This window comes from Paenibacillus sp. 37, assembly GCF_008386395.1.
In the GTDB taxonomy this organism is placed as follows: domain Bacteria; phylum Bacillota; class Bacilli; order Paenibacillales; family Paenibacillaceae; genus Paenibacillus; species Paenibacillus amylolyticus_B.
Map to the genome: position 1 here is coordinate 1841846 of NZ_CP043761.1, position 115343 is coordinate 1957188.

The 115343-nt window shown below is 46.0% G+C and carries 111 protein-coding genes and 1 tRNA gene; 92 read left to right on the top strand and 20 right to left on the bottom strand.

The window, feature by feature from the left end:
• Positions 1–56: 56 nt before the first annotated feature.
• Positions 57–1217 carry a glycosyltransferase family 4 protein gene (locus F0220_RS08380; protein WP_223199897.1) on the bottom strand — a complete coding sequence of 387 codons (1161 nt, stop codon included), beginning with the start codon at positions 1215–1217 and terminating at the stop codon, positions 57–59.
• A 389-nt stretch (positions 1218–1606) separates the two neighbouring features.
• Here F0220_RS08380 and F0220_RS08385 point away from each other — a divergent pair, with 389 nt between their 5' ends.
• Positions 1607–2176 carry a DMP19 family protein gene (locus tag F0220_RS08385; protein WP_105597881.1) on the top strand — a complete coding sequence of 190 codons (570 nt, stop codon included), beginning with the start codon at positions 1607–1609 and terminating at the stop codon, positions 2174–2176.
• A 64-nt stretch (positions 2177–2240) separates the two neighbouring features.
• Entirely contained in the window at positions 2241–2525 is a 285-nt protein-coding gene (locus tag F0220_RS08390; RefSeq protein WP_146117062.1) for a hypothetical protein, read from the top strand.
• A gap of 155 nt (positions 2526–2680) precedes the next feature.
• Here the strand turns inward: F0220_RS08390 and F0220_RS08395 are convergent, their stop codons facing one another.
• Positions 2681–3454, bottom strand: coding sequence for a sporulation protein (locus F0220_RS08395; protein ID WP_091014960.1), 774 nt, complete (start codon positions 3452–3454; stop codon positions 2681–2683).
• A 184-nt stretch (positions 3455–3638) separates the two neighbouring features.
• On the opposite strand from F0220_RS08395, the gene F0220_RS08400 reads away from it, so the two are divergent.
• The 18 genes from F0220_RS08400 to F0220_RS08485 all read left to right on the top strand — a co-directional run bounded on the left by F0220_RS08400 (position 3639) and on the right by F0220_RS08485 (position 20543).
• Complete coding sequence (locus F0220_RS08400; protein ID WP_105597883.1) at positions 3639–4073, top strand: hypothetical protein; 435 nt, start codon at positions 3639–3641, stop codon at positions 4071–4073.
• 27 nt (positions 4074–4100) lie between these two features.
• Positions 4101–4640, top strand: coding sequence for a hypothetical protein (locus tag F0220_RS08405; RefSeq protein WP_105597884.1), 540 nt, complete (start codon positions 4101–4103; stop codon positions 4638–4640).
• Between the two features lie 8 nt (positions 4641–4648).
• Positions 4649–5188, top strand: coding sequence for a GNAT family N-acetyltransferase (locus F0220_RS08410; protein ID WP_105598442.1), 540 nt, complete (start codon positions 4649–4651; stop codon positions 5186–5188).
• A 48-nt stretch (positions 5189–5236) separates the two neighbouring features.
• A complete protein-coding gene (locus F0220_RS08415) occupies positions 5237–5761 on the top strand; it encodes a YfiT family bacillithiol transferase (protein ID WP_105597885.1) in 525 nt (174 codons plus the stop codon).
• Positions 5762–5795: 34 nt separating this feature from the next.
• The gene (locus tag F0220_RS08420; RefSeq protein ID WP_105597886.1) at positions 5796–6311 is read left to right on the top strand and encodes a GNAT family N-acetyltransferase; all 516 of its coding nucleotides are present in this window, start codon (positions 5796–5798) and stop codon (positions 6309–6311) included.
• A 131-nt stretch (positions 6312–6442) separates the two neighbouring features.
• Positions 6443–6826 carry a VOC family protein gene (locus tag F0220_RS08425; protein WP_091014950.1) on the top strand — a complete coding sequence of 128 codons (384 nt, stop codon included), beginning with the start codon at positions 6443–6445 and terminating at the stop codon, positions 6824–6826.
• Positions 6827–7048: 222 nt separating this feature from the next.
• Positions 7049–7768, top strand: coding sequence for a class I SAM-dependent methyltransferase (locus F0220_RS08430; RefSeq protein WP_105597887.1), 720 nt, complete (start codon positions 7049–7051; stop codon positions 7766–7768).
• Between the two features lie 48 nt (positions 7769–7816).
• Positions 7817–8581: an SDR family NAD(P)-dependent oxidoreductase gene (locus tag F0220_RS08435; RefSeq protein ID WP_091014947.1), complete on the top strand. Its 765-nt coding sequence runs from the start codon at positions 7817–7819 to the stop codon at positions 8579–8581.
• A 184-nt stretch (positions 8582–8765) separates the two neighbouring features.
• Positions 8766–9455, top strand: coding sequence for a response regulator transcription factor (locus F0220_RS08440; protein WP_105597888.1), 690 nt, complete (start codon positions 8766–8768; stop codon positions 9453–9455).
• Positions 9452–10456: a sensor histidine kinase gene (locus F0220_RS08445; protein ID WP_105597889.1), complete on the top strand. Its 1005-nt coding sequence runs from the start codon at positions 9452–9454 to the stop codon at positions 10454–10456. Before F0220_RS08440 ends, F0220_RS08445 begins: the two co-directional genes overlap by 4 nt.
• Positions 10457–10572: 116 nt before the next feature.
• Positions 10573–11328: an ABC transporter ATP-binding protein gene (locus tag F0220_RS08450; protein WP_105597890.1), complete on the top strand. Its 756-nt coding sequence runs from the start codon at positions 10573–10575 to the stop codon at positions 11326–11328.
• A complete protein-coding gene (locus F0220_RS08455; protein ID WP_105597891.1) occupies positions 11325–13250 on the top strand; it encodes an FtsX-like permease family protein in 1926 nt (641 codons plus the stop codon). The genes F0220_RS08450 and F0220_RS08455 overlap by 4 nt, the downstream gene beginning before the upstream one ends.
• A gap of 74 nt (positions 13251–13324) precedes the next feature.
• Positions 13325–13870, top strand: a complete 546-nt coding sequence (locus F0220_RS08460) for a ClbS/DfsB family four-helix bundle protein (RefSeq protein ID WP_105597892.1) — start codon at positions 13325–13327, stop codon at positions 13868–13870.
• On the top strand, positions 13870–14409 hold the full coding sequence (gene pgsA / locus F0220_RS08465) for a CDP-diacylglycerol--glycerol-3-phosphate 3-phosphatidyltransferase (RefSeq protein ID WP_105597893.1): 540 nt from the start codon (positions 13870–13872) through the stop codon (positions 14407–14409). The genes F0220_RS08460 and pgsA overlap by 1 nt, the downstream gene beginning before the upstream one ends.
• 197 nt (positions 14410–14606) lie before the next feature.
• Positions 14607–17276: a winged helix-turn-helix domain-containing protein gene (locus tag F0220_RS08470; protein WP_181155326.1), complete on the top strand. Its 2670-nt coding sequence runs from the start codon at positions 14607–14609 to the stop codon at positions 17274–17276.
• Positions 17277–17412: 136 nt separating this feature from the next.
• Positions 17413–19485 carry an S-layer homology domain-containing protein gene (locus F0220_RS08475; RefSeq protein ID WP_105597895.1) on the top strand — a complete coding sequence of 691 codons (2073 nt, stop codon included), beginning with the start codon at positions 17413–17415 and terminating at the stop codon, positions 19483–19485.
• A gap of 157 nt (positions 19486–19642) precedes the next feature.
• A complete protein-coding gene (locus tag F0220_RS08480) occupies positions 19643–20068 on the top strand; it encodes a GNAT family N-acetyltransferase (RefSeq protein ID WP_105597896.1) in 426 nt (141 codons plus the stop codon).
• Between the two features lie 40 nt (positions 20069–20108).
• Positions 20109–20543: a GNAT family N-acetyltransferase gene (locus F0220_RS08485; RefSeq protein WP_076318268.1), complete on the top strand. Its 435-nt coding sequence runs from the start codon at positions 20109–20111 to the stop codon at positions 20541–20543.
• Positions 20544–20602: 59 nt separating this feature from the next.
• Here the strand turns inward: F0220_RS08485 and F0220_RS08490 are convergent, their stop codons facing one another.
• A complete protein-coding gene (locus F0220_RS08490; RefSeq protein WP_105597897.1) occupies positions 20603–22045 on the bottom strand; it encodes an erythromycin esterase family protein in 1443 nt (480 codons plus the stop codon).
• A 288-nt stretch (positions 22046–22333) separates the two neighbouring features.
• Between F0220_RS08490 and F0220_RS08495 the strand changes: the two genes are divergently transcribed.
• Both F0220_RS08495 and F0220_RS08500 read left to right on the top strand, forming a co-directional pair.
• Positions 22334–23554 carry an RtcB family protein gene (locus F0220_RS08495; protein WP_105597898.1) on the top strand — a complete coding sequence of 407 codons (1221 nt, stop codon included), beginning with the start codon at positions 22334–22336 and terminating at the stop codon, positions 23552–23554.
• Positions 23555–23604: 50 nt separating this feature from the next.
• Positions 23605–24783 carry a DUF4272 domain-containing protein gene (locus F0220_RS08500; RefSeq protein WP_105597899.1) on the top strand — a complete coding sequence of 393 codons (1179 nt, stop codon included), beginning with the start codon at positions 23605–23607 and terminating at the stop codon, positions 24781–24783.
• Between the two features lie 193 nt (positions 24784–24976).
• Here the strand turns inward: F0220_RS08500 and F0220_RS08505 are convergent, their stop codons facing one another.
• Entirely contained in the window at positions 24977–26014 is a 1038-nt protein-coding gene (locus F0220_RS08505; RefSeq protein WP_105597900.1) for a LacI family DNA-binding transcriptional regulator, read from the bottom strand.
• Positions 26015–26542: 528 nt separating this feature from the next.
• Between F0220_RS08505 and F0220_RS08510 the strand changes: the two genes are divergently transcribed.
• From F0220_RS08510 to F0220_RS08555, 10 genes are all read left to right on the top strand, one after another.
• Positions 26543–27925 (top strand): ABC transporter substrate-binding protein, encoded by a 1383-nt coding sequence (locus F0220_RS08510; RefSeq protein WP_411157704.1) that lies wholly within the window; start codon positions 26543–26545, stop codon positions 27923–27925.
• 122 nt (positions 27926–28047) lie between these two features.
• A complete protein-coding gene (locus F0220_RS08515) occupies positions 28048–30975 on the top strand; it encodes an extracellular solute-binding protein (protein WP_105597901.1) in 2928 nt (975 codons plus the stop codon).
• 75 nt (positions 30976–31050) lie between these two features.
• On the top strand, positions 31051–31962 hold the full coding sequence (locus F0220_RS08520) for a carbohydrate ABC transporter permease (RefSeq protein ID WP_047842211.1): 912 nt from the start codon (positions 31051–31053) through the stop codon (positions 31960–31962).
• 2 nt (positions 31963–31964) lie between these two features.
• Complete coding sequence (locus F0220_RS08525; RefSeq protein WP_105597902.1) at positions 31965–32828, top strand: carbohydrate ABC transporter permease; 864 nt, start codon at positions 31965–31967, stop codon at positions 32826–32828.
• A gap of 11 nt (positions 32829–32839) precedes the next feature.
• Complete coding sequence (locus F0220_RS08530; protein ID WP_091014931.1) at positions 32840–34306, top strand: NHL repeat-containing protein; 1467 nt, start codon at positions 32840–32842, stop codon at positions 34304–34306.
• Positions 34287–34907: a YIP1 family protein gene (locus tag F0220_RS08535; protein ID WP_091014929.1), complete on the top strand. Its 621-nt coding sequence runs from the start codon at positions 34287–34289 to the stop codon at positions 34905–34907. The genes F0220_RS08530 and F0220_RS08535 overlap by 20 nt, the downstream gene beginning before the upstream one ends.
• Positions 34908–34921: 14 nt before the next feature.
• Positions 34922–37507 (top strand): DUF5696 domain-containing protein, encoded by a 2586-nt coding sequence (locus F0220_RS08540; protein ID WP_105597903.1) that lies wholly within the window; start codon positions 34922–34924, stop codon positions 37505–37507.
• The gene (locus tag F0220_RS08545) at positions 37504–38403 is read left to right on the top strand and encodes a carbohydrate ABC transporter permease (RefSeq protein WP_105597904.1); all 900 of its coding nucleotides are present in this window, start codon (positions 37504–37506) and stop codon (positions 38401–38403) included. The genes F0220_RS08540 and F0220_RS08545 overlap by 4 nt, the downstream gene beginning before the upstream one ends.
• 82 nt (positions 38404–38485) lie before the next feature.
• Positions 38486–39442: a carbohydrate ABC transporter permease gene (locus F0220_RS08550; protein WP_105598443.1), complete on the top strand. Its 957-nt coding sequence runs from the start codon at positions 38486–38488 to the stop codon at positions 39440–39442.
• Positions 39443–39471: 29 nt separating this feature from the next.
• Positions 39472–40434, top strand: coding sequence for a glycosyl hydrolase (locus F0220_RS08555; RefSeq protein WP_105597905.1), 963 nt, complete (start codon positions 39472–39474; stop codon positions 40432–40434).
• Positions 40435–40587: 153 nt separating this feature from the next.
• Here F0220_RS08555 and F0220_RS08560 read toward each other — a convergent pair whose 3' ends face one another.
• Positions 40588–40854: a SunI/YnzG family protein gene (locus F0220_RS08560; protein WP_105597906.1), complete on the bottom strand. Its 267-nt coding sequence runs from the start codon at positions 40852–40854 to the stop codon at positions 40588–40590.
• Between the two features lie 160 nt (positions 40855–41014).
• On the opposite strand from F0220_RS08560, the gene F0220_RS08565 reads away from it, so the two are divergent.
• From F0220_RS08565 to F0220_RS08570, 3 genes are all read left to right on the top strand, one after another.
• A complete protein-coding gene (locus F0220_RS08565) occupies positions 41015–41377 on the top strand; it encodes a hypothetical protein (RefSeq protein ID WP_223199898.1) in 363 nt (120 codons plus the stop codon).
• Positions 41367–41549, top strand: a complete 183-nt coding sequence (locus F0220_RS32830; RefSeq protein ID WP_223199899.1) for a hypothetical protein — start codon at positions 41367–41369, stop codon at positions 41547–41549. The genes F0220_RS08565 and F0220_RS32830 overlap by 11 nt, the downstream gene beginning before the upstream one ends.
• A 178-nt stretch (positions 41550–41727) precedes the next feature.
• Positions 41728–42336, top strand: coding sequence for a DUF1349 domain-containing protein (locus F0220_RS08570; RefSeq protein WP_105597907.1), 609 nt, complete (start codon positions 41728–41730; stop codon positions 42334–42336).
• A 27-nt stretch (positions 42337–42363) separates the two neighbouring features.
• On the opposite strand, the gene F0220_RS08575 is transcribed toward F0220_RS08570, so the two are convergent.
• Complete coding sequence (locus F0220_RS08575; protein ID WP_105597908.1) at positions 42364–43470, bottom strand: MFS transporter; 1107 nt, start codon at positions 43468–43470, stop codon at positions 42364–42366.
• Between the two features lie 88 nt (positions 43471–43558).
• Positions 43559–44089 carry a TetR/AcrR family transcriptional regulator gene (locus tag F0220_RS08580; protein WP_105597909.1) on the bottom strand — a complete coding sequence of 177 codons (531 nt, stop codon included), beginning with the start codon at positions 44087–44089 and terminating at the stop codon, positions 43559–43561.
• Between the two features lie 201 nt (positions 44090–44290).
• Here F0220_RS08580 and F0220_RS08585 point away from each other — a divergent pair, with 201 nt between their 5' ends.
• From F0220_RS08585 to F0220_RS08595, 3 genes are all read left to right on the top strand, one after another.
• The gene (locus F0220_RS08585) at positions 44291–45136 is read left to right on the top strand and encodes an AraC family transcriptional regulator (protein WP_105597910.1); all 846 of its coding nucleotides are present in this window, start codon (positions 44291–44293) and stop codon (positions 45134–45136) included.
• Positions 45137–45350: 214 nt separating this feature from the next.
• Positions 45351–45902 (top strand): nucleotidyltransferase family protein, encoded by a 552-nt coding sequence (locus F0220_RS08590; RefSeq protein ID WP_105597911.1) that lies wholly within the window; start codon positions 45351–45353, stop codon positions 45900–45902.
• Positions 45903–45952: 50 nt separating this feature from the next.
• Positions 45953–46687 (top strand): YdcF family protein, encoded by a 735-nt coding sequence (locus F0220_RS08595; RefSeq protein ID WP_105597912.1) that lies wholly within the window; start codon positions 45953–45955, stop codon positions 46685–46687.
• A 100-nt stretch (positions 46688–46787) separates the two neighbouring features.
• Here the strand turns inward: F0220_RS08595 and F0220_RS08600 are convergent, their stop codons facing one another.
• Positions 46788–48161, bottom strand: a complete 1374-nt coding sequence (locus tag F0220_RS08600; RefSeq protein ID WP_223199900.1) for a M56 family metallopeptidase — start codon at positions 48159–48161, stop codon at positions 46788–46790.
• Between the two features lie 6 nt (positions 48162–48167).
• Complete coding sequence (locus F0220_RS08605) at positions 48168–48542, bottom strand: BlaI/MecI/CopY family transcriptional regulator (protein ID WP_017689706.1); 375 nt, start codon at positions 48540–48542, stop codon at positions 48168–48170.
• A 167-nt stretch (positions 48543–48709) separates the two neighbouring features.
• Here F0220_RS08605 and F0220_RS08610 point away from each other — a divergent pair, with 167 nt between their 5' ends.
• From F0220_RS08610 to F0220_RS08685, 17 genes are all read left to right on the top strand, one after another.
• Entirely contained in the window at positions 48710–49231 is a 522-nt protein-coding gene (locus tag F0220_RS08610; protein ID WP_105597914.1) for a hypothetical protein, read from the top strand.
• Positions 49232–49347: 116 nt separating this feature from the next.
• Positions 49348–50238 carry a TIGR01777 family oxidoreductase gene (locus F0220_RS08615; RefSeq protein WP_105597915.1) on the top strand — a complete coding sequence of 297 codons (891 nt, stop codon included), beginning with the start codon at positions 49348–49350 and terminating at the stop codon, positions 50236–50238.
• Between the two features lie 381 nt (positions 50239–50619).
• Positions 50620–51621, top strand: a complete 1002-nt coding sequence (locus F0220_RS08620; protein WP_105597916.1) for a beta-ketoacyl-ACP synthase III — start codon at positions 50620–50622, stop codon at positions 51619–51621.
• Complete coding sequence (locus F0220_RS08625; RefSeq protein WP_105597917.1) at positions 51611–52903, top strand: ATP-grasp domain-containing protein; 1293 nt, start codon at positions 51611–51613, stop codon at positions 52901–52903. Before F0220_RS08620 ends, F0220_RS08625 begins: the two co-directional genes overlap by 11 nt.
• Positions 52900–53895 carry an NAD-dependent epimerase/dehydratase family protein gene (locus F0220_RS08630; RefSeq protein WP_105597918.1) on the top strand — a complete coding sequence of 332 codons (996 nt, stop codon included), beginning with the start codon at positions 52900–52902 and terminating at the stop codon, positions 53893–53895. Before F0220_RS08625 ends, F0220_RS08630 begins: the two co-directional genes overlap by 4 nt.
• Positions 53889–54749, top strand: coding sequence for an MBL fold metallo-hydrolase (locus F0220_RS08635; protein WP_105597919.1), 861 nt, complete (start codon positions 53889–53891; stop codon positions 54747–54749). Before F0220_RS08630 ends, F0220_RS08635 begins: the two co-directional genes overlap by 7 nt.
• Positions 54746–56062 carry a F390 synthetase-related protein gene (locus F0220_RS08640; protein ID WP_105597920.1) on the top strand — a complete coding sequence of 439 codons (1317 nt, stop codon included), beginning with the start codon at positions 54746–54748 and terminating at the stop codon, positions 56060–56062. Before F0220_RS08635 ends, F0220_RS08640 begins: the two co-directional genes overlap by 4 nt.
• A gap of 79 nt (positions 56063–56141) precedes the next feature.
• Positions 56142–57038 carry an SDR family oxidoreductase gene (locus F0220_RS08645; RefSeq protein WP_105598444.1) on the top strand — a complete coding sequence of 299 codons (897 nt, stop codon included), beginning with the start codon at positions 56142–56144 and terminating at the stop codon, positions 57036–57038.
• Positions 57039–57083: 45 nt separating this feature from the next.
• Entirely contained in the window at positions 57084–57236 is a 153-nt protein-coding gene (locus F0220_RS32445) for a hypothetical protein (RefSeq protein WP_181155378.1), read from the top strand.
• A gap of 18 nt (positions 57237–57254) precedes the next feature.
• Complete coding sequence (locus tag F0220_RS08650; protein ID WP_105597921.1) at positions 57255–57836, top strand: DJ-1/PfpI family protein; 582 nt, start codon at positions 57255–57257, stop codon at positions 57834–57836.
• Positions 57833–58411, top strand: a complete 579-nt coding sequence (locus F0220_RS08655) for a GNAT family N-acetyltransferase (protein WP_105597922.1) — start codon at positions 57833–57835, stop codon at positions 58409–58411. The genes F0220_RS08650 and F0220_RS08655 overlap by 4 nt, the downstream gene beginning before the upstream one ends.
• Positions 58408–59292: a serine/threonine-protein kinase gene (locus tag F0220_RS08660; RefSeq protein ID WP_105597923.1), complete on the top strand. Its 885-nt coding sequence runs from the start codon at positions 58408–58410 to the stop codon at positions 59290–59292. Before F0220_RS08655 ends, F0220_RS08660 begins: the two co-directional genes overlap by 4 nt.
• 65 nt (positions 59293–59357) lie before the next feature.
• Positions 59358–59753, top strand: coding sequence for a hypothetical protein (locus F0220_RS08665; protein WP_308737332.1), 396 nt, complete (start codon positions 59358–59360; stop codon positions 59751–59753).
• 35 nt (positions 59754–59788) lie between these two features.
• Positions 59789–60451: a GNAT family N-acetyltransferase gene (locus tag F0220_RS08670; RefSeq protein ID WP_181155328.1), complete on the top strand. Its 663-nt coding sequence runs from the start codon at positions 59789–59791 to the stop codon at positions 60449–60451.
• 74 nt (positions 60452–60525) lie between these two features.
• Complete coding sequence (locus F0220_RS08675; RefSeq protein ID WP_105597926.1) at positions 60526–60912, top strand: hypothetical protein; 387 nt, start codon at positions 60526–60528, stop codon at positions 60910–60912.
• A gap of 115 nt (positions 60913–61027) precedes the next feature.
• Complete coding sequence (murI, locus tag F0220_RS08680; RefSeq protein ID WP_105597927.1) at positions 61028–61810, top strand: glutamate racemase; 783 nt, start codon at positions 61028–61030, stop codon at positions 61808–61810.
• A gap of 24 nt (positions 61811–61834) precedes the next feature.
• Positions 61835–62386 (top strand): histidine phosphatase family protein, encoded by a 552-nt coding sequence (locus tag F0220_RS08685; RefSeq protein WP_105597928.1) that lies wholly within the window; start codon positions 61835–61837, stop codon positions 62384–62386.
• Between the two features lie 69 nt (positions 62387–62455).
• On the opposite strand, the gene F0220_RS08690 is transcribed toward F0220_RS08685, so the two are convergent.
• Together F0220_RS08690 and coaA are read right to left on the bottom strand one after the other, a co-directional pair.
• Positions 62456–62818, bottom strand: coding sequence for a DUF423 domain-containing protein (locus F0220_RS08690; protein WP_091014882.1), 363 nt, complete (start codon positions 62816–62818; stop codon positions 62456–62458).
• A gap of 64 nt (positions 62819–62882) precedes the next feature.
• Positions 62883–63812, bottom strand: coding sequence for a type I pantothenate kinase (gene coaA / locus F0220_RS08695; protein ID WP_091014881.1), 930 nt, complete (start codon positions 63810–63812; stop codon positions 62883–62885).
• Positions 63813–63995: 183 nt separating this feature from the next.
• Here coaA and F0220_RS08700 point away from each other — a divergent pair, with 183 nt between their 5' ends.
• The 8 genes from F0220_RS08700 (at position 63996) to odhB (ending at position 71922) form a co-directional block, all read left to right on the top strand.
• Complete coding sequence (locus F0220_RS08700; RefSeq protein ID WP_091014879.1) at positions 63996–64784, top strand: DUF3891 family protein; 789 nt, start codon at positions 63996–63998, stop codon at positions 64782–64784.
• Between the two features lie 238 nt (positions 64785–65022).
• A complete protein-coding gene (locus tag F0220_RS08705) occupies positions 65023–65532 on the top strand; it encodes an 8-oxo-dGTP diphosphatase (RefSeq protein WP_091014877.1) in 510 nt (169 codons plus the stop codon).
• A 136-nt stretch (positions 65533–65668) separates the two neighbouring features.
• Positions 65669–66091 (top strand): GNAT family N-acetyltransferase, encoded by a 423-nt coding sequence (locus F0220_RS08710; RefSeq protein WP_306299270.1) that lies wholly within the window; start codon positions 65669–65671, stop codon positions 66089–66091.
• A 117-nt stretch (positions 66092–66208) separates the two neighbouring features.
• Positions 66209–66706, top strand: coding sequence for a GNAT family N-acetyltransferase (locus F0220_RS08715; RefSeq protein WP_091014876.1), 498 nt, complete (start codon positions 66209–66211; stop codon positions 66704–66706).
• Positions 66707–66898, top strand: a complete 192-nt coding sequence (locus F0220_RS32835) for an NUDIX domain-containing protein (protein ID WP_223199902.1) — start codon at positions 66707–66709, stop codon at positions 66896–66898.
• A 3-nt stretch (positions 66899–66901) separates the two neighbouring features.
• Positions 66902–67141 (top strand): NUDIX hydrolase, encoded by a 240-nt coding sequence (locus F0220_RS32840; protein ID WP_223199903.1) that lies wholly within the window; start codon positions 66902–66904, stop codon positions 67139–67141.
• Between the two features lie 633 nt (positions 67142–67774).
• Positions 67775–70648: a 2-oxoglutarate dehydrogenase E1 component gene (locus F0220_RS08725; protein WP_105597929.1), complete on the top strand. Its 2874-nt coding sequence runs from the start codon at positions 67775–67777 to the stop codon at positions 70646–70648.
• Between the two features lie 5 nt (positions 70649–70653).
• Positions 70654–71922, top strand: coding sequence for a 2-oxoglutarate dehydrogenase complex dihydrolipoyllysine-residue succinyltransferase (gene odhB / locus F0220_RS08730; RefSeq protein ID WP_105597930.1), 1269 nt, complete (start codon positions 70654–70656; stop codon positions 71920–71922).
• A 134-nt stretch (positions 71923–72056) separates the two neighbouring features.
• On the opposite strand, the gene F0220_RS08735 is transcribed toward odhB, so the two are convergent.
• From F0220_RS08735 to F0220_RS08750, 4 genes are all read right to left on the bottom strand, one after another.
• Positions 72057–73037, bottom strand: coding sequence for an alpha/beta fold hydrolase (locus F0220_RS08735; protein WP_105597931.1), 981 nt, complete (start codon positions 73035–73037; stop codon positions 72057–72059).
• Between the two features lie 41 nt (positions 73038–73078).
• On the bottom strand, positions 73079–74056 hold the full coding sequence (locus F0220_RS08740) for a type I phosphomannose isomerase catalytic subunit (RefSeq protein WP_105597932.1): 978 nt from the start codon (positions 74054–74056) through the stop codon (positions 73079–73081).
• Between the two features lie 189 nt (positions 74057–74245).
• Entirely contained in the window at positions 74246–74830 is a 585-nt protein-coding gene (locus F0220_RS08745) for a tRNA 5-(aminomethyl)-2-thiouridylate-methyltransferase MnmM (protein WP_105597933.1), read from the bottom strand.
• Positions 74831–75784, bottom strand: coding sequence for a tRNA modification radical SAM protein MnmL/YtqA (locus F0220_RS08750; RefSeq protein WP_105597934.1), 954 nt, complete (start codon positions 75782–75784; stop codon positions 74831–74833).
• A 439-nt stretch (positions 75785–76223) separates the two neighbouring features.
• On the opposite strand from F0220_RS08750, the gene F0220_RS08755 reads away from it, so the two are divergent.
• Entirely contained in the window at positions 76224–76424 is a 201-nt protein-coding gene (locus F0220_RS08755) for a hypothetical protein (RefSeq protein WP_105597935.1), read from the top strand.
• A gap of 152 nt (positions 76425–76576) precedes the next feature.
• The gene (gene trmB / locus F0220_RS08760) at positions 76577–77332 is read left to right on the top strand and encodes a tRNA (guanosine(46)-N7)-methyltransferase TrmB (protein WP_105597936.1); all 756 of its coding nucleotides are present in this window, start codon (positions 76577–76579) and stop codon (positions 77330–77332) included.
• Between the two features lie 128 nt (positions 77333–77460).
• Here the strand turns inward: trmB and F0220_RS08765 are convergent, their stop codons facing one another.
• Positions 77461–79713 carry an AraC family transcriptional regulator gene (locus F0220_RS08765; RefSeq protein WP_105597937.1) on the bottom strand — a complete coding sequence of 751 codons (2253 nt, stop codon included), beginning with the start codon at positions 79711–79713 and terminating at the stop codon, positions 77461–77463.
• 408 nt (positions 79714–80121) lie between these two features.
• Between F0220_RS08765 and F0220_RS08770 the strand changes: the two genes are divergently transcribed.
• The 3 genes from F0220_RS08770 (at position 80122) to F0220_RS08780 (ending at position 83641) form a co-directional block, all read left to right on the top strand.
• Entirely contained in the window at positions 80122–81027 is a 906-nt protein-coding gene (locus tag F0220_RS08770; RefSeq protein WP_017689672.1) for an ABC transporter permease, read from the top strand.
• A gap of 96 nt (positions 81028–81123) precedes the next feature.
• Positions 81124–81987 carry a carbohydrate ABC transporter permease gene (locus F0220_RS08775; protein WP_370511436.1) on the top strand — a complete coding sequence of 288 codons (864 nt, stop codon included), beginning with the start codon at positions 81124–81126 and terminating at the stop codon, positions 81985–81987.
• Between the two features lie 100 nt (positions 81988–82087).
• Positions 82088–83641, top strand: coding sequence for an ABC transporter substrate-binding protein (locus F0220_RS08780; protein WP_374954367.1), 1554 nt, complete (start codon positions 82088–82090; stop codon positions 83639–83641).
• 140 nt (positions 83642–83781) lie between these two features.
• Here F0220_RS08780 and F0220_RS08785 read toward each other — a convergent pair whose 3' ends face one another.
• Together F0220_RS08785 and F0220_RS08790 are read right to left on the bottom strand one after the other, a co-directional pair.
• Positions 83782–84933 carry an MGDG synthase family glycosyltransferase gene (locus tag F0220_RS08785; RefSeq protein ID WP_091014854.1) on the bottom strand — a complete coding sequence of 384 codons (1152 nt, stop codon included), beginning with the start codon at positions 84931–84933 and terminating at the stop codon, positions 83782–83784.
• 50 nt (positions 84934–84983) lie between these two features.
• Positions 84984–85511 carry a phosphatase PAP2 family protein gene (locus tag F0220_RS08790; RefSeq protein WP_091014852.1) on the bottom strand — a complete coding sequence of 176 codons (528 nt, stop codon included), beginning with the start codon at positions 85509–85511 and terminating at the stop codon, positions 84984–84986.
• Between the two features lie 711 nt (positions 85512–86222).
• Between F0220_RS08790 and F0220_RS08795 the strand changes: the two genes are divergently transcribed.
• The 10 genes from F0220_RS08795 (at position 86223) to F0220_RS32450 (ending at position 95941) form a co-directional block, all read left to right on the top strand.
• The gene (locus tag F0220_RS08795) at positions 86223–87461 is read left to right on the top strand and encodes a glycosyltransferase family 2 protein (protein WP_036610177.1); all 1239 of its coding nucleotides are present in this window, start codon (positions 86223–86225) and stop codon (positions 87459–87461) included.
• A gap of 334 nt (positions 87462–87795) precedes the next feature.
• On the top strand, positions 87796–88290 hold the full coding sequence (gene infC, locus F0220_RS08800) for a translation initiation factor IF-3 (RefSeq protein ID WP_017689666.1): 495 nt from the start codon (positions 87796–87798) through the stop codon (positions 88288–88290).
• Positions 88291–88314: 24 nt separating this feature from the next.
• Positions 88315–88518, top strand: a complete 204-nt coding sequence (gene rpmI / locus F0220_RS08805) for a 50S ribosomal protein L35 (RefSeq protein WP_017689665.1) — start codon at positions 88315–88317, stop codon at positions 88516–88518.
• An 88-nt stretch (positions 88519–88606) separates the two neighbouring features.
• The gene (gene rplT, locus F0220_RS08810; RefSeq protein WP_017689664.1) at positions 88607–88966 is read left to right on the top strand and encodes a 50S ribosomal protein L20; all 360 of its coding nucleotides are present in this window, start codon (positions 88607–88609) and stop codon (positions 88964–88966) included.
• A gap of 580 nt (positions 88967–89546) precedes the next feature.
• Complete coding sequence (locus F0220_RS08815) at positions 89547–90587, top strand: BMP family lipoprotein (protein ID WP_105597939.1); 1041 nt, start codon at positions 89547–89549, stop codon at positions 90585–90587.
• Between the two features lie 223 nt (positions 90588–90810).
• Positions 90811–92349, top strand: coding sequence for an ABC transporter ATP-binding protein (locus F0220_RS08820; RefSeq protein WP_036610171.1), 1539 nt, complete (start codon positions 90811–90813; stop codon positions 92347–92349).
• The gene (locus F0220_RS08825; protein WP_105597940.1) at positions 92342–93421 is read left to right on the top strand and encodes an ABC transporter permease; all 1080 of its coding nucleotides are present in this window, start codon (positions 92342–92344) and stop codon (positions 93419–93421) included. The genes F0220_RS08820 and F0220_RS08825 overlap by 8 nt, the downstream gene beginning before the upstream one ends.
• On the top strand, positions 93422–94384 hold the full coding sequence (locus F0220_RS08830; protein ID WP_105597941.1) for an ABC transporter permease: 963 nt from the start codon (positions 93422–93424) through the stop codon (positions 94382–94384). It abuts the gene before it with no gap.
• A 229-nt stretch (positions 94385–94613) separates the two neighbouring features.
• A complete protein-coding gene (locus tag F0220_RS08835) occupies positions 94614–95285 on the top strand; it encodes a hypothetical protein (RefSeq protein WP_105597942.1) in 672 nt (223 codons plus the stop codon).
• A 266-nt stretch (positions 95286–95551) separates the two neighbouring features.
• On the top strand, positions 95552–95941 hold the full coding sequence (locus F0220_RS32450) for a hypothetical protein (protein WP_181155329.1): 390 nt from the start codon (positions 95552–95554) through the stop codon (positions 95939–95941).
• Positions 95942–95947: 6 nt separating this feature from the next.
• Here F0220_RS32450 and F0220_RS08845 read toward each other — a convergent pair whose 3' ends face one another.
• The gene (locus tag F0220_RS08845; RefSeq protein WP_237176231.1) at positions 95948–96391 is read right to left on the bottom strand and encodes a GNAT family N-acetyltransferase; all 444 of its coding nucleotides are present in this window, start codon (positions 96389–96391) and stop codon (positions 95948–95950) included.
• Between the two features lie 604 nt (positions 96392–96995).
• On the opposite strand from F0220_RS08845, the gene ilvB reads away from it, so the two are divergent.
• The 4 genes from ilvB to F0220_RS08865 all read left to right on the top strand — a co-directional run bounded on the left by ilvB (position 96996) and on the right by F0220_RS08865 (position 102161).
• Entirely contained in the window at positions 96996–98747 is a 1752-nt protein-coding gene (gene ilvB / locus F0220_RS08850; protein WP_036610160.1) for a biosynthetic-type acetolactate synthase large subunit, read from the top strand.
• Complete coding sequence (gene ilvN / locus F0220_RS08855) at positions 98744–99226, top strand: acetolactate synthase small subunit (RefSeq protein ID WP_024628317.1); 483 nt, start codon at positions 98744–98746, stop codon at positions 99224–99226. Before ilvB ends, ilvN begins: the two co-directional genes overlap by 4 nt.
• Before the next feature lie 261 nt (positions 99227–99487).
• Entirely contained in the window at positions 99488–100480 is a 993-nt protein-coding gene (gene ilvC, locus F0220_RS08860; protein WP_036669754.1) for a ketol-acid reductoisomerase, read from the top strand.
• 139 nt (positions 100481–100619) lie between these two features.
• Entirely contained in the window at positions 100620–102161 is a 1542-nt protein-coding gene (locus tag F0220_RS08865; RefSeq protein WP_105597943.1) for a 2-isopropylmalate synthase, read from the top strand.
• A 260-nt stretch (positions 102162–102421) separates the two neighbouring features.
• Here F0220_RS08865 and F0220_RS08870 read toward each other — a convergent pair whose 3' ends face one another.
• Positions 102422–103402 (bottom strand): aldo/keto reductase, encoded by a 981-nt coding sequence (locus F0220_RS08870; protein WP_105597944.1) that lies wholly within the window; start codon positions 103400–103402, stop codon positions 102422–102424.
• Positions 103403–103635: 233 nt separating this feature from the next.
• Here F0220_RS08870 and leuB point away from each other — a divergent pair, with 233 nt between their 5' ends.
• From leuB to F0220_RS08920, 10 genes are all read left to right on the top strand, one after another.
• Positions 103636–104721 carry a 3-isopropylmalate dehydrogenase gene (gene leuB / locus F0220_RS08875; protein WP_017689651.1) on the top strand — a complete coding sequence of 362 codons (1086 nt, stop codon included), beginning with the start codon at positions 103636–103638 and terminating at the stop codon, positions 104719–104721.
• A gap of 277 nt (positions 104722–104998) precedes the next feature.
• The gene (locus tag F0220_RS08880; protein ID WP_036610146.1) at positions 104999–105538 is read left to right on the top strand and encodes a peroxiredoxin; all 540 of its coding nucleotides are present in this window, start codon (positions 104999–105001) and stop codon (positions 105536–105538) included.
• A 356-nt stretch (positions 105539–105894) separates the two neighbouring features.
• A complete protein-coding gene (locus F0220_RS08885) occupies positions 105895–106311 on the top strand; it encodes a hypothetical protein (RefSeq protein ID WP_017689649.1) in 417 nt (138 codons plus the stop codon).
• A gap of 447 nt (positions 106312–106758) precedes the next feature.
• Complete coding sequence (locus tag F0220_RS08890; protein ID WP_105597945.1) at positions 106759–107865, top strand: PAS domain-containing sensor histidine kinase; 1107 nt, start codon at positions 106759–106761, stop codon at positions 107863–107865.
• A 121-nt stretch (positions 107866–107986) separates the two neighbouring features.
• Positions 107987–108952 carry an AAA family ATPase gene (locus tag F0220_RS08895; protein WP_017689647.1) on the top strand — a complete coding sequence of 322 codons (966 nt, stop codon included), beginning with the start codon at positions 107987–107989 and terminating at the stop codon, positions 108950–108952.
• Between the two features lie 4 nt (positions 108953–108956).
• A complete protein-coding gene (locus tag F0220_RS08900; RefSeq protein ID WP_105597946.1) occupies positions 108957–110072 on the top strand; it encodes a DUF58 domain-containing protein in 1116 nt (371 codons plus the stop codon).
• The gene (locus F0220_RS08905) at positions 110069–111382 is read left to right on the top strand and encodes a DUF4129 domain-containing protein (protein ID WP_105597947.1); all 1314 of its coding nucleotides are present in this window, start codon (positions 110069–110071) and stop codon (positions 111380–111382) included. The genes F0220_RS08900 and F0220_RS08905 overlap by 4 nt, the downstream gene beginning before the upstream one ends.
• An 83-nt stretch (positions 111383–111465) precedes the next feature.
• Positions 111466–112422 (top strand): aldolase catalytic domain-containing protein, encoded by a 957-nt coding sequence (locus F0220_RS08910; protein ID WP_047842252.1) that lies wholly within the window; start codon positions 111466–111468, stop codon positions 112420–112422.
• Positions 112423–112709: 287 nt separating this feature from the next.
• Positions 112710–114836, top strand: a complete 2127-nt coding sequence (locus F0220_RS08915; RefSeq protein ID WP_091014835.1) for a bifunctional diguanylate cyclase/phosphodiesterase — start codon at positions 112710–112712, stop codon at positions 114834–114836.
• A 161-nt stretch (positions 114837–114997) separates the two neighbouring features.
• A tRNA-Gly gene (locus F0220_RS08920) sits at positions 114998–115068 on the top strand.
• Positions 115069–115343 lie beyond the last annotated feature (275 nt).

The following is a 115343-nucleotide window of genomic DNA, read 5'->3' on the forward strand; positions in this document are numbered from 1 at the left end:
TTGCATAGGGCAGTGGTGGTAGTTATGGGTTGTTGGAAGAAACTGATTTCATCAGACTACGCAGTAATAATTCGATTTTTCGTTTTTCTGTTCCGATGTTCTATAGCCTCCTCATAATCCCCGATCAGTGTATCAAAAATATGCTCCCACGACCGCTGCTCAGCCAGCTTTCTGCCTTCCAGTCCCATTATCCTCAATTGGTTCCCGTGATTTCCCCAGAGACATATCTCCCGAATCAGTGCATCAGCCTGACCAGGCTCGAATAACACACCGTTGCGGTTGTGGGATATCAGATCCTTTACACCTCCGGCATTGGCCGCCACCACAGGAAGTCCTGAAGCCATCGCTTCCAGTACCACATTGCCAAATGTCTCCGTAGAGGAAGGAAACACAAACAGATCTGCCGAAGCATACATAACAGCAAGTTCTTCGCCATGCATATAGCCTGTAAAGGTGACATTGGGTGGGGATTGCAGACGCATTCTCGGGAGAGATGGGCCGTCGCCAACGATAATCCAGTGAACACGGGACTGCATTTCCTGGGGCAGCTGCTGCATGGTAGTCGTGAGTGTAGCGATATCTTTTTCCGGGGCAATGCGTCCAACGTAGAGTAAAATAAGGGGAGCGGTGATGTGGTATCGTTCACGGATATCCGAGCTGCGTTTATCAGGTGAATACAGGTTGCAATCAATCCCGCGAGACCAAAGTTTCAAACGCTGAATGCCTTGGGCTTGAAGGGTGCTTAACGTTTCCTGCGATGGAGTTAGGGTTGCTTCACAGGCACGGTGGAACCACTGGATATACTTCCAGTAGAGAGGAATCATACTTTTCAACCGGTAGTATTCGAGATAACGATCGAAGTGGGTATGGTAGGAGACAACATGCGGAAGATGGTGTTTGAGCGCATACCTCAGACCAAGCAATCCCATATTAAAAGGTGTGGCGATATGCAACAGATCGGGTTGAAAGGTTTGTAGCTGCTTGTGCGTGTCTGTTCTGTTGGGTAGAGCAATGCGGCATTCGGGATACAGAAAAAAAGGGATGTTGGCAACCGATCTGACTTGAGTCTCATGGCTTCCTTCAATGATGGAGTTCGGAGTAAACAGCAAATGTTCAATTCTTCTGCGGTTCAGATGGTTACTCAAGCGGTGGAGCGTGCCAGCAACACCATTGGTTTCCGGAAGATAGGTGTCTGTGAACAAGGCCAGGCGCATCATTACCCCTCCCAAGACTCGTGATGACAAGATCATAACAGCGGAACATTTTCCACAGGTCAAGTGCACGTTAACTTGACGATATTCCCTGTAAATTTGTTAAAAGGATAAACTATACAAACTTCCATAAGTTCAACTTGTATAGCTTATTCTGCTATGATGTAATAACGTGTCGGCGCAGTTGAACTTGAAATTTACACGAAACGGAGAGGGCAGAAACAAACTGAAGAAGCGGAGCGTTCGCCTTTATCACCGGATTTTCCCCTTTAATAAAGGGATTGAAAAAATCTGGGGATAACAGCGATCGGAAGTTTATTCTGACCGCGTAGTGGTCCAGTGTAAAAACATTCGTTCAAACTATTCAGACAGAGAGATACAGGAGGCAGAGAAAGATGAACAAGTTACAAGAAGAATTGCAGGAGTTGTTACCACTCGATCAGCTTGAAGAAATGTCAGGTGAAGAAGTGGTGGGGAGTGTTGCCATGGACCTTTATCGGGCTGAATTTGCGACGATTCGAGAAAGTGGGCAGGAACTTCCGCAAGTATTGCGAGATATCATTCTGATCATCGATCTGGATACCGAGCTGTCCATGAACGGGGTGACTGGTTTCCTTGAGAATGCCAGCGGACAGTATCTCGGTGAGACAATAGCAGCGATGGAGCGGATCGGCAATGATGCAGATGCCGTGATCCTGAAGAAAATAGAACAGATGTTGTCCGAGAGCGGCGTAACGCACGGGCAATTACGAGATAATGTGAATGGCCTGTCCGAAGATGACATCACGACAAGCCTGCAAATACACGGGGAACAGATTCATGAGGTATTACAGCAGATTGAACTGGAAGCCGCGAATTTAAGCATGCAATCGGATAACGAAGAAAGCTTTGACCTGCTGTATCAATATGTGGATGAAAATAAAGATCGTCTAAAACAGGAGATGCAGCACGTTTTGTCTAATTGAGTGGGAAGAGATCTTGTATAAAGAAATCCTTCACAACATTATTTGAGGAGGCAAAATGACAAGCATGAATAAACGATTAGCGATGGAATCCTTTTTGGTTACCTTGTTATTCATCATCGGTTTTGTAGCTTGGAATATCGTTCAAGGCATGGTCATGACCATGAATTATGTACCTGATCTGATGAACACCACTTCTTCGGGTACCCCATTGCAATCCAAGATTGCTTTTGGATCCATTGTTCAGTGGGATACAACATCCATAATCATGGCTGTTGCCGGATTCGTTTTGCTCACCGCAGTATATTACGGTCTTCGATTAAGAATGCAGCGCTGGACACAGCGTTCCTGAAGGTTTGTCCGCATGAGCTCCATGACTGTCCCAAGTACTTAAGCTGTCTTTGCATGGGGAGAACTTCGAAGCCTTATTACTCCGAAAATCAAAAACCGTCCTTCATCAGAACTGTCTGATAGAGGACGGTTTTTATTTGTTACACAAACTATAGATTAGATATGTTTGGATATAACTTCTTCCAATCCTTGAGCGACAGAATGTGCACCCCGCTCCAGATGTCTTTCATACAGATGCAGGCGGACGAAACTTTCATCCGTGCCCATCGCTTCCGAGAACATTCCACTGAGTCCACGAGCGCGGCGATCGATCTGTAATAACAGCTCCAGCGAATCGCCCATGGGATAGAACATGACTTCCAACTCATCCAGATGCCCACGGAATTTGTTTGTTGGTACAAATTCAAATTCCTGTACAAATGGCAGATTTCCGCCCAACTTTGGTGCATAGTCATTGGTGACTTCACGTAGTTTGAAACCAAGGATATCAATTGCATCGAGCACGGTGTTCATGTCTTTGCTAGGAACAACATGCAGTCTGTCCCGGTCTGAGGGGTCTACAGCACTTGAAATATCGAGGCCCGTTTCTACCCATACCTCTGCACGATGCAGTGTAATAGGCAGATTTTCTGGCAGGTCAAATGAGAAGTCTTTCTCCAATTTGGCTCCAGGCTGTAATGTGAAACCTTCGGTGAGCAGATATTTGGCTATAACGGCTGTCTCTTTTACTTTGCGATCATCGCGCTCCCGTATGTAATGGGTTTTAATTGAAAGATAGATTCGATCTACATTCTGTTCCACATCTCCACCTTCAATGTACACAACCCCCGAGATGATTCCTCCAGGTGTGACCTCAGGTGTATGCAATTCTGTATTCACTTTGGCTGCTCCAACACCTACACTGGCTAACATTTTCTTAAAAAATGACATGCGCTCAACCTCCAGATCAGATGGTTTATTATATGGGATACATACGGCTTCGACCTTAATACGGAAGCTGGAAGAGAAGCGTTTCATATTTTAATAAAGATATATCACATATCCAAACAGGAGAATCGACTTACCTATGTCGAATGTTAGAATAAAGGGATTTTTTGTCAGGAGATGAAGCCGATTGAACACAGAATTTTCAGAACAGAAATATGGTGAAACGGGTGTCAAAACCAGCTTCGAGCAGATGGAGAATGGGGAACAAAAATATAAAATGATAGCAGAAGATGGCAGTTATTATTGTAGAACCGTTGCTTCTTCCCAGGGAGCATGGCAAAACAGTCATGTACATATCAATCTAACGGAGTTTTATGTGGTGCAAACCGGCTGGATTGCGTATGCCAGTTATGGAGACGATCAGATGTTTTCGATTCGAGTGATGCGTGCAGGAGAGCACATTATTGTCCAACCTGGAATCCACCATAATATATACATGTCTGCACATAGCGCGATACATACAATCAAGCATGGATTGAATGCCTCCAGTGATTGGACGGCATCCCCTGAGTTGGATAGGTTAACTCAATCTTTAACTGAGAAGGAACTACTCCAGAAGTAAGATTAACCAGACGGGAGGATCAGATAGATGCGTAAACATACAATATTTTGGATTACGGGAATAACGATAATCCTCTTGGTGACTCTGCTCATATACAGCTATGTTATTCCAAGTGTGAGTGCTCAGGATGTTGTGATGGCAGGCACAATCAGGCAGATTGATACGGATGTAGTCGAGGTAGAGTTAGAGATAACGCGAAAAAGAGAAGACAAGGATCAACATATGGTGTATCCCGTTGTTCCTGGATGGGAAGGGGTCACATTCACTGAAGAACAAGATGATGCGTGGTACATGCCTTCGTCTGTTGGCAGCTCCTATCTTGATCAAGTCATTCTGGAAAAGTATCTGAAGGCGCAGGGGAAAACCATGAAATCAGCTGATAATCTGATAGGATTTGCGATACCTGATGAGATAGGGAGTTACAAGTTGCGGTTAACGCTCAGATCTTCGGATGGAACGACTCAACCGCTTGAGAATCCCATGGTGTATTATGTTCACAACGAGCATTTGTTAGGAAAGGATCTGAGTTGGGTTACGGGTGAGAATCTGGAGATCAATAAGGAGTAATCAGAATGATGAATGTATATGAATCGAATGAAATCACCGTACGTTTCTTGGAAACAGAAGATGAACACCATCTGGTGGAGTGGCTGTCAGACCCGGAAGTTCTTCAATACTATGAAGGGCGTGATCGGCCGCATGACCTGGAGCATGTGAGAGAACATTTTTACAATCAGGATGATGCTGCTACTCGTTGTATCGTTGAGCACGAAGGGAATCCGATTGGATACATTCAGTTCTATGAGCTTGAGGAAGAAGAGCGAACGGAGTATGGTTATGGAGATACGGATGAGATCATCTATGGAACGGATCAGTTTATTGGTGAGGTAGACTACTGGAATAAAGGCATTGGTACACAGTTGATGCAATCCATGCTGGCTTATCTGATTAATGAACAACAAGCCCGTAAAGTGGTTATGGACCCTCAATCCTGGAACTTGCGAGCGATATCCTGTTATGAGAAATGTGGTTTCCAAAAGATTAAGCTATTGGAGAAACATGAGCAGCATGAAGGACAGATGCGAAACTGTTGGCTTATGGAATATGCTCCTTAGATAATACTGAAAGTTATTTTGAATCATATAAACAAGGAGGAATGGTGGATGGATGAAAGATTTCCGATAGGACCATTTGTACACACGGGTGAAGTTACTTTGGCACAACGGGAGAAGTGGATTCAGGACATTGCTGAGTTGCCTGAACACGCACGAGAAGCGGTAAAGGGACTAAGTGAAGAGCAATTAAGTCTGCCGTATCGAGAAGGTGGATGGATGCTCAAACAGGTCATTCACCACATGGCAGACAGCCATATGAATAGTATGATTCGTTTCAAGTTGGCACTGACAGAGGATACACCAACGATTCGGCCTTATTATGAAGAGCGCTGGGCTGAATTGAGTGATTCAAGAGACCTGGATGTTGAATTCTCGCTTCAGATTCTGGATGCGCTCCATCGTCGTTGGGTGTTTCTGTTAAACGCGCTGACAGATGCAGATTATGCCAAACAATTGTATCATCCCTCATCAGAAGAAACGACAAGACTGGATTATAATCTGGGCATGTATGCTTGGCATGGCAAACACCATGTTGCTCACATCACATCGCTTCGGGATAGACTGGGAATATAGCAAGGAGAAATATCTTTTTAAGGAGGATTTATCATTGACTGTACATATCAGACTATTAAATGAGAGTGATCCTGTAATCATATCAAAGGCATTCCAGGAGCAGGGGTGGGGGAGATCCCCTGAGCAGTATCTTCATTACTTGGCTGAACAACAGAATGGGGAACGCGTAACCTTGGTAGCCGAGTTGAATGGAGAATTTGCCGGATACGTGAATGTATTGTGGAATTCCAGCTACCCGTCTTTCAGGGAACAAGGCATTCCCGAAATTAACGATTTTAATGTACTAATGAAGTTCCAGCGCCAAGGTATTGGTTCACGGTTGATGGACCGAGCAGAGGAAGTTATTCTGGAACGAACGGATGTAGCAGGCATTGGTGTAGGTGTGTTTTCCGATTATGGCAAAGCGCAAGTTCTATATGCCCATCGCGGATATATACCGGACGGTCATGGTGTCCACAGACACGATCATTACATTCAGCCAGGTGAAGAAACAGTTATGGACGACGATGTTGTGCTTTATCTTACGAAGAAGTTAAAAGCCGCTCAATAAGTCTAATGTTTACTTAGTACTTGCAAAGAAATATGATAAAAAAAGCTGTCCTGCATGTTATACTCTATTGGAATTTGAGGAATGATAAGCAGGTTGTTGAGAGATTAGATGATCAGAGGAGTGATTGATCCATGTTTAGCAAAGTCGGCCAGGTTATGTTGTATGTCAATAATCAAGATGAATCACTGGCTTTTTGGACTGAAGTCGCTGGATTCCACATTGTGGATGAAGTAAACCTTGACGAGGGCATGAGATGGATTGAGATCGCGCCTACCCCAGACTCCCAGACGAGCATTATCCTCCATGACAAAGAGACTGTGGAGCGGATGTCGGCGGGTGTAAATCTGGGCACACCTTCGTTAATGTTCTTCACCGAAAATCTGGATCAATTATATGCCGACTTGGCTAGTAAACATGTAACGGTTGGAGAGATTGTCGAGATGCCAACGGGGCGTGTTTTCAACTTTGCGGATAATGAAGGGAATTACTTTGCAGTCTTGGAACGGGCGAATTAAATTACAACTCAATACCGCTACGATTATAAGCGATCGACATTCATGTCGATCGTTTTTTTTGTTGGGAATAAGCTTATGTTTTGGAGGAGAAAAGCACAAGAAAAATAGAGAACTGCTGGGTAAAAATGTTATAATAGAGTGTGACTGATTTAACGAAAGTGTTGAGAATGAACAGAGTCGGAAATGAAGGTTTGAATGGAGTATTGAAGGAGGACTGTGTTTGTGGAAAAGACGATTAAAAGTGTACAGGATCTATATGATATGCTCGATGCGGACTTCAGATCTGCCAAGCAATTTTGGGAGCCTTTCTATGAGGATCGGAATAGACCAATCCCCTTTTTTCTAAACAAACCGGATGAGAATCTCGTAGCGCATATGAACGAAGGTGTGCTGGCAGGCGGCAAGGCACTGGAACTGGGTTGTGGCCCGGGCAGAAATGCGTTGTATCTGACCCGCCAAGGATATCAGGTAGATGCTTATGATCTTTCCGAGACAGCGATAGCCTGGGCTAAGGAAAGGGCTGCAGAAGAGCAACTGGACGTGCATTTTGAATGTCGCTCCGTGTTCGAACTGGCCCCGGAGCAAGAATATGATCTTGTCTACGACTCGGGTTGTCTGCACCATCTGTTACCACATCAGCGTATTCCCTACATAGAGAGGGTCCACAATGCACTCCGGCCTGGAGGATACTTTGGAATGACTTGTTTTGCTCCTGGTTATGGCGATATTGGTGGGCCAGAGATCGTCATGAATGATTGGCAGGTGTATCAAGAGAAGTCGATGCGAGGCGGTCTTGCGTTCACGGAGGAGAAGCTTCGCTACATGTTGGAAGATGGCTTTGAATGTGTGGAGTTCCGTGCAATGAAGGCGATGGAGCAGCATGAACCGTGTTTTGGTGTACCTTTTCTGTGGGCCACGTTGTGGAGAAAGAAAAACTCGTAAGAGCAGGGGAATAACATGCATTGAAAATAGAGGAGGAGTGGTATCGGAATGGGAACAGAAACAGGAAGAAGACACTTTATCATTACAGGCACATCCAAAGGGATCGGTTTACAACTTGCAGAGTTATTATTGGCTAAGGGGGATTACGTTTACGGTATTTCACGCGGGGGTTCGGATCTGTTGGAATCAGGGGAGGAATGGAGCGAGCGTTACCGTCATGTTCAGTATGATCTTGCCGACCTGAATGGGATCAATGATTTGATTACACGTGTATTGAGCCAAATTCCGTCTCAGGAAGCCGATTTCATTGGACTTATTAATAACGCAGCGATGCTGGAGCCTCTAAGACCTATCGATCAGTGCAGTGCGGCAGAGATAAGTCAAAGTCTCAACATCAGTCTAGCAGCACCAATGATATTAAGTTCATCTTTTATTCAACAAACAAATCACCTGTCCGCCAGACGTAAAATTGTTAATCTCTCATCGGGTTCGGGAAGTTATCCCGCGCCTTCAATGGCAGTGTACTGTACATCCAAGGCAGGTATGAACATGTTCACCCAATGCGTATCTCTGGAGCAAACGGGCCAACAGAACCCTGTTGAGATTATTGCTTTTGATCCGGGGATGGTCGATACGGAATTACAGGCTGTTGCACGAGGCAAAAGTGCAGAGGAGTTCGCCCTTGCGGGTATGTTCAATCAAGTATATGAAGCAGGACAATTAAGATCGCCACGAGACGTAGCGATGCAGTTAATCGAGCGAATGGACGCACAGAGTGATGCAAGCCATGTTATACACACTGTTGAGAGCTAATTGATATACGTGTTTCGGCTTGTTTTCTTTACGAAGTATGGTTACCTTTTGATATAAGCCCAACTTCCCTGTACACTGGAATCAGCGATCGAAAGAACGATTTGTAATGGTAAAGGTGATCCTGCAACAACGGAGTCTAATTACCTTATTCAACCTTAGAAGATCAGAAACGTGGTGAAGTCTCTTGTTTAAAATTATGCTCATTGAAGACGACGAGTCGTTATTCAGTGAAATCAAGGAACGTTTGTCCCAATGGTCGTATGACGTGTATGGTGTGCAGGACTTTGGCAAGGTATTGCAGGAGTACAGCGTAATTCAGCCGCAACTGGTTATTATTGATATTCAGTTACCCCAATATGACGGGTTCCATTGGTGCCGGATCATTCGTTCGCACTCCAATGTGCCGATTATCTTTTTGTCCTCACGGGATCATCCTGCGGATATGGTCATGTCCATGCATTTGGGTGCAGACGATTTTATCCAGAAGCCTTTTCACTTCGATGTATTGATTGCCAAGATCCAAGCGACTTTGCGGAGGGTGTACAACTATAATACAGAGCATATTGAACTTCGAACCTGGCGCGGTGCTGCTATTGAATATGTGAAAAATACACTGACCTGCGGGGATGAATCTGTTCTGTTAACCAAAAATGAGATGTTCATCCTTAAAGTGCTGGTCGAGCACAAAAATCAGATTGTTACTCGTGAGGAACTCATCCGGAGCTTGTGGGATCATGAGCATTTTGTGAGTGACAATACGCTGACGGTTAACGTTAATCGCTTACGGAAGAAACTTGAACCCATCGGCTTGGAGCGTTACATTGAAACCAAAGTAGGTCAGGGGTACATGGCAACGGAAGAGGCAGAAGCATGATCGGAAAGTACATACGAGAAAGGGCTAGTTGGTTATGGCTACTGGTAAGCATGCAACTTATTATTTTATTGGTGGCCTACCTGGACTCGTCCATTCCATTCCAATCTGTGGGGTATATCGTAGGACTGAATGTGGTGGTATGTCTTGTTTTTATCTGGGCGAGATACCTGAAAGAGACCCGTTTCTATAAAAAATTGAGCATCTGGGATCATAGCTATGATCTAAGAGAACTCGATATCGCCGAAAGTCCATATGAGCAGATTGTACATGAGGCGGTCAGTTCCCAGACACAGCGCTATCGTAAGGAGTCGTCACATCATTTTATCGCTCTGGAACAGGAGAAGGACGAGATGTTGTCCTGGATTCATGAGGTGAAGACCCCACTGACTGCGTTGCAACTGATGATCGAGCGCTTGCCAGATGACAAGTTACAGAGCCAAATGACATATGAATGGTTACGAATTCATCAGTTGCTGGATCAGCAGCTTCATCATAAGCGGATTCCGTTTATGCATAATGATCTGTTCATCGAAGAGACGGAACTTGAACCGGTATTGAATAGCGAGATACGAGCGCTGAAATCGTGGTGCATTTCCAAAGGCATTGGCTTTGATGTGTCTTTAATGGTATCGTGTGTGCTCACAGACAGCAAATGGTTAGGTTTCATTCTCCGGCAATTGTTGAGCAATGCGGTGAAATATAGCGATTCATCGGACATCCTCATTGAAAGTCGGGAACAGGATGGACACATCATACTCATGATTCAGGATCACGGGCGAGGGGTTGAGACTCAAGATCTGCCGCGTATATTTGATAAAGGATTTACGTCCACCCGAGGCAGAATGGATGGGGCGGCTACCGGGATGGGACTATATTTGGTTCGTCAAGTGGTCCAGACGCTTCATATGAACATTCATGTAGAATCTTCTCTTGGCGAGGGCACAATCGTCACACTTACTTTTCCACGAAAAAACGACATGGTGCATCTTGCAGGCGTGTGACAACAATGTCACATGCTTTTTGGTTTTGTTCGGTGAATCACACGATAACACTGCACATTCCGCCTATGATATAGACATGAGCATTTTGCACAAGATCTAAGAGGAGTGAGTGGGATATGTGGATACTGGAAGCCAAAAAAATTCATAAAGTCTATGGCAATAAACTGAATAAACAGGAAGTGCTGAAGGGGATTGATCTTGGGGTAAGCAAGGGAGAGTTTGTAGGTATTATGGGGCCTTCGGGTTCAGGCAAAACGACACTCCTTAACGTACTTTCCTCCATCGATCGGGTGAGCCAGGGCACGATTGATATTGAGGGCAAGGAATTCACCGGAATGAAGGAGAAACAGCTGGCTGAGTTCCGCAAACATCATCTGGGCTTTATTTTTCAGGAATATAATCTGCTGGATACGCTGACGGTAAAGGAAAATGTATTATTGCCGCTCTCGATCACCAGCATTCCAAAGCAGGAGGCGCACTGGAAGTTTGAACAGATCGCCCGTGAACTGGGAATCTACGAATTGAAAGACAAGTATCCATCTGAGATTTCAGGGGGTCAGAAGCAGCGGACTTCGGCAGCAAGGGCATTTGTCCACGAGCCAAGTATCATTTTTGCGGATGAGCCGACAGGAGCGTTGGATTCCAAGTCCGCTTCGGATCTGCTCGGCAAGTTAAGTGATATGAACAGCGCACGAAAGGCGACTATTATTATGGTTACCCATGATCCGGTTGCCGCAAGTTATTGCAGCAGAGTGATCTTTATTCGAGACGGTCAGATCTACACCCAGTTGAATAAAGGAGACGAGTCACGGCAATCGTTCTTCAACGATATTATCAAAACCCAGGGCGTATTGGGTGGTGTGCAGCAATGAGCTTGAATTATATTATCTTCCGTAATCTCAGGAAAAATCTGAAGAATTATTATCTCTATGTTTTTGCGCTTGTGTTCAGTGTGGCCTTATATTTTTCCTTTGTGACGTTACAGTATGATCCTTCCATGGATGAGGTAGCTGCTTCAACGAAAGGTGCGGCGGCTATAGGCGCATCTTCGGTACTGTTAATCGTCATTGTCGGTATCTTTTTGCTCTATGCCAATACGATCTTTATCAAGCGGCGTAGCAAAGAAATTGGATTATTTCAATTGATCGGACTGACGAAAGGCAGAATTTTTGGTATTTTGAGTGCGGAGAACAGTATTCTCTATTTTGGCTCCATGGCCATCGGTGTGTTGATTGGGTTCCTTGCGTCCAAGCTGGTATTGATGATATTGTTCAAAATTCTCAGTGTGGACGCGATTACGAAACTGTACTTCTCTCCGATGGCACTGATGCAAACGGTGATTGTCTTTACGATAATGTATTTGCTTATCATGCTGATGAACTACATTTTTATCAAGAGACAGAGCATTCTCTCACTCTTTCGGGTGTCTGCCACTTCGGAGCAGCAGGTGCAGAAGATGTCTGTCGGACAGATGATTGTTGGCGTCTTGGGCATTGCTCTGATTGTGTATGGATACTTCATGTCTGCACGGCTGTTTAGCGGTGAGGCAATGGATATGCAGCAGTTGATGTATACAATGATCCTGATTCTCTTCTCGGTCATACTGGGCACATACTTGTTCTATAAGGGTTCGGTAAGTTTTATTTTTAATCTGATTCGCAAAAGCAAAAACGGCTACCTTACCATTCATGAGGTGTTGTCTTTATCTTCAATCATGTTCCGCATGAAATCTAATGCCTTGCTGCTCACGATTATTACAACCGTGTCGGCGCTTGCTATTGGCATGCTGTCACTCAGTTACATTTCGTATTATTCGGCAGAGGTGCAGGCGAAGGAAAGCTTGCCGGAGGATTTCTCTTTTGCTCAGGCGGATGTGAAAAATCGCTTTGTGACGGAGTTGGAACACAAACAGATTCCATATGAAGAGAAGCACAGACAGCCCATTTACATTGAAATTGATGCTCATAAAGTGATGGATGCGTCCATGACGGAACAGTACCTGTTCAGTAGTGTGCTGAGTGACAACATGGTAGATAACATTGATTTACAAGCGGGTGAAGTGGTCTTCATGGGATATGGGAATGCCATTCAGCAGTTAATTTTCATTAAGGAGAAAGGTCCAATCGTCTTGCAGGGGTTGAAACATAGGCTGGCACAACAACTGATCGGAACAACCAAACGTGGAGTCCTTCCCGCGTATTATTCTCGGGGCACGCCTGTGGCTGTAGTAGATGAAACGGTATACCAGCAACTGCGGCAGGATATCGATCCCGAGCTGCAAAAATCCGAGTGGGCTGACTACTATGGTGTACGTATTCTAAACGAGGGGCAGGCTGAAGAGGCATATACCGTATATAAGGAGCTGCAGTTGGAAGCACCGAGCTTCTCCCAGATTGAGTTCAGAAATAACCAACGTAACAATATGGGCTTGATTATGTTCATTGTTGGTTTCCTTGGTTTAACGTTCTTGATTACATCGGGATGTATCCTGTACTTTAAACAAATGAATGAGAGTGAAGAGGAGAAGGGTAATTATACCACTCTTCGTAAACTTGGATTTACACAAAGCAATCTGTTGCGCGGAATTCAGATCAAGCAGTTGTTTAACTTTGGTATTCCGCTTGTGGTGGGATTGAGTCATAGTTACTTTGCCGTGAAATCAGGTTGGTTTTTCTTTGGTACGGAGCTGGCGACACCTACGGTCATTGTCATGATAGTCTATACATTGTTATATTCGATTTTTGGTCTGTTGTCTGTGTGGTACTATAAACGGGTGATTAAGGAAGCTTTATAGAATTGGGTCGAAATGATGATAGAGTCCATGCTTCTGATTGATGTAAAACGGTGAAACGAGGGGAGTGGAGTAGCGTGCCTGGAATCTTATATGCCTCGAAGAAAGAATTAAGTGAGACGATTCGACGCACCTATGTATTGTTTGAGGGTGAATTCACTGACATCCATGACAGTGATAAAGATAAGTGGGTTGAAGGTGTAGATAAGACTCCTGCCCAGATGATCGCCTACCAGTTAGGATGGATGAACATGGTGAGGGACTGGGAGCGCAATGAACAGTTGGGACTTGAAAGTCATATGCCGGCACCAGGATATAAATGGAACCAATTAGGGTCGTTAAATGAATCATTTTACGAAAAATATTCAAGTTATACGCTGGAGGAGCTGCGCTCTTTGTTCCGGGAGACAGAACAACAATGGCAGAATTGGATTGACTCACTGAGTGAGGAGGAATTATTTGTGCAAGGGATGAGACAGTGGACGGGTACCAAACCCGGATGGGCTATGGTGAAGTGGATCCAGATTAATTCGGTAGCCCCTTTTAAATCTTTTCGTACCCGAATTCGTAAATGGAAAAAAGGTCAGTTAGCCAAAATGGATGAGAGGAGTGGAGATATCTAATGAACCTGGCAAATAAAATCACGTTGGCTAGAATCGCGTTGATTCCATTGTTTATGATCTGTTTTATCAATCAGCAAAGCGTGATGATTGCACTAATTATATTTGCGGTAGCGGCAGGTACGGATAAATTAGATGGATATGTGGCAAGAAAATATAATCAGATCACGAATCTGGGAAAGTTGCTTGATCCACTGGCGGATAAACTGTTGATTGCGGTAGCGCTGGTCATGATGGTTCAGGAGAATATGATCAGTTCATGGATTGCTGTAATCATTATAGGACGTGAAATTGTAATTACTGCATTGCGAATGGTAGCAACAGAGCAGGGCATTGCTCTTGCAGCGGATCGATATGGAAAAATCAAAATGGTGCTTCAGGTGGCAGCGATCATGGCCATTTTGTTGAACAATGTTCCGTTTAGTTTGCTGACTGAGGTGCGAGTTGATGTGATTTTATTGTGGCTGGCAGCAGGAGTTACGCTGTTATCGGGATTGAATTATATTCTAGTAAACTATAAGTTGCTACAGACAGGAAGATAGAAAGCGTCGATTGGATCATGGCTTCACAGTGCGAATGGTACCCTGCAATCAATTCAACGTGCAGGGTTTGTTTGTCGTTTGTTTCTGTTCAAAAATATGTGGGGCATAGTCATGGTTCCTTGTATACTTAGAGTATCTGAATGTACATATAATGAATCGGAAAAAAGTGCACCATGGTGCTGATTCGGGAGGATCTCATGCAACAGGAACATACCGCTGGTCTCCACGGGGACTGGCTTCAATTTATGATTTTATCAACCAAACTGGAACTTCCGCCCTTACCAGCAGATACAATGGACCGTCCACGGCTAAGTTTGCAACGCAAAGAATTGTTCCAATCCAAAGTCACTTTGTTGACTGCCCCGGCGGGTTCAGGAAAATCAACACTGTTGGGCAGCTGGGTGAGAAGTGAAGCTGTTCAAGCAGCCTGTGTCTGCCTGGATGATAAAGATCAGGACCCGCTTCCGTTTTGGCTCTACATTATTCATGCACTGAATCGAGTGATTAAGGAACTCTGCGGTGATGTACTGCCACATTTTTTGCAACGGTACCCGATAGACCCCAGGTCAGCATTGATATTATTGTTGAACCGTGTTGCCCAGACCAATCAACATACGCTGCTTATTCTGGATGACTATCACGCAGTAACCCAGCCGGAGATTCATGAACAGATGCAATACTTTATTGAAAATCTCCCCCTATCCATTCATCTAGTCCTGTCTAGTCGAACATATCCTCCATTCAAGCTTGAAAAGCTGCGTCTGAGAGGTGAATTGAAGCAATTTACGCTTCTGGAACTGGCATTTACGCCAGAAGAGGGCATTGAATTTTGCCAACAGATTATGCAATTGGATATTGCCGGGGGAGATGCGCGTGGTTGGGTACAGCAGACGGAGGGGTGGGCTGCCGGATTGAAGCTGCTTGCTTTATCTCACGCATGGGGTGGAAACGCGTTGGTCAGCCCTATGAATTCGGTATCGTCACCTCTCTCGCGTGAAGATCATGGACCTACTGGCGAGAGGACGATTTCAGATTACCTGCTTGAAGAGGTATTCCAGCGTCAGTCACCGGAAATGCAGCAATTTCTGCTCCGGACAGCGATCACGAGAAGAATGAACAGCAGTTTATGTCAGGTATTAAGTGATATGCAGGAAGCTCCACAATTGTTAATGCAACTGGAGAAGGAACATCTTTTTCTTGTTCCACTTGATCGGGAAGCGCACTGGTATCGTTATCATCATTTGTTCTCTGCATTTCTAAAGCGTGAACTGGATCGTCGTGGTACTGAACAAGTAAATGAATTACATGCTCTTGCTGCACTTTGGTATGAACAACGGGGATACCCGGCAGAAGCGTTGGATCATTATATTCTCGGTCAGCACATGCAGGATGCAGCGAGACTGCTGGAAGAGTTGTTTGCCCATTTTATTATGGGAGAGTGGTGGACGCTCCGGCGATACTTTGATGTTGTGCCACTGGAGATCGTGAAATCACGTCCCAAATTATATATGTCCTACCTGTTCCTTGTTGCACGTGAAATGCCTTATGGACAGATGGTGAAGCAGCTTGATGAACTGGAACAAGTGATCCGGGTGCATCTTCAAGGGCGGCTGGAACCTGAGATCATCGGTTATTTGTTGCAAGTTATATGTGTGATGCGAGCATACATGGCCTATTTGAATAGAGATTTAGATGGGCTGGCTCATTATTTGGTGTCCTACATTGATCAGGGCTATCCTGATGATATTGCCTTTCAGTATATGGACTATGATCGGAGAGAGAGTATGCGCCTGCGCAGCTTCCATGGCGTTAATGGCTACTTGAGGCGTGGGGAAGCTTGCTTCGGAGCGATTACGGAACGTTGGTATGCTGAACATGCCTATGTAACGTCCTACTATGGTGTTGGATATGGTGAGATTTTAATGGAGCAAAATCAAATTGCAGAAGCGGTCAGATATGCGGACCGAGCGCTTGAAGTGGCTTTGCAGATCAAGGTGGCTGCGTTGCTTGTTCCAGCTTATGTACTCAAAGCCAGACTTGAACTTACACTGGGTCGACCTGAAGAAGGCTTGAAACTGCTTCAGCAGGTCTCAGGATTATTATCTGTGAAGGATATGGAGTACTGGCAGCCAGCACTGGAAGCACATCAATACCGAATTTTAATTGAAATGAGTCCGGTGGCATCGGCCCAAACCATTCTGGCTAAGTCTGCAAACGAAGGAGATGTGGCTGCTGAGATCAGCTGTGATCAGATTTTCCATTCCATGATTCGCATACGTGCGATGATCGTACTTGAACAGTACGATCATGCACGAGAGGAACTGAGACGAATCCGTAAAAAGGCTGAAGAACGGGACTGGCTCACTGAACAGGTAGAGTGTGCTCTGCTAGAGTCAATCATGCTGCACAAGCAGGGATTCACAGATGCCGGTGTTGTAGCGTTATCCCGTGCTCTGGTGCTGGGAGGACCCGAAGGATATATTCGTTCATTTGTTGCTGAAGGTGAACAGATGAAACAGTTGCTGCAGGACTATCTCTATCTGCGTCGTACAAAGGCGATACATGATGATGGTGTGAAAATGGCTTATGTGAAGCAGCTATTATCTGCTTTTGCAAGAAACAAACGATTGAGAGGCCTCTCATCTGCAGGAGAGGCCGAGCTGGATACAAAGGAAGTGGGACTCAGCCCGATGGAGCAAAAAATATTTGGTCACATCGCTGAGGGCCTGACCAGCAAACAGATTGCTGCCGAGTTTGGCATCTCACCCGGAACTGTTAATACACACATTCGCCGAGTGTTTGCAAAGCTGGGTGCGAGCAGTCGTACTCATGCTGTACAAATCGCGGAGCAGCGGGGATTGTTATGATTTTGTGAAACAGTGTCTACTCTTTTGTAGACTGTTTTCAAGCAAAGGTCTCTCCTACAATGAAGATAATTAAATAACTCTGACGAGTCTTTGCTGACACCAGGGTTTATGTTCATGTGGGAGGTAGCGTTAAAAAATGTCAACACAAGAATCCAAACGAAAAGTTCATAAGGAAAACAAGATCCGTAAGGTCTGGCCTTATTTGGCAGCCCTTCTGTCTTTATCCGTCATTTCTGTTCCCGGGACAATGCATGCAGCGACCGATGCAGTAGACATTCGTGACTTGCAGCAGGCAGCACCTTGGGCCAAGCAAGCCATTGAAAGGGCTGCCGAACAACAGATGATTCTGGCGGATGAAGCAGGGAATTTCAACCCGAGCGCAACGTTAACAAGAGGGGACCTTGCGTATACACTGGCTCAACTATTGGAATTGAACGTGCTGTCGTCAGTCCAGCTTCCAAATCAGTTATTCAGGGATCTGGATCGTAACGCTGAGAATGGTTCCTATATTCGTGCACTTCAATTGGCTGGAATTATGAATGGTTATCCGGATGGTACGTTTCGTCCTGCTGGTCTGGTAACAAGGGAAGAGCTGGCAACAACGATTATTCGGGCTCTGAAGGCTAAAGGATATGATGAAACATTAAATTTGGCCAAAGAGTTGTCATTTAAGGATACTTCCGAAATTAGTGCCTGGGCTTTGCCAAGTGTACAACAGGCTGTTGAGTTGGGAATCTTGAAAGGGGACAATGGAAACTTTGCGCCGAAGCGTTCTACTTCCAGACAGGAAATGGCCGTGATTGCATTACGCGCAACTGAAGTCATTCAAGCTCTTGATGAAGCTGCGAGTCAAGAGGGCGCCAATTCGGAATCCAAACCTGATGAGCCAGGAAAGGTAACCGAGGTACAGGGTACAACTTCAGGCGGCAATAACGCAGGGAACGGTACAGAAAACGCAAACGGTAATTCCGGGGCGGCACCAGGGAATGGAAATGGAAGCACCGGTGGTGGAGGTGGATCTGCGCCAACTACTCCGACGAATCCTTCCACTCCGTCCAATCCAGGTACGGGGAACAGGGTGCCACTGGTTATTAGTGGCGGTTTGCCTGATCAGGAACTTACACTAGATCATGCCGCATTGGACTTGAACGTCTCGACGTATTTTAGTGATCCAGATGGTGATGAATTGCAATTCAGTGTCATAACCGGAGATGCAGCCCTTGTTTCCTCTACTGTCGTAGAAAAAGTGATTCGACTTGTTCCACAGGCTGCTGGAGAAACAATGCTAACGATCAAAGCAGTTGACGTCCAGGGCGCAAGTGTTACGGCACAACTCAAGGTTAAGGTACAGGCCAATACGATAAGTCGCCAATTCCCTGATCCACATTTGGCTGGAGCTATTGCTTATTGGTTGCAAAAGGATATGGATGATCCACTGACCAAAGATGAATTGGTGGAAGCACTCATTCAGACCAATGGAGGGTTGTATGCGAGAAATGCGGGTATTTCCGATCTGACAGGAGTCGAGATATTCAAAGGATTGAATGTAACCGAAATCGACCTTTCCGGAAACGCCATAAGCAAAGCGGATGCCTCTGGATTCGATCACTTGAATTGGCTTGATTTATCCGGTAACGAACTGACGCAGATTAATGTTACAGGATTGAATCAGCTGGAGTATCTGAAACTCGCGAATAATCGACTTGCTTTATTGGATGTGAGCGGACTAGATTCCTTACAAGAACTGGATCTGAACAGTAATGAGCTTGTTCATTTACCCGTTGGAATTGCTGAATTGTCTGATCTGCAATACTTGGATGTGAGTAACAATTCCATATCCCTGAGAGAAGAGCCTGACTTCGCACTGCATCACACGTTGCTGCAACGTTTAGACAGGTATGACTTCGATGATGCTTCTCCTGTATTGATAGAGGCACCTGCGGGTAATACCGCTTATGTTTATGGAGATGAGGTTGAGATTGACCTGTCCTTTATGTTTGAAGATGAAGATGACGTTAGATCAACTCTCACACTACAGGCTGACTCTCCTGATCCTCAATTGGCAGATGTCAGAATGGATGGACAGAAACTATACGTTACTGCACTGGGGACGAGTAGTGAGCCTATTCGGATTGAGGTGAAGGTTACGGACCCTCTGGGCAAAGTTGGTGTAGGTCACGTGTACGTTGATTTGAGAGAAATAGAGTAGCGCATTTTAAAACAGCATATGTGGACTAATGCAAGTTACATCAACGTGCCTTCCGCTATGGAAGGTGCGTTGTTTTTATTTTGTATGGGAAAATATTATGTTAAAATATGCAAGAAATGAATGAGGCTGTGAGTAATGACGATAGGGGGAGAAGAGGATGTCCGAAATAAATATCAATCCAAGTACTTCAGAGGATTCAGAGTATGTTCGCGAGCAACTTATCGCATTTAATGCTGCACATGTGAGCGAGGAATTAAGGCATCGTTACGAAGAATTGAATTTCAATATCAAAAATGAGACCGGCGAGATTGTTGCAGGTGTGCTTAGTACACTTTGCTGGAACTGGCTGGAGGTTGAGATTCTGTGGGTGGATTCTGAACAACGGCATCGAGGATATGGTTCACAGTTGTTGCTTGAAGTTGAGCGAATTGCGCGAGAGAAATCTTGTGATTTTGTCATGTTGAACACCTTCTCCTATCAAGCACCGGAATTTTACAAGAAACATGGCTACCAATTGATCACAACGATCGAGAATGCACCGACCGGACACAGTCATTATTATTTTAAGAAGGACCTCACGTAAGAGAACATACGCGAAATTGGATAAAATCAGGAGGGTTATGATGGTTACCATTAAAGGAATCGAACTTGAAGATTTACCAGCACTAAGCCAGCTATACAATGAGTTGATGGGAATGCCTACCAATGAACAGCAGATGAAAAAGATGTTTCATTACATACAGCAGAATGGTCATTATCATGTGCTTGGGGCATTTTACAATGGCAAACTGGTTGGATCTGTTATGGGGGTTGAGTGTATGGATCTGGTGGGTCCATGCAAACCGTTCATGGTTGTGGAGAATGTGATTGTGTCGGATCAGGTACGCAGGCAGGGCATTGGGCAGAGGTTAATGCTCCAGATTGAGCGGATTGCCAAAGATATGGGTTGTGGTTACATGATTCTGGTGTCTGGCGATCAGCGTAAGGAAGCACATATATTTTATGAGAAGTTAGGTTTCAAGGATGAGAAGGTTCAGGGTTACCGGAAGCATCTTTAACTAAAGACGCATAAAAGAGAGAGGCAGTGGCTCTCTCTCTTTGTGATCTTACTTTACAATTACTCTTTCGAGTTAGACGAGTTGAATCTCATATATTGAGGTGGATGAACATTGTCGATCACGAGAATACCATCAAACTGCTCTTTTGGAACAAAGCTCTCTGGATATATGCCCCAGCTATAAGCAAATCGAGGTTCGAACATCCAGGCGTTCCCTGCCTCTCTTTTTTGATAACGAAGATCAAGGAAACTGTAGGGTGTATTTGTCGCAGACATGATAGCTTCAATTGAACCAGGCAACGCTGGTTCGACATTGTGAACTTCGCCTGCATTATCCGCTGTTTGTCCACTTGAAGCATATAACCCCAGAACATAGCTGATTTCTCTCAATTCCTCAGGGAAGATCTCTCCCATTAGTGGAACTGGATATGAAGAATCCATCACTTTACTGTTTGCTTTACGTATATGATCGTTATGACCCCACACAATGAACTTTTCGTTCGGATATACTTCCGTAGCTAACCAGATCAGATTGTCATTCATGGCTTTATCCCGCCAAACAAGGGAGTCCAGAAATGCATCCATCTTCCCTTCCTCCAATTCAATCAAGGAACGGATAGAAATTTCAATATACTCCTGAGCCAAACGAATTCGATCTTCGAGGCTTCGTTCCAGCAACTTGGATAGTTCCGGATGATTGGGATATTCTTGTTGCAGATAGGTTTGGTTCTCTTTCGATTGCAGTGATTTTAGAATATTTTTGTACGTTTGAATCATTTCCTGTTTCTTTGCACGGTAGGATTGAAGGTCAGCCCCGATATAAAACTCGGACAATTGTTTTTCTGTTTGTGCTAGTTGTTTGGCGAGTTTCTGATCTTTCAGCCAGTGACCATCAAGTAGGGGGGATTGCAGTTGCATGTCAAAACCCGTCAGAATTAATGGCTGTTCCGTTTGAGCACTAGTTTTGAGATAATCAAACAAGGGTAAAATTTCTTTGGACCACCAGACGCCGAAAATGGAGCTTTGCATTGTTTGCTCTGCGCTTTTTTGATTTATTATGGCGTTAGATAGTGATGTATTAGAGAGACCGCTCTCAAAGGCGAGCACATTGTAGCCCATCTCTTTATGTAGAAACTGAATTAATCGGGTTTTAGCTAAGTTGAATTCTGCTACTCCGTGGGAACTTTCACCCAGAAATACGATTCGTTTATCCTTGAGCAGTGGTTTTAACATATCCAAGTCTGTAAAGCTATTACTCTCAATATCTTCATGAACAGGTGTAATACTCTTGATCCGGTAAGCATGTTCTCTGGCCCATTGTTTCCACAGTTCAATCTTTTCATCTGATGTTCTTGCTGTCTGTACTTCAGTCACATGACCCTGTATGGTCTCGATGGAAGATTGGGCATGGGCTTGCCCTGTGGGAAACAACGTTGCAGTAGCCAAAATAACTGTGGTTAATGTAAGAGCGGCAACTCTTTTCCTTTTTCTGAAATGATACAAATAAATACCTCCTTTAATAGTGAATAAAATGAAAATGATTGAGATAAAGGCTATATATGGATTTAATTACACTATATTTAATGTTAGTACTAATGTTGTATTTTTGCAAATGTTGGGACTTATCTAGTGAATTTAGGATGATGGGAGCAGGCCATATATATATGGAATTTGCTCTCTGTAGCTGGCCTATACTCCCCCTATACGGATTTCGTGTCTCAGAGTCAGAGTTCTGATAGAATGGATTAAATTAAACGAGTTAAGAAGAGTACATAGGAGGTTAACACAATCATGCGGATCATAGATAACATTAAAGTCTGGGGGGAACCGCTGGAGAATGCCGTAAGTCAGGCGGTGACTTGCTCGCAATATGGAGATGTATTGGGTGTGGCTCTGATGGCTGACCATCACAAAGGTTACTCGCAACCCATCGGTGGTGTTGTCGCTTATCGGAATATGATCAGTCCGTCAGGTGTCGGATATGATATTGCCTGTGGTAACAAGGCTGTGCGCACCAATCTGATGTGGGATGATATTCGGGATCAGATTGGTACGATTATGGATGACATCAATTCGACCATATCTTTCGGCGTGGGTCGTAACAATCCAACACCCGTGGATCATGAACTGTTCGACGACACGAGCTGGAAGCTGTTTGATACCATCGAACCAGGATTACAGCATAAGCTGAAGACGCTCGCACGCAACCAACTTGGAACCGTAGGCAGTGGCAATCATTTCGTGGATATTTTTGTAGAAGAGGCCACGGGAAAGGTGTGGATCGCGAATCATTTTGGCAGCCGCGGGTTCGGTCACAAAGTGGCGAGTGGGTTCCTTAACCTTGCCGCAGGGCGTCAGTTCAGTGGCAAAGCGCCGGGTGAATCCATGGATCAGCCACCTACATTGTTTAACCTGAACAGCGAAATGGGTGATATGTATTGGGATGGAATGACTCTGGCGGGCAGATACGCCTATGCAGGACGTGATTATGTCATTGAACAGGTGCTTGGAATTCTCGGGGCAAATGCTGAATACACCGTACATAACCATCACAACTTTGCCTGGAAAGAACAGCATATGGGTGAAGAGGTCGTCGTGGTTCGCAAAGGTGCAACGCCACTGGCACCTGAGCAGCTCGGTTTTGTCGGAGGCAGTATGGGTGATATCTCGGTGATTGTGGAGGGGATCCACAGCGAAGAAAATACCGAGTCATTCCGCAGCACCGTACATGGAGCAGGGCGCACGATGAGTCGAACCCAGGCGGCTGGCAAAATGAATTACAAGCTGCGCACACGCATGGGTGGCGAGATTAGCGAAGCCCAGATGCATGAGGCGATTCGTGCCTATGGTGTCGAGCTGCGAGGAGCGGGCACAGACGAAAGTCCGTTTGTGTACAAGAAACTACAGGATGTACTGAACGCACATGCCAATACGTTGAAAATCAACCATGTACTGCGTCCCGTTGGTGTCGCCATGGCCGGAGGTAATGAATTCGATCCGTATAAGGATTAGTCATATATGTTCAACTGAACATTTACACGATAACGGAGAGGGTGAACTTCATGAGGAATTGTGCGATATATAGCTCTCAGTTTGACCTGGATCAGCTGTTTGAATGGATTCAATCCATTTATCCTGAGGGTACGATTAAACGCCGGGAAGACAAGACTCATATTCAAGTGACTCAGAAAAAATGGCTCAGTAAGAAAACCAAAGGCTTTAATATCATGACCAGCCAGACACATCCTGAGGAATTTACGACCATGATTCAGGGGATGCTTGGGTTTTTGAGTCAGATTGAGGGGCACAATGCTTCGCTCCAGGAAAAGGTACTGATCAAATGTTCCACACTGAACATGGTGGTTGGTATTGAGACAGAAGAGGATATCTCAGAAGAATTCTTCGGCGAGTTATTACAACTGGCTGATGCTCTGGATGCTGTGATCTTCTGGGGAGGTGGATCTCTGCTGAATGCACAAGGCCAGTTATTGCTGGATGTGAATGGAGAGTCAGAGGTAGAGGGCTACACGGTGACAGCGCACACCAGTTTCCTGGACGATGCTAGAACCCAGACGGAGTCTGCAATCCAACGTAAAGTGCGTTCAGAGCAACGGTTGACTGAACAAGGCATTCCTTATAATGCGAACTTGCCTGCAAGGGCCGGAGAAGAGCACACCACAATCCGGAGTAAAGAGGAAGTCGCTCGCCGTGCGGTGGCCCTGTGTCTTGCCGCGCTTAAGGGAGAGTGTCTGGGAGCAGGCGAAAGCGCGGACGATACCGCAGCTCTGGTTCAGGAAGTGATCGACAAGTATGAGGCTGAATCCTTTTTCTCACCCATAGAGAAGAGGTTTATCGACCAGCACGGAGCAGAGCAGCAGGAGATCATCTCCTTCTCTTGGGGATATGAAGCGTACCACGTCATGTTGTGGGCGCTAGGTTATGTGGAGGAATTGGGTGCACCAACGGAGTTGTGTAACGTTGGGAAGGATGTCGGTTATTTGCAACAGAAGGACAGCTTTGCCGACTTTCTCTCCGATGCATCTCTGCGCAGCAAGAGCGAGATTCTGGATGAAGCAGATCTGATCTACCGTTACAACTGGGTGTGTGTGGATAGCCGTGTGAATGACAGAACACCTCCTGCAGGACTGAATGGTGGAGTGGCTTATGAACGTCACCGTGCATTGAACTGGATGATCTGTTATCTGGATCAGGCGTGGGATGATGTGCGTACAGATACGTAGAACGGGATGATGTAACGGCCCTAATGTAATAAACAATAAACATTACACACATACAACAAATGCAAATACCCCTATAGCCGCTCAAATACGGTTAAAGGGGTGTTTGGCGTGTGGTTCTGTGTGGACATAAGCTTAACTCCATATATGCTTCAATATGTATATCCACACACATTAACGATCATATATTCTGCTTTTATCCACTATGCCTGCCGAACTGTTCACGAATAATGACATCAGCAAGAATCAACTTTTTCTCGACGTTGCTCTCCGGATTCGCAATGCGCCATAACATCTGATCCACTGCACGCGCACCGAGCAACTCCTTGTTCACATTAACTGTAGCCAGTAATGGGATATTGTCGTATAGATTATCAAATCCCGTGACAACACACTGATCGGGTACACGAATACGCATACTCTCAAGGGCTTCTATAGTGTATAGCCCATAGAAATCGTTCGCACATACAAACACTTCAGGCAGGTTATCCTCACTGATCACCGAAGTGAATGTCTGGCGGAACTCATCCAGTGCCTGATTACTCAGCTCGGGAATCTGATGTATTTCCATCCCATGACCCATAAGCACAGAAGTGTATGCAATCCAGCGTTCATAGAAGCTATGAGCATCCCCGATATTGCCAACGAACTGGAATGTTTTGAAGCCCTTGCGGAGCAAATAGAGCATGATCTCCCGCATGGATGCAAAGTTATCAGTGAATATGCTGTCACTGTGAAAAACAGGGTCCAGATGATCCACCATCACAACCGGAATACTGAGACGCTTGATTTCAAGCAGAATCGGGGTCGAGATCGAGCCAACGGTAATGATTCCACGAATGGCATCCGGGTTGAGAAGGGTGAATAGCTGGTCTGCGGATGGTTCCGTCAAGGTTAGAATGTTAATGCCTTTTTGGTTCAACTTGGAAGAAATCCCGTTAAAGACGGGTCCCCAGTATACGGAGTCCTGATTTTGGTACCGAACATTGGGAAATAAAATCAAGATCGTTCCGCTTGAACGTGTGTTCTTCGGTTCCTGAAGTTCATGGCTGTTATACAGTTCACCAGACAACATGCTGTTATCTTTGAAATATCCAAGTTTGCCAGCGGCCTTGAGAATGACATCCCTCGTTTGATCGCTAACTCCCGATTTTCCAGACAAAGCTCGTGATACCGCGAATTTCGACAAACCCGTAAAATGTGCAATCTCCTGAATTGTTACCTTTGTCTTCATCATACCATCCTTACACTCGTAGTTCTGCCGTATTCCTTATTTGGAGCGATATCCAACTGTTCCTAGTATAACATGATGTATTTCTCTTAATCTAATAACGGACAGAGAATTCAAAATGTTAGTGATGCACAGTATTTTAGGATGAATGTTCAACGTGACGGTAAGCATATTTTCAGATAGAATGACGAATTTTGTCTGTTGAATTATTATTTTGTTATTCTATAAAAATAACAAAATAAACAAAGTTAGAATCATGGTTTAATAAGTTTGTACTTAGAGTCCTGGATATTGAATAAGCTGTAATACAGGAATATTAGAGGTTAATCAGCATTTTATCAGAATAATTAGAAAATGTTAACAACAAAAATGTTGACGCTTACATTTTGCTGTGTTAAATTTTGTTTGTCAAAAACAAACAAGAAAATAACAAATGGTGGTGGTTGTTTATTTTCGATTGGTTGATGAGCGGGGTTAACGATTTAGGGTGAAGCATGATTGGTATACACATTCGGGGAGGTTGTTAAAATCATGATGAGAAGATGGAATGTTCTACCTCTGATGTTATTGGCTGTGATGCTTTTTGTATCCGCTTGCAGTGGTGGGGGGACAACGCCGACGGGGACAGACGCAGAGGGAACAACGAACTCAGGCAACAGCACCGAAATCGCTGAAACAGACAAAGAGGACGCAGCGGAAGAAGTTGTGGCGAATGTGCCTGATCTGGGTGGACGTGTCATCAAGGTTGCGGCTTGGTGGGATCTGAAACCGGCAGGAGAGACGGCCTCGGATAAGGCCAGACTCGATAAAATTGCAGAGGTGGAGAAGAAATACAACGTAAAACTGGAGTTCGTCAATGTACCTTTCGAAGAATACATGAACAAATTCACCACGTCTGCGCTGGCCGGCGAACCATTCGCTGATATCGTTCAGATGGAATACAAATCCGCACTACCCGCTATCCTCAAAGGGCAGCTATTGCCCATCTCCGAATTCACTACACCTGAGAACAACATCAACCAAGAGGCTAACCTGATTACCAAATTCCCTGCCATTGCAGGCAATGAATACGCCTTCGAATCTCCAACCAGCATCGGTCTGGGACTTCACTATAACCGTGACTTGTTCAAAAAATTATCTCTGCCTGATCCTCAAGAACTTTATAACCAAGGTAAATGGGACTGGGATAAATTCATGGAACTTGCCAAACAGGCAACCAAAGATACCAATAACGACGGCAAAACTGACGTATTCGGATTTTCTGGCTGGGCGCTTGATGTCGTTCGTCATTTTACCGCGGCCAATGGTGGAACGATCGTGGATGATGCCAATAGCAAGGAAGGATTATCCGATCCGAAAACGATTGAAGCAACCGAATTCGTTAAACGGTTGTATAACGTGGAGAATGTCGTGAAGGTCAAAACCGGCGACAAAACCAACTGGGAGGAAAGCAATACGTTCAAGGATGGAGACGTAGCTCTGTTCACTGCTGCTGAATGGCAATTGGGCGATCTCACCTTTGCTGTCGGCGTTGTACCGGTTCCGAATGGGCCACAGGGTAGCAAAGAGGTAACGTATGCAAACAACGCGGCATCGGCGAAGTTCATTCCAAAAGGTGTGGAGGATCCAAAGATCGTCTACCAAATCTATGAAGAGACCTTCGACATCCCACAGATTGAAGAGTATCCAGGTCAAGACTATCTGGAGAGTCGTTATACCGATGAGAAGGATATTGCGATCATTCGCGAGCACATCGCTGGAACAGGCCGTATCTTGTTGGATGATGCCTACACGGGGTACCCTTTTGGGGATTTTGTGAACGATATCATCAAAGACAATGCTTCCGTCACAGCAACGGCTGAGAAATACAAAGCGCAGGCACAAGCTGCCATTGATAAACTGGGCAAACAATAAGAACTTATCACCAGCAAAAGATTCAGGCAGGGGCTCGTGTCGGCAAGGTTGCACAGAGCCCCTTTTCCTGAACCACCAAATCGGCATTGCTGGCATCAGCCTTGATGAGGAGGACTCGGAGGATGGCTGGAATTCTACAACGTAAGACATGGATATGGTCCACAGTGATCATCGTGGCAGCAGCCTGCATCATTCTATATGTAACTTCCGGCGCTGATGGGAAGAGTGCAGACGTTCCACCTGGCAGTCTGCCTGCCATTGAAGTGGATGCGGTCTTGAAGCAGACCCGGCAGAAAAAGGGATACGAACAGTATCGATCCGGAACGGATCAGGCTACACAGCCGAATGTGGACATCACCATTGAAGCAGGAGATTACATAAAAGCCGAAGGTGAAGACGTCCGCAAACTGACTAATTATGAGGGAATGGATGGTGTATCTCTCCATACCGGAGAGACCGGACAAGTCGATTGGACCATTAACGTGCCGGAGACCGGGCTGTATAACCTGTCCGCCACCTATTATCCCGTTGAAGGCAAGAGTTCGGCCATTGAGCGTGCATTGTACATTGATGGTGAACTTCCTTTTGCGGAAGCCGCCTATTTGCAGTTTGACCGGGTGTGGGCCAATGAGAAAGATGTTGTTGAGCAGGACAATCAAGGTAATGACCTACGCCCGAGACAAGTGGAGCAACCACGCTGGATGGAAGAAACGTTTCAGGACTCCGACGGGTACGAACAGAATCCATTCAAGTTTTATTTGGAAAAAGGGGAACACACGCTAACGCTAAAATCATCACGCGAACCCATGGTGATTCGGTCCATTCGTCTTTTCAATGAGAAGACAGCTGTTCCTTACGCGGAAACTGCAGGTGCACAACAGTCGGATTCCTCCGGGCAGCCGAAGGATGTACTTATTCGCATTGAAGGAGAAGCCGCGATTGCCAAATCTTCACCTACGTTATACCCGACCAGCGAAAGGTCAAGTTCTGCTGTATCTCCTTACAGCGCTTCCCAGGTACGCATTAATACGATTGGCGGCTTTAACTGGCGTCTGCCAGGACAATGGATCGAATGGGAAGTGGATGTGCCGGAGAGCGGACTTTATCATATCGGTTTTACCGCACAGCAGAATTTTGTCAAAGGCATCTATTCTACACGCAAGCTCACCATTGATGGTGAAGTCCCGTTTGCAGAGATGGCCCAAGCCCCTTTCCGTTATCAAAGTGATTATCGCATTGATGTCATGGGGGGCAAAGAAGCATACAGATTTCACTTGGAAAAAGGAAAACATGTGCTACGGCTGGAGAACAGCCTCGGTGACTTTGCACCGCTCATCCGCAATGTAGAGGACAGTCTGTACAACTTGAACTCCATGTACCGACGCATTCTGATGATCACAGGTACCAAACCTGATGAATTCCGGGATTATCGGGTGGAGGAGCAGATTCCGAACCTGCTGGAAGTGTTCAGTGGGGAAAGTAACCGACTCAAAGAAGTGGCCGCACAGCTTCGTCTTCTGTCAGGACAGTCCAGCGATCAGGAAGCTCTGATCAAGACAATGGCGCTGCAACTGGACGAGATGATTGACAAGCCAGATACCATTCCAAGACGGCTTGCGGCTTACAAAACCAACACAGGTGGTCTCGGCACATGGGTGCAGCAGGCACGAGAGCAGCCTCTTGAGATTGACGCACTGTACGTCACTTCGATTGACCAAGATATTCCCGGAACAGGCATGGGACCACTCGCAAAACTTGGTCATGAAGCGAAGATATTCTATCATTCGTTCTTCATTGATTATAACCAGATCGGCAATGTAGCTACATCGGAAGATCAGCGTACGGTAACCGTCTGGATTGGTAGCGGACGAGACCAGGCGAATACGATGAAAGCGATGATCGACAAGACCTTCACACCAGACAGTGGCATTAACGTGAATCTGAAGCTGGTGAATATGGGAACCTTGCTGCCAGCGACCTTGTCCGGTGAAGGTCCGGATGTAGCGATGCAGATCGGCAATGATCTGCCGGTGAACTTTGCGATGCGGAACTCGGCTGTAGATCTGACGCAATTCAGTGATTATAGCACTGTAGAACAGGAGTTCAGAGAAAGTGCAATCGTGCCGTATGCCTATGATTCAGGCGTATACGCCCTGCCGGAAACACAAACCTTTAATATGCTGTTTTATCGTAAAGATGTGCTCGAAGAACTCGGACTTGAAGTGCCTCAGAACTGGGAGGATGTGGAGGCTCTACTCGCGATTCTGAGCAAAAATCACATGGAATTCGGTATGCCGGTTGTGACCCAGGCGAATATGCAGGGGGTTAATATTCCGCCGAACTCGCAGTATGCCACGATGCTGCTCCAGAACGGCGGCGCCTTCTATCGGAACGATGACAAGGAATCGGATCTGGATTCCCGGATCGGGATCGAGACGTTCAAGCAGTGGACGGAGTTCTATACCGATTACAAGCTGGAACGGGAATATGATTTTGCCAACCGTTTCCGGACAGGACAGATGCCTATTGGGTTAACGGATTACACCATGTACAACCAGTTGTCCGTATTTGCACCGGAGATTCGAGGCTTATGGGGATTCGTTCCTGTACCGGGAACCGTTCAAGCGGATGGGACTTTGAATCGGGACGTACCGGGTGGAGGCAGCGCAGTCATGATGCTGGAGGGTGCCAAGGATCAGGATGCGGCGTGGGCGTTCATGAAGTGGTGGACCAGTACACCGATTCAGGCGGAATTTGGACGGGAGATGGAAGGGCTGATGGGTGCCGCTGCCCGTTATCCAACGGCCAACATCAAGGCACTGGATTCCCTGCCGTGGCCTGCCGAAGATTACACCAATCTGAAGGCTCAATTCGAAATGGTGAAGGGCATTCCCGAAGTACCCGGTGGTTATTTTACAGGCCGCCATCTCTTTAATGCATTCTACAAAACTGTTGTTGGCCAAGTGGAAGCCAGGGAATCCATCATGGATTACACCCAATATATTCAGGACGAGATTCGAGTGAAACGTAATGAATTTGGTCTTCCGTAAGCAGAGGGAGGGTTAACCGTGCCACAAATATCACTCCGAGACGGACAAAACAGTCCTCCTGAGAAAGCGTCAAGGATGGGCATGAAGTCGTGGTGGAGCTGGAAGCTCCAGGAAATGAAGGCCAGCAAACATTCCTATGTTCTGCTTGCACCGTATATGCTCCTGTTCCTCATGTTTACCGTGATTCCGGTTGTCATCTCGATCATACTCAGCTTCACCTACTTTAATATGCTGGAATTTCCACGTTTCATTGGCTGGCAGAACTATACTCGCCTGTTTCTGGAGGATGATGTATTCCTGATTGCAATCAAGAATACGTTGCTGTTTGCCATCATTACCGGGCCGATCAGTTACATTGCTTGCTTCGTCTTCGCGTGGATTATTAATGAGTTAACACCGAAATGGAGAGCGTTCATGACACTGATCTTCTACGCACCCTCCATCTCGGGCAATGTGTATTTTATCTGGCTGATGATTTTCTCGGGAGATCGTTATGGTATTGCCAATGGGCTGTTGATCAAATGGGGTTTTCTGCTGGAGCCAATCCAATGGCTGAAGACGGAAGCCTACATTATGCCTATTCTCATTCTCGTGCAGCTATGGCTGAGTCTCGGAACCGGATTTCTGGCGTTTATCGCCGGTTTGCAGACGGTGGACCGGACGTTGTACGAAGCGGGAGCGGTGGATGGGATCAAAAATCGCTGGCAGGAGCTATGGTACATTACCCTGCCTTCAATGCGTCCACAGCTCATGTTCGGCGCAGTTATTCAGCTTACAACCTCGTTTGCCGTGGCTGATGTGTCGATTGCACTGGCCGGGTTCCCAAGCGTGAACTATGCGGCAGAGACGGTAGTCACCCACTTGATCGACTTTGGTACTACGCGGTTTGAGATGGGATACGCATCGGCGATTGCCACCGTGCTGTTCATGATTATGGTGGGCACCAACTTGCTGGTACAGAAACTGCTTCGAAGGGTGGGAGAATAGCTATGGCTGCAATTGCGACAGGCAAAAAGCGGGTGAATCGCTCGCTATCGGGAAGTCTCTCCCTGTTTGCCCTTCTGCTCGTATTTGGTGCCTTCATGGTGCTGCCGCTGATCTATGCGATCAACAATGCATTCAAACCATTGGATGAGATTTTCACCTTTCCACCAACGCTATTTGTCAAAAATCCCACGTTCAGCAACTTTTCAGATCTGCTGAATCTGCTGAGTGACTCGTGGGTACCGTTCTCACGTTATATATTCAACACGGTATTTATTACAGGCATCGGTATCGTAGGCCATGTGCTTCTGGCTTCCGCAGCGGCGTACCCGCTTGCCAAGCACAAGTTTCCGGGCAAAGTATTCATGTTCCAAGTGGTCGTACTGTCACTGATGTTCACACCAGCAGTGACGGCAATTCCGAACTACATGATCATGTCCTGGCTCGGATGGATCGATACGTACTGGGCTGTTATCATTCCGGCATTTGCCTATTCACTCGGGTTGTACCTGATGAAACAGTTCATGGAGCAGATCCCGGATGCACTGCTGGAAGCAGCCAAAATTGATGGTGCCAGTGAATACCGGATCTTTTGGTCCATCGTTATGCCTAATGTGAAGCCAGCCTGGCTGACATTGATCATACTGCTGTTCCAGATGTTATGGGGCAGTGATGGCAATGGATACATCTACAGCGAGCAGCTCAAGACTCTGCATTATGCAGCGGGTCAGATTATTCAGGGCGGAATATCCCGGGCAGGAGCGGGTGCTGCGGTAGCACTGATTTTGATGAGTGTGCCGATCACGCTATTTATTTTCTCTCAGAGCCGAATCATTGAGACGATGGCGAGTTCGGGCATGAAGGATTAAGGGGGAACGATATGGCACGCACAGTGAAAAGATGGCTTGTTCTCCTGGCGGCAGTATCTCTGTTGCTGGTGAATGCCGTGCCTGCGGCGGCCTCCCCGGCGCCGTATGAGAGTTATAACTACAACTACTGGAAAGAGGCTGTTCCTTCACCAGATGCCTATCTGCCCGAGCGCACCATTTCAGGCCGTGACCTCGGCATTAGTGAGTTCAAAGACCCCGGTGATGTGAACGTTTCACCCTCCGGGTTGATCTATATTTTGGATAGCGGCAACAATCGAATCATCGTATTGGACCCAGGCTTTAAGCTGCTGAGTGTAATCGATGGATTCATGATGGAGGGCAGCAAGGAGACCTTTAACCTTCCAGGTGGATTGTTTGTAGATGAAGAAGAACGCATATACGTCGCCGATACGGGTAACGGTCGTGTGGTTGTCCTGGATGGAGAGGGGACGCTGATTCAAACCATTACGAAGCCCGAGTCGGATATCCTGTCGACCCAATTCCAGTTTCAGCCTTTGAAACTAACGGTGGACCATGTAGGCCGAGTGTACGTTGTGGCGCAAGGGGTCTACGAAGGGATTATGCAGTTTGACGAGAGTGGGAAATTTATCGGATACGTCGGTACCAACAAAGTGGAGCGGGACTACGGCGAATATATCTGGCGCATGTTATCCACCAAAGCCCAGCGCGCACAGATGGTCCTGTTTGTCCCGACGGAGTTCTCCAATGCGGATATTGACCACAAAGGATTTGTGTATGCAACGAATATTGATCCCGGCTCGAATGAACCGATCAAACGGCTGAATCCGTCTGGTGAAGATGTGCTGAAGCGGTTTGGTTATTACGACGTCAAAGGCGATATTCGGTTCCGTAACAATCCCGGTCCATCCAAACTGATCGATGTGAAAGTGCTGGGCGACGGCATGTACAGTGTACTGGATGCGACACAGAACCGGGTGTTCACGTACGACGATGAAGGTCATCTGCTCTACATGTACGGTGGCAAAGGAAATCAGGTGGGCACGCTCAAAACACCTGTCGCGATTGAACAATCGGGTGAGCATCACTTGGTTCTGGATCGGGGAAAGAACAACCTTGTTGTCTATGAGCCAACCCGTTTTGGTGCCCGTGTGAATGAAGCGGTGGCCCTCCACTATCGGGGCGAGGACACGGAAGCCGTGAATATATGGAGAGAAGTGCTTAAGCTGAATGCCAACTATGATATTGCCTATATCGGCATCGGCAAGTCCTTATTAATGGAGAAGAAAAACGAGGAAGCGCTAGGTTATTTTGAACTTGGGATGGATCGCAAGAGTTATTCTGTGGCGTTTAAGAGGCATCGGCGGGAGATGATGAAGGAACATTTTGGTACATTCCTGACCGCTGTAATCGCGCTAATTGTCATTCTGATCCTGACCCGTGTGGCGGTTAAATGGAGACGGAGGAGGCAGGTTGATCGTGAAGCAGGATTTCATTAAGTTTCCGCTGCATCTCATTTTTCACCCCATAGATGCATTCTGGGATCTCAAGTCGGATAACCGGGGACGGCTGCTTGTTGCTTTTGCAGCACTCGCGCTTACCATTGTCATGATGATTTTGCAAAAGCAGTATGCAGGATTTCTCGTCAATTACATCGACCCTCGCACGATTAACAGCATCATTGAGATCGCCACAGTTGCGGTACCTTTCTTTCTATGGTGCATGGCCAACTGGGCAGTAACAACCTTGATGGAAGGGGAAGGCAAGTTCAGGGAAATCGTTCTGGCAACAGGTTACTCGCTCATTCCGGTTATTCTGGTCTATGCCCCGATGATCGTGGTTAGCCGGTTCATGGTGCAGGAGGAGACTGCTTTTTATTATCTGTTCAATAGCATCGCGTTTTTCTGGTTTGTACTGCTTCTGTTCATTGGCATGATGACGGTACACCAGTACACGGTGGTTAGAACGATCGTTACGATGGTGCTGACACTCATTGTGATGGGCATTATTGTATTCCTTGGCGCACTGGTCTTCAGCATGCTGCAACAGTTGTACGAATTCGGTTATAACATCTACCGCGAGTTGATTTTTCGGACCTAAAGGAGGCGGCATCCGTGAATAAAAGGCAACGAATATATACGGTGCTGGCTGGTGGTACAGCTGTAATCATGATTGCAGCCGGACTGCTGTATATAAACAACAGGGGCATTCCTGCCGTAGAAGCCGCGGCTTATATGGATGCAACAACCGAAGCCATGCCCGTCACGGAGGACCCGTTGCAGTTTCTTGGCGACTCTTCGCAGGGTGTGCCTGGTATGAAGCTGGTCGCCGAAGATCAGGGTTTGGCCTTGTACTATAACGAGGAGACAACGGAAATCGCAGTACGTAACGGGAAAAGTGGAGAGATCTGGTACAGCAACCCGAAAGAACGGGCGGAGGACAGTCTCGCTTCCGCATATGAAAAAGAGGTCCTGTCCTCCCAGTTGAACGTGTCTTTCCGGGATTCGATGGGCACTTTGGAGAACTTTCCAAATTTCAGTTCGAGTATAAGCAACAAACAATTCACCGCAGGCCAGATCGATCAGGGCATACGGGTCAACTATACACTTGGTGATACATCACTTGGTATTGATGCACTGCCCAAGCTGATCAGCAAGCAGCGACTCGAGGAGAAGGTTCTTTCCAAGCTGGATGCTACTGTCGCAAGATACACGTCTGCGCGTTATTATCCAACCAAGAACAATCCGGATATTCTGGAACGGCTGGATGGACAGATTTCGAAGCAGCTTGTGCTGAACAAGATGTTGAGTGCATTTGAGACGGCAGGTTACACGGCGGACGATCTGGCTTTTGACAATCAGGAGAATGGAGTCGAAGGCGGAGGCGTGTCTGATAAGCCAAGCTTTGTTATTTCTGTGGAATACCGACTGGAGCAGGGAGCGCTTGTTGTGAGCGTGCCCTTGAGTCAGATTCAGGAAAGTGGGCAATACCGCATTCGAAATATTGATTTGCTCGCTTATTTTGGTGCTGCGGATACGAAAGGTGAAGGCTACATGCTCGTACCTGACGGTTCGGGTAGCCTGATCCACCTGAACAACGGGAAAACCCAGGAAGAGCAGTATGTACAGCGTGTATATGGGGCAGACCCGAATGATAATTCACTCAGTCGTCCTCAGGTTAGTGAATCCGCGCATATGCCTGTGTTTGGTCTGAAAAACGGGGAGAATGCCTGGTTTGCAGTCATTGAAAAAGGGGATGGCATAGCCAGTATCTCCGCGGATATAGGAGGCAGGCAGAACAGTTACAATCACGTGCATGCGACCTTCTCCCTGCGGGGTGAGGATGAACTGGAGATGTACACCTCGCAGAAAATGCAGGAGATTCAGCTGCTTGGCGAAGAGCCTTACCGCGGAGATATTCAGGTCCGCTATCATTTCCTTCATGGAGAAGATGCCAGTTACTCGGGTATGGCCCGCCTGTATCAACAGCAGTTGATCGAGCAGGATGTACTGAAACCCCTCGTGGAACAGACAGAGTTGCCGTTTTATGTAGATGTGCTTGGTGCAGTGGACAAAAAGGCTTCGTTCCTAAGCGTGCCCTATCGGAGCACTTTAGCTATGACGACGTACGAACAGGCCACCGAAATGGCAGCGAAGTTACAGCAGGAAGGTGTGAACCGTGTACAAATGCGGTATCAGGGATGGTTCGGTGGTGGCATCGGCCATCACACGCCAACCCAGGTGAAGTTGGACAGTGAAGTAGGCAGTCGTTCCGAACTGCAAGCGTTGTCCGCTAAGCTTGAGCAGTCGGGTGGAGCTTTGTTCCCGGATGTGGCTTTCCAGCACATTTATCACGATGATATGCGCTTTGCTCCTTCCTCGGATGCAGCGCGGTTTGTCACCAAGGAGACAGCAGAACTGTATCCGTACAATCCTGCACTTAATCGCATGGATCAGAGTAGGGACAGCTATTATTTGCTCTCAGCGGCCAAGCTTCCTTATGTGGTTAGTGAGTTTGCTGACAAATTCAATCAATTGGATCTCGGCGGGTTATCCCTTCGTGATCTTGGGCAGGTCCTGACTTCAGATTATCGGGATAGTCGGGTGATTCATCGGGAGACGGCGAAGCACATTGTGAAGGAGCAGCTGGGCAAGCTGGAACAGTCCTATCCGAACCTGATGGTATCCGCCGCAAATAGCTACGCTTGGGGTAGTGCACAACATGTTGTGAATGTACCCGCAGGGTCGAGTCGGTTCAATATTACCGATGAAGAAGTTCCTTTTTATGCGATGGTCATTCATGGGTACATGAATTACGCAGCATCTCCGATGAACACGTCGGGGGATCAGGATCTGCGCAAACAGTTGCTGCGAAGCCTGGAGCTTGGGGCCGCTCCGTATTTTCAATGGACCTATGAGCCATCTTCCCGGCTGAAACTTACGAATTATGATTCGGCCTACGCTACCGAGTATAGCTATTGGGTGGATGACGCTGTTGCCTTGTATAAGCAGGCCAATGAAGTGCTGGGAAAACTGGAGAATGAGCAGATCCTGAAGCATGAACGCATCCAGGATGGCGTGGTCCGGATCACTTATACGGGCGGTACATCCATCCTTGTGAATTACAATGCGGACGCAGTAACCGTGGATGGAACAACAGTTGACGGGATTGACTATGTGGTGGAAGGAGTGAACCGATGAGAACCATTCGATTATCGCTGAAGTCACGGAGAGCGCTGCTTGGACTTGCATTTATTTCTCCGTGGTTGCTCGGTTTCATCTTCCTCTTTGCCACGCCGCTCCTGCAATCGATTCGGTTTAGTCTGAGTAATCTGTCCGTTGCTCCGGGCGGGTACGTTCTGGACTTCGTTGGATTTAAAAATTTCAAGGATGCGCTTCTGTTTGATGCTACATACAACCGGATTCTGGTGGATTCCGTAGGAGCAATGCTGCTGAATGTGCCGATGATCCTATTCTTCAGTCTGTTCACGGCTACATTGCTCAACCAGAAGTTCAGAGGCAGAACGATGGCGCGTGCGATCTTTTTCCTGCCGGTTATTCTGGCTTCCAGTGCAGTCGCAGCAGCGGAGTCTGCAGGATTGATCAATCTGATGGGAGATGCAAGTGCGGTCGATGCATCAGCCGATGGCGGGGCTTCGTTCAACGTGGTGTCCATTGTGCGGATGCTGGCGGATGTGGGATTGCCAATGGCCTATGTGGATTACATTGTAGAAGCCATCATGCGGATCTATGAGATTATTAGCAGCTCAGGTGTTCAGATTTTGATCTTCCTCGCCGCGCTGCAGTCGGTACCTGGATCAATGTATGAGGTTGCGAAGATCGAAGGGGCGACAGCTTATGAATCATTCTGGAAAATTACATTTCCTATGGTCAGTCCGTTGATTCTGACAAATGTCATCTATACAATCATTGACTCATTTGCCGGGAGTCCGGTCACACAGGCCATCTACCAAACCGCATTCAAAACCCAGAACTTTGGCTTAAGCTCGGCGATGTCCTGGCTGTACACGCTGGTGATTGGTCTTGTACTGATCGTAGTGGGGTGGGTGTTGTCACGGCGGGTTCACTATAACTGACGGTTAACATTAAGGGAGGATTCAGATTATGGCTGCATCAGGGACAGATCGCATGGTAGTAGTTCCGAAGCAGAATTATCATATGTATCGGGTGCGACACAAAACATCAGACCTTCTCTATTCCATTTTCAGATATGCACTGGTCATCGGAATTTCATTTATTATTTTATATCCGTTATTTCTCAAAGTTTCAGTTGCGTTCAAGGACAAACAGGATATCTACAATCCAACGATTTATATGATTCCTCAGCACTTTACGCTGGATAATATTCGGCTAGCGGCGCAAGTGATGGATTACCTGCCTCTGCTGGCGAACACGTTATTGTTTGTTACCATCACAACGCTTCTGACAGCCATGTCCTGTGCGCTTGCAGGTTACGGCTTTGCCCGGTTTTCTTTTCCAGGCAGCAATGTGCTCTTTGTCCTGGTCATTCTCACCATTCTGGTGCCCACAAGCACGCTTATGGTGCCGATGTATCTGCATTTCCGCAGCTTTGATTTTATGGGCATGATCCAGTTGTTCACGGGAAAGAATGGCATCAATCTGCTGAATACGTATTGGCCCTCCATGATTACGGCGGCTACGGCAGGTGGGCTAAAGGCAGGGTTGTTCATCTATATTTTCCGTCAGTTCTTCAAGGGTATGCCAAAGGAAATTGAGGAGGCCGCCCTGATTGACGGTGCTGGTGGATTCAAAACATTTGCTCAAATCATGCTGCCCAATGCGATCTCACCGCTGATTACGGTCATTCTGTTCTCATTTGTGTGGCAGTACAACGATACGTTCTATTCGGCATTATTCATGAGTGAAAGTCCACTGATCTCACTGAAGGTGGCTTCCTTACCTGCTCAGGCGAACCAGTTAATCCCACAACTGATGGGCTTTGGTTCGAACTCGGGCATCAAGGCAGATCCGAACTATGTGGCGATGATCGTGGATACAGGCATTTTGCTGGCGATTGCACCACTGATTATTTTGTACTTGTTCGTGCAGCGTTATTTTGTGGAGAGCATTGAGCGCTCGGGGGTCGTGGGTTAAAATGGTAAACCTAATTGGAGGTGTTAGCGATGACGGTACGTATGATCAACAGTGCTCCGGTGAATGAAGCAGCGACATTCGAAGCCAGAGAACTAATGGCGTTCCTGGTCGAGCGTTATGGGAAAGGGATGTTGTCAGGTCAGCAGGACTACAGCAATCTGAACTGGATTAATGAAAATACAGGGCGGAAACCGGCTGTGATTGGATTCGATCTCATGGAATATTCGCCATCAAGAACAGAGCGCGGCGCGGTCTCTCAGGAGATTCGGGATGCCATTGCATGGCACCATCAAGGGGGAATCGTGACGCTATGCTGGCACTGGAATGCACCTACGAATCTGATCGATGAACCGGGCAAGGAGTGGTGGCGGGGGTTTTATACGGATGCGACTACCTATGATCTGAGTTCAGCGCTGGCTGATACTGAATCGGAAGCATATCAGTTATTGATCCGGGATATCGACGCGATTGCAGTTCACTTGCAAGAGTTGAAAGATGCTGTTGTGCCCGTGTTATTCCGACCGCTGCACGAAGCCGAAGGTGGATGGTTCTGGTGGGGAGCGAAAGGCCCCGAACCTGCCATACAGTTGTATAGGTTGTTGTATAATCGATTAGTGCACGAGCACAAGCTGCACAATCTCATCTGGGTCTGGAACTCGGAAAAACAGGAATGGTATCCAGGGGATGATGTCGTGGACATTGTGAGTGTAGATGTATACCCGGAAGCAGGAGATCACAGTCCGCTGGCAGCACGTTACGCCAACCTGCGTGAGCTTGTGAAGGACAACAAAATCATTGCACTCGCCGAGAACGGCTCCATCCCTGACCCTAAGCAAATGAAGGAACAGGATGTACACTGGAGTTGGTTCTGTACTTGGACAGGTGGATTTCTGAAAGACGGGGCGCATAATGAAGTGGCGTTTTTGAAGGAAGTGTATAACAGCGAAGAGATTATCACGTTGGATCAGCTACCGAAATGGAGTTGGTTGTAAGAACGTTACTTCGAACAACTGGTATTGGCATCAAAGAAGCGTGAGTATTCGCTAGAAGATTTAATGCGAATACTCACGCTTCTTTCTGGTGGCGTACATATGTAAATGGAGCTATTCCTTGGAGAAACATAAAAATCCGTTTCGAACCACAATCTAGTTTGCCGGTTGTAGCATATCTCGGATATTGGGATATAAATTCACACTGTTCGTGAATAAGATATATGATTGATTAACCGTACGGATCAGAATCCTCTCGCTTGTGCCATTAACCGGACCGATTCGAATGGCGGATGGTTCGCTGCCACCGTATGTATCATCCAGAGTGACCGATGTGATATGTACAATTGGAATTTCGATTTTGGAGAACTGCCAGCGGATGACCAGTTGATCTTCTGCTTTTTTCACGTTAACACCAAACATAGATTGATCTCCTCCTGTTGTAATTCATATCATTGAATTAATCTCGTATATCCAGTTTATCATATTTTGGATAAAATTACCTTATTAATAGTAAGGGGCGGCGATTTCTATCAACTGAATTTAAAAGACCAAATCGATCCTGTTCAAAGGAGGAGAATGTATGCACGACTGGAATGCCTATCATTATTTTGAACAAAGTCTTGGTCCCTTCAGAAATCTCTCCAGCCTGTCTGCGGATGAAGCAGAAACAGTTACACAGAAGATCCGTCTTCAGGGAAGGAACTTTGCCAGTCGACGACCCGCAGATTACATGGCAATTCGCAGAACGCTTGAGCAAAGGGCTTATGAACAGTTTGTTGCCAAAGGTGGGAAGCCACTACAATCATATCCCCATTATCTGACGCTTGGTGCATGCGAATGGCTGTTGTCCTGGTATTCAGAACCCGATCATGTAATCATTCCATGGGATGACCTTCCAGATGCAGTTGTGAGTTTTGGACTTGTTTCCAACAATGAGGTTTGACGATGCTAAACCTTATCGTAAGCAGATTTATACCAAAGATGAAATCATCGAAGTTATTCAGTTCTATGGTTGGCCTCAGGAATGGAACCGTAAAGGTGATAAGGGGCCGGAACGATATATTGAGGTACAGGTCTGGGACGAACGTATTATCCAATCGTGCACACGTGATTGAGCCCGTTATGAAGAAATTTGATTTTATCATCGATCCTAAGAAGTGATCATGCGGAGATATCAGTGTACGATATTGAGGGTGGGATATTTCAGTAAAACCTACAGGATTAACCATCGTATATACCGAATACAAATAGAGAAATTAGTAAACTTATACTCCAACACAAAGGGTGTGCCACATGACGAATCTATTCGAACATTGTTCAGGTCAAACATTATCTGCAAACCTGGGATGGCTGAACGAGCCAGCAGATTGGTCCGTTGAAGACGGCAAAGTAACGATAACCGTTTCGCCAGTCAGTGACTTTTTCATTGATCCGGGAGGTGACCCGGTGAAAGCCTCAGCTCCTTTTTTACATACAATAATCAAGGGAGATTTCAGCATCGTCACTCAAGTACAGGTGGACATGAAAGAACAGTATGACTCGGGCTGTCTGATGGTGATGGTGGACGATACGAATTGGGCTAAAGTCTGCTTTGAATTTTTTGAAGAACAGCCGTCCATTCTTAGTGTTGTGACCCGTGGTAACTCGGATGATTGTGTATCATCCCCTATAGATGTCAGCAAGCCTTATTTACGTGTAGCCCGCGCAGGCAGCAGCTTTGCTTTCCATTATTCCCAAGATGGTGAGAAGTGGAAGCTGGTACGTTATTTTGGCCTCGATTGCCCCGAAGAGATCAAAGTTGGCATTGTGGCCCAATCCCCAATCGGGCAAGGGACCACAGTTACTTTTGCAGATGTACGGCTTCAACATGGACTGACCGGAAGTGTACGCCGAGTAGAATAAAAAACGATCAGAATGTTGTTCTGTCATTTATTTCACTCGAATTAACAATCCGAACAGGCCGAGTGCAGCAAAGGCCAGAAATGCCGTTGTATTGGAAAACACTTCAATCGTGTAACCTGCCATGGAGGAGCCAAGGAATTGTCCAGCCCCCAGCGCGAGAAAGGCAAGGCTGATCCCAATCGATACATTCGGACTGAATAGTCGCGTTGCCCAAACGATAAATACACTGGTCAGGAAAATATATGTGCTGCCAAATATGATCGCAGAGATCAGACTTGCCGCCATGGATGGAAGAAGGATTACCCCCAGCGAGATAGCCAATAAAAGGATACCTATCCGGTAGGACCACCCAATCTCAATACGTTCAATAATGCGTCCAGCGCATCCGCCGAGTATCCCCATAACCCCCATCACAATCCAGAACAACACGGCTTCCGAATCGGAGACCCCTTTCTCGTCCGTGAGGAAGTTTCGGGCAAAGGTCCAGTAGATTGCCGAACTAACGCCTGTTAACAGACAAGCCATCAGAAGAGCAGACCCGGGTCTGGTTGGTTTCATACATGTCCAGAGTGACTTGGTACAAGGCAGTGTCTTGGTTGCCGGAATGACACGTCTGTTCCACAGCAGAACGACAACACCGATCACAGCAAACAGGATGTAGGTTAGACGCCAGTAATCCGTGAACAGCCAGTAGAGTGGACCGGATATAACAATTCCGAAGCTGGTCCCTGTGTTAATCCAGCTGTTACCTCTTGCTTGCAGATCCGGTGCAAGTTCGGCATTAACCATGTTACCGAGTGCCGGAGAGGCCCAGCCTGTACTCAAACCAGCTAGAAATACACTAAATGCAAGAACCCATGCATTCTGGGACAGGGCGATGCCGGTTAATCCGAGCACTGCACTGATCCCTGCCAATTGAATGACATAATGATGCCCCTTGCGATTAATCAACAGGGGTGCAGTTAGAAGGGACAGACAATAGGCAATATACGTTCCTGAGTTAATCGCCCCAGAGGCTGCATCATTCAAGTGTAAGGCTTCCGAAATTTCCGGCATAAACAATCCATAACTGAATCTCCCGAATGCATAACATACAGCGATAAGTGCAATGCCTGGGAAGATCATTTTTTTCATTAAATCCACCGCCTTTTAGATAGAACGATCATTATAATTTCATTTAAATAAAAAAGTGAGTTGAACTACTAACTCACCCGGAATAGCATTATTTGAAACTGGTTTGCGTCATATGGATCAATTCACGGCAGACTTCATTTACATTTTCTGTCTCAGCAAGTGCCGTAGAACCTTCCAGCAGCAGGGAAAATCGCAACAGATCTCGATCACTTGCAGCAGGCGCCAATGTTTGGATTAATGTTCTCATATGTCTTTTATGCGCATTCACTGTCTGGACGATGATATGGTCAGTGTGACCTCCGAATTCTTCCTTGGCGCGTAAGAACAAGCACCCTCTTGATTCGTGTTCTTTTAGCCAAGTTACATGTCCTTCAGCCAGATTGAGAAACATGGGTTGCTCTTTATTGTTTGCATATTGCCGGAGCTGTTCCAAATAACGCTGTTCGCGCCGCAGGAGTACTTGGACGATGAGATCATCCTTGGACTCAAAGTGGTTATATAACGTCATGATAGCGATCCCGGCATCCGTGATAATTCGCTTTAAGCCAATGGAATGGAAGCCATGAAGATAGAATAATTCTTCAGCCACGTTCAAAAGCATTTCTTTTTTGCTGCTCATGTCAGTGTTACTCTCCCTTCAGAATAATATAGAACGATCATTATACTCAAAGGCTATAGTAAATCGTTTACATTGTCAAATTCTGTGAGATGGCGTTATATGAACTACATCGTTTTGCTTTCACCGGACAAATGAAAGCACAGTATGACAGGTTATTGGGGTGTTTATCCGTTATATTAGACATCAAGGAGTGATTATCACATGAACTGGATCAACGCATTACAGGTCGCTATTCAATATATGGAAGACCACTTGCTTGAAAATATGACGATGGAGCAGATTGCCGCAGAGGCTCATATCTCTCCTTTTTATTTTCAACGTACCTTTTCCTTATTAACTGATATTACTGTAGCCGAGTACATAAGACGCAGACGATTGACTTTGGCGGCACATGAGCTACTTCAGCGTGATGTTAAAATTATCGATTTGGCGCTTAAATATGGTTACGATACACCAGAATCTTTCTCCAAAGCCTTTCGGAGACAACATGGAATCGCACCCAGTGAGGTTCGAAAGAATAGTAACGCTGTCAAATCGTATAATCGTTTGGTTATTCAAGTGAGTCTAAAAGGAGCTGAACCGATGAAATATAGAATCGTTGAACATCCTGAATTTACTATCGTAGGGGTGAAGCAGACTTTCTCATATGTAGATGGAGAACATCTGCAAGGCATCGGGAAGATGTGGCAGGAAGCGTGGACGAGCGGTACAGAGGATCGTTTGTTTGAACTGAACAACGGGGATATTCCAGGGTTACTTGGCGTCGTTGTGGATCAGAGCGAAATACAGGATAAACAGATGCAATACTGGATTGCTACGGCTTACGATGGTGAGGTACCTGATGGATTTTCAACCTTCACCATGCCTGCTTCCAAATGGAGTGTATTTGAAGTAGAAGGCCCGATGCCGGAGAGCATGCAGCTTCTGTGGAAACAGATTATTGCGGAATGGTTTCCATCCAACCCTTATGAGCACGCATATATGCCGGAGCTGGAAGTATACCCGGGCCCCAATCAACCGCCACAAATCTGGATACCGATTAAATAAATTTTAACCGTTTCAAACTCGATCATTGTCGCCCATAAACACTCGGATAACCGAAGCTGTTTATGGGTTATTTGGTTGTGATTAATCAGAGATTCGAAGTTGTACAGAGGATGTTCAAGCGTTGTTCATTTTATTGCAGCCAGGTAAACATGATATATTGGAATGAAGGTTAACAGCTATAAGAGGACAATGAGGTAAACCGCAGGAGGCAGATATGTTATATAAGGACCCATTCATTCAGACGATCATCAAACACGAGCAATTAATGCATGATCTGCGGAGAGTCCGAGGTCTCCATTTGCCACAATGTTACATAGGTGCAGGATATATTCGCAATTATATCTGGGATGTTCTGCATGGATATGCTGTTCGCGAGCTGCACAGTGATATTGATGTTGTCTATTATGATGCGTCAGACCTGCGTGAGGAAAGAGACATACAGTTGGAGTGTCAGCTCCGTGAGTTGACAGGCAATGCCAAGTGGTCGGTCAAAAATCAGGCGAGAATGCATCTGCGCAATGGCACAGATCCTTATCTTTCTACTGAAGATGCTCTTCGCTATTGGCCAGAAGTTGTGACTGCTATAGCAGTACAGTTGGATGAAGAAGATCGGGTTAACATCTGCGCTCCGCATGGTTTGCATGATCTGTATCACCTTATAGTCCGCAAAAGTCCATTCTTCACGGATGCTGACTATTATAATCAGAGAGTACAGAAGAAGCGCTGGCAGGAACAATGGCCGAAACTAACGATAATAACAGCTTGAATAATAAGTGATTTGCGGAATAGTGGGTACAAGAAGGAGTGTCTACGGATTTGATAAAAAAGTTCTTACACAAAAATGGACTGATCATTGATCTTGTCCTGTTGGCATGTTTTGTGGCATTTCTGGCCTTCTGGGGCCAACGATTTGCAGTCATGTTTTTTGGAATGATCACGGTGGCTTTTATCGTGCTAAGACGGATTGACTATCAGAAGCATGTTATTCTGAAACGGATTATCCTTACCGGATTTGGCGTGGTTGCCGTCTCTTTTGTCATTATTGAAGCACTTGTATTCACACAGCTTGGTGCGAATGATCCGGAAGAAGCGGACTATGTCATTATCCTGGGTTCAGGCATCCGTGGAACGGAATTGTCATTGACCCTGAAACAAAGGTTAGATGCAAGTCTGAACTACATTCGTAGTCACCCTCAGACACCAGTCATTGTATCGGGTGGACAGGGACCTGGAGAATCGATTCCCGAAGCGCTCGCCATGAAAAACTATCTGATTGAACAGGGGATTAACCCCGCCCAAGTGATTATGGAAGATCGCTCCACAAGTACACAGGAGAATTTGGCCTTTTCCAAAAAAATCATTCTTGAATCCGGGTTAGAGCACCCTGAGATCATGATTGTCACCAGTGACTATCATATGTTCCGTTCCAAATACATCGCTGCCAAGAATGGTTATGCAGCAGAATACGGCATATCGGCTCCGTCACCGGGTTATCTGAAACCCGTCAACATGATCCGTGAATATTTTGCTACGATCAAAACATTTATCTAATGCACATGACAGAAAAACGGAAACAGGACGAAGCGGAGATCTATGATCTATGCTTCGTCCTGTTTGCATATAAGGATGGTTATTACTCCTTAACAATAGGTTATTTTTCTGAAGGAGCAGGTACAGTTACTGAAACCTTATCCCCAGGGAGAGCTACCATTTCAGAAGATGAGGCAGGAGAAGGAACGGTTGCGGCCTCGGAAGCCTTGTCCTCGGAAGGAAGGGCTACCATCTCAGAAGGTCCAGCAGGAGAAGGAACTGTGGCTGATTCTACAACTTGAGCCTCAGAAGGTTCAGCAGTCGAAGGAGCTGGTACATTTTCTGAAACTTCATCCTCAGGGATAGCCACGATTTCAGGCGTTTCGGAAGCAGCGGGAGCAGTTACAGCTTCAGAAACTCCGGCTGTATCGGGAGAAGCTACGATCTTAGGAGTCTCAGATACGGAAGGAACAGGCACAGCTTCAGTAGCCTTGGCCTCTACTTTAACCGTATGGTTTGATGCCCATACTGCGGTGGACGTACTTACGCCAGTAATAAGCAGGAGGGCTCCCATACTTATCATCCAATGTTTCTTTTTCAGTTTCTTTACATTAAACATAATCATCAATCTCCTTTTTAATTGTTTGCCTTCACCCGATAGGGACGAACAAAATTGAGCAGGTATTTTCTTGGTTCCCGCCATCACATTTAAAATCGTCTCACCATATCGTCTTCGCTCTTCATGGGACATCTCTTTCACCACATCTTCATCACAGGCCAACTCGCTCCAGGTATGAATGTCCCGGCGAATCATATGAATCAGGGGATTGAACCAGTGCAGGGCACTAACGCCCAAGGTCACAGCCTTGACCCACAGATCTTGATGTTTCAGATGTACCAACTCATGATGAATCACCATGCTGATGTCCATTTTCACCGTATTTTCGGGTGGCAGATATATCGTTGGTTTAAACAAGCCAACCAGTATAGGGCTTCGTACTAGCGTGCTGTGAGCAAGCGTGATATTACGTTTGAGACCCAAAGCCTCTTTGATTAATGGTAGCTGTACAGCTGCTTCACTATGACAGAGGACTGGGGTACGTGTACGAGATAATTCATTCAGAAATCTTCGATAACAGTACGCCTGCCATGCAGAAAAACCAATGACTCCAATGCCCCAGACGCATAACAAGAACCAGGCTGTGGTTACCGAGATGGTTTGTTCCGGGATAAACGTTCCTGCAAGTACGCCCGAAGTTGCTGCATTCTCCGTTCCCGGTATAGTTGATGTCGTTTGGAATGCAATATCCAAAAGCCATGAAAGGCCAAGAGATACCGGGAACAGATAAAACAAGATAGCCAGTTTACCGAGTCTGTAGAGCCACTTGGTCGGAAAAACAGATACGGGTATAAGTCGTAGTGCCAAAATACAAACAGAAACGATACTTCCCGCCACGGTCAAGCTGCACAGAATCTCAAAAAAGATATTCATCATCTGCACCTACTTTTCCGAAAGCCATTTTTTCAGTTCTGAAATGTCATCGTCTGAAAGCTTGTCACCATCATACATGGCCGAAACCAAATTCTTGACTGAACCTTGATACAGTCCATCAAGAACGTGCTGCGTTTCCTGTAGTTTGTAGTCTTCGGGCTTTAGAAGAGGCTCATAATCATTGGTTCGTCCACGTCTCGTGACGGTAAGTGCGCCTTTATCCACCAACCGTGACAGAAAGGTAGACATGGTCTGCGCTTTCCACGCTTTCCCCTTCTCAGCGAAGATGTCTAATAGTTCTGTGGAGGTGACCGGTGGGGCGCATGACCATATAACGACCATTAACTCCATTTCTGTTTCGGATAATTTTTGAATCTGGTTCACAGTGAACACTCCTTAACATCGTTATGCGTCCATAACGATCGTATTACTACACTACGTAGTACGTATAAACTACTACAACTTGTAGTGGATAGTCAAGTTAACCTGATAGATGATTGCCAAACCATGTTATAATATAGGTCATTAATAGAAGAACGATGTAGGAGTGAATGATCATTACAGCATATCAATTACCTGCTCTCTATGAGCAGAAGCGAGTTTCAATGCACGAGATGGAAGAGATTGTACGCCTGTTGGCCCAGACACCGCTATTATACGATGATGGACAGAGCATTCAGATTCAGGATTACATGGGAGGCTTGGAGGTCGAACTTAAGCATGAGGTACGTCGTGCAGTGACCGAGTTGTATGAACTGGCTGTTCAGGCTTGCCGAGCCTTCGCTGATCCATTGGCGTACGAGCAACTTCAAGATGCGCTTGGGTTACAGTCCGAGTTGTGGCAGGAGGAAGTGCTTACTCTTGCAAATTGGATGGATTGGTTGAAGCAGATCAGTGAAGGAAAAAGAACACTGCCAGAGTACAACTTTACAGCGATGCTTGGGAACTTGCCGGACGGATTCATGATCCATGATTTTTATGATGAACTCCGATATCAATTGGAACAAAACCCTGCAAACGCATGGGCTATCGAAGAGCGGGATCGCTTGTACGTAGCTCTGGGTGTGAAATAAATCAAACCAACGGATCACCGGCGGTGTTAATCTATTATCTACATTTTGCATGCATAGAAACATTCCAATCTATATCTTGCGAGTTCTTTACCCAGTATGGGAAATGAGGGGATACCGTGAAGAAGGTTGTATTAGCTGGTGGAACGGGATTTGTCGGACAGGATTTTGCCCAAAGGTTCAGGAAGCTGGGTTATGAGGTGCTGATTATCTCGCGTCAGCCCGGTCATATTGCCTGGGAGGATCGTGCAGGAATTATAGGGGCACTGGAAGAAGCAGAGATGCTGATTAACCTGGCAGGTAAATCGGTAAATTGCCGTTATACGGAGGAGAATCGCAAAGTCATTCTGGAATCCAGAACCCGTACAACACGTATTCTCGGCGATGCCGTCCTGGCTTGTAATCATCCTCCCGAACTATGGATTAATTCGAGTACGGCGACCATATACAGACATGCTGAAGATCGTCCCATGACGGAAAAAGAAGGCGAGATTGGCTCTGGCTTCTCGGTCGACGTTGCCAAAGCTTGGGAACAGGCTTTCTTTGAGTTCAGTCTGCCGTCTACGCGTCAGATTGCACTGCGAATTGCGATTGTGCTGGGCAAGGGTGGCGTGATGGTGCCCATGACGAACCTCGTCCGTTTTGGACTGGGAGGATCGCAAGGTGCAGGCACACAGCAGTTCAGCTGGATTCATATCGAGGATCTGTTCCGCATGGTGATCTATCTGCAAGAGCATCCACATCTGAATGGTGTATTCAATGCCTCTTCGCCTCATCCGGTTACGAATCGGGAGCTGATGACGCGTCTGAGAGAACAGATGGGTGTTCGGATTGGACTGCCTTCTCCTCGCTGGATGCTTGAACTGGGCGCACGCTTCATTCAGACAGAGACGGAATTGGTTCTCAAAAGTCGTTGGGTCATTCCTGAACGATTGGAGATGGAGGGCTTCACGTTCACCTACGGTACGCTAGATGTCGCACTTGCCGAGATTTTGAATAAGAAGAAATGAAGACACATTATAAATAATAAAACACAACAGCAAGGGCAGAGGCATCTGCCCTTTATTATATATTTTAAGGTTTACTTCATGGCGTTTCGCCATTTGAGGTGGAGGATTCATTTCATTTATATATGTTCAACTAAACATTTACACGATAACGGAGGGACAGAAATAACTTGAAGAAGCGAAGCGTTCGCCTAAAAGCTTTCTGAAAGAAAGCTGCATCGGAAGCATATGCTTATCCCCGGATTTTCCCTTTTTAAGAAGGGAATCAAAAAAATCTGGGGATAACAGCGATCGGAAAGTTGTTCTGTCATCGGAGTGTCTGTGTAAATACTAATTAGCTGAACTTATATATATCAGTCAGATGAACAGAAAGAGGTTGGGGAAATGCAACTTAGAAGAGTAAGGATCGCAGGAACAGGGAAGTACCTGCCTGAACAGGAAGTCACCGATGAGGAACTGGATCGCCGCTTGGACGTGCCTGCAGGCTGGGTTAGCAAAGCCACAGGTGTAGGTGTACGCCATTATGCTTCGGGTGAAGAAACCTCCTCTTTCATGGGCGCGCGGGCTGCGGAAACTGCACTGGCGGATGCAGGATTACAATTCAGTGATATCGACTGTCTGGTGTGTACCAGTGGCACGAAGGAACAACCGTTGCCAAGTACGGCGGTTTTTATCCAGCAGGCCATGGGTCAGCAAGATTCAGGCGTACCTGCTTTTGATATGGATGCAACCTGCCTGAGTTTCCTGAACGGACTCGATGTGATCTCCTATATGGTAGATGCCGGACGTTACCGGCGAGTACTGCTCGTAGCCACCGAGATTGCCTCAGCCGGACTCAATTGGTCGGATAAAGAGAGTGCGGCCCTGTTCGGAGATGGAGCGGCCGCTGTTATTATTGAACGTTCGCCTGAAGGGTCATCCTCTCAGATTGTACATGCTTCCCTTCGAACCTACAGCCGAGGTGCTCGCTTCTCGGAGATTGCAGGTGGAGGTACACGGCTGCATGCTTTGAATTATAAGGCAGATCAGCCGGAGCCCTATCTTTTTCATATGGATGGACAGGCCATCTTCCGCATGGCTTCCAGACTTCTACCTGGATTCATCAGCGATATGCTGCAGGCGACCGGGAATCAGATGGAGGATTTCCAATTGGTGATTCCCCATCAGGGGAGTGCCATGGCGATGAGACTGATCCGCAAGAAGCTTGGCATTGCTGAAGATCGGTTTATGGACATCACACGAAATCACGGCAATACAATTGCGGCATCGATCCCGATGGGTCTGCATGAAGCGATTAGACAACAGCGTATTCAGCGGGGAGATCGGGTGTTGATGATTGGCACGGCTGCCGGATTATCATTGGGAGGACTCATTTTTGACTACTAGATCTGGGGAAACCGGACATCGTACAGCTGCTTCTCTTCGTGTGCTGCTTACAGGCGGAAGGGCTCCCGTTACGCTCGATCTGGCACGCATGCTTCATCGGGCAGGCCATCGGGTCTATGTTGCGGAGAGTGCCGTACGGCATCTGACCAGATCATCCAGTGCAGTGGAACAATGCGCTGTGGTCCCATCGCCGCGTCATAATACACGTGCTTATCTGGAAGAGCTGGAACGGTTGGTACAGGATTGGCAGATCGACCTGCTGATCCCCATGTGTGAAGAAGTCTTCTATGTTGCTCAAGGGGCAGACAGACTGCGTGCATATTGCCGTGTGCTGGTTACAACTCTGGAGCAACTGCATGCGCTGCACCATAAATATGATTTCATCCAGCTTGCAGGTTCACTCGGTCTTTCGGTCCCGGATACACGTCTGATCAACAGTCAGCAGGAATGGACGGAAGCTCAGTCTGTTCTGGGAGAAGAAGGAGATTGGGTGTGGAAACCGGTGTATTCCCGCTTCGCAGCCAAAGTTCGCATGCCCACACGTTTGATTGATGACGCTGGGGCAGGGACTGAGCAGGAAGGACACACAAGCAAAAAGAAGCATCGACATTTACGTAACGATCCTCCGGAAGAAGGGGAATTATCCTCTGCTTTGCCTTGGGTTGCACAGGCCTTCATTCCTGGTCAGGTGTTGTGTACATACAGCATAGCCCACGAAGGACAACTGGTTGCGCACGCCACCTACGATAGCCGCTACCGCACAGGAAGCGTGGGGGCCAGTGTGTTTTTTGAACAGGTGGAACATGAGGGTGCCCTTGCATGGGTGAGACAATTTGTGCAGGCAACAGGTTTCAGTGGACAGATTGGGTTTGATTTTATAGAAGGTCAGGATGGGCAAGTTTACGCAATTGAGTGTAATCCGAGGGCAACGAGTGGGATTCATCTGTTTCACCCTGGAGATGACTTGGTGCGTGCACTAACTGAACCGGAGACGTTGGTCAAGGAAGGAAGGATGATCACGCCCGCACGGGGCAGCAAAGCCATGCTCATGCTGCCCATGTTGGGAAGCGGGCTGCAGCAGATCTTCGGCAAAGGAAAGTTCCGGGCATGGGTAGCTGCCTGGTGTGGAGCCCGGGATGTGGTCTATATGCGGCAGGATATCCAGCCTTTGTTTGAACAATTTGCAGTGGTGCTGACCGCCTGGCGTCTGGCAAGATCACAGAAGTTCTCGCTGACAGAAGCTTTGACTCACGACATAGAATGGAACGGTGAACAACAATGAACAGAGCATTGGTTACAGGAGCTACGGGATGCCTGGGCAGGCATCTCGCGACACGACTTGCAAAAGTGGGATGGGAAGTCACGGGCATGGGCCGACAGCCAAAGATTGGTGCAGAACTTGAGTCGGCAGGAATCCGATTTCTGAATGGAGATATACGGGATGAGGCTGCAGTAAATGAAGCGTGCACGGGGCAGGATGTGGTCTTTCACTGTGCGGCGCTATCATCACCATGGGGGAAGTATAAGGACTTTTATAGCAGTAATGTGGAAGGGACACAGAAACTCATGGATGGCTGCCTAAAAAATGATGTACAGCGATTCATACATGTCTCGACTCCAAGTATCTATTTTAACTACATACCGCGATATGACGTACATGAGAATGACCCGTTGCCATCCAAACCAGCCAATCATTATGCAGCCACCAAGCTTCTCGCGGAGCAGGTTGTGATGGAGGGGCATGCGAAGGGACTTCCGTCGATCGTGATTCGACCGCGAGCGATCTTTGGTCCGTATGATCAGACGTTATTTCCCAGAATAGTCGCAGCAAACGCGAAATCAGGCGTGCCGATGATTGGCGGTGGACAGGCATTAATCGATCTGACATGTGTGGATAATGTGGTGGACGCCTTGTTGTTGTGCCGTGATGCCCCTGACGAAGCGCTTGGCAGAGCTTACAATATCTCCAATGGCGATCCGAGGGCGTTTAATGAGTTGGTGAGCAGCCTGTTTGGCATGCTGGATATGTCTCTGCGTCGTAGAAACATTCCTTATCAGATGGCATATGGTGTGGCAGCGTTGCTGGAGCGAGTTCATGGCTATATTCCTGCGTTGGGTGAACCCGCGTTGACACGGTATACAGTCGGCTCCTTATCCATCCCACAGACGTTGGATATTAGGGATGCACGGGAGCAATTGGGATACGCCCCTCGGGTGTCTATTGAAGAGGGTTTACAACAATTTGCAGACTGGTGGAGGGCTGAATCATGCTGACGACAACTCCGGTAGAACTATATCTGGGTGCGGCAGGTTACTGTACACATCCAGAGTTTCTGACGTTGCGGGGTGGTCGGTTGAAGCCGGTGCCTTTCCCGGCAGGTTTTGCCTGCATCATTCACCCTGTACATGGACCAATCCTGCTAGATACGGGATATAGCTCCCGCTTTTTCAAGGAAACGGCTCATCTGCCCAATGCACTGTATCGTCATATTACACCGGTAGTCTATCGTGAAGAGGATAGTGCCGTTCATTTTTTGGCTGGGCTTGGGCTGAAAGCTTCGGATATTCGGTATATCATCCTCTCCCATTTTCACGGCGATCACATCGCGGGTGTGCGAGATTTCCCGGAGGCACAATTCATCTATCTGCCAAGGGCTTATGATGCTGTGCGCTCCCTTGGTTCGATTGCGGCTGTGAAGGCAGGTTATCTGTCCGGGTTGTTGCCTGAGGATTTTGCGGCCAGATCATTGCCAGTTACGCGTCAGCCTGAGCGATGGACGAGAGCTGGAGAGGAGTTCCCTTTTGATGAGGTCTACGATATCTTTGGCGATGGCAGTCTGCTGGGGGTGGATGTATCCGGTCATGCGGAAGGCATGATGGGACTTCTGCTGCGTACAGAAGAACATGATTATTTCCTGTGCGCGGACGCAGTGTGGTCGAGTCGGGCTTTTCGTGAACAGCGCAGGCCTCATGCGCTCGCGGGTATCATTATGTCTGATCGACAGGAATACCACCGTAACTTTGACAAGTTGGTTCAGCTGCATCAGCAGTTCCCCCACATTCGGATTGTGCCAAGTCATTGTCGAGATGTGCTGGACGCTTGGGGCACAGGAGGACAGGGCTTATGAGCAATCCACTTCGTATTGTGGTTCATTATGCTCTCGCACGTGGGCTGAGAAAGTGGAAAACGCGAGAACAACTGGAGCGCTGGCAAGAACGCCGGATTATTCGGCATGTTCATCACATCCGCGCCCGATCTCCGTTTTATCGAAAGTGGTGGGGTGGCGTGGACGCATCCAACTGGAGGAACTTTCCGTTGATTGACAAATCAATCATGATGGAGAACTTCGATACACTGAATACGGTAGGCATTACCAAGGACGAAGCGTTGGCTCTTGCAGGTGAAAGTGAAGAAACGCGTGACTTCAAACCCTCCATTCAGGGAGTGACCGTTGGATTGTCCTCGGGTACGTCAGGGAACCGGGGGATATTTCTGGTGAGCGATCAGGAACAGGATGCGTGGACGGGCACGGTGCTGGCCAAGTTGCTGCCTGGTGGACTGTGGAAACCTGCGAAGATTGCATTTTTCCTGCGGGCCAACAGTAATCTGTATGAATCGGTGCAGCGTGGTAAGTTACAGTTTCAGTACTTTGATCTGCTGGAGCGTGTGGAGACCTTGGTCAATCGGCTGGAAACCTACCAACCTACCGTGTGGGTGGCTCCCCCATCCATGCTGCGTCTGTTGGCGGACGCCTATGTGGCAGGCCACCTGACTGCTGTACCGGATAAAATCATCTCTGTTGCCGAGGTGCTGGACCCCTTGGATCGCAAGGTGCTGGAGCGGGTCTTCGGACAGACCATTTATCAAGTCTATCAGTGCACAGAAGGGTTCCTGGGAGCGACCTGTCGTTATGGCACACTACATTTGAATGAGGATATAGTCCATATTGAAAAAGAGTTCATTGATCCCGCCACCCGGCGGTTCGTGCCCATTATCACAGACTTCTCCAGAACATCACAGCCGATCATCCGGTATCGGCTGAATGATATTCTGACCGAGGCGGCGATGCCATGTGCCTGTGGTTCCCTGTTTACCGCCATTGAGCGGATTGAAGGCCGCTGTGATGACACGCTATATTTTTCACAACTACATACGGGTGAGGCGGTGCCGGTCTTTCCGGATTTCGTCACCCGTTCGGTCATTGCGGCGTCGCCAGATATTGAACATTATCGTGTGGTGCAACGTGGGGACGGGACGATGGAGGTATCGCTACAACTTGGAGGAAATGCAGCACTGGGGCAAGTAAAGGCTGCTGTGTTGCAGGAATTGAACAAGTTGGCAGACAGGATGGATTGTACTTTGCCTGAGGTGAGATTCGTTCCGTATACGTTCAAACCAGGGGTCACCAAGCTACGCAGGGTGGAGAGACAGCTTGATTGAGCTGGTGGGAAAATATTGGGGAAGAGCAGGTGGCTGAATGACAGTGGTGACATACAAGATAGGAGATGGACAGCAGCGGATGCAGACAGAGGATCATAGAAATGAAGAAACAAAGGAAAAAAGACTATCAACATCTGGTGCACATGATCCCGTGGCTCTCATCACAGGCACATCCAGTGGCTTCGGTATGTTAACGGCCATTACTCTTGCCAAGCAGGGATACCTTGTTGTTGCTACCATGCGCGACCTTAGTCGAAGAGGAGAGTTGGTCAGACTTGCAGGAGAGGCAGGCATAACAGAACGTTTGGTGTACGAGCAGTTGGACGTTACGGATTCTGAATCGGTGCAAACAGCTATAACCAAAGTCGTTCTGGAGTATGGCCGAATCGACATGCTGGTGAACAATGCAGGATTTGCGGTTGGCGGGTTCATTGAGGAAGTATCGATGGAGGATTGGCGGCGCCAGATGGATACGAATCTGTTTGGGTTAATCGCTGTGACACGTGCGGTCTTGCCTGTGATGCGTGAACAGAAGCAGGGGTTAATCGTTAACTTGTCCAGTGTCAGCGGGTTGTCCGGTTTTCCAGGATATGCTCCGTATGCTGCCTCCAAATTCGCTGTGGAGGGATTCACGGAAAGTCTGCGGCATGAGATGTCTTCGTTCGGCGTTCGGGTGGTATTGGTTGAACCAGGTGCTTATCGTACGCCGATCTGGAATAAAGGTTTGGGTGAGATTCACCGGAGCGAAAACTCTCCATATAAGCATAAGCTGGATGCGGTTCTTCGTTATTCCAAACATGCGAGTGAGACGGCACCTGATCCACAGGAGGTAGCTGATCTGATTGGCCGAATTGCACGGATGCGTGCACCAAGACTTCGATATGCTCTCGGAAAAGGTTCACGTTTGCTCATCATAGGCAAGTTGCTTCTACCCTGGAAGTGGCTGGAGTGGATCATTGCCCGTGGATTAAAATAGAGATTAGTTACGAGTCAAGATTGCATAATTTCCGAAAGGGAGGGATTGGCCATCTTCGAATTCCTCGTTATTATTTTACTTCTTGCGATTGTGGTTCTGCTCTTTCGCATCAACAGCAAGCTGCCGGAACGTGATTGGGTGAAGGAAGCGATGGAACGGGATCGGAATCAGAAACATAACCAGGATGCTCCAAATTAAAAAAAGCGGAGGTTACCAATGAAAATGGCATTCGTTTTGTTTGATGGACTGACTTTCCTTGATTTTGCAGGGTTTTATGATGTGATCAATCGGTTGAATTTCTTTGAGCAAACCAAAGGAACGACGTGGGAAACCTGTGCAATGACAGATCAGGTCACGGATGAGTCTGGTTTAACGATGAAGGTGGATCGAGTGAAGCCTGACCTATCGGAATACGATCTCGTGTTTATCCCCGGAGGCATGGGAACGCGCAAGCTTCGATATGACGAGGCCTTCGTAGGTTGGCTGAAACAGGCTGAGTCTGTGCCTTTGAAGGTTTCCGTGTGCACAGGCTCTCTGCTGCTGGGTGCAGCTGGTTTTTTATCCGGTAAAAAAGCAACAACACATCCACATGCATATAACTTGCTTGAGCCGTATGTCACCGAGGTGATTCAGAAGCGGATTGTAAAAGATGGAAATGTAATTACTGCCGGTGGTGTGGCCACGTCCATTGATCTGGGGATTTATGTTGTTGGGTTGCTTGCAGGACAGGAAGCGGCAGCGAATGTAAAACTTCAGATCGATTATCCTTATGAGATGCAGGGAGTGGTTGAAGAATGAATGAAGGCCGAAAGCAAGAGCACTGTACCATTCGCAATATTCAGCGGGATGAAGCAGACATCTACTGGCCTTTGCGACTGGAAGCATTGAAAACACATCCTGAAGCCTTCGGGGCTTCGTTTGAATTGTCGATTGAGATTCCCATGAATGAAGTACAGGAACGCATACATAATGAGCCCGATGATTATATTCTGGGAGCATACACAGAAGAAGGAACCTTGGCGGGAATGATGGGTTTCAAAAGGGAACATGGCCTAAAGCTCAGGCACAAAGGCATGATCTGGGGCGTCTATGTTGCTCCCCCATATCGGGGGAGTGGGCTGGCTTCACGGTTGCTCCGCGAGGTGCTGGATCGGGGAAGACATCTGGAAGGTATCAAACAGATTAATCTGAGTGTAGTGACAACCAATGAATCAGCCCGACGTTTATACGAGCGATATGGATTTGAAGTCTACGGCATCGAGCGTAACGCATTGGAAGTCCATGGTCAGGGATATGATGAGGCGCATATGAATTACTTTTATACAGAGCCCTCAAGATTGGATGCTGATATCACCACAGGAGGAGTCCGATGACAGATCATGTTGAACTTGAGATCGACGGTGTTTCCTTTGTCTTAAAAGAGTCTCATTCTTTCGATTGGTTACAGCCCTTGGGTAAGGTTTTTCGCGTATTCGATCAGCAGGATTCAGGGAATCTCTCTTTTGGTATTGTGCAAAAGGATGGAAAGAAATTGTTCGTAAAGTATGCGGGAGCACATACCATTCATGCGAATCATACAGGATGTCCCCCGGAAGCCATTCGTAATCTGAAATCATCTGTTTCCGTATACGAAGATTTGGCGCATGACACGTTGATTCGACTAACGGATCATTTTGCAACGGGTAAGGGTTATGCCTGTGTCTTCGACTGGGTGAATGGGGAGTGTCTGCACTCCCATTGGTATTTTCCGCCTCCGGCTAAGTATGAAGATCCGCGTTCGCCCTACTATCGGTTCAGACAGCTTCCAGTGGAGACACGCATTCGGGCGATGGAACAGATTCTGGATTTTCATATCGAGGTGGAACGGAGAGGTTATGTGGCTGTTGATCTGTATGATGGCAGTCTGATCTATGATTTCGACAGAAACTTTATGAAAATTTGTGATATCGACTTGTATCGGAAAGGCTCTTTTACCAATACCATGGGACGTATGTGGGGATCTTCCCGCTTTATGTCTCCAGAGGAATTTGAGTTGGGTGCACCCATAGATGCGGTTACCAATGTATTCAACATGGGGGCAACGGCGTTTGGGTTACTTGGCGGGGAGAAAGATCGTTCCTATGCCAGATGGGATGCCGGAGAAGCATTGTATCAGGTTGTGAAACGTGCAGTGAGCGATGATCGGTCACAGCGGTACGCAACGATTGCGGAATTGGATGAGGCCTGGAAAAAAGCTACTTTGCAAGGTCAATGAGTGAATGGACGGAATTTTCGCAAATGTGCAAAATCCATTCGTATGTGTGTTCGAAATCCCGTATAATGGAAATTATTAAGGGGGTGCAGACGATGTGCAGATATGCCATGTCAGGACCATATAAAGACATCTATGCCTGCTTCAACTGTCGAAAATCATTTAAACAAGTTTCCAGACATGACCTGAGCCCTGAGGTGGTGGCGCAACTTGAATATAAATGCCCGCAATGTGCCACGTTTATGGTTAGCATGGGACAGGATTTCCAGGCGCCCAAGCAAAAAGATACCAAACAATGGACCAAAGTGATGATGCTGTATCATCATGGTTATACCTATTATAATTGCGGGTGCGGGGCTGGATATCGCCCGGCTGATTTACGTGAATTATCCGCTTTTCTGGAGCAGCAAGAAGCTGGTAAAGGCAGTGAAGGCAAACAATTATTGCAAAGGTTAACTTCATAGTTATGGTTCCAAAATCCAACCTGTCGTCTATGGAAATGTTGAAGATACAAGCGAGCACGTTATATACAATCAATGAGCAGCAGCGTCTATTAAGCATTAACGAGCCGGGTGGTGGGCAGGCTCCAGCCATATTTATCGGGTTGGCTTCTGCCGGTTCACTGATCTATTACCATGAGCAGTTACCGCCGGATCTGATGGATGAATTGAGTAAGGAATGTGAGCTTCCATTGGATATTCCGAAACTGATTCGCAAGGTGGAAACCTTTGAGCCAGTTAACCATGTATGGATGGGACCCGCCTATGCTTTTCCTGAGTCATCTGACGAGTGGAATCATAAAGTTCAGTTGATTGGTCAGGAGCAGCATTATTTGCTGGCAGAGCATTTCCCTGAATTAACAGACCACTTGCATGAAAAAAGCCCTGTTGCCGCTTATGTTATTGGGGATTCTGCAGTGGCAGTGTGCTGCTCCGCAAGACTCTCCGATCATGGGGCGGAAGTGAGTCTATATACGGCACCCGGTTATAGAGGACATGGGTATGCAGCGGAGACGGTAAAATGCTGGCAGTATCATGTCAAGGAGCGTGGACGCATGCCAATCTACAGTACATCTTGGGATAATCTCGCTTCACAGCAAGTTGCCCGTAAACTGGGATTAATTCAGTTCGGTGTGGATTTCAGTATCACAACACAACTGTAGATTTGAGGAAGGACTGTGATTGAGCATGAAAGCCGAATCTGTTGTTTTAACTCATTGTTGAAAGGAGTGACACAGTGAATCGCAGAAGTCTGATTCTGGGTTTGTTATCCGTATGCACAGCCTTGACGGTAGTAGCATGTTCGACTCGGACAGAAGACCAAGCATTATCAGCAACCATTGAAAGCAAGTTGCAGCAGATGGTTAGCGACCCTGTCCTCGTGACCAACAGTAATCCCAATGATTATATTGGTGGTAACCGTGAGGTTTACGACGACATTTTGAATACGGGTGAGGAAGGATTGCATCTGCTGCTGCAGCAGCTCGAATCCAGTCCAGATAATGGTCTCAAGGAATGGATCGTGGCTCAGGCCAGTACTGAACTGCTCGGAGAGATTAACCCTGTAGAGGATTGGCATAGTGGCAAGGACTGGCTCAGACAGTATAAAATGAACGTAGAATAATGGTTCATCATCCTAGTGTGTGATGGGCCGGAAGTACAAACCTCACCTCCAGTCAGCATGAGCAGCATTGAGAGGTTCTTGGAACCCGAAAGAATACATTATAGAGGTGAAATCCTTGAATAAGAAAATTGCTTTTTTTGATTCAGGCATCGGTGGTTTAACCGTTTTGCATCAGGCATTACAACAGTTTCCGGAAGAAAAATTTCTGTACTACGCGGATACCCTGCATGTCCCGTATGGAACCAAGTCTGCGGATGAGGTTAAAGGACATATTTTTGATTGTGTGGAAGCCATCGTTCAGGAGGATGTTCAAGCAATCGTGATTGCTTGTAATACAGCAACAAGTCTGGCTGTGAAGGATCTGCGCGCCAAGTACGATATCCCGATCATTGGCATGGAGCCTGCGGTGAAACCAGCCGTGGAGATGAATCGTGATAGTGGGAAGAGAGTGCTTGTATTTGCCACGGCCCTCACCTTGAGCCAAACCAAGTATAACGAACTGGTATCACGTGTTGATGATCACCACAGTGTGGATTCCATTCCGCTGCCGGAACTTGTGGAATGGTGTGAACAGCTGGATTTTGATCCGGGCAAAATCGCTGATTATTTCCGCTTCAAGCTGGCAGATCTCGATCTTCATGAGTATGGCACAGTGGTGCTTGGTTGCACGCATTATCCATTCTATACGTCCATTCTGCGCACGGTTCTGCCCGATCATATACAGATTATTGATGGCAGTACAGGTACGGTGAACCATCTCAAGCAGCGGCTTGGACTGGTGGCTCAACATGGAGACAGAACAGGGAAACAAGTCACTTTCCTCAGTTCATCAGGCCGACCGGAAGAGCAGGAGAAGATGTACAGTGCACTTCAATATCTTGAGAAGAACTCTATGTAGGTTACACCATAGGAGGTGATAGCTATGCAGTCCATTTATCTTATCCGTCACGCTAAGGCTACAGGGCAGGAACCCCATGCAGAGCTTACAGATGAAGGGATCAGGCAGGCTGAAAAACTTGCAGATATCTTGGCTCATCAATCCATAACGTATATTGTTTCCAGTCCGTGGAAAAGGGCTGTTCAGACGGCTATGCCGCTGGGCATAGCAACGCTGCAACATATACATACGGATGAACGTCTCCAGGAGAGAATACTTAGCTCTCTTGATCTGCCTAACTGGATGGATGTACTGAAACGTACATATGATGATGTGGATTGGGTGGAAGAAGGCGGGGAATCTTCGAGAAACGCGGCTGCAAGGGGGTTGGCACTACTGGAAGAGTTGTGGAGCAGACCTGAACAACACGGGGCCGTGGTTACACATGGGAACTTGTTATCACTGCTTATTCGTGAGTATGAACCATCCTTTGGCTATGAAGAGTGGGCTAAACTTTCTAACCCGGATGTGTATGTGCTGGAGAGACAACGGCCAGATGCAGGGCAGCTCACCATTCGCAGAATCTGGACAGATTAAACAGGAAAAGAGTGCTCCAGCGATAGGATATCAGCCAGAACACTCTTTTCGTTTATCCAACGGGCATGTTTACAATGCGGCAATCATGATCATAACCCATCCAGCCAAAAATGCGACTCCGCCAAGTGGGGTAATGGCTCCCAATTTGCGAACACCCGTTACACTTAAAGTGTACAGGCTACCAGAGAACAGGATGATCCCGGCGAACATCAGCCATCCGGCAAACATGACGAGTGAAGAGGATTCGAGACGGTCTGCCAGCAGTCCAATCAGGATGATCCCAAGTCCGTGGATGAGGTGATATTGAACGCCGGTTTCATAGATTTTGATCATGTCAGCGGATAGTTTGCGCTTGAGCGCGTGTGCGCCAAAAGCACCCAAAGCAACAGCCAGGAACATCATAATACTGCCGAGTATAATCAGGGTTTGCAATGTGTTTTTCTCTCCTTTTAAGGGTAATTAGTTATAACATCAAAGTGTACTGCACGAGTGTTGTCTACAGTTTACGCAATTGAATCTGCCCAATGGAGTGATCGGCTTCCTTTTTCAGAATCAGTCTGGCACGCCCTTTGGTTGGCAAAATGTTTTCATGCAGATTTTTGGCATTGATATCCTGCCAGATCTGGTTGGCCGTACGCACGGTTTCTTCTTCATCGATATTGGCGAATCGTTGATGGAAAAAGGAATCCGTGTTCTGGAAAGCTGTATTGCGGAGCAGCTTGAAACGCTCAACGTACCAGTGTCGTATATGCTCTTCTTCCGCATCAATGTAGATTGAAAAATCGAAGAAATCACTAACCAGCAAAGGCGTTTCCTTTTTGATCTGAAGTACATTGATACCTTCAATAATGAGAATATCCGGTTGACAGATCTGCTTCTCTTCCCCTTGAATGACATCGTAGGCGAGGTGAGAGTAGACGGGTGCTTTCACTTCGGGTTTGCCAGATTTTACATCACCCATGAACTGAATCAGGGATTTGATATCATAGCTTTCCGGGAATCCTTTGCGGTTCATGATGCCCTTCTCTTGCAGTACCGCATTGGGATATAAGAAACCGTCGGTTGTGACAAGGTCAACCTTCGGGCTATTCTTACCTCTGGCGAGCAGTGCCTGTAGCAAGCGGGCCGCTGTACTTTTGCCCACGGCAACACTACCCCCGATTCCAATGATGTAGGGGGTGGGGAGAGCTTCTTTTTTCATAAAGGTGGCCGTCAGTTGATTCAGCTCTCGTGAAACTCTTGCATATAGGTCAATAAAGTGGGTAAGAGGCAAATATATATCTTCGACTTCTTGAATCGATACCTCTTCATTCAATCCCTTTAACTGTTCTAATTCGGCTTCCGTCAGTGGAAGAGTGGTCTGATGTTCTTTAAGTTCAGCCCATTCCTTGCGGTTAAACTCGATGTAAGGAGAGTATAAATTCATGAGATCCCGCTTTCTGTATGTAATATAATTGTGGACACAACCTTTAGTGTATCAAATTTCAGGAAACTGACAACACCTTTACATTGTGCCTTTCGTCAAAATGAAGCGAAAAACAACTTACTAGGAAAGTTTAACCCAATTTATGTTAAAGTCAACGTATACCATGCGGAAGGGTGACAGCAAATGATCGTATATGAGAGAGAGCATGATTTTGTTTTGACTGCACAGCATGAGCATGGATTAGTAGCCGGAGAGATGGCTTCCCACTGGAAGAATGAATTACTAGCCGATGCTGCGCATCGGGATGAATTGATTCTAGCGGCCAAGGAACATGACCGTGGCTGGATTGAACTGGATTCGTCTCCGTTCTGGAATGATTACAGTCAATCACCGTATTCGTTTCGTGACTTTCCATTGCGTCCGCGTTTTGTATTCTACCATAAAGGGATTGAAGAAGTTCGTCAGAAAAACCTCTACGCCGGATTATTGTGTAGCTTGATGTACACGGAGCTATTTCAGAAAAATCTGGGGGCCAATGCTCAGGATGATGATGACATCCGAGATTATCTGCAGCAAGAACACGAACGTCAGTTGAGTTTGGAGAATCAGCTGGGTGGCGATGCTGAAGCGCTGAAACGAAGGCTGCAAAGCGATGTGGAGATCATGCTTTTTTGTGATCAACTCAGTCTGTTTCTCTGTATGGAGGAACCTGGAACACCTGCTGCGCGTTATGATTTTTTTGCAGAAGGGCTCAGTTGTACGTTTGATGCCTGTTCCAGACAACCGATTCAGGCAGAGTGGTTATCCAATGAAAAAGTAGGCCTGTCTTTTTTCCCGTTTGATGAGGACTTTACGATTGTTTTGCCTTATAAATCGGTGCCAAAGGCAAGTATCCGCAAATTTGGTATGCAACAGGCTTATCGCCGGGCTGAATGGAAGGAACGCCGGGTGTTGATTACGGAATTGAACTGAGAACTGTAAACTCCAGGCTTGAGGAAAGAGCAGCATAGAATATCACAAAACAGGCGGGCTTCTGATGTACAGGTGTACAGGGCGTCCGCCTTTCGTATGCATATATATCATCATCGACTATACTGTGAGACCGGTGAAAATACGAATGAATCAGAGTGGGAATAAAGAAGGAAAACACAGGTTATTCCCAGAAATGTTAGTGTACAGCAGAGAAGTGCATGTTAGCAGGAGGACGAATATGGATACTAGAATAGAGATATTAACGATGTGTATGGTATGGGACAAAATGAATGATCAGGTGTTGTTAATGAATCGGCCGGATCGCAAAGGATTTCCGGGATACATCGCTCCTGGGGGGAAGGTAGATTTTCCGGAGAGTATCGTGGATGGTGCCGTGCGGGAGGTTCTGGAGGAGACGGGGCTAGCAGTTAATGAGATTACGTATAAAGGGCTTGATGAGTTCTGTGATCCCGAACAAGGATTGCGGTACATGGTATTTAACTATTTGGCGACTTCATTCGAGGGTCAGTTATTGCAAGATCCGCCCGAAGGCGAACTGTTATGGGTGCCTATGAAGCGGGTTTTTGAGCTGCCTATGCAGGACTGGTTCGCTGAACGTGTCCCGCGTTTTTTCCAAAATGGTACTTTTGAGCGGAGTGTAATCTGGGAGAAGTCATCCGGACGTACGCTGCAAGAGACATTTATGGTGTATAGCGATTCTGTTCTTGAACAGCGCGAAGTCCGGTAAGGGGATTGAAGGTTGGATACAGCATGTAAAATTCTCAATTAATGATCGGTCATAATGTATCATCCATATCTATATATTTATATCCAGATATTATGATATAATGAAGTTTACTATTTTTATGGGAGATGAGTAGTCTGTGGGGATCGTATTTCGTGATAAGTTGGAAGATATAGATCTTGAACAGCTAGATGGGAATTTTTTTTATGGTTGGCCAAACCCGCCGTCTACGCCAACTTTTCTAAAGTTGCTGGAAAAGTCCTATGCCATTGAACTGGCTGTTGATGAAGATACAGGAAAGGTGGTCGGATTCATACAAGCCATCTCTGATGGTGTTCTCAGCGCGTATATCCCCTTACTGGAAGTAGTCCCAGAGTATAAGGGTCGGGGAATCGGGACGGCTCTTGTTCAACGCATATTTGAACGTCTTCGTGATCTTTATATGATTGATCTCTTATGTGATCCGGAGCTGCAGACGTTCTATGAGAAACAGGGGATGTCCAAAGCATCAGGAATGGTTATTCGTCATTATCAAAATCAATCGGGTACAGTAGTTGGTTAATAGATTGGGTGATAGGTTTGTTAGACTCAAGCAAGATATATTTGTAGATCTGCCATACATAGGCTTCTGCAAACAGAACGAGAATGAATATTGTACGATGAAAAGGTGGAGATTGGCATGAAATTGTCGTTCCGGATTTTGGACTGGGAAGAAGAGCGACCGTACGAACTTTTATTGATGGCTGATCCTTCAAAAGCAATTGTTGATGAGTACCTGAGTCGGGGTGTTTGTTTTATTGCTGAGTATGAAGGAGAGATGGTTGGAGAGTTCGTATTGTTAAAGACTCGTCCGGAGACTGCCGAGATTGTTAATATTGCCGTACAGGAAGAACTGCAGGGACAAGGTGTAGGCAAACACATGATTAAGGAAGCGATGGAAGCTGCACGTAGATTGGGCTGCCGGATTCTCGAGATTGGAACAGGCAACTCCAGCTTTCATCAATTGAAGTTATACCAACGTTGCGGTTTCCGCATTATCGGGGTTGATCGTGATTTCTTTGTGAGACATTATGAGGAAGAGATTATAGAGGATGGTATCCGCTGTGTGGATATGATCCGTATGGCCATAGATCTGGATGCTGTTATCGAGGATGAAGACGAAAGGAAGGGTACTTAAGTGAATCGGCATACACATATTGGCGTATATGGTTTGGTCACTTGGGAGCACAAATTCCTGTTGATTCATAAGGCACGTGGGGCATATCAGGGGCAATGGGATTTACCAGGCGGAAGGCTGGAATTTGGTGAACAGCCAGAGGCCGCACTTCAACGTGAGATTGAAGAAGAGACGGGCCTGACCCATCTGTAATTGATGATTCGTTCTGCGGAGTCTACGGTACTGGAATGGGTGTATCAAGGTGAGCCGGAAGAGCTGCACCATATCGGGATGTTGTATGATGTTGTTTTGACCGCAGCCAGTCAGCCGGATCATATCAAAAAAGAACCCGATGGCGAAGACTCGCTGGGCGCGGACTGGTTTACAATGGAGCAGGTTAGAGATCTTTCCCTAACGCCGTTTGCAGAGTATATGATTAGTCAAAGTACAACTTGATGCGCATTATCAACTGTAGTGTTAACTCAAACTTGTTGAATTCAAAGAAGCTGCTCGGATAATTTATGTCTGGGCGAGCTTTTTTCAGTTGGTCTCCTCAAGAAAACCCCAATTATTTGTTGAATGTGATGTCAATTGGTTAATGTTTAACTGGACGGTTTGTTTTTGAACATAATGGACCACAATTTAATTAAGGAGGTAAATGGGAGATCGTATGCCTATTTTGTTGTAATTAAGCGTTCGTTGTTCTATCCAAATTGCTCGATTTATTCGATTCATCTAATTTATGCATCAATTGAACTAAAAATAGGAAATGCTCCTGAGCGTAAAAGTTTATAGAATAGATATTAGAACATGGACTTCACTTGAAGAAGAGGAGAAAGTGTAACCTTCGAACGGATCAGGACAGTATTCGACATCTGTGCGACGGTATATACAATCATTGTTTTACTTTGATTTTGAAAACGCAGACAAACCTTGACGGGAGCGTCGGACTAACGTTACTACCACCAACAGCACGATTATTGGACTTCATGAAAAATTTAGCTTAAAATGTTGAACGAACGCAAATTACGGCTTAGTCAATGATTTCCGTCAAAAACTTATGACTAAATCAAGACGGAGGGAACGTCGATGACGATCGTGGAAGGCAACAAGAAGCCCTGGGAAAGTTACTATGGCCCCAATATGGGATACGTACAGGAACAATATGAATTATTTGCTCAAGATCCTGGTTCGGTTACACCGGCCTATCGGGAACTATTTGAACAATGGGGTGCACCGCCGATGTCTGGCAGGGATGCACGCACAACCTCGAATTCCGGCAACGCCCAATCGGCTTCCGGAAGCGTAGACATTCAATTATTACAGAAAGCGGTTACAGCAGGTAAGCTGGTATGGAATATCCGTACGTATGGTCATCTTGCTGCAGACATAGATCCGCTTGGAATCAGTGAAGATACAGATACATCTTTGCTGGAACCTCAGCATTTTGAATTAAACGAAGAAGATCTGAAAGCTTTGCCTGCTTCCCTGATCTGGGAAGGTGCAGATGGGCAGACAGCAACCGGATGGGATGCAATCCAACGCTTGCGTCAGATTTACACTGGACCCATGGCTTATGAATTCAGTCATGTACACGAAGTTCAAGAACGTGAGTGGTTGAATCGCCGTGCGGAATCCCGGACTTCACCAGCTCCGCTTATGCCGAAAGAACGTAAGGCTTTGCTGGAACGTTTGGTTGAAGTTGAACAATTTGAAGATTATCTTCACAAAACATTTGTTGGACAGAAACGTTTCTCCATCGAAGGTAATGATGTGCTTGTACCGATGCTGGACGAAGCGGTCCGCATCATGGCAGAAGCGGGATCAAGCCACATTCTGATGGGTATGGCCCACCGTGGACGGTTAAACGTACTTGCTCATGTTTTGGGCAAACCGTACAGCAAAATTTTCTCTGAATTCCATCATGCTCCGAACAAAGACCTGGTTCCATCGGAAGGTTCGACGGGAATCAACTACGGTTGGACGGGGGATGTCAAATATCATATGGGTGCCAACCGTTTTGTAAAAGACGGGGAAACTGTGCAGGCCCGCCTTACTCTGGCGAATAACCCGAGCCATCTGGAATACGTCAATCCGGTTGTACAGGGTTTTGCACGTGCGGCTCAGGATGACCGTCGTGACCCTGGATATCCGAAGCAGGATGTAACGAAGGCAGCTACCATTTTGATGCACGGTGATGCTGCATTCCCTGGAGAAGGGATCGTTGCGGAGACGCTTAACTTCAAAGCTCTGCCAGGATATCAGAATGGCGGAACCATCCATATTATCGTCAACAATCGTCTGGGTTTCACTACAGATAGCGGTGATTCCCGTTCAACATACTACGCAAGTGACCTTGCTAAAGGGTATGAAATTCCGATTGTACACGTGAATGCGGACAATCCGGAAGCTTGTATTGCAGCCATTCGTATGGCCGCAGAGTATCGCAATCGTTTCAAAAAGGATTTCCTGATCGACTTGATCGGTTACCGTCGTTACGGCCATAATGAAACCGATGATCCCGAAACAACTCAACCTATCGTTTATGACAAGGTGAAAAACCATCCAACGGTAAGCCACTTGTATCAGGATCAGTTGAAGCAGGAATCGGTTATCGATGATGCGTCCATCACGAGCATTCGCGATGGAGTAACGAACAAATTAAAAGAAGCTTATGACCAGATGAAGAAAAATGAAGTACATGAATATTATCAACGGAAAATCAGTGAGCCGGAAGCTGTTACGATTACTCCAACAGCGGTACCACTTGAGAATCTGCGCAGCATTAATGCCGATCTGCTGAAATGGCCTGAGAACTTCAACGTGTATCCGAAGTTACAGCGGATTTTGCAACGCCGGAGCACTTCCTTGAATGAAGGGGAGAAAGTGGATTGGAGCCTTGCGGAGACACTTGCATTCGCAACCATTCTCGCTGATGGCAAACCGATTCGGATTAGTGGACAGGATGCCGAGCGTGCTACATTCGCTCATCGGAATCTGGTGTTGCATGATTCGGAGAATGGAGCAAAGTTCTGCCCTTTACATCACTTGCCACAGGCAAGAGCATCCTTTGCAATCTATAACAGTCCGTTGTCTGAAGAATCCGTTGTTGGATTCGAATACGGATATAACGTATATTCACCCGATACACTGGTTATCTGGGAAGCTCAATTCGGTGACTTTGCCAACTGTGCACAGGTTATATTCGACCAGTTTGTATCATCCGGCCGTGCCAAGTGGTCTCAGAAGTCCAGTTTGGTGATGTTGTTGCCACATGCGAATGAGGGTCAGGGACCTGAGCATACAAGTGCTCGTCTGGAACGCTTCCTTCAGTTGTGTGCAGAAGACAACATGACGGTTGCTAACTTGTCAAGTGCATCTCAGTACTTCCACTTGTTGCGTCGTCAAGCTTCGTTGACTGAAACAGAAGATGCCCGTCCACTTGTGATGATGTCACCGAAAAGTCTCATTCGGAATCCGCGTGTTGCATCACCGGCAGTGGAATTCAGTGAAGGCAAGTTTGAGCTTGTGCTGGAGCAAGCTGGACTTGGGACACAGCCGGATCGCGTAGAGCGCATTATTTTGTGCAGTGGCAAGATTGCCATCGACTTGGAAGATGCTTTTGAAAAAGATAAAGCAGATTGGTCATGGCTTCACATCATTCGAGTGGAACAACTATATCCGTTCCCGGCAGAAGAGATCAAACGTATACTTGCACGTTTCAGCAATGTAAAAGAACTGGTATGGGTGCAGGAAGAAAACAAAAACATGGGTGCCTGGACATACATGGAGCCTCGTCTTCGTGAAGTTGCCCCGGAAGGCACAACCGTTAGATACGAAGGTCGCCCGGAACACGCAAGTCCTTCCAGCGGTTATCAGCTTGTGCATAGTATGGAACAGCAACAGATTATTACATCTGCGTTGAAACAAACGACGAAGAATAATATTCCACTGGGGAGGTAACAGCTGTGAGTGAAATTAAAGTACCTGCAATGGGTGAGTCAATAACTGAGGGAACTGTATCCAGATGGATGGTTAAAGAAGGGGATACCGTTAATCAGGGTGATGTGCTTCTTGAACTGGAAACGGATAAAGTAAATATTGAGATCAGCGCAGAAGAAAGTGGCGTGCTGGAGAAGATCATTCGTCAGGAAGGAGAGACGGTAGAGATCGGTGAAACGATCGGTACACTCTCAGCTGGTTCTGGAGGAGGAAGCGGTGCACCCGCTTCCGAACCAGTAGCTGAAGAGAAAAAGGCCGTTACTCCTGCACCTGAAGCTCCAACACCACCAGCACCTGTTGCGGCAGCACCGGAGTCATCCGATAGTGCCAAGACGGCTTCGCCGTCTGCCCGTAAGCTTGCACGTGAACGTGGTATCGAGTTAGATCAGGTTCAGAGCAAAGATCCAATTGGGCGGGTATACCAGGATGATGTGAAGAGCCATAACAATCAGGCGCCTGCTCCTGCTGCTCCACCTGCGAGTAAAGCTCCTGCAGCACCAAGTGCTCCGGCAGCCGGAAGTTCTACCTATACCAAACCAGTGGAGCGTCAGCGGATGTCTCGCCGCCGTGCGACCATTGCCAAACGTCTGGTAGAGGCTCAGCAGACAGCAGCCATGTTGACTACGTTTAATGAAGTTGATATGACTGCGATCATGGATGTACGTAAACGCCGTAAGGACAAGTTTAAAGAGAAACATGAGATTAACCTGGGCTTCATGTCCTTCTTCACCAAAGCGGTTGTGGGGGCTCTGAAAAAATTCCCTACAATTAACGCAGAGATTGATGGCGAAGATGTTGTGCTCAAAAAGTATTATGATATCGGCATCGCCGTATCTGCGAAGGAAGGACTGGTTGTACCGGTTGTGCGTGATGCCGATCGTCTGGGCTTTGCCGAGATCGAGAAGAGCATTGCGGACCTGGCATCCAAAGCTCGTTCCAACACGCTGGCGTTATCTGATCTGCAAGGTGGAACGTTCACCATCACCAATGGTGGAACATTTGGTTCCTTGTTGTCTACGCCAATTCTGAATACACCTCAAGTGGGTATTCTGGGGATGCATAAGATCCAGCTTCGTCCAGTGGCGATTGATGCAGAGCGGATGGAGAACCGTCCAATGATGTACATCGCGCTGTCCTACGATCACCGGATTATCGACGGAAGTGAAGCTGTTCGTTTCCTCGTGACCGTGAAAGAATTGCTTGAAGACCCGGAATCTCTGTTAATTGAAGGTTAATCCATAAAGCTTGGTTATAGCTATTATTCATATCGCTTAACAAGAAAACCCCTGAACTGGAGCGCAGCGTGAGCTGCACATCCGATCCAGGGGTTTCTTTTGCTGTTGCTCATGGTATGTTGCCTTCGACTCTATTAGATAGAGTCAGCCGTCTCAGTAGGGTTCATCGGGCTAGGGTGTGTATTCGAGCCAGGGGTATTCCGCTCTAGCCAGTTCACAACATGCTGAGCCACTTCTGTTCGGTTGATCTCATGCAGCATTTCATGGCGTCCATCCGGATACAGGCGATACTCAATATTCTCCAGCTGAAGCTTCTTATACTGCGAGACCAGATTAAGAACGCCTTTGCCATGAAGTCCGACAGGGTCCTTCTCACCTGAGAACAGGTATACGGGTTTGTGTTTGGGTATGCGCTCCATATTGTGTGGAAGATGGACTTCAAGCAGCAATTTGAAGAAGTCGCGGAAAAAGCCTGCTGTACAGACTGCTCCGCACAGGGGATCATCAATGAATCGCTGAACCTCTTGGGAGTCGCGCGACAACCAATCAAACGGTGTCGTTGCAGGGCGGAAAGAACGGTTAAATCCACCAAATACAATCGCGTTGAGCAGCATGCTGGGATGAGTAGCGCCCTGAATGCCACATTGCAAGAAGGCCAGCTTCTCACCAAACCGGAGCAGACCGCGTCTGCCGTTTGTCCCGGATAAAATAAAGGCATGGTACTGCTCATGACCAGCGTACATGAGATGTTGTACCAAGAATGAGCCCATGCTATGTCCCATGAGAAACAGGGGCACCCCAGGATTCTCCTTGGCGGCTACTTCGCCCAGATTGATCATATCACTCGCCATCCAGCGGAAGGCATCGATACCAGCATTACCAAGCAATTTGGCATTCTCCACGGTTTTGCCATGACCCCGATGGTCATTGGCATAAACCGCATAGCCATTTTGGGTAAGAATATCGGCAAATTCGGCGTATCGGGCTGCCGTCTCGCCCATGCCATGTGCAATTTGCACTACACCTTTAACGTTGCATTCCGGATCGGGAAGCCAGCGGTACACATGAATACGGGTACCTTCACTAGCGACCAAGGCAAAGGTAGATTCCTGCATCTCGTGTAATTCCTCCTTCACAGGTTACATATAAGCTTGATTTATGGCAGATAAGAGCGAAGCACAGTGGTATTTCCATCTAATGTATAAGAACCCAGATTGGCTGGCAAGAGATAACATTGTCCAGCTTTCAATTCAATGTTGTCTGATTCAGCATGTGCCCACTCCAGAGTTCCTTCTCCTTCACAGACAACGAGAATCGTGAAGCTGTCAGGATTGGTGGAGAGTTCCCAACGTTTATTCACAACCCCTTTTTCAACTACAAAATAAGGGCATTCCGCAAGCTTGAGCCATTCACCAGGAGTAGCGTTATTTGTTTTCATCGTTGAGGCACCTGCGCCCTCATAGGCGGTGACATTTAATGAGTCTTCAACATGCAACTCACGTGGTTTGCCATCCAGCCCTGGACGATTGTAATCGTATATCCGGTACGTCGTATCCGAGTTTTGCTGAATCTCAGCGACAACGACACCTGCACAGAGCGCATGCACTGTTCCAGCAGGGATAAAGAACGTATCACCAGCTTCTACAGGCACCTGACGAAGGGTATCCATCACCGTGCCGTTTTCCAATGCTTCTTTTAATGTTGCCCGATCAACGCCTTCATTCAACCCGTAGATGATGTGTGCGCCCGGTTTTGCGTCGAGTACATACCACATTTCTGTTTTGCCAAGCTCGCCAGGAGGCAGTGCCTCATACTCGTCTGTTGGATGAACCTGAACGGACAGGTCATCGTTGCAGTCAAGCAGCTTAATCAGAAGGGGGAAACGGCCGCCTTTTTCGGAAACGCCTTTGGTTCCAAGCCATTCGGTGCCCAGTTGTTCACGAACTTCATCCAGACCCTTGCCAGCAAGTGCTCCATTTAATACCTTGGTTGTACCGTTTGGATGATCCGCAATCATCCATCCTTCTCCGATATGTCCTTCAGGGGGCGTAAGGCCGAATTGCTCCAGCGCACGACCGCCCCACACACGTTCTTTGAATTCAGGTTGGAATTGTAATGGGTATGGCGTAGACATCAGTAATCTCTCCTCTAGTATATGAAGTGGTGGATCGCTTTAATCAGTCATGGGCATGTAGTCGCCATGAGCAAACAAGTGAATACGTTTGCATATGTAGATGTAGAACACAGATCGCAGTAAGAAAAAGCCGTTAATAGCTCGCCTTGCGATTGTGTCTAGTTTATTGTATTTGGTGAACAAAGGAAATTATTTTTTCTCGATTCCGATCAGAAAAGGAGAAGTTTCTCGCTGCAATTGGCGATACATCACAACCTGTGCCTGTTCCACCGGCAGGGCAGAGGACCATTCCAATACGGCTGATGCTTCCTGTGCGCCTCCGTCATGACCGGGGTAGAGCACAACCGTAATGATTCCGCGAGGGCGTAATAAAGTGAGTGCAGCCTCGAGTGCAGCGATCGTGCTATCAGTTTCGGTTATGATGGAGGAATCTGCACTCTCTGAAGGCAGGTACCCCAGATTGAACATAACTGCACCAACCGCACCAGGCCATGACTCAGGTACCGCTTCTGTCATTCGATCATGGCTTAGTTGAAGCATGGAGATGGAGCCAAGTTTGGCTTCGTCGGTTCGTTTTCGAATCCGGGCCTGTGCCAGTGTGAGGGCTTCACTTTGAATATCGAATCCAATGACTTGACCACGCCTGCCAACTTGTTGTGCCAAAAATAGTGTGTCTGCTCCTGTACCCACCGTTGCATCTATGGCCAGATCACCTGGCTGAAGACGGGAAGCGATCCACTGATGCGCACAGCTGAGAACTGAAAGAAAGCCCATCTATGCTCGCCTCCAATACTTACCTTGCCAGGAATCCCGCTCACGCAACTCACGATCAATGGAGTTCAACACTTCCCATTTGTTCATGGACCACATTGGTCCAATCAGCAGATCACGCGGTGCGTCGCCTGTAAGACGGTGTACGACCATTTCCGGTGGAAGCATCTCCAGTGTATCTACGATCAGTTTGATGTACTCATCCTGTTCCAGAAAACGTAAAAGTCCGGCTTCGTATTGCTTCACCATCGGTGTTTTGCGCATGAGATGTAACAGGTGAATCTTGATTCCCTGTACATCCATATTGGCAACTGCCCGTCCAGTGTCCAGCATCATCTCATGTGTCTCTTGAGGCAGACCATATATGATATGTGTACACACTCGTATATTCCGTTTGCGCAGTTTCTCAACCGCTTCTTCGTAACACTTCGTGTCGTGCGCCCGATTAATCAATGTTGATGTGGAATCATGGATCGTTTGAAGTCCCATCTCAACCCACAGATAGGTGCGTTCGTTCAGTTCAGCCAAATAATCAACAACGTCATCTGGCAAACAATCCGGGCGAGTGGCGATGGACAAACCAACAACACCGGGTTGCTCAAGAATTTCTTCAAAATATTCGCGCAGCTCCTCAACCGGAGCATACGTGTTCGTATAGGCTTGGAAGTAGCCAATATAATGGGCTGTAGGCCACTTGAGGTGCTGTTTATCTCGAATTGTATTAAATTGGGTGACCAGATCTTCACGTCTGCTGCCAGCAAAATCGCCTGATCCACGCGCACTGCAGAAGGTGCAACCACCTTTGGCGATGGAACCGTCGCGGTTGGGACAGGTGAATCCAGCATCCAGCATCACTTTGAAAACCTTATTGTTAAACTGATCACGCATCTCATAATTCCAGGTATGGAATCGTTTATCTCCCCACAACATAGGGGACTGTAATGCAGGTGCATTCATCTTCAGGGTACTCCTTTGGCTGTCGAATTACAGTAATCATACGTGAACAAAAGAAGAAGCGCTATGCGATTTCCGTCATAGACGATGGATAGCGATTATAGGGGTCTTCATGAACTTTAGTATTTTGCATTATTCGATTTGAATCGCTCACGGGTACAAGATATGGACAGGAAAAATCATCCTGATCCATATCTTGCTGATTGGAAGACGCTTATGGGATTTATGCAAAATGCTCACTTTATCATTGTATCAAAAAACTAAAAAAAAAGGGAATCGAAACGCAAAAATAGGCCGTAAAATCAAGGGTTTCTCCTTGCTATAGTTTACACCTTGTGTTATATTTAAATCAGCGTCAGACACCATCTAGTGGGTATTATTCATCATAGCATTTGAATCAAGATTGACGTCATGGACCATACTATACCGTGAGGTGATATGAATGAATTCCCAAGTTAAAAACAATGAATTGAATCGTGTGTCTGTTGAATTGACGGCAGAAGAAGCACTGGCTTTAACAGGTGTTCGTTTTAATGGAAATCCGAAAGTGAAAGCGGCTGCAAGACAAAAAGTTCGCGATGCTTTCGAAAAGACATTTGATTTTTCACACCAAGATAAGGTAGACTATGAACTACTAAAGTAGTTGGACCCCAATTCCAAATAAATCGAAGAGGGAATCTTTGAGATTTGCCCAAAGTGGCAGATCCGAAGATTCCCTTTTCATTGCTCTTTACAATTTGCCAGTTCTTCGGCAAAATAAGTCTGAGACAAGTATGGGACAAACGGAGGAATAAAATGCGTTTACGTGGCAGAAAAGGGATAAGAGAAAATCTGGAGCAACAAGTTGATCTTGTTGTACTGGACCCCAAGCAACATAAAGGAAAATGGTCTGAACTGTTTGGCAATGAGCATCCGATCTTCGTGGAATTTGGTATGGGTAAAGGTCAATTTATCAGCCAAATGAGTTATAAATATCCGGAATTTAATTTCATCGGTATTGATATGTATGATGAACTGGTGCGTCGTGCCAGTGAGAAAGCTCGTAATGCGTGGAGTCAGGCTGATGTGGAGACACCCCCTAACCTGAAGCTTGCGCTGGCAAATATTGAACAGATCGAGGAAGTTTTTGAGCCGGAAGAACTGGAGCGCATTTATTTGAACTTCAGTGATCCTTGGCCAAAAGCAAAGCATGCACGTCGCCGGTTGACGCATCCGCGCTTCCTGAAGAAATATACGGAATTGCTTAATCCAAAAGGTCAGATTCATTTCAAAACCGATTCGGAGACGCTGTTTGATTTCTCACTCAACGCCATTGCCGATTTCGGCCTGCAAATGACCAATATTTCTTTGAATCTGCATCGCGATGGACTAAACGAAGAACATGTGATGACCGAGTACGAGCAGAAATTCATGGGCAAAGGTATGAACATTCACCGGGTTGAAGTGATTGTTGGTGAAGAGGCCCTGCGTGAGTATCAGCAGACACGTCTGGACAAGTATAAAGTTCGTGAAGCTTCGGATGAGTCCGGCGAAGATCAGGAACAGGAATAAATCGAAATCTAACTTAAACTTATCAAAGAAGAGCGACACATGAGGTGAATGATTCATTCTCATAGGTCGCTCTTTTTTTGCATTAACAACAATGTGCAATGCTCCATAAACTCAAGCCTGGTATGATTTCAAAAGTTCTCTGAATGAAACTCTTTGCGACGATAATCGTTTGGTGTAACACCATTGAACTTTTTGAACATGCGATAGAAGTATGAACTGTTGGTGAATCCAGTTCTCTCGGCAATGTCGGCAACGGAGTTCTCCGTTTCCACCAGCAGATGCTGGGCCTTGGCTATGCGGGTTTCGTTAATCACGTCCGTGAGCCCTTTCAGGGTGAGCTGTTTGTAGAGCCTGCTTACATAGATGGGCGACATGTTAAGCTCATCTGCGATAGAAGTTAGACATAGATTGGGGTCCGCATAGTCCCGCTCAATAATGCCATTGATTTTACGAATCAACTCTTCGTGCTTCAGTGTACGTTTCTCCTCGACTTTGGAACCAAGCTCATCAAACATCCGATAGAAGTGTTCATGTACTTCACTGATGTCTTCAGCGTCTTTGACAGGCAGCATTAGACCATCCGAGACTGAATCAAGCGTGAGTTGATTATTCTTCTTGAGGGTATTTCGTACATGGTTCAGTGTCATCGTCAGATGGGATAAGGCTAGCTGGAAGACGGTAAATGGATATGCGGCTGTTTCGCCGACGATATCTGCATAGACTTGTTTGGCTTCTCGCGTCTTGCCTGTCATTAGATGGTCGACAAGCTGTCTTTCCTTACCTGCTGGGAAGGCGTACTCCTTGGCGTGATAAGCCATGATGTCAGAGGTATAGATCAGACAGCCCGGTCCCATGAACAAACGATGCAGTGAGGCTTCGGCTGATCTGGTGTAGGATGCAATACTGTCTTCCAATGAATCTTCTTCCGTGCCGATCGTACAGGAGATAGAGCATTTCAAATGGGTCATTACAGCAGCCTGCATCATGCGCAGCAGCTCCTCGATCGGATGATGAGCAGGTTGCCCAAGTTCATGGTTTTCCGCTTTTTCATTGAAGATGAGTGTGATCAGATCACCGCCCATGTCCACAGCTTCCGCATTGTAGTGGAGATCGGCTGTCTCAGTGCATATGTTCATCATGGCGTATTTTACAAGCTGGGTCTCATCACGATACGTTTCGCAGAATTCGGTAAAATGGTCAATACGGAGCAATACCAGCCTGGATGTACGCTGAACATCAATGGAGGAACCGTAGAACTTCATCCGTTCTTCCAGCATACCACCAGTTACTGTTTCGCGGCCCTGTAGGGCCCCTCGTAGAAAATCCTGCCGTAACAAATGAAGACTGCCACGTCGCTCTGCTTCCATCACACGTAAACGAACAAGCACCTTGTCAATAGGGTGATATAGTTTTCGGGAAACAAGGTAAGAGAGCAGTAAGCCTGCGAAGAGAAGTCCAACACAAAACAGAACGGTATGTGTGCGCATACTCCGTATATCTGAGGTAATCAGATCATAAGGTGTTATTCTCACATAACGCCAACCCAGGTCATCGGGAGCGGTATAGGTGATGAGAGATTTTTCTCCGTCGACCTTCTCGGTAAAGTAAGCTGACTGCTCCGTATCCTGCATAATTGGCTTCATAAAAGCTTCGCTGGAAAGATTTTTCATCAATGCACGGTCGCCAAAGTCAGATAAAAGGTCTCCATTCTCATTTACAATAAAGGTTTTGCCTGGTTGATCCACAGCATTCATATTCGGACTGAGCCAATCATCCTTGATATTAACGATGACAGCATAGTTTAGCTTTGCGTTATCATTAATCGTGTCATAACAGAGATAGGTGTAGCTGTTAACCTCTGTTGCTTCGGTAGAGCCGACCTGATATGTACGCGGGATGGGCACAAAAGGTTTATAGTCATGGAAGCGTTGGAGGATGCTTGTAATCCCCTGATCATCGATCTCCGAGATGGACTGCTGCCCATTGCGCACGTTGGAACTGATATAGAATTCATTACTTTTGGAGTTATATACATAGATGGATTCGATAAAGGGAAGGGACATACGGTAGTTGTCTAGCTGCTCCATCGCCGATGTGATCTCATAGATATTTGGTTTGGAATAAAGCAGTAATGAAGAGATGGTGTAGTCCTGATAGATCTGATATGACAATGATTTTGCAGTCTCGGTCATTTTCGCCACTTCACGGCTGGTTTGAGTAAGACTGTTCATATCTGTACGATACACCTGACGAAGAGCAATCCGATTATAGTTGACGTACAAAATAGTAGAAGCCACAAGTAAGGTAGCGACGGTACTGATAATAATGCCGATCAGAATCCGTGTGAAGACCTTCTGACTGTCCTCTGAACGTTTACGCATTCATCTTCCCCCTCGAACCACCTGTTTTGGGTGAACAACATAGAATTTCATATACATAAGTGGGGCTTCATACATGGATGAGCAGAAGAGCAAGAGTAACTTGAATTATATATTATGTATGCGTTTACATCAATGCTGGACAGGCCATTTTGCCTGTTTTCTCTACATAAAGTTCAACTTTCGCTGGATTGTTCACTAGGTGTAGCCTATGCACGATATCAACATTTGTGAACGGATGTGTGTGGATGTCTGTTCATTTCATGGTTCGTTCATTTTGTTCATAGTTCATTTCGCAGAATCGTTCATTTTCTGAAGGGAAGCTTCAGTATCCGTGAGTGAAGAGAGCATCTACAATAAAAAGAGAGCTCCACCACGCAGCACCGCAAGAAATTCGGGAGGGATCGAGCCATGCTCAAAGAATTGAACAAAAACAAAATCATGTTTCTGATGCTGTTGCCCACGCTGATCTTTTTTCTGATTAACTCGTATTTTCCGATGGTCGGCATCTATTATGCGTTCACCCGGTATGATTTTGAAGGCGGATTATTTGGTAGTCCATTTGTCGGTCTGGAGAACTTTAAGTTCCTGTGGCAATCCGGAATGCTGCTGAAGCTCACAACCAACACTGTGGGTTACAATCTCGCCTTCATTATATTAGGAAACGGTCTGGCGATCTTCTGTGCGATCATGCTTAGCGAAATCCGGGGCAGGTTATTCAAAAAAATCACGCAATCCGTCATGTTCTTGCCGTATTTCATCTCATTTGTACTATTGAGTGTAATCGCTTACAACATGTTTAACTACGAGTCGGGTTTTGTGAACACGGTGCTCAAACGTTTTGAGGCCGGTCCAGTCGACATTTATAACACACCCTGGATCTGGGTGTTCCTGATCATCATCTTTTATCTGTGGAAAAATCTTGGATACAGCATGGTCATCTATCTGGCCGCCATAACGGGGATCAGTGACGAGTATTATGAAGCTGCCCGAATCGACGGGGCCAATATTTTTCAGCGGATCTGGTACATTACGGTACCGATGTTGAAGCCAACCTTTGTCATCCTATTGTTGTTCTCGCTCGGCAGCATCATGAAGGGACAGTTTGACCTGTTCTATCAACTGATTGGCAACAACGGGGTGCTATACAACGCTACAGATATTATTGATACGTATGTGTATCGTTCTCTGAAAGTAACGTTTGATATCGGGATGGCAACGGCTGCTGGTCTCTATCAGTCCTTATTTGGATTCATTTTGATCATGACCGTCAACTATATTATCCGCAAAGTAAATGAGGACTACGCCTTGTTCTAGAACGCCCGCAGGGCAGGAGGGAGAACGATCATGAACACGCCAATGAATACTCACACGCGTACGAATACTCGTCTCAGAGATTCGGAATTCACTTTCATGTTTCAACTGATTTCCTACAGCTTCATCATCATTTTATCCATCATGTGCTTGCTACCGTTTCTGCTGATCCTATCCGGTTCATTCAGCAGCAACGAGTCCATTGTGAGGGATGGTTATCACCTCTTTCCAACGGACTTTTCCCTGGAAGGTTACAAAATGGTGTTCAAATTCCCGACTCAGGTACTCAAAGCTTATGGGGTAACGGTCTTTACAACGGTGGTGGGGACTACGCTAGGGCTGTTTCTCATCACGATGGCCGGATTTGTGCTCCAGCGTAAGGACTTTAAATATCGGAATACGTTCTCGTTTTTTATCTACTTCACAACCCTGTTCGGTGGGGGACTTGTGCCTTGGTACATTATGCTGGCGAACTACTTCAATCTCACAGATACGTACACCGTACTTATTTTCCCGGGGTTGATGACGCCATTCCTCATTATCCTGATGAAAAACTTCATTCGCTCGGCAGTGCCGGATGAATTGATTGAGTCCGCCAAAATTGATGGAGCGAATGACTTCCGCATCTATTTCAGCATTGTGTTGAAACTGGCGATGCCTGGTATCGCCACCGTAGGTCTGTTCCTGGCATTGGGTTACTGGAATGACTGGTTTACCTCATCCCTCTTCATTAACAACCCGGATATGTACCAACTGCAATTTTATCTCTACAACACGATGAACACGATTACATTCATTGACCAGATGGCGATTGGCACAGGGATCACACTCAGTCAGGATGTGCCTACGGAATCAACCAAGATGGCAATGGCTATCGTTGTAACGGGACCGATTTTGTTCCTGTATCCGTTTGTACAACGTTATTTTGTCAAAGGACTCACCATTGGTGCAGTGAAAGGTTAGAACGTGAACACGCTGTGGGTGTCAGGCTGCTGGCATCATTTCCGGTCTGAAACATGGCGAGTCTGCGCTAACATATAAAGGTTCACCACAAAAAGGGAGGATGCGTATGCGTAACAAAACAATTCGGCACCTGTCTCTGGTACTTGCCCTGATGTTGTTCGCCGGGGTACTTGCCGCATGTAATAACGGTTCGGGGGGATCGACGCAAGGAAGCGAGCAGGGAGGAACATCCGGGAACAAAGGCGAGAAAGTCACGCTTCAATTTTACATGCTTGGGGATGCTCCGAAAGATCTGCCTGTTATTGAATCCGAGATCAATAAGCTGGCGGAGGCTGATCTGAACGTCAATGTGAAATTCAACTACACCTCATGGACCGACTGGGATCAAAAATATAAACTGCTGCTGTCTTCGGGACAGCCGATCGATCTGATCTTCACAGCGGATTGGACATTCTACCAGTCCTATGCCAAGAAGGGTGCGTTCCTGCCACTGGACGAAATGTTGCCTACAGCAGCGCCAGCACTGAAAGCTCATGTCCCTGATGACATGTGGAATGCTGTCAAAATCAATGACAAAATCTATACTGTTCCATCCACTTGGATTGAGTATGTAACCGAGGGGATTGCGTACCGTGAGGACTTGCGCGAGAAGTACAATCTTCCAAAACCGGAATCATTGGAGACGCTTGAAGCGTATCTGGAGGGCATCAAAGCCAACGAACCCAATATGATTCCTATTGCGGATAGCAATGCCAACCATACCCATGGTATTCGTCAATTGACATCCAAGCTGGTTAATACAGCAGGTCAACTTCCATATGGACTGGATATTATGTATGACACACCATCAACCGTGACGTCCTACTGGGGATCCGCGCAACACCTGGAAGACCTGAAAACATACAAACGTTGGATGGATAAAGGATTTTTCCCGAAAAACGTACTGAATGTAAAAGATACATCCAACTCGTTGTTGCAAAATGGAAAAGCGGCTGTTGTTCTGTCTGGGGAAAACCCTAACAAATTTAATGCAGATGTAATCAAGGTGCAGTCTACGCATCCAGATTGGAAACTGGCTTATTTCCCTTACCCGAATGCAAAAGGGTTTGCACAACCGGTTCACCCGATCCACAATGGTTTTGCGATTCCGCGTAGCAGTAAAAACCCGGAAAAAGCATTGGCATTTTATGAGAAACTGGTGACAGATAAACGATATAACTGGTTGACTGAATACGGCGTTGAAGGCAAAAACTTCGAGGTAGATAATGGATACTACAAAATGGTCGGAGATGCACAAACAAACGGCTTCCCGCGTGAGGGCATGAATGGGTGGGCTTGGCGTAATCCGGAATTCATGCTCTATGATAAAACCTTTGATGACGTGCTGACCATGTTTGAAGATCTCGACAAAATCAAAAAGCCGGATATCTTTACAGGATTTGCTGAAGACTGGACTCCGTACCAAGCCGAGAAGGCTGCATTGGAACAAGTGGAAAAACAATATTTGTATCCGCTTAATGTAGGTTTGGTGGCAGACGTAGAGGCTGGATTGAACACATTTATGGAGAAGGCGAAGCAAGCAGGATTGGAAAAAATTCAGGCAGAATACACCAAGCAGTGGCAGGAGTACTTGGAGTCAACAGGCATTCAATAATTTGTAATTTTCTTCATAAAGAAAAGGTGCCTTCAAATCCGAAGGCACCTTTTCAATGTGGTTGCAGGCTTGTTTGAAGCCGTTGGTTAGAGGCATGATTGGATAAAGATTACGGGAAGCAGCACTTTATTTGGATAAATTCATAAACGGGCCTCTTCTGCGGATGAAGGACGAACGTCCTCCAGCAGATCGATAATACTTTGAGCGCTCTGCATCGGATGAACCTTGGCGATTTCGGCCAGATGACGTTTGCGTTTACGTACAACATCCGGGTAGTGATGCAACAGCTTGTTCATCCATTTGACCACTACGTCATGCGAAGTTATGGGTTCTCCCAATCCTCTTGCCGTAAAATAATGGACGTTTTCTTCTTCCTGACCAGGTATAGGGTTGTGGAACAACATTGGAATTCCTTTGGCTAAGCCTTCACTGCATGTCATTCCCCCAGGTTTGGTGATCAGCAGGTCGGATACTTCCATCAATTTGTCCACTTCGTTAGTGTACCCCATAATATGAATGTTTTCTTTGCGATACATGGGGTTCTGTTCCATGCTGATCCGTGCTTTATCATTGCGACCCAGACAAAAAATGATCTGAATATCTTCATGCCAGCGTGTCAGCAGCGGGTGGACCAGCTTGTCACTGAGCATTCCCCAGCCGCCACCCATCACCAGTACAGTAGGCATGTTCTTGAGGTTAAATCTGTTTCGAATCTCTTCTCGCCCGGGATGCTCCCAGAAATTTGGATGTACCGGAATGCCCGTGACTCGAATGTTGTCTGTAGGTACGCCGCGTAGCATTAGTTTGGACTTAACCTCATCTGAAGAAACCAGATAAAGATCTACTTCACGGTTAATCCACGTCCCATGTGCATCATAGTCGGTGATGACTGTGCATAGGGGAACCTGTACACCCAGACGCTTCAGTCTGGATATGACAGCACTTGGAATCGGATGTGTACAGACGATTGCATCGGGACGTAACTGGCGCACAACGCTGCGTGTATGTGTATAGAACAGTTTATGCAGCGCCAGTGTTGTCAGCCTGTTTAATGATTTTTTATATTGGTGTCTGTATACGTATCCGACAAGTTTGGGTTGGTTGGTAACCGTTTTTTTGTATGCTGTTATAATCAGAGGTGCAACCTTGGGATTTAAGAAACTTCCCAGTTCAAGCACTTTTGTCTGCACGTCTGGCGAAAGCTTTCGCAAATTGCTGGACAGTGCATAGGCGGCTTGAGTATGACCCGTACCAAAGCCTTCAGATAATAGTAATACTCTTTTTTTCTCCACGCTTGCTTCACCTGTTCCTGCTAGGTTTTTCTGAGTCTAACATATCGGCTTTAAGACCAGAATGCAACTGTTGCAAGTGCGACTAAAGTACCTATTGTGGCACCTGCCAGAACATCGGAAGGATAGTGTAATCCCAGATAAATTCGAGAGAATCCGACAATAAGGGCCACAGGCAACAATATTAGCAATAAGATCGGATCAGTGGTCATAAAGGGAACTGTGACCGAAAAAATGGCAGTTGTGTGCCCTGAAGGAAACGAGTGATCCGTCAGGGGATTACGGAACGTAATTGTATCCGGCAAGGCCAGATAAGGTCTAATGCGGGGATACAATTTTTTCGCGATGGCTACAGGAATGTGGCTGATCGCAAGAGCGATACAAGCCTGGAGTCCTGTTGTGCTCCATGGGGCTGGAGCAAGCAGCCAGATTAACAAGGATATTGCAATAGAAGATGTTGCTCCACCCAGATGGGTGAAATAATACAGCCAAAAATTCATAAAACGATTATGAAGTCGGCCGTTGATCCACATAAAAACATTTCGATCATAATCTTGAAACTTTAAGAATAAACGGCTCATATTGGCCTCCTGCCAGTCAGGCCGCCCGTAATGGCGGCATTATTTCCGGTGATTTTCTGCATCCGGTTTCGTCCTGATTAGTATATAACCGTTTTTCGTGAACTTGAGGTTATTTCAGGTATATGTTTATCATATTTTTAAATGTTGTCCTTTTCAAGAAGAACCCATGTAAAGAAAGTGAAATTCATGTTAAAGAGTGGATATATACCCATCTTAACTTTTTGACTTGGGTCAACCAAAAAAGATACAATGATTCAACATGGCTGAAATGAGGTAAAAAAATGTGAGTTCTGTTTCAAACTTTTTGAGTTCTGTTTGCGTTATATGTTATAGAGCCTCTGACGAAGAATAACATGCTGATGAAAAAAGCAGGGACTTTAGAAATAAAAATCAAGTAAACGGCTGAAAATAAGATATAACAGGCATGAATGCGAGGTTGTGGTATCACGAAGTGTCTATTCAGCGTTTAAAGATCACATTTCTGCTTCAAAAAGTGGAATTGGGGTTTTGACAAATGACTGAAAAGGATACAGAATCGATAAAGCAGCCAACTGATAGCAACCAAGCTTTGAAACATTGCCTGATATATTCACGTAGTACACAAAAGAACAGGGTCATATTCTGCAGATCAAAAAAAAAATAAATTGCAGAATCAGGAAGAGAAATGCTTGAGTAAACTGGGTTTTGAAAAAAAGGGGGTAACAGAGAACGATGTTGGACGCTATATTCGTCACGATGCAGGTCATTCTGGCACTGCTAGCCGTGTACCAATTCACGTTTTCGCTGTTCGGTCTGATTAAGAAAAAGAAAAAGAAACATTATCCGGCGACAAAATCATTCGCTGTACTCGTCGCAGCACACAATGAGGAACAAGTCATTGGTGCCTTGATGGAGAACTTGAAACAACTTGATTATCCGGAAGATCTGTACGATGTGTTTGTCATCTGTGACAACTGTACGGATGGAACGGCTCAAATTGTCAGAGAGCATGGATTAAACGCCTGTGTACGTACCAATGCCGATTTAAGAGGTAAAGGGTACGCCATCGAATGGATGCTTAAGTACCTGTGGAAATTGCCACGTCAGTATGACGCAGTTGTTATGTTTGACGCGGATAACCTGGTTGACCGTAACTTCTTGCTTGAGATGAATGATGACTTGAACAATGGTTCGCGTGTTATCCAAGGATACATTGATACGAAAAATCCGGAGGATTCCTGGATTACTGCAGCTTATGGTGTATCTTACTGGTACATCAACCGTCTGTGGCAGTTGTCTCGTCATAACTTGAATATGGCGAATTTCCTCGGAGGAACCGGAATGTGCTTTGAGACCAACCTGTTGAAGGAAATTGGTTGGGGTGCAACAAGTCTGGTTGAGGATTTGGAGTTTACGATGCGCAGTGTGCAACGTAATGTGTATCCTGTTTTCAACTATGACGCCAAAGTATTTGATGAGAAGCCATTAACATTCAAAGCTTCAGCGAGACAACGTCTGCGCTGGATGCAAGGTCACTTTACAGTTGCGCGTAGATACTTCTTCCCGTTGCTATGGCAGTCCATTAAGGAAAGAAGCCTGGTGAAATTCGACCTTGCTATCTATGGAGCCAATGTCTATGTGGTGTTGCTTACGTTCCTGATGACGGCTGTGATGTGGGTAGACATGGCTATATTCAGTGGTCCGCACATTGCTAATATTTATGGATACTTCCCGCTATGGGTTGGGTTCGTGGCTATTGGTTTGAACATTCTGACGTTCCTGTTGTCCATGGCGCTGGAGAAGGTTACCTTTGCCAAAGTTTATCTATATCTGATTTTGTTTCCGATCTACCTGCTGTCTTGGTACCCGATTACGTTCTACGCTTTCTTTACGCAGAACAACAAACAGTGGAGCCACACTCAACATACACGTGTTGTACGGTTGGATGAGGTGCAAAGCAAACAAGGGTAAGGAACATGCATGCGATAATTTGTTGACATCTGATATCACAAATGTATAATTCACGAAAAATGTTGTGAAGAATGTTGACAATGTATTTCATGGGTGATATAGTATTCAAGTGCCTTAAAACGAATAGAAATGGAATCACAAGCAGAAGTCCGACTTCTCACCTGATCAACAAACATGTTGGCTGGTCAACGATCCCAATAATTTATGAAGTGTATACTCATGAAGAATTGTGTTGATTACAGGGATGTCGGTAGCTTGACCGGCATCCCTTTTATTTTTGTTTAACTGGATATTCAAAATGACCTGGAGGTGGACGATTATTAGTAAAGATCACATGATTAATGATGAGATTCGGGCGAAGGAAGTACGCCTTGTCGGAGCTGAAGGAGAACAAATTGGGATTACGCCCATTCGCGAAGCGCTGCAAATGGCGATTGACCTGAATTTGGATCTGGTCAATGTGGCACCACAGGCTAAACCGCCGGTGTGTCGTATTATGGACTATGGCAAATTCCGCTATGAGCAACAAAAGAAAGATAAAGAAGCCCGTAAGAACCAGAAAATTGTTGATATTAAAGAAGTATGGTTCCGTTCCAATATTGAGGAGCACGATTATCAAACGAAGCTTCGTAATGTAGTTAAGTTTTTGAACGAAGGCGACAAAGTGAAATGTTCTGTTCGTTATCGCGGACGTGAAATTGCACATGCCGCGATTGGTCAACGGATTTTGGAGCGCGTTAAGGTAGAAGTTGCAGAACTTTGTACTGTTGAACGTCAACCAAAATTGGAAGGCCGCAGTATGATCATGATCTTGGCTCCTAAAGCCTGATAACATTGGAGGAGGAAACACAAAATGCCTAAAATGAAAACACACAGCAGTTTGAAAGGACGCTTCAAAATTACCGGTTCCGGTAAGGTCCTTCGTTACAAAGCTCACAAAAACCACTTGCTTTCCCACAAATCCAAACGTGCTAAGCGCGTTCTGAACGGTAACCCAGTTATGGCTGCCGGGGATGTTAGACGTTTGAAACAAGGTTTGGCTAACTTGAAAGGCTAATTCTAATTAGTACATTCCGTATGGGGGATCGGCTACGGCCGTACACATACCACGGATATATTTATATTTATTTGGGAGGTTCTTTAATATGGCAAGAGTAAAAGGCGGTTTTGTAGTACGTCGTCGTCATAAAAAGGTTTTGAAACTGGCAAGAGGTTATTTCGGTTCCAAACACCGTATCTTTAAAACAGCTAACGAGCAAGTAATGAAATCCCTGGTATACGCATACCGTGACCGTCGCAACACGAAACGTAACTTCCGCAGACTGTGGATCGTTCGTATCAATGCAGCAGCACGTATGAATGGTTTGTCTTACAACAAACTGATCCATGGTTTGAAACTTGCTGGTGTAGACATGAACCGCAAAATGTTGGCTGATCTGGCCGTTAACGACATCAATGCGTTCAACTCTTTGGCTACTGTAGCTAAAGGCAAAATCAACGCTTAAATTGTATGATACAAGCCGCCGTACCTATATGGCGGCTTTTTTTACGGCTTGGGAGAAATTCGAAGATGAATCTCTGAATGAGTAGAGCGAATAGGCTGTAGTCTGGAGGGGAACAATGAAACCAGATAACTGGTTGAATAACCGTCCATGAGAATACATAAAATACGAATGGTGAAATAATACAAATAAAAACAGGTAAATCCCACTCATCACTAAAGTTCACGATATGTTTTTGTTATATAACATCACATCGTTGTAACGTTAGTGTGTTAAAACGCTAAATTATTAAGCGTTTTCAATAAAAAAAGAACAAAAATATGTGATATTTGGTGATGAAACATCTGGATTTTAACACTGGTTGATTGTATAATCACCTCTAGTAGGCTAGTCCTAGATTTTTCTCTCCATGTCATAATGTTCGGTTTTTCGACAGATGATAAGATGCTTCAAGGGTGAGAATGCGCTTTTAATGTCGAAGAAACCATACATTCTGCATAAAAGTCATTCCTGCTATCTGTTAACCGTTCAATTGTAGGCTGGATTGGAATGAGGGATATATCATTAAGGGGGAAAAAGAGAAATGAAAAAGATGCTCAGCTTGTCTTTGGTAATGTTGCTGGCGGTATCGGTTATGCTCGCAGGTTGCGGTAGCAAACCGAAAGAAGAAACAAATGCCGGAGGAGATACAGGTGGCACATCCACTGAAGCGAAATCCGATCTCAAAATCGGTATGGTTACTGACGTAGGTGGAGTTAATGACAAATCCTTTAACCAATCCGCTTGGGAAGCTCTGCAAGCGACCGAAACAGAAACAGGTACTGCTGTTAAATACCTGCAAAGTAAATCCGATGAAGAGTACATTCCTAACCTGAACGAATTCGTTAAAAATGGATATGATCTAACTTGGGGTATCGGTTATCAGTTGGAGAAAGCTATCAAAGCAGTAGCTGATCAGAATCCAGACTCCAAGCTTGCGATTATTGACAGTGTAGTTGATGCTCCAAATGTTAAGTCCGTAACTTTTGCTGAAGAAGAAGGGTCCTTCCTCGTAGGTGTAGTTGCAGGATTGACTACAAAAACGAACAAAATTGGTTTTGTAGGTGGAGCTGAAAGTACTCTCATCAAAAAATTTGAAGTAGGTTTCAGAGAAGGCGTTAAGGCTGTTAATCCGGATGCTCAATTTATTCCAAACTACACAGGTGCTTTTGATAAGCCTGACCTGGGTAAAGCAGCAGCTGCTACAATGTACAACCAAGGCGTAGACATCATCTTCCACGCTTCGGGTGCTACAGGTAATGGTGTGTTCAACGAAGCAATCGCTCGTAAGAAACAAGGTCAAGAAGTATGGGTTATCGGTGTTGACAAAGACCAATCCCTTGAGTTTGGTGATGAAGTAACATTGACTTCCATGATCAAAAAAGTTGACGAAGCTGTTAAACGCGTTAACAAAGAAGTAATTGATGGAACATTTAAAGGTGGTTCTGAGACTTTGACCTTGAAGGACAACGGTGTGGGAATTGCCGATACTTCGAAAGCTAATGTATCTGCTGAGACACTTGCTAAAGTAGAAGAGTACAAAGAAAAAATCATCAACGGCGAAATCAAAGTCCCTACGGAGTAATTTTGATGTTAGTCACAAATGAATAATCATTGGGGCCGGTCTTGACCGGCCTTATGATTGCAGGAACAGGAACATTTGATCAAGTTATCATAACAATTGTACAAGGTCACTAATCGCAAGAAAAACTTCAGCTAAGCGCGGTCTGTCTTCTTTGAAAGTACGTCGATAGACGTTTTTTTTTACGTTTGCGGAACCACACTATATCAGTTATAAGGGTGATTACATGGGTGCAGCAACCCCCGTCGTTGAGTTAAAACAAATTACGAAGCGTTTCCCAGGCATTGTTGCCAACGACGCCATCAGCCTTCAGCTTCGTAAAGGCGAGATCCATGCGCTACTGGGCGAAAACGGCGCTGGTAAGTCAACGTTGATGAATATTGTATTTGGTCTCTATCAGCCAGATGAAGGTTCCATTGAAGTGAATGGCAAGCCTGTCATCATCGACAGCCCTAACCGAGCGATCGATCTTGGCATAGGCATGGTGCATCAGCATTTTAAACTTGTACAGCCGTTCACGGTAACAGAAAACATTATTTTGGGATCTGAACCAACGAAGGGTCTCAATATTAACTATAAAAAAGCAGCCGCTGAAGTTCAGCGTCTTTCCGAACAGTATGGACTTAAGGTGAATCCTCATGCCAAAATTCATGATATTTCTGTCGGAATGCAGCAACGTGTAGAGATTGTTAAAACATTGTATCGCGGTGCAGACATTCTGATTTTTGACGAGCCTACAGCCGTATTGACTCCTCAAGAGATCAAAGAACTGATGATCATCATGAAGAAGCTTGTAGCTGAAGGAAAGTCCATTATTTTGATCACGCACAAACTGAAAGAAATCATGGAAATCTCCGATACGGTAACGATTATTCGACGGGGGAAAGTGATTGATTCGGTCAAAACTTCGGAAACAAATCCGAATGAGTTGGCAGAGAAAATGGTGGGGCGGAATGTCACATTCAAAGTGGACAAAAAACCGGCTACACCTGGAGCCAATGTGCTCGAAGTCAGTAAATTAACGGCTAAGAATAAAGAAGGTATTTCGGTTCTGAACCAACTTAACCTGAACGTACGTGCAGGAGAGATTGTCGGAATCGCAGGCGTGGATGGTAACGGCCAAAGTGAACTGATTGAAGCCCTTACTGGACTTCGTAAAGTAGAGAGCGGTTCAATTCTTTTGGAGGGCAAGGAGCTGTCCAATCATTCTCCGCGCCATATCTCGGAGTCGGGTGTAGCCCACATTCCAGAAGATCGACATAAACACGGACTTGTACTTGATTTTTCAGTGAGTGAAAATATCGTTCTGGAATCGTATTATAAAGCACCATACACCCGTAAAGGGTTCCTTAACTTCGATGCCATCAAACAGCAGGCGAAGCGACTTGTTGAGGCATTTGACGTGCGTACACCAAGCATCGAGACCAAAGCTCGGTCCTTGTCCGGAGGAAACCAGCAAAAGGCCATTATTGCCCGTGAGGTAGATAAAAACCCTGAACTGCTTATTGCTGCGCAACCAACACGTGGTTTGGATGTAGGGGCTATTGAGTTCGTGCAAAAGCAACTGATTGCACAGCGCGATCAAGGGAAGGCTGTTCTGCTGATTTCATTTGAGCTTGATGAGATTATCAATGTATCTGACCGAATTGCTGTTATTTATGAAGGCCAGATCGTTGGCGAGGTGCTGCCGGAAGAAACCAATGACAGGGAGCTCGGCTTGATGATGGCGGGCAGCACCCAAAAGAGAGGTACTGCGCATGAATAACGTATTGAAATGGTTTACCCGAGATTCATTTATTTTGCCTGTAGTAGCTATTATTATGGGTCTTATTCTCGGTGGAGTTGTCATGCTGATTGGTGGCTACAATCCAATTGAAGCCTATGGTGCACTGTTCACCAAGGTATTTGGTGACATGTACAACTTTGGTGAAGCAGTACGGGAAATGACACCACTAATTATGACTGGACTTGCATTTGCATTTGCATCACGTGCAGGGTTGTTTAATATCGGAGGAGAAGGTCAATTTCTCGTTGGTATGACCGCTGCAACATTTGTTGGTGTTAAATTTGCAGGTTTGCCGATCTACCTTCATGCGCCACTGGCTTTGATTGCCGGTGCATTGTTTGGTGGTCTGTGGGCCGCTATTGCTGGTTATCTGAAGGCGGCACGTGGGGTCAATGAAGTTATCAGCAGTATCATGTTGAACTGGATTGGTCTGTACTTGGCAAATTTGATCGTTCGTCAATTTCTCTTACTTCCAGGTGAGAATCGTTCGGCAGACATTAGTGATTCTGCATCAATAAGTCTGACTTGGCTATCTGAGTTGATGGGGGACTCACGTGTACACCTGGGTACATTGATTGCCGTAGTTGTAGCTGTATTATTCTACATCTACATGTGGAAGACAAAACAAGGCTACGAAATTCGAGCGGTAGGTCTTAACTCTAATGCAGCAGAATATGCAGGAATGAATGTTAATAGAAATATTGTAAAAGCCATGTTTATTAGTGGCATGCTTGCAGGTCTTGGTGGTGCCTTTCAAGTCTTGGGGGTATTCCATTATCAAACATTAATGACAGGTTCGCCTGGAACAGGGTTTGATGGGATCGCAGTTGCCCTGATTGGTTTGAATCATCCATTTGGGGTTTTATTGGGTGCAGTGCTGTTTGGTACCCTCACGTACGGATCAGCAGGAATGAGCTTTGCCGCGGATGTACCACCTGAGATTATTCGGATCGTCATCGGTTCGATTATCTTCTTCATTGCAGCACAAGGCATCGTGCGCTGGGTACTTAAACCGTTCTATTCCAAGCGCAAGAAAGAGAAGGTGTTGTAGATGGACTTGTTGACAATTGGGCAAATTATCAATACGACGCTTGTCTTTGCCACGGCATTGATTTTTGCATCACTCGGTGGAATTTTCTCGGAAAAGTCAGGTGTGACCAACCTTGGACTTGAAGGGTTTATGGTCTTTGGGGCCTTTGCAGCTGGAATCGGAGCGCATTATGCTCAGGAAGCAGGCATGGGGGGAACAACATCAGCCTGGATGGGTATTTTGCTCGCAATTATACTGGGCGTACTGGTATCGCTTATCCATGCTGTTGCGTCGATCACATTTAAAGCAGATCAGATTATCAGTGGTATAGTGATTAACTTTTTGGCAGCGGGAAGTACGCTTTACTTGGTTAAGTTACTGTTTGAAGGGGCAGGAGATTCTCCTTTAGTACAAGGATTTAACAAGTTTAATGTACCGTTCTTGGAGAACATACCTCTTTTAGGAGAGGCTTTCTTCAAAAATGTATATCCGACAACATATCTTGCGATTCTTTTTGTGTTCCTGACATATTATATTATGTTCAAAACACCATTTGGTCTTCGTCTTCGTTCAGTGGGTGAACACCCAAGTGCAGCAGATACGGTTGGCGTCAAAGTCCTTCGTTATCGTTATATTGGAGTTATGATCAGTGGTGCGCTTGCGGCCATTGGTGGAGCTGCAATTACATTGACGACCACAGGTACATTCTCACACAATACGGTTTCAGGCCAAGGTTATATTGCCATTGCAGCAATGATTTTTGGTAAATGGAATCCAATCGGTGCATTCGGTGCAGCTGTATTTTTCGGTTTCTCACAAGCGATTAGAAACTATGTACAGATGTTTGAATGGACCCAAAGTATTCCCCAGGAAATTATCTATATGCTGCCCTATATGTTAACACTTATCGTTCTTGTAGCGGCTGTAGGACGTTCTTCGGCCCCGTCTGCACTTGGCGAAGCTTATGATCCCGGGAAAAGGTAGTTAATTTTTTTGAATTAACCAAAAGCCTCTCATTATTCATATTATTGAGGTAGTCATTCTAATTTATAAACTGGCGCCGGTACTCTACCGGCGCCAGTTTATTTGTATCTGCACGTATAGCTGTTTTTTATTGTAGTTAAGAATTTTTTTTGGTATATTTTTCTTTATAATCAATAAAAGTTATGTTAATATATTTTTATACCATATAAGAAAGAGAGATGAAATTAATTTGAAACTTAAAAAAATATTAGTGAGTAGCTTAACTGCAACACTTCTAGCTGGTGTTAGTATTCCTGCATATGCCTCAGAAAATAGCTTAGTTGAGTCTCAAGCTATGAATTCTCAAAGCTTAGATTTAAATGAATCTAATGATATGGAAATGAGCGAAGTGTTAACATTTGATGAATTAGTCTCAGTAATTGCTGAAGATACTGGTAAGTCAGTAGAAGAGACAAAGGAAAAAATTTTAAACAACTATAGTAAAGAAAATCATAGATCCATAACTCCTTCCTCTGTTACAATTCAAGCTGCTAAGTTTAGAACATTCAAGAAACAGGTAACTACTAATCGTTATGGGATTTATAAACCTACAATTAACTTTTATTGCCAAACTAATGAGAGTGGAAGCTTTAGAGGAATTGAAAAGATCTTAGAAGTATCAATGAATAGAGCAGATAACCACCGAGCTTACATTTTTGAAGGTTATATATATACTCATCTTGAACACGCGAATAAAATTCATTTTATTGTGAACGGTGATTTTTATAAAGATGGAAGTGTTTCTTGGGAGGTAGGCGCTGAGATTGGTATTGGAAAATATGCTACTTTAAATGCTAAGGTTAGCGGCAATACTGAGAAAAAGTATGATCTTATTTATGCTGCGGATGATGTTATCTTTTAATCATACTGATAATCTTTGCAATAGAGTTTAGTTTTTTGATAATACTATGTCTATTAAATTTACTTAAATAGTACGAGCCACGGAGAGATAATCGTGGCTCGTTTTCATTTTTTCAATGAAGTTTAATTTATTTTACTCAAAATTAATGTGTTTTTTAAATATGTTTTAGTATAGAAAATTCATTATTTAAATAGGGACAAAGAAACAGGCGAATTCAGTGATGGACGAATACACTGTTTTGAACGATCCGAGGAGGAGGGGAAAGTATGAAACAACAAGTTACGCGTGATGAAGCGATGAAATTAATAGGCAAAAATATTGTTGCAATCAAAAAAGACGGCACTCGGGTTACGGGAAAGCTGTTGAAAGTATCGGGCAACAAACTGGTACTCAAGCGTTTGAATGGCAAAAAAGTACGTACAAAAGCGATTCTGCCACTGGTATTGTTTGATCTGCTCGCTATTGCCACACTGCCTTATGCTTATGGAGGTGGTCCCGGCTTCGGTCCCGGATATGGACCTGGACCAAAACCAGGCCCTGGATATGGTCCAGGCTACGGACCGGGATATGGACCTGGAGGACCTGGTGGCGGATATGGACCTGGTCCTGGATTCGGCCCTTATGGTCCAGGTCCACGCCCACCAGGAATTTTCTAGGACATTCTATAATGTTTTTTCCAATTCGTAGCAGCGGCTGATCATGATGTATCGAATCGCGCTGTATCCATTTTTTTGATAAAACTGAAGTCCTTTGGTATTTCCCTCATCCACCATCACTTTAGATCTTCGACAACCCCTGGATGCCGCAAAGCTCTCTGCTTTGAGCAACAAAGTTTGCCCGTATCGTTTGCGTTGTTCTTTCGGACTAACGGCCATCATATCGACATATAGCAATTCCCCATGCATGAGAAAATGGATGAATGCCACAGCAGCTTTGTCTGGCTCCGGCGAGACAACAAAGGTCATGCCCCTGTTCATTCGCAGGGGTATTTCTTTGCGGATTTTATTTATTTCCTTTTCGCTCATATGGGATAAAGGAACAAGTTGAGTGTCAATCAGCTTCATGATGGCGCCATCATCCAGCTTGGATGTGCGTTGCCGAATCACCATGCGGAGCCTCCTTTCAGGACCAGTCGTGCTGCTCGTATATCCTATGCCCGAGGCAAGATAAAAGGTGACTGAATGAAGCGCTGGGATTAGGGCAACCTTATAGGCTGGAGAGGGAGGAAGGGAGGTTCTCTGAATTTTTATGCAAAACAGGTATTGACTTATCGGTTGGAGGAATCATATAATGTTCCTAACATTTAACGAGAATATTTCATCGGCTATGAAGAGGACGAAGTTTTAAGGGCTCTTTTGCTCAGAGAGTGGCTGGAATTGCTGAAACCACCACCATTATCCCTTATATACGAGCTCACCTCGGAGCTGTTTTCCTGAAAAGCACTGGATGTCACTCCTTTCGCGTATTAGGGAAAATCGTATGTCTGCGTTACAGACAACAGGTATGGGAAACGACTATGTTCGTTTGAGCTATTCGTTTTGTTGTACCTGGTAAGGTCCGTTATTGCGAAATTTCGGGCAAAGTTGGGTGGTACCACGGAAGCGATAACCTTTCGTCCCTCGCAAGCATGAACTTGTTTGCAGGGGATGGAAGGTTTTTTTTGTAACTTTAAATGTCAGAATGGTGTAAATTCCGAGAGGAGGATGACTAATGGGAGCTCAAATTCCAGAAGTACGATCGACAGATGAATTACGTGAAAAATGGATGAAGCCGGAGGTCATTAGCGGTTCCGAGATTCTGCTGAGAAGCTTGTTGCTTGAAGGTGTGGATTGCGTATTTGGTTACCCGGGTGGCGCGGTGTTGTACATTTACGATGCAATGTATGGTTTCGAGGATTTCAAACACGTCTTAACCCGTCACGAACAAGGTGCAATTCATGCAGCTGACGGATATGCACGTGCAAGCGGCAAAGTTGGTGTTTGTATCGCTACCTCCGGGCCGGGAGCAACCAATCTGGTTACTGGAATAGCCACGGCATATATGGATTCTGTGCCGCTGGTTGTCATTACGGGAAATGTTAATTCCAGCCTGATCGGCTCGGATGCTTTCCAGGAAGCAGATATTACCGGGATTACAATGCCGATCACCAAACACAGCTATCTGGTAAAAGATGTTAAGGATTTGTCGAGTATCATTCATGAGGCGTTCCATATTGCCAACACTGGCCGTAAAGGTCCTGTACTGATAGACATCCCGAAAGATGTATCAGCCAACAAAACCTTGTTTGAACCAAGTACTGAACCTGTTACATTAAGGGGGTACAATCCACGGACAGTACCAAACAAACTGCAGGTTGACCGTTTGGCTCAGGCCATTCAGGAAGCAGAACGTCCAATGATTCTGGCTGGTGGCGGTGTGGTATACTCGGGAGGACATGAAGAACTGTTCGAGTTTGTTGAGAAGACAGGCATTCCAATTACGACTACTCTCCTTGGTCTAGGCGCATTCCCAAGTGGGCATGAACTATGGACAGGGATGCCAGGAATGCACGGAACATACACATCCAACCTGGCCATCCAACAGTCGGATCTGCTGATTAATATCGGCGCACGATTCGATGATCGGGTAACAGGCAAGCTGGACGGATTCGCTCCACATGCCAAAATCGTTCATATCGATATTGATCCGGCTGAGATTGGTAAAAACATTGCAACTGATATTCCAATCGTTGGTGATGTGAAGACCGTACTTGAAATAGCCAACAAAGAAGTTGGACGTGCAGAGCGTGCAGATGCATGGAGAGACCAGATCAAACAGTGGAAACAAGAGAAGCCGTACAGCTATACGGATTCAGACGAAGTGCTGAAACCGCAGTGGGTTGTTGAAATGTTGAATGATACAACCAAAGGTGAAGCGATTGTGACTACGGATGTGGGACAACATCAGATGTGGGCGGCACAGTATTACAAGTTTAATCAACCACGTTCATGGGTAACTTCGGGTGGTCTCGGAACGATGGGCTTTGGATTCCCTTCTGCAATTGGTGCTCAGATGGCCAATCCGGACAGACTCGTTATCTCCATTAACGGTGACGGCGGAATGCAGATGTGTTCCCAAGAACTCGCAATCTGTGCTATTAACAATATACCGGTAAAAATTGTGATCATTAACAATCAGGTACTCGGAATGGTTCGCCAATGGCAGGAACTCATCTATGAGAACCGGTACAGCCACATTGATCTGGCAGGAAGTCCGGATTTTGTAAAACTGGCTGAAGCATATGGTGTGAAAGGATTGCGTGCAACGAATAAAGAAGAAGCAGCGCGTGCTTGGCAGGAAGCTTTGGATACACCAGGACCAGTCGTTGTAGAATTCGTAGTACGCAAGGATGAAAATGTGTACCCAATGGTTCCGCAGGGAGCAACAATTGATCAAATGCTGATGGGGGATGCTGACGAATGATTAGACATACGATTTCAATATTGGTAAACGATCAGCCAGGCGTCCTTCAGCGGGTATCAGGGTTGTTCGGTCGACGCGGATTTAACATTGAGAGCATTACAGTAGGTCAATCGGAAGAACCCGGACTCTCCCGGATGGTTATTGTCACCATTGGTGACGATAAAACGCTGGAGCAGATTGAGAAACAATTGTACAAAATCATCGATGTTATTAAAGTGGTTGATTTCAGCCTGAAACCGATGGTAGCCCGTGAACTTGCTTTGATTAAAGTGAAAGCAGAGCCTTCCGAGCGTCCTGAAATTCTGGGTGTGGTAGAAACATTCCGCGCATCGGTTGTAGATGTTGGTCCAGGCAGCCTGATCGTACAAGTAGTCGGAGATACGGACAAAATTGATGCTATGATTGAATTGCTCAAGCCATATGGCATTCGCGAATTGTCCCGTACAGGCATTACTGCATTGGTACGCGGCAACGTATAAAGCTATAATGAATGAAGAGGGACGGCGGTTAGCTAACATATACAGTTGATCTTATGTGAGTGTCAGTCCCTTTACAGTTGTAATTTAACATTTTAGTGATGTAACGCTTGAAAATATAGCTACATTCCCGCATTAATGGGCGGGTGTCTGAACGGATCGGATCAGACCAGAGATGCTTTTGACACTCCAAGCGAGTCGGTCCCTTGAGACACCCGCTCATTAATGAAGGGTTCTTTACAATACAAAGGAGGACTTATAAACATGCCAGTAACTACTTATTATGAACAGGATGCAGAGCTTAACGTATTGAAAGGAAAAACGATCGCGGTAATCGGTTATGGTAGCCAGGGCCACGCCCAAGCTCAAAACCTTCGTGATAGCGGATTGAATGTAGTCATCGGACTTCGTGAAGGTAAATCCTTCGACACTGCAAAAAATGACGGATTTGAAGTTCTGTCCCCGGCTGAAGCAACAAGCCGTGCAGATGTAGTTCAAATCTTGCTGCCAGACGAAACTCAAGCTTCTGTATACAAAAACGAAATCGAACCAAACCTGAAAGAAGGCGCTGCATTGCTCTTCTCACACGGTTTCAACGTTCATTTCGGTCAAATCGTTGCTCCAAAAAACAGCGATGTATTGCTGGTAGCTCCTAAGTCTCCTGGTCACATGGTACGTCGTACTTATGTGGAAGGTTTTGGTGTACCAGGCCTGATCGCGATTGAGCAAGATGCAACGGGTAAAGCTAAAGAAATCGGTTTGGCTTATGCTAAAGGTATCGGTTGTACACGCGCAGGGGTTATCGAAACTTCCTTCCGTGAAGAAACAGAAACAGATCTTTTCGGTGAGCAAGCTGTTCTGTGTGGTGGCGTGAGTGCATTGGTAAAGGCTGGATTCGAAACATTGACAGAAGCGGGTTACGCTCCTGAAATGGCATATTTCGAATGTCTGCACGAGCTGAAGCTGATCGTTGACATGATGTATGAAGGCGGACTTTCAAGCATGCGTGATTCCATCAGTAACACAGCTGAGTACGGTGACTATGTAACTGGACCTCGCGTTGTAACTGAAGATACGAAGAAAGCAATGAAAGAAGTGCTGACGGATATCCAACAAGGTAAATTCGCACGCGACTTCATTCTGGAAAACCAATCCGGACGTGCATTCCTGACAGCAACTCGTCGTAACGAAGCTGAACACCCAATCGAAGTGGTTGGCGGACAATTGCGTGAGATGATGCACTGGATCAAAAAGTAAGCATTAACTTCTAGAACATGCACTTTAAGGTATTCAAGTAAACTTAGAGCTTTAACTGGGAATAGCGGCCGTGCTTATGCGTGAGCCGCTATTGCTGGTTCAGAGAAACATATAATAACAAGTACAGGAGGTGCGAAGCGTGCGTAAAATCTATGTATTTGACACAACGCTGCGTGATGGAGAGCAATCCCCGGGAGTCAATCTGAACACTCGTGAAAAGGTGGAAATTGCCCATCAGCTCGAGCGGCTTGGCATTGACCGGATGGAAGCGGGTTTCCCGGCGGCATCTCCAGGTGACCTGGCAGCTGTCAATGCAGTAGCAAATGCGGTCAAAAATGTGACTGTAATTGGCTTGTCCCGTTCCAGAGAGCAAGACATTGATGCGGTTAAAGAAGCACTTAAAGGTGCGCAGGACCCGTGCATTCACGTTTTCCTGGCAACTTCGCCTATTCACCGCCAACATAAATTGCGCATGGACAAAGCGCAGGTACTGGATACAGCTCGTTCCGCAATTCGTTATGCGAAGAAAACATTTTCGAAGATCGAATTCTCCCTTGAGGATGCAGGTCGTACCGAGTATGATTTCCTCGTGGAAATGGTGAATATGGCTGTTGAAGAAGGTGCAGCTGTCGTGAATATTCCGGATACGGTTGGTTACCTGAGCCCATATGAATACGGAAACATTTTTAAACATCTCAAGGAGAATGTGCAAGGCATTGAAAAGGTACAGCTGAGTGCCCACTGTCATAATGACTTGGGTATGGCGACGGCCAATACACTTGCAGCCATTCTCAACGGAGCCGATCAGATCGAAGGTACGATCAATGGCATCGGTGAACGTGCGGGGAACACGGCGATCGAGGAAATTGCTATGGCACTGGAGACACGTCAGGAATTTTTCCAGGCGAAAACATCGCTGCAGTTGTCTGAAATTGCACGGACCAGTCGTTTGGTTAGTCGTTTGACAGGTATGGTTGTGCCTGGAAACAAAGCCATTGTTGGGGCAAATGCCTTCGCACATGAATCCGGCATTCACCAGGACGGCATGCTGAAGGAAAAAACAACGTATGAGATTATGACTCCAGAGTCCATCGGTCTGAAGGAAAGTAAACTTGTACTGGGTAAACATTCTGGTCGTCATGCCTTCCGTGAACGGTTGATTGATCTGGGATATGAGCTGGAAGAAGAAGCATTGAATCGGGCTTTCGCCCAGTTCAAAGATCTGGCTGATAAGAAAAAAGAAGTTACTGACGAAGATCTGCTTGCCGTAATCGAAGAGAAATTGCAGGATGCACCTGAGGTGTATAAACTGGAATCCATCTTCGTAACGTACGGAGATGAATCGGTACCAACGGCCAAAGTCCGCATTGCAACGCTTGACGGGGATACGCTTGAGAAGCAAGCAGAGGGTAATGGATCGGTAGATGCAATCTACAATGCGATTGACCAAGTGAGTGGGGAAGACGTAACGTTGTCTGACTACTCCATCAAATCGGTAACGCATGGTAAGGATGCATTGGGTGAAGTACATGTTGTGCTGACTCAGAATCAGGTTTCGGTACAAGGACGCGGCGTAAGCACAGATATATTGGGTGCAAGTGCACGTGCCTATGTAGACGGCCTGAATCAATTGATTGAGAAGCGCAAGACATATACGAACCGTGTAAACGTTAACCTGTAGGCTCCGATGCAAGAAGCACGCACCCTTCATTGAACTGAACTATAAGCCGAGACACATGTATGCTGCTAGAATAATCAATCTTTAATTTAATTGATTTAGTAGATCGTTTCGGCTTACTTTGCTCCGTTCAGTGAGGGACGTAAAGAGTCTGACTCTCCTGTGGAGGGTCAGACTCTTTTGCTTGTATTTATATAATTATGGCAGTGAAACACAGTGAATATTTTACGGTTATCATCACATTGACTTACGCTATCAAGCTATTACCACGCGTATGCATTAGGTGCATGTCCACCTGGACCTGGGAAAATCTCATCCAGACGTTTGAGCACAGCTTCATCCAATGTCACGTCCAGACATTTGAGTGCGGTCTCAAACTGCTCCAGCGTACGTGGTCCGATAATCGGGGCGGTCACTGCAGGATTGGCTGCAACCCATGCTAAAGCCACCGTATCCTGTGGTTCACCGAGATCACGACACAGTGTGGCAAAGTCTTCAAGCTGAGTTTGCTGCTGCTCGATCCGTCCAGCGATCCCCCCGCTGCGTGTTCCTTCCACCTTCTGCAGAGCGTTACGTCCCAGTAAACCACCATCCAGTGGACTCCATGGAATGACGCCGAGGCCCAGCTCTTTGGCAGCGGGCAGTACTTCCAACTCAGGCAAACGACAGTTGAGACTATATTTATGTTGTTCGGAAACCAGGCCGAGGAAATGACGATTTTTGGCTTCGCTTTGAGCGATTGCAATCTGCCATGCAGCAAAGTTACTTGATCCTACATAACCGATTTTACCCTGATGAACGGCATTCTCGAACGCACCCCACAGCTCATCCCATGATATGGCAGGGTCTACATGATGCATCTGGTACAGCTCAATATGATCGGTCTGTAAGCGGCGGAGGGAACCCTCGAGATGCCGTCTGATTTTGTAGGCGGAGAGGCCAGCTTCGTTGTTGGGACCATCTGTATCATCATGCATGGAGCCGTAGACTTTGGTGGCCAGAACGACTTTCTCACGTCTGCCACCACCCTGGTTGAACCAGCGTCCGATAATTTCTTCGGTAAGACCGGAATTCTCACCCCAGCCATAGATGTTAGCGGTATCAAAAAAGTTCACGCCTGCATCAAGTGCTGCGTCCATAATTCGAAAAGCTTCTTTTTCATCTGTAGCAGGCCCAAAATTCATGGTACCGAGACAGATTCGGCTGACCTTGAGGCCTGATTTACCCAAATACGAATATTGCATGTTGCTTATCCCTCCTGCGTACCTGATTTGAATTCAGCTATATTTTAACCCAGCCGGGAGGTCAGAACAACTTGGAAAGGCCAATCTCTATTGGCTTATAGGTAAAATCTATTAAAGTCATAGATTGTATATCTTGGTCAAATGACCTTGGAATATGATACAAAAGAGAGAGTTAATATGAGACGTTACTTTATGAATAATTAATGAATGAAATATAAGGAGTGGACAACCCAATGGCAGACGTAAAAAAAATTGCAGTTATTGCAGGTGACGGAATCGGCCCTGAAGTCGTAGCTGAGGCTGAGAAAGTTCTTAAACGTACGGAGGAAGTATTCGGTTATCGTTTTGAGACAGAGCATGCCCTGTTTGGTGGAATCGCGATTGATGAGAAGGGTACACCTCTTCCTGAAGAAACACTGAGCGTATGTAAAAGTGCAGATGCGGTTCTGCTTGGAGCGGTTGGTGGTCCTAAATGGGATAACAACAGCAAAGAGCTTCGCCCGGAAACAGGCCTGCTGGGTATTCGCAAAGCACTTGGATTGTTCTCCAATCTGCGTCCGGCTGTTGTATTTGATTGCCTGAAGGATGCTTCAACTCTGAAGCCTGAAGTACTGGAAGGTACAGATCTGATGGTGGTACGTGAATTGACAGGTGGGATCTACTTCGGAGAGAAGTTCAGACGTGAAAGTGCACAGGGCGAAGAGGCTGTGGATACATGTGCATATAATGTAACAGAAGTGGAGCGGATCGTTCGTCAGGCATTCGAAATTGCGCAAGGACGTCGCAAAAAGCTGGCTTCTGTAGACAAAGCCAACGTATTGGAAACTTCCCGTCTCTGGCGTGAAGTTGTGAACCGGGTAGCACCGGATTATCCGGATGTTGAACTGGAGCATGTACTGGTAGACAACTGCGCAATGCAATTGCTGCGTCGTCCGTCCAGCTTCGATGTCATCGTAACGGAAAACATGTTTGGAGATATCTTGAGTGATGAAGCAGCTATGCTGACAGGTTCCATCGGTATGCTTGCATCTGCTTCACTGGGAGAGGGCAGCTTCGGACTCTATGAACCGGTACATGGTTCCGCACCGGATATCGCAGGTCAAGGCCTCGCTAATCCGATTGCAACCATTCTCTCTTTGGCGTTGATGTTCCGTACAACCTTTGGTTATGCAGAAGGTGCGGATGCCATTGAAGCAGCTGTGTCGGATGTATTGAACGCAGGACACCGGACAAGTGATATTGCTGTAGACAAGAGCACAGCGATCAGCACGACCGAAATGGGCGATTTGATCGTGGCGGCTATTCAGAAACAGGCGTAATTATATTACCAACTACAGGCAGCCCTTTGTTTCCAGTTATGGAATGTACAGAGGGCTGTTCATTTATCATTTTTGCCACGTAAAATCCTTATTTATAATGATTATAAAAAAATAATGTTTATAATCTTGACTTTGGGAAGTCCGGATGATAACATTTTACTTGTACTTGTTATCAAGTATCAAATCATTTTAATTACAGGAAAGGCGTACGCGTTTTTCTTGATGATGAGCAATCCGCAAGGTTGCTTACATAATCCCAAAGGAGGAATTTTTAGTTATGGCAGAACGTTTGGTAGGTAGACCAGCACCGGATTTCGCAATGGAAACAGTATCGGGAGACGGACAAGACTTTGGTTCCGTTAAACTGTCCGATTATCGTGGCAAATGGCTTGTATTCTTCTTTTATCCTTTGGACTTCACATTTGTGTGCCCAACTGAAATTACAGCTTTGAGCGTTGCTTCCGAGCAATTCAAAGCTTTGGATACAGAAATCCTTGGCGTGAGCGTAGACTCCGTACACAGCCACAAAGCATGGATCAACACACCTGTAGACAGCAATGGTCTGGGTCAATTGAACTTCCCATTGGCTTCCGATATCACGAAGCAAGTGGCTAAAGATTACGGCGTTCTGATCGAAGAAGAAGGCGTAGCATTGCGCGGTCTGTTCATCATCGATCCAGAAGGCGAATTGAAATATCAAGTGGTTAACCACAACGATGTAGGCCGTAGTGTTGAAGAAACACTTCGCGTACTGCAAGCACTGCAATCCGGCGGATTGTGTGCAATGAACTGGAAACCAGGCGACACTAACCTGTAAGCCAGATTAACTTGAACGGTTTTTGTTCAAGCCCTCATCCCGTTAGGGATTGAGGGCTTTTTGCACCCTTTTGGCTGAAGTTATCACGAAGTTAATTAAAAGTGTTTGAACAAGCAGCTAAGCGTGTTAATAATATATTAGAAGAAAGTCTTCTTTTTATCTGTTGAAAGAGGAATTGATGGCCTTTAAGGCGAATAGGGTATGGAAACCCGGTAAATATTCCGGTGCTCTGCATTTATAATCTGTACATGAATGTGATACACTGATGGAACTATTCCTTTTCGGAAGTGCTGTAAGTGTACGGGATGGCATTTTAACAAAAAAGTCCCGGCACGTAATAAGGAGGGTGAACAAAAATGAGTTACTGTTGTGGGGCAAGTATGGTTGGAACGAAGGGCACGCTGAAGCATTACCGCACCCAGGTTCATAATGTTCCCCTGCTGTTTTGCCCGGTGTGTCACCGGGTCGAGGTGCATTATAAAGTGGAAAACGAATACGAAATTCTGGCTGAATATGCGCATGGAGACGGTGCATCCGAGATCGACTTTCAAGATTATGTTACAGAAGATGAGGATGCCATTTTCGAAAACTGTGTAAACCGTGAGAGCGAGGATGCCATGGTCATTGTACAGCGCCAGATTGATATGGCTCTGGACCTGCTCAGGCTCGCCAAGGAAACCAAAGACGAGAAGTGGGAAAGCGAACTTAAACGTCGATTAGCTGTGATGAGTCAGCGCAGACTGAAAATTCAGCATAATAAGACCGGACTATAGATGATCTCGGATATATCACCAATTAAAGATATTAAAAACGAAGCTGATTTGCCTATTGGGTGAAACGGCTTCGTTTTTGTGCTGTATTCTGGAACTAATTCGAGGTTTTTTTTAAAATAATTTCCATTCGACACTTTCTCCGATTGACTCTCTTCTATAAACTTGTCTATGATAAAAACAGACTTGCAAAAGAGGCGGAGCAAAAAATGTTCGTGTTTGGGAATAGGAGAAGGTCAGAATGGGACAAACGTATATGATTTTCCGGATCGACTGTTGGTTACCGGGAATAGACCAGCTTGAGTTCCGGCCATGCCATCCATATTTTCGGCTCAGCCCCCCAACGAAAGGGCACCGGTAATGAAAAATAAAATCGGCCCTTCCTGTTTCTGTGATGATATGATGTCCGAATGGCAAGTTTATCATTTACGTGAAAAGGAGGAACCTGACATGATTAGTGAATTTCAGGATACAGTGCCTCAACCAACGAATGGATTCCCGCCTGTGCATCTGGATAACAACAAGTACGAGAATGTACTGGAACATCTGGATAGCGGTATTATGTTGTTTGACAGTCACGGTGTATTGACGTTTATTAACGTTCAGATGGCAAAGTTGTTGGAACTTCCAAGAAGTCTGTTGAGCGGCTGCACCCTGATGCAAATGCTGCATCATCCACAGATGAGCCGATTCAAGAAAAAGAAAATTTTACGTATCTATCGGGAAACTATTTTTCACCGTAAGCGCTATCATGAATTGATTGATGAATACGGAAGGCATTGGCTGGTTACTGTGACGTACGGTGATCAGATGGATGGCGACTTCTTGTTCAGCGTCAAAGATGTATCTGATTATAAACAAATTGAACAGACCGCTTATCAAAATGACAAACTTGCGATGCTGGGGCGAATTTCAGCATCTATTGCTCATGAAATTCGTAATCCGTTGACTGCAATCCGTGGGTTCATCCAACTGCTTAGGCCCCATTTGCTGCAGCTCGGCAAAGACGAGTACGCTCGAATCATACTGACGGAGATTGATCGGGCGAATGACATCATCTACGAATTTTTGAATTCTTCCAAACCGTCAGCTCCACAGAAGACCGTGATACCCGTCGACTCTTTGCTCAAAGAGGTGGTCTTGCTGACCGAAAGCGAAGGTTTGATGAAGGGATGCGAGATCGTACTGGATGAAGGGGATGCCCCGTTGAATGTATCCATTGATGTCAAACAGATTAAGCAGGTTATTTTGAATATGGTGAAAAACGCAATGGATGCCATTGAGGAAGTCGGCGAAGAACATACGGGTCTAATTCGAATATCTACCGCCACGGAAAACAAGTTCGTGCAGATCTCCATCGCGGATAACGGTCATGGAATGGACCATAACACGCTTGTACGTCTGTTTGATCCATTCTTCACGACCAAGGAGAGCGGAACGGGGCTTGGACTTTCGGTGAGTTACCGAATCATCAAGAACCATGGAGGCACCATCTCTGTGGATAGCAAAAAGGGCGAAGGCACGCGGTTTATAATTATGTTACCCTTGGTATATTGAGAAAAGCGTGGAGTTAAGGAGTTGGCCATTTGCCAACTCCTTTGTTTTATGTTGCCAATAACGGTTATAGTTAGTAATGAATGCGAATACATAAGCTCCATAACGGAAGGATGAGATGCAGATGGAAATCCAAGGAATGGAACGAATGAATCAACAACTGATGGATCACGTGGGAAAAGTGATTGTGGGAAAAGAGCATACGATAGAGCTGGTAATGACAGCGATCATAGCGTCAGGACATGTGCTGCTGGAGGATGTGCCGGGTACCGGAAAAACGATGCTTGCCAAATCGGTAGCCTCTTCATTGGACTGCACATTCCAACGGATACAGTTTACACCGGACTTGTTGCCCTCGGACTTAACAGGGATTCATTTTTTTAATCAAAAAGAAGGGGATTTTGAATTTCGACCCGGCCCCTTGTTTGCCAATCTTGTACTAGCCGATGAGATTAACCGGGCTACACCGCGTACACAATCAAGTTTGCTGGAGTGTATGGAAGAGCGCCAGATCAGTATCGATGGTTCAACGAGACAGCTGGAACGGCCATTCATCGTTATCGCCACCCAGAATCCTGTAGATAACCAGGGGACTTTTCCGCTACCTGAAGCGCAGATGGATCGTTTTATGATGAAAATTCGCATGGGTTATCCAAGCAGTGAAGAGAGTGTAGAAATTTTGAGACGTACGGTAGCCAGTCGTTCTGTTGATGATCTCTCGGCAGTGATCAGTCGTGAAGAACTTTTGAAGGCGCAGGATACGTATAAAACAGTGCAAATCAACGAAGATTTGCTACGATATATCATTCAGTTAACCGAAGCAACAAGGCAACATCCCGAGCTCTCGCTTGGCGTAAGTCCACGAGGGGCTCAGGCATTACTCAAGGCAAGTCAGGCATGGGCTGCACTGCATGGCAGAGACTTTGTGTTGCCTGATGATATTAAAGTACTGGCGGAACCTGTGCTGGCGCATCGACTGGTATTCCGTAACCGGATCAGACAACAAGAGGGCTTGGCGGAGCGTATCATCCAGGAACTTCTGAATCAGACAGAAGTGCCTACGGAGAATCTCGCTACAAGCGGGCGTTAATCTTATGGCATTATTATGGCTTGTCCTTGTTGGAGGCATTGTCGTTGTTATACATGGTGTGTGGTTTGGACGACCTGCACTGCGAAAACTCAGGTACAGCAGACAATTCAGCAAGCTGCGTTGTTACGCCGGAGATGAACTTGAGATGGTGGAGACGATATCAAATGAGAAACGAGTCTCCGTACCTTGGCTCAGACTTGAATCGATGATGCCAGTGTCGTTTGTATTTCGTTCCGGTTCAGGTATGGATATTAGTCAAGGCGAAATCTATCAGAACCATAAGAGTATTTTTACGTTAAAACCGTTTACTCGTATTACGCGCAAGCATCCTTTTACATGTACTCAGCGTGGGATTTATCCATTAAATACAGCAACGATGACAGGTGGGGATCTCTTTGGTGTGTGGCGTTCCACCAAACCGATTCCTTTGCAAATGTCTATGATCGTGTATCCTTCATTAGTGAATACAGAGGATCTTCCTGCAATTTATCAGGTATGGCAGGGAGAAGTGGAAGTATCACGATGGATCGTTGAAGATCCTTTCTTGATCCTGGGTGTTCGGCCTTATGGTGCAGGCGACCCCATGAATCGTATTCACTGGAAAGCGAGTGCACGTACAGGTGAATTACAAGTCTACAAGCAGGGATGGACGGCTGATCCGCAATCCTGGATTGTAGTCAACATTCAGGAATCTGCAGATATGTGGAGTGTTGTTACTCGACCGGAAAAGATTGAACGGGCACTTCGTTACGCTGCCACGGCTGCAGTGGATGCCATCGGTAGAGGGTTGCCAGCAGGTTTCGCCCATAATGGTTATCATGTGGGTGGAGGCCGCGATACCCTTCGGATTGAGCCGGATTATGGCACCCCCCATCTGGAACGGTTACTGGAAGCTATGGCTGAGACAGAGTTGAAATGCATGGTGCCCATGGAGCAATTCCTGAATGATGAAGTACGTCTGAATGAAGAAGCACAGCAAATCCGCAGCTATATGCTGATTACATCCTATGTATCTGCCGCTATGGAGCACGAGATTGCACGTCTGCACGAACAAGGACATCGTGTAACAATTCTCCCGGTAGAGGACGTGAAGGGTAATACAAAGGCGGTGAGTGCATGAGGAACAGACCGGTAGCGACGACCACAGGACTCATAGCCATGCTTGCCGTCTTGATGTCTGGCATATACCTTTTTCCGATATTTACACTTGCTTCATTCTACGCAATGGAACATTTGCCGTACACATTATTCATCCTGGTTGTTCTTCTAGGTTGGTTGGGACAGTTCATTCAGCATAAAATTCCAGGTTTTAGCGAGAAAAGTACACTCATTCGTGGACTAGCGGCACTCGTCATAGGATTTCTCTTCGCACTCGTTGTTGGGATGAGCCTTATTCTCCCGTTGCCGGATATCATCACATTGGTACTGTGTGGAGTCATCTCGGCTTATGCAGGTCTGACCTTCCAGCCAGTCTTTCATTCTGTGTTGTTATGGCGCTTGCAGATTATGGGTGTAATCAGTGCAATTGTACTTATGATTGCTTCGAATTCGTTGGAATTCATGCAGCCGATACAAACCTACACTGTATGGATCTATATTGCGGGAGTGATCAGCTTTGCCTTTTGGCTGGTTGGACGATATATGCTGCAACTGGATCAGGCCATACTCAATGATGACAAGAGAAGATTGGTATTAAGAGACTTTGCACGTGCGAATCATCAGCGGTTCATGTGGATGTTTATTGTTATCGTTGCGATTGGTGCTTTCCCAAGTCTGGCTGCCTGGCTGGGGCCGCTGCGTGACCGCTTGCTCGCATGGATCAGGGGATGGTTTGGTCCGATTTCCGGCGAGGAGCCACGATTACCAATGGACAACCCCAATCAGCCGCTAAATATACCGAATGACTGGAGAGAGCCGCCATCCGAGCCCTCAGTCTTCTGGAACATCCTCGGGTGGGTAGTGATGTGTGCTGTAGCCGGAGCAATCCTGTGGCTGCTTCTGAGGTTGGGACAAAAAACGATAAACAGATTTATGGATCGATTCAAGGGGATGTTACAACCAGGTGAAAAGAAGGCAGAACCACGGACGGAGTATATCGATGTCAGTGAGACACTTGATGCGCCTGCAAAAGTCCGAAAGAATTGGTTTCGGAAGAAAGAAGCGCCACCTGCACAGGATGCTGAACGTGTTCGGTATTACTATCGGACTTGGATTGAAAGAGCCACTCATCGAGGTGTGGAAATACAGGGGACGCAGACTCCGCTGGAGGTTGCACAGACTATTATTCAGAATGGTATGAAGGTAGAAGAAGATGAGCTGTCTGCGAGACTGCCAGATACGTATAATGCCGTTCGTTATGGAGAGAAAGCTCCCGATCGTTCCGATATGGTTGAGATTGACCGAATCTGGAGATCTTATCGAAGTAAATAAGTCCGGAATCCCTTTACTTTTCTTGTCACGTTCAAGTATCATGAGAGGAATACACAAGTTGGTCAGAAAAGGAGCAGACATTAATGAAGACAAATCATTGCAAAATTGTAGATTGTACGATCCGTGATGGCGGATTGGTGAATAATTGGGACTTTAGCGTGGACTTTGTTCAACAGCTGTATGCTGGATTGAATGAAGCTGGCGTTGATTATATGGAAATTGGATATAAGAACTCTCCGAAGTTGCTTAAAGGTGCCGAGGAAGCAGGACCGTGGCGTTTCCTGAACGATGATTTCCTGCGTAAAGTTATTCCTCAAAAAGGAAATACCAAACTGTCTGCACTGGTTGACGTTGGACGTGTGGACGAAAATGATATCTTGCCTCGTAGTGAGAGCATGCTGGATCTGATCCGGGTTGCCTGCTACAGCAAAGATGTGGACAAGGCACTTGCACTGGTTCAAACATTCCATGATCGTGGATATGAAACTACACTTAATATTATGGCACTCTCCAATGTTATGGAGAATGAATTGCTGGAAGCATTTGAATTGATCAAAGAAAGCGCTGTGGATGTTGTTTACATTGTAGACTCCTACGGTAGCTTGGACCATAATGATGTGAAATATCTGGTAGAGAAGTTCAAGACTCACTTGCCTAACAAACGTCTTGGTGTTCACACACATAATAATATGCAACTTGCGTTTTCTAACACATTGGTTGCGGCAGAACTTGGCGTCGAACTGCTTGATGCTTCTGTGTATGGTATGGGCCGTGCTGCTGGAAACTGTCCAACCGAATTGCTCGTAGCTCATCTGAAAGGAACAAAATACAATCTGCGTCCAGTACTTGGTGTATTGGAACAGTTGATGGTTCCACTGAGAGAAAAAGAAGAATGGGGTTACATTCTGCCTTACATGATTACAGGCGCGTTGGACGAGCATCCACGTTCAGCGATGGCGATTCGCTCATCGGAAGACAAGGATAAGGTTGTTGATTTCTATGATAAATTAACAACACCAGAAGTGAATTTTGATAAGTAATATAGTCTGAAATACAGTTGCAAAATAGGAAAACATGGACTCTAACTGGAGATCCATGTTTTTTTAGTTCTTAATGCCTTGTTTTTCTCTATATTTATGAATAAATATTCCTAGGAGTAACTATTTTTTAGTTCACGTATACAAAATTAAATGTTATTATGTACCAGATAGCATGTGTATGCATGTGAATTGAACGTTGGTTAATATTTTTTTGTCGAATCGTGTAGTAAGCTGTTAAGTTTGGTTAATGTAATTCAGGATAGGTGATCCCGGGAAGGAAAACACGCATGAAGGTTAATCTGCAAGATCAGAGAAAAATAAGTTGGGTCGCTGTATGCGGCTTATTGTGTTTCCTCGCAAGTCAATGGTTTCGTTCTTCTTCAAGCTCTGATCTGACCATATCGGGTTACCCGGTTTTGACACTCTTGGGTGGATTTGCTGCGGCAGCAGCTTGTATCGGCATCTATAATCAAAGCTGGTTGTTTCGGACACAGAAGCTAACCCTTCGGAGGACAGTATTGACCACACTCTTTTTATTGATTGGTCTGTTTGAACTGGTTCATATCGTTTCATTTGCAGAAGAGATTCCAAATGGAGCCATGATGGAATCGGATTTCTCCTTAATGATGTCAACCATGGGATCTTTGGTATGTTCTGTAGGTTTACTGCTCGTGTATACCTTAAATGAGAAAGAAATTGCATTACCACGCAAATTCTTACTGTTCAGTGGGACATTGGGTACCTTTGTTATTTTGTACATACTGGCTATTCAGGAATGGAGTATGTTGCCAAGTATGCTTGATGGAGATGTGCTTGGTGGAATCTTCACCCGCGTTCATTTTATGGTTGGATTGCTCTATGGCATTATTGCAGTTCTTTTGTTTGTACAATGGAAAAAAACCAAAGATGGTGATCTACCAACCATTCTGTGTGGCATTCTGTGTTTCTTTTTTGGTGAATGTTATTTTGTTTCAGCAACTGGGGTGAACGATCTCAATTTGCTGTTAGGATTGCTGAGTAATTGTATGGCCTATTTTTTCATTCAAAAAGGGCTGTATACGTCCGTAGTGGACACGCCTTTCCTGCAACAGCAGGTCGCGGAAGCCAAGATGAACTATATTGCTCATCATGATGATGTAACGGGACTTCCAAACCGTCGTCGCCTTTCACAGCGGTTGAAAAAGATGATGGATGATGCCGTGGTGGAGGAACAGCTTGTTGGTGTACTGGTCCTGAATATTAATCGGTTCAAAACCATTAATGATTCGCTCGGACAGCAAGCAGCTAACCGGGTTTTGCGTCAGGTAGGCCAACGACTGAAACATTTGTCACTTCCAGGAGAAGAAGTCTTTGGATTGGGAAGAGATGAGTTTGCATTAACGATGACAGATTTCAGTTCAACCGATACAGCGTTGCGTCGGACAAGATCCATATTGCAACTTTTTGAGAAGCCGGTCTTGGTTGATGGCAATGAGTATCATCTTACACTTGGAATCGGGATGGCCATTTTCCCACATGATGGCGAATCACCACTGGAGATTATTCAGAATGCCGATACGGCTTTGCACAGTGCTAAGGAACAAGGAATGGAACTGAATCGTTTTGCCCATGCGATGCAGATGAAGGCACAGGAGCGTTTGCAGCTTGAGAATGATCTGCGCAAGGCGTTGGATCGAGGTCAGTTCTACCTGGTTTACCAGCCGCAGGTTAATCTGCAAAGTGGGCTAATCGTTGGCATGGAAGCCTTGGTGCGTTGGCAGCATCCGCAGCGAGGCCCGGTATCTCCGGCGGAATTTATTCCTCTGGCTGAAGAGAGTGGGCTCATTGTGCCACTTGGCGAATGGGTGCTTCGTGAAGCGTGTGCACAGAACAAACAGTGGCAGGAAGCCGGTTATCGTAAACTGTGTGTTTCGGTGAATCTGTCGATGAGACAATTCAGGCATTCCCATTTGTTGGACAATATCAATGGCATTCTCAAAGAGACGGGACTAGAGCCTGTATGGCTTGAACTGGAGATTACAGAGAGCATGACATTTGACAAAGACCGGTCATTCGAACAGTTGCGCAAAATCAAAGAAATTGGTGTGCATATCAGTATTGATGATTTTGGAACGGGATACAGCTCGTTGCACTATCTGAAGGATCTGCCGATTGATCGACTCAAAATTGACCGTTCATTCGTGAATGAAGTCATGGAGGACAGCAATAACGCCGCAATCGTATCTACCATCACTTCAATGGCACATCATTTACAACTGAAAGTCACAGCTGAGGGCGTGGAGAACGAAGATCAGATGGTCTTTCTTCGCAATCAACACTGTCACGAGGCTCAGGGTTATTTCTTCAGCAAACCGATTAAAGCCGCTGAATTTGAAAAGCAGTTTTTGAGAGATGTGGATAAGCCTACAGGCTAGGGAACAGCGGGGGTGCGAGGGTGCTCCTGCTTTTTTTGATGGATTCGAAATGAAAAAAATGGGAAATATGACTTGCATGCTATAGAGGATCATGGTATATTATTCTTTGTAAAATCACTGTTAACTTCCGAACGGAACTTAATGATTAGATCGTCAATCATGCGGGTGTAGTTCAATGGTAGAACTTTAGCCTTCCAAGCTAATAGCGTGGGTTCGATTCCCATCACCCGCTTAACGAAGCAGTGCCAAAGCCCTTGCGATGCAGGGGCTTTTTCTATTGCTCTAAAAGAAATCCGGTGGTAACAGCGATCAGAAGATTGTTCTGTCTTCGTAGTTGCGAGTAAGTAAGCACTCTTTAGTTTAATTTATATAACCTTTGCTTTTTTACAATGATCTGGTACAATAACGGAGAAATTGATACTACACATGAATGAGAGGTAACCATACGTCCCATGAAGTAAAACACATGAATTGAACCCCAGTTAACTGCAGACGGTTTTATGACGC

Excerpts from the sequence above, each read along its gene's own strand:
- F0220_RS08750 (WP_105597934.1), bottom strand. The coding sequence starts at position 75,784 with ATGAATGCACCTGCATTACAGTCCCCTATGTTGTGGGGAGATAAACGA.
- F0220_RS08530 (WP_091014931.1), top strand. The coding sequence starts at position 32,840 with ATGGCACGCACAGTGAAAAGATGGCTTGTTCTCCTGGCGGCAGTATCT.
- F0220_RS08410 (WP_105598442.1), top strand. The coding sequence starts at position 4,649 with ATGAATGTATATGAATCGAATGAAATCACCGTACGTTTCTTGGAAACA.
- leuB (WP_017689651.1), top strand. The coding sequence starts at position 103,636 with ATGGCAGACGTAAAAAAAATTGCAGTTATTGCAGGTGACGGAATCGGC.
- F0220_RS08515 (WP_105597901.1), top strand. The coding sequence starts at position 28,048 with ATGGCTGGAATTCTACAACGTAAGACATGGATATGGTCCACAGTGATC.
- F0220_RS08880 (WP_036610146.1), top strand. The coding sequence starts at position 104,999 with ATGGCAGAACGTTTGGTAGGTAGACCAGCACCGGATTTCGCAATGGAA.
- F0220_RS08495 (WP_105597898.1), top strand. The coding sequence starts at position 22,334 with ATGCGGATCATAGATAACATTAAAGTCTGGGGGGAACCGCTGGAGAAT.
- F0220_RS08525 (WP_105597902.1), top strand. The coding sequence starts at position 31,965 with ATGGCTGCAATTGCGACAGGCAAAAAGCGGGTGAATCGCTCGCTATCG.
- F0220_RS08765 (WP_105597937.1), bottom strand. The coding sequence starts at position 79,713 with ATGCGTAAACGTTCAGAGGACAGTCAGAAGGTCTTCACACGGATTCTG.
- F0220_RS08830 (WP_105597941.1), top strand. The coding sequence starts at position 93,422 with ATGGACTTGTTGACAATTGGGCAAATTATCAATACGACGCTTGTCTTT.
- F0220_RS08635 (WP_105597919.1), top strand. The coding sequence starts at position 53,889 with ATGCTGACGACAACTCCGGTAGAACTATATCTGGGTGCGGCAGGTTAC.
- coaA (WP_091014881.1), bottom strand. The coding sequence starts at position 63,812 with ATGAATTTATACTCTCCTTACATCGAGTTTAACCGCAAGGAATGGGCT.
- F0220_RS08580 (WP_105597909.1), bottom strand. The coding sequence starts at position 44,089 with ATGAGCAGCAAAAAAGAAATGCTTTTGAACGTGGCTGAAGAATTATTC.
- F0220_RS08770 (WP_017689672.1), top strand. The coding sequence starts at position 80,122 with ATGCTCAAAGAATTGAACAAAAACAAAATCATGTTTCTGATGCTGTTG.
- F0220_RS08600 (WP_223199900.1), bottom strand. The coding sequence starts at position 48,161 with ATGATGAATATCTTTTTTGAGATTCTGTGCAGCTTGACCGTGGCGGGA.
- infC (WP_017689666.1), top strand. The coding sequence starts at position 87,796 with ATGATTAATGATGAGATTCGGGCGAAGGAAGTACGCCTTGTCGGAGCT.
- F0220_RS08645 (WP_105598444.1), top strand. The coding sequence starts at position 56,142 with ATGCAGACAGAGGATCATAGAAATGAAGAAACAAAGGAAAAAAGACTA.
- F0220_RS08425 (WP_091014950.1), top strand. The coding sequence starts at position 6,443 with ATGTTTAGCAAAGTCGGCCAGGTTATGTTGTATGTCAATAATCAAGAT.
- F0220_RS08815 (WP_105597939.1), top strand. The coding sequence starts at position 89,547 with ATGAAAAAGATGCTCAGCTTGTCTTTGGTAATGTTGCTGGCGGTATCG.
- pgsA (WP_105597893.1), top strand. The coding sequence starts at position 13,870 with ATGAACCTGGCAAATAAAATCACGTTGGCTAGAATCGCGTTGATTCCA.
- ilvB (WP_036610160.1), top strand. The coding sequence starts at position 96,996 with ATGGGAGCTCAAATTCCAGAAGTACGATCGACAGATGAATTACGTGAA.
- F0220_RS08915 (WP_091014835.1), top strand. The coding sequence starts at position 112,710 with ATGAAGGTTAATCTGCAAGATCAGAGAAAAATAAGTTGGGTCGCTGTA.
- F0220_RS08500 (WP_105597899.1), top strand. The coding sequence starts at position 23,605 with ATGAGGAATTGTGCGATATATAGCTCTCAGTTTGACCTGGATCAGCTG.
- F0220_RS08450 (WP_105597890.1), top strand. The coding sequence starts at position 10,573 with ATGTGGATACTGGAAGCCAAAAAAATTCATAAAGTCTATGGCAATAAA.
- F0220_RS08575 (WP_105597908.1), bottom strand. The coding sequence starts at position 43,470 with ATGAAAAAAATGATCTTCCCAGGCATTGCACTTATCGCTGTATGTTAT.
- F0220_RS08485 (WP_076318268.1), top strand. The coding sequence starts at position 20,109 with ATGGTTACCATTAAAGGAATCGAACTTGAAGATTTACCAGCACTAAGC.
- F0220_RS08505 (WP_105597900.1), bottom strand. The coding sequence starts at position 26,014 with ATGAAGACAAAGGTAACAATTCAGGAGATTGCACATTTTACGGGTTTG.
- F0220_RS08560 (WP_105597906.1), bottom strand. The coding sequence starts at position 40,854 with ATGTTTGGTGTTAACGTGAAAAAAGCAGAAGATCAACTGGTCATCCGC.
- F0220_RS08895 (WP_017689647.1), top strand. The coding sequence starts at position 107,987 with ATGGAAATCCAAGGAATGGAACGAATGAATCAACAACTGATGGATCAC.
- F0220_RS08905 (WP_105597947.1), top strand. The coding sequence starts at position 110,069 with ATGAGGAACAGACCGGTAGCGACGACCACAGGACTCATAGCCATGCTT.
- ilvC (WP_036669754.1), top strand. The coding sequence starts at position 99,488 with ATGCCAGTAACTACTTATTATGAACAGGATGCAGAGCTTAACGTATTG.
- F0220_RS08610 (WP_105597914.1), top strand. The coding sequence starts at position 48,710 with ATGATCATTACAGCATATCAATTACCTGCTCTCTATGAGCAGAAGCGA.
- ilvN (WP_024628317.1), top strand. The coding sequence starts at position 98,744 with ATGATTAGACATACGATTTCAATATTGGTAAACGATCAGCCAGGCGTC.
- F0220_RS08780 (WP_374954367.1), top strand. The coding sequence starts at position 82,088 with ATGCGTATGCGTAACAAAACAATTCGGCACCTGTCTCTGGTACTTGCC.
- F0220_RS08700 (WP_091014879.1), top strand. The coding sequence starts at position 63,996 with ATGATCGTATATGAGAGAGAGCATGATTTTGTTTTGACTGCACAGCAT.
- F0220_RS08585 (WP_105597910.1), top strand. The coding sequence starts at position 44,291 with ATGAACTGGATCAACGCATTACAGGTCGCTATTCAATATATGGAAGAC.
- F0220_RS08480 (WP_105597896.1), top strand. The coding sequence starts at position 19,643 with ATGTCCGAAATAAATATCAATCCAAGTACTTCAGAGGATTCAGAGTAT.
- F0220_RS08725 (WP_105597929.1), top strand. The coding sequence starts at position 67,775 with ATGACGATCGTGGAAGGCAACAAGAAGCCCTGGGAAAGTTACTATGGC.
- rpmI (WP_017689665.1), top strand. The coding sequence starts at position 88,315 with ATGCCTAAAATGAAAACACACAGCAGTTTGAAAGGACGCTTCAAAATT.
- F0220_RS08825 (WP_105597940.1), top strand. The coding sequence starts at position 92,342 with ATGAATAACGTATTGAAATGGTTTACCCGAGATTCATTTATTTTGCCT.
- F0220_RS08820 (WP_036610171.1), top strand. The coding sequence starts at position 90,811 with ATGGGTGCAGCAACCCCCGTCGTTGAGTTAAAACAAATTACGAAGCGT.
- F0220_RS08715 (WP_091014876.1), top strand. The coding sequence starts at position 66,209 with ATGAAATTGTCGTTCCGGATTTTGGACTGGGAAGAAGAGCGACCGTAC.
- F0220_RS08510 (WP_411157704.1), top strand. The coding sequence starts at position 26,543 with ATGATGAGAAGATGGAATGTTCTACCTCTGATGTTATTGGCTGTGATG.
- F0220_RS08385 (WP_105597881.1), top strand. The coding sequence starts at position 1,607 with ATGAACAAGTTACAAGAAGAATTGCAGGAGTTGTTACCACTCGATCAG.
- F0220_RS08885 (WP_017689649.1), top strand. The coding sequence starts at position 105,895 with ATGAGTTACTGTTGTGGGGCAAGTATGGTTGGAACGAAGGGCACGCTG.
- F0220_RS08655 (WP_105597922.1), top strand. The coding sequence starts at position 57,833 with ATGAATGAAGGCCGAAAGCAAGAGCACTGTACCATTCGCAATATTCAG.
- F0220_RS08545 (WP_105597904.1), top strand. The coding sequence starts at position 37,504 with ATGAGAACCATTCGATTATCGCTGAAGTCACGGAGAGCGCTGCTTGGA.
- F0220_RS32830 (WP_223199899.1), top strand. The coding sequence starts at position 41,367 with ATGAGGTTTGACGATGCTAAACCTTATCGTAAGCAGATTTATACCAAA.
- F0220_RS08910 (WP_047842252.1), top strand. The coding sequence starts at position 111,466 with ATGAAGACAAATCATTGCAAAATTGTAGATTGTACGATCCGTGATGGC.
- F0220_RS08650 (WP_105597921.1), top strand. The coding sequence starts at position 57,255 with ATGAAAATGGCATTCGTTTTGTTTGATGGACTGACTTTCCTTGATTTT.
- F0220_RS08640 (WP_105597920.1), top strand. The coding sequence starts at position 54,746 with ATGAGCAATCCACTTCGTATTGTGGTTCATTATGCTCTCGCACGTGGG.
- F0220_RS08570 (WP_105597907.1), top strand. The coding sequence starts at position 41,728 with ATGACGAATCTATTCGAACATTGTTCAGGTCAAACATTATCTGCAAAC.
- F0220_RS32840 (WP_223199903.1), top strand. The coding sequence starts at position 66,902 with ATGATTCGTTCTGCGGAGTCTACGGTACTGGAATGGGTGTATCAAGGT.
- F0220_RS08520 (WP_047842211.1), top strand. The coding sequence starts at position 31,051 with ATGGGCATGAAGTCGTGGTGGAGCTGGAAGCTCCAGGAAATGAAGGCC.
- F0220_RS08475 (WP_105597895.1), top strand. The coding sequence starts at position 17,413 with ATGTCAACACAAGAATCCAAACGAAAAGTTCATAAGGAAAACAAGATC.
- F0220_RS08890 (WP_105597945.1), top strand. The coding sequence starts at position 106,759 with ATGATTAGTGAATTTCAGGATACAGTGCCTCAACCAACGAATGGATTC.
- F0220_RS08900 (WP_105597946.1), top strand. The coding sequence starts at position 108,957 with ATGGCATTATTATGGCTTGTCCTTGTTGGAGGCATTGTCGTTGTTATA.
- F0220_RS08630 (WP_105597918.1), top strand. The coding sequence starts at position 52,900 with ATGAACAGAGCATTGGTTACAGGAGCTACGGGATGCCTGGGCAGGCAT.
- F0220_RS08665 (WP_308737332.1), top strand. The coding sequence starts at position 59,358 with ATGGAAATTATTAAGGGGGTGCAGACGATGTGCAGATATGCCATGTCA.
- F0220_RS08870 (WP_105597944.1), bottom strand. The coding sequence starts at position 103,402 with ATGCAATATTCGTATTTGGGTAAATCAGGCCTCAAGGTCAGCCGAATC.
- F0220_RS08590 (WP_105597911.1), top strand. The coding sequence starts at position 45,351 with ATGTTATATAAGGACCCATTCATTCAGACGATCATCAAACACGAGCAA.
- F0220_RS08565 (WP_223199898.1), top strand. The coding sequence starts at position 41,015 with ATGCACGACTGGAATGCCTATCATTATTTTGAACAAAGTCTTGGTCCC.
- F0220_RS08405 (WP_105597884.1), top strand. The coding sequence starts at position 4,101 with ATGCGTAAACATACAATATTTTGGATTACGGGAATAACGATAATCCTC.
- F0220_RS08685 (WP_105597928.1), top strand. The coding sequence starts at position 61,835 with ATGCAGTCCATTTATCTTATCCGTCACGCTAAGGCTACAGGGCAGGAA.
- F0220_RS08755 (WP_105597935.1), top strand. The coding sequence starts at position 76,224 with ATGAATTCCCAAGTTAAAAACAATGAATTGAATCGTGTGTCTGTTGAA.
- F0220_RS08660 (WP_105597923.1), top strand. The coding sequence starts at position 58,408 with ATGACAGATCATGTTGAACTTGAGATCGACGGTGTTTCCTTTGTCTTA.
- F0220_RS08390 (WP_146117062.1), top strand. The coding sequence starts at position 2,241 with ATGAATAAACGATTAGCGATGGAATCCTTTTTGGTTACCTTGTTATTC.
- trmB (WP_105597936.1), top strand. The coding sequence starts at position 76,577 with ATGCGTTTACGTGGCAGAAAAGGGATAAGAGAAAATCTGGAGCAACAA.
- F0220_RS08550 (WP_105598443.1), top strand. The coding sequence starts at position 38,486 with ATGTATCGGGTGCGACACAAAACATCAGACCTTCTCTATTCCATTTTC.
- F0220_RS08435 (WP_091014947.1), top strand. The coding sequence starts at position 7,817 with ATGGGAACAGAAACAGGAAGAAGACACTTTATCATTACAGGCACATCC.
- F0220_RS08445 (WP_105597889.1), top strand. The coding sequence starts at position 9,452 with ATGATCGGAAAGTACATACGAGAAAGGGCTAGTTGGTTATGGCTACTG.
- F0220_RS08470 (WP_181155326.1), top strand. The coding sequence starts at position 14,607 with ATGCAACAGGAACATACCGCTGGTCTCCACGGGGACTGGCTTCAATTT.
- F0220_RS08670 (WP_181155328.1), top strand. The coding sequence starts at position 59,789 with ATGTTGAAGATACAAGCGAGCACGTTATATACAATCAATGAGCAGCAG.
- F0220_RS08705 (WP_091014877.1), top strand. The coding sequence starts at position 65,023 with ATGGATACTAGAATAGAGATATTAACGATGTGTATGGTATGGGACAAA.
- F0220_RS08415 (WP_105597885.1), top strand. The coding sequence starts at position 5,237 with ATGGATGAAAGATTTCCGATAGGACCATTTGTACACACGGGTGAAGTT.
- F0220_RS08380 (WP_223199897.1), bottom strand. The coding sequence starts at position 1,217 with ATGATGCGCCTGGCCTTGTTCACAGACACCTATCTTCCGGAAACCAAT.
- F0220_RS08740 (WP_105597932.1), bottom strand. The coding sequence starts at position 74,056 with ATGTCTACGCCATACCCATTACAATTCCAACCTGAATTCAAAGAACGT.
- F0220_RS08455 (WP_105597891.1), top strand. The coding sequence starts at position 11,325 with ATGAGCTTGAATTATATTATCTTCCGTAATCTCAGGAAAAATCTGAAG.
- F0220_RS08745 (WP_105597933.1), bottom strand. The coding sequence starts at position 74,830 with ATGGGCTTTCTTTCAGTTCTCAGCTGTGCGCATCAGTGGATCGCTTCC.
- F0220_RS08735 (WP_105597931.1), bottom strand. The coding sequence starts at position 73,037 with ATGCAGGAATCTACCTTTGCCTTGGTCGCTAGTGAAGGTACCCGTATT.
- F0220_RS32450 (WP_181155329.1), top strand. The coding sequence starts at position 95,552 with ATGAAACAACAAGTTACGCGTGATGAAGCGATGAAATTAATAGGCAAA.
- F0220_RS08775 (WP_370511436.1), top strand. The coding sequence starts at position 81,124 with ATGTTTCAACTGATTTCCTACAGCTTCATCATCATTTTATCCATCATG.
- F0220_RS08395 (WP_091014960.1), bottom strand. The coding sequence starts at position 3,454 with ATGTCATTTTTTAAGAAAATGTTAGCCAGTGTAGGTGTTGGAGCAGCC.
- F0220_RS08555 (WP_105597905.1), top strand. The coding sequence starts at position 39,472 with ATGACGGTACGTATGATCAACAGTGCTCCGGTGAATGAAGCAGCGACA.
- rplT (WP_017689664.1), top strand. The coding sequence starts at position 88,607 with ATGGCAAGAGTAAAAGGCGGTTTTGTAGTACGTCGTCGTCATAAAAAG.
- F0220_RS08790 (WP_091014852.1), bottom strand. The coding sequence starts at position 85,511 with ATGAGCCGTTTATTCTTAAAGTTTCAAGATTATGATCGAAATGTTTTT.
- F0220_RS08620 (WP_105597916.1), top strand. The coding sequence starts at position 50,620 with ATGCAACTTAGAAGAGTAAGGATCGCAGGAACAGGGAAGTACCTGCCT.
- F0220_RS08795 (WP_036610177.1), top strand. The coding sequence starts at position 86,223 with ATGTTGGACGCTATATTCGTCACGATGCAGGTCATTCTGGCACTGCTA.